We start from the raw sequence: 115,343 nt of genomic DNA on the forward strand, positions 1-115,343 counted from the left end.
GCTTCGGTGTTAGATGAGTTTTACTGGTTGGATCACGATGATCCAAATTCGTCTAACTGTCGGATTATCCACAATCGCGGTCAACGAGCAGCAGATGATGGAGAATTTACGTTGTCTGCTACAGCACAAAAAGAATTGACCCAATTATTTATGACTTCAGAAGATCAATTGATCGGGAAAAAAATCGAAGATGTTTTTGGCGAAGAATTCTTTGAATCTAATTTTTGGCTATACTGGTGTACGATGTTCGCCTTTGAAAAATGGCATTCGGCGATTGAAATGCGCCGCTATGTGTTGCGTTTTGTGCACCATATCGATGGCTTGCCTGATTTTACTGCGTTAAAATTTACCCGTTACAACCAATATGAGTCATTGGTCAAACCACTACTTGCTTATTTGGAAGAACAAGGAGTTGACTTCCAATATGAATGCACCGTCAGCAATATCGATGTTCGGATCGTGGGCGAGGAAAAAGTTGCTCAAAAACTTGTGCTAGAAAAAGCGGGAGCAATCGAAGAAATTCCTTTGTCAGAAGATGACTTGGTCTTTGTTACCAACGGATCGATCACTGAAAGTTCCACGCAAGGGGACCATTATACCCCAGCGCCTATCTCAAAAGCACCTGGTGGCAGCTGGCGTTTATGGAAAAACTTGGCGGCGCAATCGCCTGAGTTTGGTCATCCAGAAGTCTTTTATGAAAACTTACCTGAAGAAAGCTGGTTTGTTTCGGCAACTGTTACTTGGCAGAATTTTGATGTGGAACCTTATTTAGAAAAATTGACCCATCGCAAGTTACGAACAGGCAGAATCGTCACTGGCGGGATCATCACCATCAAAGATTCCAATTGGATGATGAGCTTTGCGACCCATCGCCAACCGCACTTTAAAGAACAAAAAGACCAACAAACGATCACATGGGTGTATGGATTGTTGTCAAATACGCCAGGAAACTACATCAAAAAACCAATTGAACAATGCTCTGGACAAGAAATCGTGCAAGAACTGCTTTACCATTTAGGCGTGCCGGAAGCAGAAATCCAACGCATTTCAAAAGAATCAAGTGTGGCAGTTCCAGTATACATGCCGTTTATCACTTCTTACTTCATGCTGCGTGAACCAGGTGATCGGCCATTAGTTATTCCAAATGGCTCCAAAAACTTAGCCTTTATCGGTAATTTCGCAGAGACTGAACGAGACACTGTATTTACAACAGAATATTCCGTTCGGACCGCCATGGAGGCTGTTTATCAGCTATTAGATGTGGAACGCGGGGTACCAGAAGTGTTTGCTTCCGCTTATGATCTACGTACTTTGGCCAAAGCTGTCTATTATCTGACCGATAAGAAAAAAATCACGGAAATGGAGCTGCCGTTTATCGAACGGAAACTCTTGGAGGGCTTCGTTAAGAAAACCGAACATACCTACATTGGCGATCTGTTGAAAGAAAACCATTTGATTTAAATAAAGCGCAACGACAACGAGGCGAAAGAAACTGCTCGTGGTCGTTGCGTCTTTTATTTACTTTTCCAACGCTGTTTGAACGATCCTTATTCCTCAGATAAAATCCGTACTTGGATCTCTGTCAAATAAGCTTGCTCGTTGCTAAGGGTCGTTTCGTGGATCGATCGTTCATAGAAGTAGTCATCGATTTGCCATTGGTGCGTCGCAATCAGCTGCTTGAGTTTTTGATAGAACTGCTTCAATCCTTCGTCATCCCCCTGATAAATGGCGGTTAAATAGTATCCTGCCGGTTTCACGAAGGAAGCACGTTGTGGTTCTTCTTGCCGCACGTAAACGTAGTCGATGTCTTGCGTATCGTCTTTGTTCGTCCGAATCATAAAACCATATTCGTTATTTGAGAAAAGATAAGGCTGTGCCATCAAAAGGTCGTAGGCTTGGGTGATCATCTCTGGGATGGAGCTACCGTTTAATCTAGGACTAAGGGAGAAATATTCCTCTGGCTGTTCCTTCAAGGTGAAGGGGGAAGTTTTTTCTGCAGCTAGGCGCAAATCCGCCGCTTTTCGTTCGATGATTTTTTTGATGTTGCTCAACTGCTGAATTTTTTCATCGATGGTTTGCCGCTTGGCTTCCAATAAGTTTCTCATGGTCTCGGCATCCCCCTGCAACGCTGTTTGGATCTCTTTTAAGGGCATCGATAATTCTTTCAGTGATAGGATCAATCCGAGATCCAATAGTTGATCAAGGGAATAATACCGATACCCGTGCTCGTCTTTGCTGTTTGGTTGAAATAGCCCAATCTCGTCATAATAGTGGAGTGTCCGAGGATTGATCCGCGCTAAGCGTGCCATTTCCGATACTTTTAATTTGGTTTTCATGGCGTTCCTCCTTGACTTTACAGTTACTGTAAACTTTATACTAAGGATAGTCAACTACTGGGAGGAAGATAGAATGAATAAACAAGTAACATATCGACCATTTAAACGAGAAGATCTGTCTGCGCTTGTGCAAGTAATTATTGATAGCTGGAACTACGACAAGCAATTTGACAAGATGACCGCCAAGCACTTTGCTCATGTCTTTTTGTGTTATGAACTTGCCCGTGCGACCTATTCACGTGTGGCTCTTTTAAATGGTGAAGCTGTCGGTATCTTATTAGCAGACAGTAAAAGAGGGAAGAAGCTTCATCCAATGCACTATTGGGGGAAAACGATTTGGCATGCTGGCTGCTTACTGCTTACGAAAGAAGGGAGAAACACGCTGTTGCATTATGCCAAAGAGGTGGCTGAGTTAAATCAAGCGATGTTGAAAGATTTACAAACTCCTTTTCAGACCGAAGTTGGTTTGTTTGCCGTTAGTCCCAAAACACAAGGATTGGGTGTAGGCAAGCAGCTCTTTACTTCCTTTTTAGCGATGGTCCAGCAGGAAAAAACGGCTCCGTTTTTCCTTTATACCGATACCACCTGTAATTACGGTTTTTATGAGCATATGGGCTTGAAGCGGGCAGCTGCTGTGAAACGCTGGATCAAAAAACCGATTAAGAAGGAAATCGAGTTTTATATCTATACTTCCTAAGAGTGCAGCGATGCACTCTTTTTTCATTGGCTAGTATGGTAAACTGGAAGCAAAGAAGGTCAAGGAAGCTGTTTTCGTTTTATGGAAACGGCGCTTATTTTGGTCGAAAGCGATGGCTCGATCCGCTTTCGTAAAAAGGATGGGGAATGGGAAAGGATGGTTTATTTGGAAAAAAAGCAGATAGGGTTTATTTTAAGTGATATTGATGGGACGATCTTGGATCATAAGCATCAAATCGATCTGGATTTGATTGAAGAAATCAAACGATTGAAGCAGCAAGCGATTCCTTTTGTTTTGGCTTCCGCTCGCTCCCCGAAAGGAATGCTACCGATAGCTCAAGAGTTAGGGATAGAAGACTGGCCCTTGGCTTGTTACAACGGTGCCCTGATTGGACGATACGATCAACAGGGCACACTGGTACCGATTTTCAGTCATGAGGTCAAAAAAGCAGAAGCAAAAACTTTGGTTGCGCGCATCAAAGCTGATTTTCCTGGTGTTTCCATCAATGTCTACTCTGGTGATCAGTGGTATTGCGAAAGAGTGGACCAATGGGCACGAGCAGAAGCGGCGATCACCAAAGAGACTCCTGTAGAAACTTCATTAGAACAACTGTTGGCACAAGAAGCTTTTGAGGTTCATAAGTTTCTTTTGATCGGCACAACAGCAGAAATCCAAGCGCTTCATGCTGCCTGCCAGAACGCTGGATTTTTAGAAAGCGCCTTTTACTTATCCAAAGAGAATTATTTGGAAGTCACTCATCAAGCTGTGGGAAAAGATAAGGCGCTAAATGAATTGGCGGCCTATTTTCAAGTGCCGCTGGCGCAAACCTTAGCGATCGGCGATAATTTTAACGACCTGCCAATGATTGCTTCAGCTGGTATTGGTGTTGCGATGGAGAATGCGCCCGAATTGGTCAAAGCAAAAGCTGATTTTGTGACGACTAGCAGTACAGACCATGGGGTTGCTGATGCGTTGCGGCGATTTGTCACAGAATAGATAAAAAAACTAGGTTTTTTGAACAAATTGATTGACTTTCATTTCTACTCTCCTTAAACTTTTAGCTATACCTAAAAAGGTAAGTGTTTGTTGGAAAGAAGGAGAAAAATGAATAAGAAGATCGAGAAGACATTGACCAAATTTGCCGAGTCGTTGAGGCTCTCAGTTGATACTTCCACCGGGGTGATTTATGGAACGTATCATAGTTATAAACTTTTTTTAGTTCAAGAGAATAACAATAGTTATTCGCTAGTGGCCCATTTTTCACTTAGCAAAGATGGCGAACTTCCCAACCAAGAAGAAGTCAAAGAAGTTTTAAGTGAGTCAAAAGAGATCATCGACTGTGTGATCCAAGGATATCAAGTTGCCTATACATTACGCGGAGCGATGACTGCAGGGAAAACCGTGGACAAGTTACGTACTGCGTTGGACCAGTTGACGAATTTTTTGAAGACCAAAGGTTTCCAAAATGCTTGTACCTTCTGCGGCGCGGTCACTGAGCCGGTTTCGCTGTATGCGATTGGCGGCGCTCCCGTCATTGCCTGTGAAGCTTGCTTTAAGAAACAACAAGAAGCAGTCCTTGCGCAAGAACGGGAAAAAGGGCAGAAAAAAGAAAATTGGTTAGCTGGAACCGTGGGTGCGTTTCTTGGCTCACTGATTGGTGCTGGCGCAATTATTTTATTAGGACAACTGGGGTATGTTGCTGCATTGTCTGGGATCGCGATGGCGATCTGTGCCATCAAAGGGTATGAATTACTAGGTGGAAAACTCAGCACAAAAGGTATTATTAGTAGTATTATCGTCATGATCATCATGGTCTATGTCGGGAATCGTATTGACTGGTCGATCAGTGTAGCGAATTATTACACGGACGTTGATGTCTTCTATGCTTTCCGTATTTTACCTGATTTGATTCGTGAAGGGTATTTGGAAGCGAGTCAATATTACGGGAACTTAGGTCTGGTCTATCTCTTTACGGCGATTGGGGCGGTGCCAACTATTATCGCTGCGGTACGAGAGGGTAAAGTGACGCGTCAAAGCTACAAAATGGAGTAATCCACTTTTCTATCCAAAGATAAAAAAACACAATGCGAGATCTCTTTCGCTTTGTGTTTTTGTTTTTGTGTCATAAATAATAACATGCAGTGTTAACATAAAAAATAAATAATAATAAAATGAGAAAAATAGCTTGCTTTTATAATTAATATTTATTAAAATCTTATTTACATTCAGATTTTTGTAATAATTCTGAAAATTTTGGATTTTCATAAGGGGTAGGTAAGATGAAGAAAAAATGGGGATATGGTGTCGTCGCTGTTTGTGGAATCGTATTAGCAGGTTGCTCAACAGGAGGGACATCAAGTACAGGTGAAAGTTCAAGTGGTAGTGGGACAGCAGCTGCCGAACAAATTTTTAATGTTGTGGTTCAACAAGAAATGCCTAGTGCCGATCTATCCTTAGCCACCGATACGATCAGTTTTAGTGCTTTAAATAATGTGTATGAAGGGTTGTACCGCTTAGATGCTGAGAGTAAGCCCGAACCAGCAGGTGCCGCCGAATTAGCGGAAGTCAGTGAAGATGGTCTGACCTATAAATTGAAATTACGGGAAGATGCCAAATGGTCAAATGGAGAACCAGTAACAGCAGCGGATTATGTCTTTGGCTGGCAACGCACCGTAAGTGCGGAAACAGGTTCTGAATATGCGTACTTATTTGCGCCCGTAACCAATGCCGAAGCGATAACTGCAGGTGAAAAAGATGCCTCAGAATTGGGGATCAAAGCAGTCAGTGACTATGAATTAGAAATAACGCTGACGACACCTACGCCATACTTCCAATACTTATTGGCATTTCCATCCTTCTTCCCACAAAGCCAAGCAGTCGTAGAAGACAACGGCGATCAATATGCTTCAACAAGCGACAATGCCGTTTACAATGGACCGTTTGTGTTAGCTGGCTTTGATGGTCCAGGAACCGATACAGAATGGTCATATGAAAAGAACGACCAATATTGGGATAAAGATACAGTGAAACTTGATACGATCAATGTCAGTGTCGTAAAAGAATCATCGACCTCCTTGAATCTATTCCAGGATGGGCAAGCGGACGACGTCATCTTAACAGGAGAATTGGCGCAGCAAATGGCCAATGATGAAGCATTTGTGTCAGAACCATTAGCCCGTACTTCCTATATCGAGTTGAATCAGCGAGAAGAAGATTCGCCATTCCGCAATGAGGATCTGCGTAAAGCAATCTCTTATGCCATCGATCGTGATGCATTAGTGACATCGATTTTAGGTGATGGCTCATTGGCTTCCACAGGATTGATACCAAAAGGAATGACCTTTAACCCAACTGATAATACTGATTTTGTCGATGAAGCGGAAAGTGTCATTGAATACGATCAAGAAAAAGCCAAAGAACATTGGGAAAAAGCCAAAGAGGCTTTGGGAATCGATTCTTTAAGTTTTGAAATTTTGGCCTCTGACACAGACTCAACCAAAAAAGCCATTGAATATATTCAAAGTGCGATTCAAGATACGCTTGATGGGGTGAAAGTTAGCCTAAGTCCCGTACCTTTCTCTGTTCGTCTTGATCGTTCAAACTCAGGTGATTTTGATGTCGTTATGGGTGGTTGGGGTGCTGACTATGCGGATGCCAGCAGTTTTACAGATCTATTTGTAACCGATAATTCATACAACCGCGGTCGTTGGACAAGTGAGGAGTACGATGCAGCAGTGAAATCGTCTGCCACGACAAACGCTGGCAATCCAGATGCCCGCTGGCAGGATTTGTTGGATGCAGAGAAAATCATTATGGATCAACAAGGGGTCATCCCTGTGTACCAAAACGTTGAAGCTCATTTACGTGCACCAAAAGTAAAAGGGGTCGTTTCTCACGGTGCCGGTGCGCAATACGATTACAAGTGGGCAGTTATTGAAGAATAAGCGCCTAAAGAAGAAGCTGGTTTTGCGTAAGCAAGCCAGTTTTTTTCTTGTGCTTTGTTCTTACTTACACAATGTTAGTAATGAGAGCGGATGCAATTGTTTATAAAAAAACAAAAAAAGTTGGCAAGGGATCAATGATCAACTTGCCAACCTCGTTTTTTATTCATCTATTTCACAGAAATCCAGTGAAAGATTATTCGCTAACTGTTACGTCGCCTGTTACAGAAGCGCCATCTTCGTCAAGTGTTGCTGAATCTTGGAATTCTTTTGAAGTGAATGTTACGTTACCTTCAACTTTTGCACCGTTCAATACAAAGCCGTTAGCATTCACTTCAACGTCACCTTTGATTACACCGTGAACGATGTTGAAGTTTTCTGAGTTAACGATCAATTTAGGAACAGTTACTGTGTATTCAGCTGTTACGTTGCGGTCTTCATCTTGTGAGTACAATGCAAATTTACGGTAGATATCAGCAGAGTCGTCACCTTTGTCGTGGAATTCGCCATCAACGGTTACATCGTTATCAAATGTCATGTCGCCAGTTACAGCAACGATCCAGTTACCATCTGCGCTCAATGCTTTTTCAATGACTGAAGTTTGATCACTGATAGAAGCAGTTGAAACAACGTCATCTGATGATTCAGTTGATGCAGCAGTTGAAGCTGCTGTTGATGATGATGAGCTTGCAGCTGTGTCGTTATCTGAACTACATGCAGCTAAAAGAGTGCCTCCCATAAGCAATGATGCAGCGATTAAAGTGATTTTAGTTTTTTTCATGTTTCCTTCTCCTTTGTATTCCCATAGTTTTCTTAAAAACAAAATGATTATACCATACCGAAGTGAAGTTTGTGAAACAAAAAACATAAATGAGGAGAAATTTAATAAATAGCAGCCTAGGATTAAAAAATCTTCAAAGAAACTAAGAATAAATGAGTGAGGCTTACGAATGAATGAGACATCTCATTCACAAAGAACCCTCCATTATGGAAGAAATGCACTTCTTCTATAATGGAGGGTCATTATTACATGCGCTTTCGATCCGTCAACTGCTTGAACTTCGATACGATCAAATCCATGATGAACTGATACATAAAGGCATGAGTTTGGAAATGGGTTTGATGAGGGAAGATGATTGCTTCTTGGACAAAAGGAAGTTCCGAGATCTGTGGGTTGGCGGTGATCACGATGACTTTGGCTTTGGTTCGATCGAAGAAATCTTTCCGTGGCGTTCCATTTCGAATTTGTTGCTTGGTCAAGTAGTCACCGGAATTGGTAAAAATAATAAAAAGCGATTCTTCATCGGCAGATTTGATGATTTCTTCCTGTACGAGATCGTCTTGGAAGGTCCGAATGAACTTGCCGTTGTAAGCTAGTTTGATCTGGAAATCAATAGCAGCCGATTCTGAGAATAAAATTCCAAAAGCAAAGACATTTTTATGTGAAACAATTGCTTGTGCGACCCGTTCGATGGCTGGCAGATCAAGATGATGCCGCAGATAATCGATGTCTTGTATCACTGCGTCAAAATAGGAGTCTACGCCTTCTTGCTCCAAAGCAGACAAAATATTCGAGCGATAATTTAGCGGATTGTTGAAGCGGTTCTCGATGAAAGCTGCGTTGTCTTTTAAATCACCATAGTCATCAAAGCCTAAGGTACGGGCGAATTTTGAAACGGTTGACTTTGACACATGGCAAAGAGCGGCGAATTCACCAATACTTAGAGTTTGAATCTGATCATAATGGTTGATCATGGTCAAACCGATATAGTAGTTGGTGGAATCAGTGGGTGCATTATTTAAAAGATTCAATAAACGAATGATTAAGAGGCCCATTTTCTTTCCTTTCTTGTAAGCAGTTTCCAAATTGCGAACTTTCGCAGGTGAGAGAAAAAAATCTGCTATAGTAACGCCATAAAGCGCTTTATAAATCAAACACGGGAGTGAGTCATTTGGCAAAAGATTATTCAAAACTTGCTAGTGAAATTATAGCACAGGTCGGTGGGGAACAAAATATCGTTAGCCTGTATCATTGCATCACTAGATTGCGTTTTAAGTTGAAAGATGTCGAGTTGGCACGAAAAAATAAGGATAAGATTCAGCAGCTTGATGGGGTATTGTCTGTCATTGAAGGAAATGGCCAGTTTCAAGTCGTGATCGGGAATCATGTGGCAGATGTTTTTCAAACGATCATGAGCAAGTATTCGATCCAAAACGCTTTGGAAAGTGATGGAGATGCCGAAGAATCAACAGAAAAACAAGGCAATGTATTTATCCGATTCTTCAATGTATTGTCTGCGATCTTTAATCCAATCATTGTTGCGCTTGCAGGGGCAGGGATGTTGAAAGCTTTACTAGTTGTTTTTACGACCTATCATTTGATGGACGCAGAAGGAAGCACCTATAAAATATTAGCTGCTGCTGGCAATAGTGTCTTTTATTTCTTGCCTTTATTTTTAGCGATCAGTGCAGCGAGGATTTTCAAAGTCAATATGTTTATTGCTTTAGCAATCGTTGGGGCGTTGCTGGAGCCGAATTTTACAGCAATGGTGACGGAAAACGGTGTGACGGTCGATTTCTTTGGCATCCCAGCTGTGTTGATGGGGTATTCGGGTACCGTGATTCCAGCGATCGTTTCGATCTATATCTACTCGCACTTGGAACGACTACTCAAACGGATCATTCCTAAGAGTATCGAGATTTTTGCTCTATCACTAGTAGCTCTTTTGATCATGGTGCCTTTGACCGTTTTGATCATTGGACCGGTCGGTGTAATGCTTGGGGACGGTTTAGGCAATGCCATGAACTTTATCAGCGACAAGAGCGGGCTGTTGGCTGGCTTGTTGATCGGTGGCGGTTGGACATTCTTAGTAATGATCGGGATCCATTGGGGAGTTGTACCGATTATGGTCAATAACCTAGCGGTATATGGCTATGATACGCTGCGCCCGATGATTGCAGCAGCAACATTTGCGAGTGCTGGGGTTGCTTTAGGTGTGTTTTTACGCTCTCGCAGAAAAGAAACCAAAGGCCTGGCGCTATCTTCTTTGCTTCCAGCATTACTTGGAGGAATTACAGAGCCAATCGTCTATGGACTTTCGGTAAAATTTAAAAAGCCGTTGATTGCTCAAACCATCGTTGGTGCCCTTGCTGGTGCGTTTATGGGCATGATGCAAACCAAGGCCATCGTCTATGTTTTCCCAGCATTGACGACATTGCCAGCTTTCTTTGGGGACACCTTTGTGTACTATTTGATCGGCATTGTCTTTGCGTTCTTCGGTACTGCTATTTTGACCTATGTATTAGGATTTGAAGAGACGCTAGAACCTGTTTTAGAAGAAGGTGCAGGGCTGCAAGTGATGACACCAGTTGCTGGTGAAGCGATCACGCTTGATGATGTCAAAGATGAAGTATTTTCTTCTCGAGCAATGGGGGATGGATTAGCCGTTTATCCATCAGCCGGCGATATTTATGCGCCACTTACTGGTACGGTTGTGACAGTGTTTCCAACTGGACATGCTTTTGGGATCCAATCAGCTGCTGGGACGGAAGTGTTGGTTCATATCGGCTTAGACACGGTTGATTTAGCAAAAGGCGTGTTTGAGATTTCGGTGAAACAAGGGGATCAAGTCGTGAAGGGGCAAAAAATTGGCACCTTTGATTTAGCAAAAATTATTGAAAAAGGATATGATCCGACAACCATGTTGGTTTTTACCAGTGTGATTAAAGAAGATGCATTGACAGTTGTGGATCAAGCGAAAAAAGACGTTACCGCATTGGTAGCAAATGATTTATTAAAAGGAGCGATTTCATGAGTGTATTTCCAAAAAATTTCCTATGGGGCGGCGCAATCGCCGCAAATCAAGCCGAAGGAGCTTATTTGGAAGGAGGAAAAGGATTAAGTGTAGCAGATATTTTACCAGTTGGTGAAAAACGTATTGAGCAAGTTTCACTGCAGCTTGAGGAGGACAACTTTTATCCGAGCCATGAAGCCATCGACTTTTATCATCGGTACCCAGAAGACATTGAACTGTTTGCGGAAATGGGCTTGAAGTGTCTGCGTACCTCAATTGCTTGGAGTCGCATTTTTCCGAATGGGGATGAAACGGAACCCAATGAAGCAGGTTTACAATTTTATGATGATTTATTTGATGCCTTGAATGAAAAAGGAATCCAACCAGTTGTTACGTTAGCTCACTTTGAGACACCACTGCATTTGGTAACGAAATATGGTGGTTGGCAAAATCGTGCACTGATCGATTTTTTTGATCGGTATACAAAAGTGGTTTTCACACGCTACAAAGGGAAAGTAAAATATTGGATGACTTTCAATGAAATCAACCATACCCATACGATCCCGTTACTCGCAGCAGGTATCGATGTGTTTTCTTTCGAGACTGAAGAAGAAAAATTACAGGCACTTTATCAAGCGAGTCATAATATGTTTGTTGCAAGTGCCAAAGCAGTTCTGAATGGGAAGGCAGTAGATGAAAACAATCAGATTGGCTGTATGCTGTCACTGAGTCCGATTTATCCTGCAACGTGCAACCCGCAAGATGTTTTTGAATCGTATCAACTGCGCCGTCGTTCCTTGTTCTATAGTGATGTGCAATTGCGAGGAGCGTATCCTGAATACTTCGACCGCATCGTTATGGATAATCATCTGTTGCTGGACATTACAGAAGAAGATCTAGCGATCATTAAAGCGGGAACCTGCGATTATTTAGGCTTTAGTTTTTACCGCAGCTCATTGCATGAAACGGGCATGAAAATTTTAGGCAATACTGGCGGATTATTGGGGAAAAAGAATCCTTACCTAAAAGAAACTGCTTGGGGATGGCCGATCGATCCGTTGGCATTACGCTATGTTTGCAGCGAATTGACTGATCGTTATCAAAAACCATTATTTATCGTTGAAAACGGAATTGGTTTAAAGGATGTTGTCAATGAAGATGGATCGATCGTCGATGAAGAACGGATGGCCTATTTGAAAGACCATATAGAAGCAATGGCGGAATCGATCAAAGATGGCGCAACGATTCTAGGCTATACATGGTGGGGACCGATCGATATCGTTTCTGCGGGGACAGGAGAGATGGAAAAACGATACGGCTTTATCTATGTCGATAAGCAAAATGATGGTAGCGGAGATCTTTCCCGCAAGAAAAAAGCTAGTTTTGCGTATTATCAGCAAGTGATCGCCACGAATGGGGAAGCGTTGGCGTACGAATCATTTTTGAAAGGCGGCAAGTAAAATGAAAAGTTATTTTCCAAAAGATTTCCTCTGGGGGGGAGCAACAGCTGCCAACCAAGTTGAAGGAGGTTCTGGAATCGATGGAAAAGGCTTGTCGGTTTCTGATGTCTATCTATTCGATTCCTCAATGCCGAAAGAACGATGGACTGACCAATGGCATATGATGACTCATCAGCAAGTTGCAGAAGCACAGGATCCAAACAGCACGAAATACTATCCGAAAAGACAGGGCATCGATTTTTATCATCACTTTAAAGAAGATATTCGTTTATTTGCTGAGATGGGCTTCAAAGCCTATCGGATGTCAATTGCCTGGACACGGATCTTTCCAAAGGGGGATGAGGTAGACCCAAACGAAGCTGGATTGGCATTTTACGACGCAGTCTTTGATGAGTGTTTGAAGTATGGGATCGAACCAGTAGTATCACTATCCCATTATGAAATGCCATTGTATTTAGTGACTGAGTATGGAGGATGGCCGAATCGGCAAGTGATCGACTTTTATGTCCGTTTTGCCAAGACGGTGATTGAGCGATACCAAAAGAAAGTCAAATACTGGGTGACTTTTAATGAAATCAACTGTGTCAAACACCATCCGTATGTTAGTGTTGGGATCATTGAAGAAGGCCATCCTAATATTGAACAAGAAAAGTACCAAGGGGCGCACCATCAATTTGTCGCCAGCGCAATCGTGACTGACTATTGCCATCGATTGATTCCCGATGCCAAGGTCGGCTGTATGATCAGCTATCAATTATTAACGCCGTACAGCTGTGATCCAGATGATGTTCAAAAAACAGTCGAAAGTCAACGAACCTCACTCTTTTTCAGTGATGTGCAGGCAAGAGGCTATTATCCAGCATATACCAACCGCATGTTTGAAGAAAAAGGAGTGGAATTGGTGATCGAACCAGGAGACTTAGAAGTCATCCGGGAAAACCCTGTGGATTTTGTTTCCTTTAGTTACTATATGTCCAGTGCAGTCAGCGCGCATCCAGAACGATTGGAAAGTGCTGTCGGGAATTTGATTACTGGTGGGATCAAAAACCCCTATTTGCCAAGCAGTAAATGGGGCTGGCAGATCGATCCCAAAGGGTTGCGAACCGCATTGAATCAACTCTATGACCGCTACCAAAAACCTTTGTTTATTGCCGAAAACGGTTTGGGAGCAGAGGATGTCGTAAACGAAGATGGCACGATCGATGATTTTTATCGAATCGACTATCTGCGTCAGCATATTGAACAAATCAATGAAGCATTGCATGATGGCGTCGAAGTCTTTGGCTATACGGCATGGGGCTGCATCGATATCATCAGTGCTTCGACCTCACAAATGTCGAAACGCTATGGTTTTATCTATGTCGACCAAGACGATGAAGGCAATGGCACAAAGAAACGCATCAAGAAAGCGTCATTTGATTGGTACAAAAAAGTAATTGCTTCAAACGGCGCAACTCTTTGATTTTTGATTCTTCCAGATAAAGCAATTGCTAGGCTTAATCATAAGGTTTCTTAACAATTTCGCTTTTTATCAAGAAAAAAGCCCAACTTTATTTGCTATTTTATTTTAACCGTGCTATGATGAATAGGTAAAGTTCTGATATGTTAATACTTGTTTATCTTTTCTATTGATACACACTTCAATTACACATCATTTTCTATTACAAACAAATAAACACAGTCGATGTGTAATATGGAGGTATACGTTTATGAATAACGGTACAGTAAAATGGTTTAATGCAGATAAAGGTTTTGGATTTATTACAGGTGAAGACGGCAATGATGTATTTGCTCACTTCTCAGCTATCCAAGGCGACGGCTTCAAAACTTTAGAAGAAGGTCAAGCAGTGACTTTCGACGTTGAAGAAGGCCAACGTGGCTTACAAGCAACAAACATCGTTAAAGGTTAATTGACGTTAACAAGCGAGAATCCATTGGGTTCTCGCTTTTTTTTGTTTTATTTTATATAAATATTGAAATGGATCGGGTTTTGATGACCTGCTACAAGAGAATAGTTGCAGGTTTTGAGTACCTGACATGGTAAATAGTACATCTTTGATTTCACTATTCAACTAGCCCTAAGCGTTGTGTTAATCTTACCCATGATTTCTCATTCGATGATAAGCGTATCAAAAGAGGAAAAGAGAAAGAGGGCACTATACCGTATTCAATAAATAAATGCCGTTCAAAGTAAATGAAAAAGTGATTGAATAGGTTTAGGAACATCGCTATCAATAAAAGCAATGATCGCTCGTGATTCAAATGGCATGTCTCATTTGAATGGAATAAAGAAACAGGTACAATGGAAAATGCCACGATTCAATATATGGTCCCCCGTACTTATACAAGAGTAATCGATGTGAAAGATCGATCATTCTTATTCGTTTCATCGATATTGTCTTGAATCAATTGTAAAAGTAGAATATATTGATACAAATTAGCTGCTTTTTTTATTGCGATTGGAACAAAGATGATTACATTTCGAGGGGGATTTATATGAAGCCAAAAGAAATACTTTGCCAATGGGTTGATGCGTTTAATCAGGCAGATGTAGAAAGTATTTCAGAATTATATGATGACAATGCAATCAATCATCAGGTTGCCAATGAGCCAGTTATTGGGAAAGAAGCGATAAAGCAGATGTTTGAGCAAGATTTTTCTAACGCAAAAATGGTTTGTATCGTGGAGAATATTTTCGAAGATGGACAATGGGCAATTTTAGAGTGGCGTGACCCTTTAGGTTTGAGAGGCTGCGGTTTTTTTCAAATAGTAAATGATAAAATTTTATTTCAAAGAGGCTACTGGGATAAATTATCTTTCTTAAAACAGCACGACTTGCCTATTGAATAAAAGGAATTCCTTTATACGAATGGTTAGCAGATATGCATGACAGGAAGGTTGATCGCTTCACGTAAAATTCTTAAAGGGCAACACTGTATGAAAACAAAGCTTTTTGTTTAAGTAATGTTTAAGAATAAGTACGTTTTCTTCCATTTGCACTCTATCTCATGGTATAGTTATTGATAAGCGACAAATATTTTTGTACCACACGTTACTTGTTTTGAAGAAATTTATTCAAACCTGGCGTAACTTCAGAGTTACAAGGATACAATAGAGGTTAGGGATTGTATCGTTTAAATGAGAAATAAATAATAGTAGTAATAGTATGCTGCACTTTCAAAGAATAAATATTGACTCGTCAGATAGCCTTCTCGTTTACCCAAACGAGAGGGCTATCGTTCATTAGAAAAGAAAAAGTGTCTTTTTCCTAAAAGAAAGGAAGAAGACACTTTTTGGCTTTATTCTGCTGTGAGGGGGATCGTCAGCTTGCGATCATCGGTTTGATCGTCCAGCATTGAATCGACATATTGCTTCAAAAAGTAAGAATAGGTCGCTAACCACTGATACTCCTCGGAATCTTTGATGGCAGCTATTTTCTCGGCTGAGTAAGTATCATTGCCAGTAAAAAGGGCAGTGTTCAGCTTCGTGACAAACGTGCAAAGTTGTGTGATCTGGGCATCTGACAGTTCAGACACGGCGGACAATTGGTCGCGAACCAGTTGGTCGGTATCATTTTCAAAAACACTCTTCTGGTAGTTTTGATAGTCCAGCAACTGTTCATCAGTTTGCTTCGTTTCAGCCGCCCAAGCATCGAGATCAATTTGACGAGCTTCATAGTCGATTTCCTTTTCGGAAAGAGAAAGGACGCCGTAGCCTAATTCTGCTGTTGAATAAGACCCAGTGACTGCTTCATAAAGCGAATCATTCCCTTCGTTAATGTCTTGAATGTGGATATGACCAGAGAAAACGGCTGGCACGTTGAAACGGTCCAACAAAGCGACAGTTTCGGAGGCATTGTCGAGAACATAACCGTCTTGTAACAACTCATTATGACTGAACAAGTTATGGTGTAAAAAGACCAGTGGTACTTGCTCTGCTTCTTTTGTCAGGGTTAATTGCTCCTCCAACCAAGTTAGAGTAGCTGGTTTCAACTCACCATTCGTTGTAGGATCATCCCAATTAACCTCAGAATCGTAGATACATGAATCGAGCAAAAAGAGGCGATACTTGTCATTTAACTGAATGCTGTAGCTAAGGGAAGACTTGTCGATACTGTTGGCTTTTTCGTAACCTTCAGCAAAAATCGTTTGAAAATCCTCAGGACTGATTTGATCGGCATAGTATTCCTTTTCACCTTGAAATGCTCGCGCCCAACCATTGTAAATCTCGTGGTTGCCAGGTAATGCGAAAACCATAATGTCAGCTTCTTGCAATGGTTCAAGCAATCTTGCCAACTCTTGAGCACTTGCTTTCTCGCCATTGAGCGTCATATCACCGGTCAAAATAATTCCCGTGGGTTTCTCTTTTAAGGCTTGAGCGGTGAAGGCCTCGATTGATTGTTCTTGATACGTCATCTCTTTGCCAGCAGCTCCTTGTGTGAAGGTCTGAAAGGCTTCGCCATTATCATGAAGCGTGGAGGAAAGAAAATGAATATCACTTAAGAGCCAAAACTCACTGTTGCTTGCCTGTTGCAATGGAGTATCGGCTTCATGCACCTTACGAAATTGAAAGAATAACAGGAAACAGGTGACTAAAAGTGTAAGAAGTGCCAATGGCCAAAACCATTTTTTGTGTGTACGAATCGCGATTCCCTCCTCGCTTGTTTTATTTATTATAGAAAGGAATAGGGATCTTGTCACATAAATGGTCTTTTTTTGAATGATTTCTTGTTTTCATAGTTTTCCTTTTAAGATAATTCCTAAAAAACTATAAATGCTATTAATTAGGTGTTTTTATGGGGTAAAAATAACTAAAATGGAAAGGACATCACTTTTTGAAAATGAAAAGAAAACGCGGTGATTTATTCAGAAACGTTGATTTAACGGTCTTTAATTGTCCTGTTATTTATCGGTGAGATAAAGGAAGTGTTAGATTGAAACATTTTTGTAACATTTCCTTTATCTGTGTGTCATATCATTATGGTAGAATTCATTTGTCGTTAAATCGAACATTAAACTTTCTTAGACAAAATTAAGTTTTTATAAAGGCAGTTCATCTGTCAAATCAACCAGCTAGTCGGAGGAAAAACGAGTGAAGAATAGTTTGTTATCAGCATTAATGGTGTGTTCACTAACATTAACCGCAGTTGCAGCACCTGCATTAGCATTTGCAGATTCCATTGATGATCAAATCGAGCAGCAAGACCAAAAAATCAATTCTCTTAAAGGTCAGCAAGCTGACGCCCAATCACAGATCGATTCTCTAGAAGCAGAAATTGAAACAGTGAGTGCAAAAGTTGCTTCATTAGAAGCAAAACAAGTTGAGTTAGGTCAAGAAGCTGAGAAATTGCAAGACAAAATCGCAACATTGAAATTGCGTATTGCCAAACGTGAAGAAGCAATCCAAAAGCAAGCCCGTGATGTACAAGTTAACGGTCAAAGCACCAATTTCATTGATGCTGTTTTAGAAGCAGACTCTTTAACGGATGTTATCGGTCGCGTCCAAGCGATGACAACGATCGTCAATGCGAACAATGATTTAGTTGAACAACAAAAACAAGACAAACAAGATGTTGAAGACAAAGTCAAAGAAAACGAAAGCAAGATCCAAGAAGTTGCTGCAAACCAAGCAGAACTTAGCCAACAAAAAGATGCCATTGCAGCAAAACAAGCTGATTTAAATGTCTTGAAAGCAAACTTAGCAGCTGAACAAGCAACTGCTGAAAAAGACAAAGATGCATTGAACAAGAAAAAACAAGAAGCAGAAGCTGAAAAAGCCCGTGTCTTGAAAGAACAACAAGAAGCTGCTGCTGCTCAAAAAGCAGAAGAAGAAAGACAAGCCGCTGCTTTGAAAGAAGCGCAAGAAGCTGCTGCTCAATCAACGGAAAGCACAACAGAGAATACAACTGCTTCTACTGAAACAGCAACAAGTAGTTCTTCAAGCAACACAAGCTCAAGCAGCAATACCAGCAGTTCTAACAGCTCAAGTTCATCGAACGCAGGCTCTTCAAACACTGGTTCAAGCAATTCAAGTTCAAATAACTCAGGTTCAAACTCTTCATCAAACAATAATTCTACCGGAAGTACTTCTACTGGCGGCGGAAAAGATCATTCAAGCTCAGGGAACATGTATGCTTGGGGTCAATGTACTTGGTACGTGAAAAACCGTGCTCCTTGGGTAGGTACTTACTGGGGGAATGGTGCACAATGGGGTGCGTCAGCTGCAGCTGATGGATACACTGTCAATGGTACACCAGCAGCCGGTGCCGTTGTAGTCTTTGCCGCTGGTCAATCAGTTGGTGGCGTTTGGACTGCTGATCCAACTTATGGTCACGTAGCCTATGTTGAATCATACAACCCATCAAACAATACGATCACGATCTCTCAAGGCGGAATGGGCTTTGACAGTCCTGGTGGACCAAACACTGCAACATTGAGCGCATCTGGATATACTTACATCCATCGCTAATCAAATCAAAAGCAAAGCATCAACGCAATCGCGTTGATGCTTTTTTATTTGATCGATAGCATTTTCAGTTCTTGATCAGTTAGGTGAGAGAATTACCCAGAGAGGCAAGACAGGGTTCTCTCAAATCTTATCAAGATTCTATAGAAGATAGGAGGTTTCTCGTTCTACTATCAAATAGTGAGAAACGGCGAAAAGGTTCCTTTTGAAGTTACCACCAGTTCTTCCATTGCCCGAGAAATCGCCGTATAGAGAATCCGTCGATCTTGATTGGTATGATAATTTTCTGCTGAAACATCATATAAAAGAACCTGCTTAAATTCCAATCCTTTGGCAAGATGAATCGGTAAAACCGTTCCATGAAATGACACGGCTTGTTTATCGAAGAACTGTTTAAGCTCCTCACTAGATCGACTATCTTTGGTGATGATCGTTACTGGCTGCTTAAGTTCCTTTACTATGTCTACTAACGAAACATCAGGCAGATTGGCATAAAACTGTGGCAACTTTCCTTCTGGTCGAACGGCAGAGATGTTTAAATTGGTTTCTTTTGGTAGCATTTGGGCAAATAACCGCGTGATTGCACCGCTAGACCGATAACTCGTAGTCAGCTGATACGTTTCGAGGGATTTCGCCTGTTGTTGAAACAACGTTTGGATTTCTGATACGGTGATGGCACTTGTAAAGATCGCCTGTTGCTGATCCCCCACGAGGGTAAAAGCGGTCATAGGAAAAAGACATAATAGAAACTGAATTTGTGCTGGCGTATAATCTTGGACTTCATCAATAAACAGATAGCGCAACGCAGGGACAGGTTGTTTTTCGGCAAGCAAATGACGAATCAGCAATAGACAAACGGTATAATCCAAACTAGCTGTTGTTTGTGTCAAAGTGATCTGTCCATGAGTAAAATAGTCGGCACTGTCTGCTAACAATCGTTTCGTATCAAACCAATTAAGGTCGTTGATTTGTTTGGAAATCGTTGCGTATTTTTTCTTCAGGAGGCGAAGGGCTGCTTTCTGAATTGTTTTTTCTGAATCATCCTTTAAAACTGTCCCTAATAGGGAGCGCTGTTCGTCTTCAGTCAAAGAACGAACTTGGTCGTGAACATTCGCTGCTAAGGCATTTTTTTGCAGTCGTTCCTCCCAAGCGTAAGCCAATTTCTTTTTGACTGCTTGGATGCGATCGCGCAAGGATGCCTGTTTCGGTGTCTCTTGGAAGAAAGTCTCGATCGTTTCTTCAGAAAAAAGGACGACATTTTTTCTTTTGATTGGTTTAAAATGAAGCACAAGTTCTTCAGGCAGCTGTTTGCTCAAGGATTGAAGAAAGCGGCTGAAGTCCGCACTGCGCAAAAGGTCGATTGCTTCACTGGGTGTTTGCTGAATGCGGTCAAAATACGCCTCTTCCGATTCTAAGTCAACGCTAGGAAATGTTTGGCAAAACTGCCGCATGGTCAGCGTCAATGGATTTTTTTCCCCGAGGGAAGGCAGCACTTGCGAGATATAATCAATAAACCGAGAATTCGGGGAGAGAATCAAGACATTCTCTGCGGTCATCTCTTCACGAAAATGGTACAGCAAAAAGGCGATCCGCTGCATGACAGCAGACGTTTTTCCGCTTCCAGCAACACCGTTGACCAGTAGGTTTTTATGCGCTAAGTCACGGATGATGACGTTTTGTTCGTGTTGGATCGAAGCAGTGATATCTTGCATTTTTTGGCTATTATTGGCTTCAAGGGCTGCCAGTAACACTTCATCTTGAATCGCCACTGAGGTATCAAAGGCTTGCTTCAAGTGATCTTTTTCGATAATAAATTGTCGGCGATGTTCAAGAGCGGCAGAAATCTTCTGATTGTTCACTTGATAAGAGACCGGGCCCAAGCGTTTGGCATAGAACAATTCGGCAATTGGGGAGCGCCAATCATAGATTAGCCCTTCCTTATTTTCATTAACAAAACCATTGATCCCAATGTAAAAATCTTCTATCGTTTCTTCATCTTCAAATTGTAGGGAGATTTTACCAAAGTAGGGACTATCCAGTAGACGGTCGATGGCAGCTAATTCACGTTCAGCAGATTGAAGAGCGGCGTTCATTTGGTCGATCTCACGATTCTTACTTTCGATGGCAGCAAAAGTATCTAAACGGTCAGCAAAATTATCAAAGTTTAAGCGAATCTCTTCGCCGATGCTTTGCATCGCAAGGCGATCTTTTTTTCTGTCTTCAGTCAAGAAACTGCTCAGCACTGTCTTTCGTGTCAGCAATTGCTGGTACGTGTCTGCGAGATGCTTCTTTTCAGCCTTTAGGTCGTTCATTCAGACTCACATCCATTCTCCAAAGTATCTCAATTATACGAGCATCCACCAAAAATACTAGTCTATTTTTTTGTCTCTGGATGCGGTATAATAATAGTGGGAAGAGGCAGCTGATTGTTCCAATGTCATGGGAGCAAGCAGAATGCGTCTATTTTTTTGTTTTTAAAATGAGAAAAAGGGTCATTGCTTGTGTTTTTGAAGGGGCTGTTTATACTGAATATAGAGAAAAATAGAAAGCGAAAAATCGTTGAGGGAGTGTCAGCATGTCCAAATTATTGTCACCAGTGAAGCTAGCGAATTTAGCATTGGCCAACCGTGTCGTTATGTCGCCGATGTGTATGTATGAAGTAAAAAAAGAAGACGGTGTTGCGGAGCCCTTTCATTTTGTTCACTATGGGGCACGAGCATTAAGCAAAGTCGGCTTGATCATTATTGAAGCGACTGCCGTTGAACCAGACGGACGAATCACAAACAATGATCTAGGGCTATGGAATGAAGAGCAGCAAACCGAGCTGACGAAATTGGTGGAACTGCTGCATGGGTTCGATGCGCAAGTAGGCATCCAACTAAGCCATGCAGGACGAAAAGCAGTTGATGCCAGCAATCCTTTGGCACCAAGTGCCGTTGCCTTTAACGAACGCTACCCGTTACCGTCAGAAATGACCCTGGCGGAGATCAAACGGGTGCAAGATAGTTTTGTTCAGGCTGCCCAACGAGCAGCCAATGCGGGTGTCACGATGATCGAACTTCATGGGGCTCATGGCTACTTGATGGACCAATTTCTTTCGCCTTTCGTCAATCAACGCACCGACCAGTATGGTGGTTCTTTAGAGAATCGCTATCGCTTTGTAAAAGAAACGGTACAAGCAGTTCGGGCAGTCTTTTCTGGGTCCTTGTGGATGCGCTTGTCACTGACAGACTATGAAGAACCAGGACGCCAAAATTCGTTGGAAGATTGGCAGCAAGTGGCCCAATGGCTGCAAGCAGATGGCGTTGATTGTCTTGATTGCTCAACCGGTGGTGTGGTGGATAAAAAACCTAATATTCCGATCTATGATGGCTACCAAGTGCCCTTTGCTGCAGCTATCAAGCAAGTGGTCGATATTCCCGTAGCAGCAGTCGGTTTATTGGATAATCCTGATCTTTGCGAGTATCTTTTGCAAACCAATCAAGTGGACTTGGTTTTACAAGGCCGCGCGTTGATCAGAAATGTCAACTGGTTGGCAGAGGCAGCGGCTAAACTTCACGATAAGTCCTTTCAAGCGTACAATGATTCCTATCAACGTGGGGTGAAGCGTTGATATATGTTTTATTACATGAGCGTTGATTCGAAAGAATGACTTGTAAGTGTAGAGATCGGGAATGGAAGAAAAGTAGAGATTTACTTACGGTTCTTCTTTTAAAAATTTTTTAGTATAGGTTAGGTATTAATCGAAATAAGAGAACAATGGACGATGATTTGTCGTTCTTTGTTCTTTTTTTGACTTTTATAGATCATTTTTATGAACGTATTCCACTTTTTTTCGTCTATTTGCATTAAATAGCTCATAGTATTGAACTGTTTAGTTCACGATGGTATAGTTTAGGCAAGTTTTCGAAAACGATTACAAAAAATGGAGGTGTTGAAATTGGATATCGGTCAACTGATTAATGAACGATTCATTTTATTTGACGAGCAAATTCGGACAAAAGAAGAATTGTTTACTCAAGCATCTGTTTTATTCGAGTCCTCAGGAGTTATCAGTAATATAAAGAAGTACAAAAACGATTTATTTCGTCGCGAGAAACAAACCTCTACTGGGATTGAAGATCATTTTGGTATTCCTCATGCAAAAAGTAAGGCAGTACTAAGGCCTGCAATCGCCTTCGTAAAGTCGAGTCCAATTACTGATTATCAAGCAATTGACGGAACGGCAGTCACCTATTCTTTTGTCATCGCAGTACCTGAAAAGAGTACTGACGATCATTTAATCATCTTAAGCAATCTCGCACGATTGTTGATGCACGAAGGATTTCGAAATGCAGTAAAGAAGGCAAAAGACGCCTCAGATATTATTAATAATATTCAATCAAATCAATCAGAAAAGAGGGAACCTGTATGAAAATTGTCGGTATTTCTGCTTGTCCGACTGGAATTGCGCATACGTATATGGCTGCTGAAAAACTGGAAAAAACGGCAAAATCATTGGGATATACAATCAAAATCGAGACACAAGGTGTAAAAGTCGAAAACATTTTGAGTACAGAAGAAATTCAACAGGCAGAGGTTGTCATTTTAGCGGTTGACAAAGAAGTACAGACCGACCGATTTGCTGGAAAAAAAGTTAAAAGAGTGTCAACCGCAAGAGCAATCAGAGAACCAGAAAAAGTAATTCAAGAGGCAATTGATGGGGTAGAAGTGACCACGATTGCCCAAGCCGAACATGCTTCAAACGAATCTGGAAAGAAAGCTGGCATTTATAATCATTTCATGAATGGCGTTAATTACATGTTGCCTTTGGTTATTGCCGGTGGAATTTTAATTGCGTTTAGTTTTGCTTTTGGGATCAATGCAGCTGATCCTAGCGATCCTTCATACAATCAAATTGCCGAAGTTTTAAGCACGATTGGTGGGAATACGGCTTTTGCATTGATGGTTCCTGCACTTGCAGCAGGAATTGCCACTTCCGTTGCAGGTAGACCGGGCTTTGCCGCTGGTTTGGTTGCGGGAACGATGGCGGCAAGTGGAGGATCTGGTTTTTTAGGTGGAATGGTTGGTGGTTTACTCGCTGGGTATGCTACGGATTATTTAGCGAATAAAGTAACAGTAGCAAAATCATTTGCGGCACTCTATCAGTTGATTATTGTTCCTTTGATCTCAGTTGCTGTGACTGGCTTTGCCATGTTTTATTTCATTGATAAACCAATCTCTTATGTATTGGATGCTTTGACGAATTGGCTTAATGGACTTGGTTCTACGAGTGGTGTGGTATTCGGCTTACTGATAGGCATTATGATGGCAGCTGATATGGGCGGTCCCATCAATAAATCGATTTCAACCTTTAGTATTGGTTTGATGTCGGCAGGAGTTAATGCACCAATTGCGGCTTGTATGGCTGCCGGGATGACACCTCCTCTAGGCATTGCCTTGGCTTCTATCTTGTTTAAGCAAAAATTTACTCAAGAAGAACGAACTTCTGCTCAGTCTTGCTGGGTTTTGGGATTATCTTATATTACTGAAGGTGCGATTCCATTTGCTGTCGCTGACCCATTACGAGTAATACCTAGTTTGATGGCAGGTTCAGCAACCGCTGCTGCAATATCAATGGGTGTCGGCGTAACTTCATTAGCTCCACATGGTGGTATCTGGATCTTACCGATTCCCAATGTATTGAACAATCCGTTGATGTATGTCGTGGCAATCGTTTCTGGAACGGTGGTTACAGCATTGATGTTAGGGTTTTTGAAAAAATCTAGAACTGAAATGGAACACCAACCAACCGATGAAGGAAAACTGATTTAGAAACTATTTATAGGTTAAATCGAAACGAATCAAAAGAAAAGAGGAATGTCACAATGTTAATGACAATGAAAGAATTACTTGCTGTAGCAAAAGAACATAAATTTGCTGTTCCAGCATTTAATATTTGCAATTTTGATATGTTAAAAGCAATCATGGAAGAAGTTGAGGCACAGGATGCACCAGTCATTTTAGAAATTCATCCTGATGAGATCGAATACTTAGGAGATTGTTTCATAGCGACAGTGCGGGAGTACGCATTAAAAAGTAAGGTACCAGTCGTTATTCATTTGGATCACGGGGGATCAATCTACGATGTCATGCGCGCGATCCGTAATGGCTATACCTCGGTGATGATCGATGCATCATTAGCCGATTACGAAGAAAATAAAAAAATCACGAAAGAAGTTGTTGAACTGGCACATACGGTTGGTGTCAGCGTTGAAGCAGAAATTGGTACGATTGGGAACAACGGCTCCGCAGAAGGGGGAGCTGCAGAAATTATTTACACAGATGTCGACCAAGCCGAAGACTTTGTACGCGCTACCGGCATTGACACCCTTGCCATTGCGATCGGAACGGCTCATGGGTTGTATCCAAAAAATATCACCCCTAAACTGAACATCGATTTGTTGAAAAAGTTGAACGATCGTATTGCTTTACCATTTGTATTGCATGGTGGGTCAGGAAACCCAGATCATGAAGTGCGAGAGTCTGTAAAATATGGCGTATGCAAAGTAAATCTTAGTTCTGATTTGAAATCCGTATTTTTTGATTCAGTCAGAAACGTATTGACGGAAAACCCTGCTATGTATGAACCAAATCAAGTATATGTACAACCAATAGAAGATGTGAAAGCTGTTGTACGCCATAAATTGACACTGCTGAATACGGTTGACAAAGCAAGTTTTTATCAGAGATAATAAAGGAAATGATTGATTGGCACAGGATTAAATTGTTGGGAATTTCTTTTTTTAAAGGAGTTTATGTATGGGGAAAGCAAAAGATGAGCGTAAGCAGAAAATCATGATGTATTTAAATGAAACGAAATTTGCTTCTCTGGGGGAATTAGTTGAATTCTTACATTATAGTGATGCTACGGTCAAACGCGATCTGATTGAACTGGAAAACGAAGAACAAATCAGACGTACCCGAGGTGGTGCTATGCTGATCGATTCAGAGAAGGTCGATGCGGCTTATCTGACAAAAGTGGGGAATTATGTCAATGATGAAGAAAAACGCAGAATTGCAGAACGTGCAGTGACGTATATTGAGGACGATATGACCATTTTCGTAGACAGTTCTAGCACAGCTTTGCACCTGATCCCTTACCTGAAAAAAATTCATGGGTTACGAGTGGTAACCAATAGTGTGCTAACTGCCGCACTACTATCGGAACATACTGCTGCTGAGGTGACCATCGTTGGCGGGACGGTAACGAACAAAAAGTTTACCGTTAATTCAGTTACAGCAGTCAACCAGCTCAGGACCTATCATTTTGATCTTGCGCTTCTCTCTTGTAGGGGATACGATGAAGAAAAAGGAGCCACTGAGAATACTGAAGGGGAAGCAGTATTTAAACAGGTATTGAAAGACTGCACCGAAAAAATTATTCTAATGGTTTTAGAATCAAAGCGGAATAAAGTATATTTTTACAAGAGCCTCTTACCCGAGGATATCGATATTGTCATCTAGAAAAAAAGCATCGAGTTTGTCAAAAACGGTCTTATTTAAAAGGCCGTTTTTATTTTCACTACTAGTATGCTTTACAAACTAGTGACAAATACGTATACTAGGTACAACACTAGTTTGTATAACAAACTAGATAAAGGGAACCAAAGGAGGGAAATCGTGAAAGAGACGCAATTGCTAAAAGGGGTTTTGGAAGGGTGTGTTTTGCAAGTGATTGCTCAAAAAGAGATTTATGGTTATGAACTGGTACAGGAACTGAAGCAAAGAGGCTTTGAAACGATCGTTGGCGGCACGATCTATCCTTTGCTGCAGAAGTTGGAAAAACAAGAACTTATTACCTCTGAGATGAAAAAATCACCTGAAGGACCTGATCGCAAGTATTTCTCGATCACCCCGAAAGGCATAGACTATTTGGCACAATTTAGAGAACAATGGACGAACCTAATGAAGAAAGTCGAAGGATTATTTAAGGAGTGAGGAAACATGGCAAATAAACAAGAGACGACCTATTGGCGAGAGCAAACCAATCTGATCGAGCAACAATTCAATGAGAAAAATCGCCAATTTTTTGATGATTTTCGAAGCTACCTCTTACTTTCCAGCCTTTTTTACGATGAGCATAAAGTCACAGAGCAGGTATACGCGATTGCAATGGATTTATTAGAAGCACAAACTCATGGAGAAGAGGCGCAACACTATTTTGGCAATGATCCGAAAGGGGTGGCAGATGAACTATTGGCAAACACGCCAAAGAGTAATCTCAAAGAGCGTCTCAAATTGGCGTATCTAGCGGTTGGCATCAGTTGGGGCATCAAGTTTATAGCTGATTTTACGAAACAAGGGCCACTGGTTCTCAACCTGCTGGATTATCTTTTGACAGGATTGGTAACTGTGTTAGCGGTCATCGGGATTTTTGCGATCATCAGCAAAACCATCTATCAAAAGAAGGGCACAAGCAAGGTGATTCGTTTCGGCTCCCTTTGGCTCGTTGTGAGTGGCTGGATTGGTCTTTCACTGTTGATCAATCTGCTGACCCCAAACTGGTGGCTCCTGACGATCGTATTTCCTTTTGATGTAGTATTGGTGGGCAGTTTGCTGGTAGCGGCAATCGTTTTTGTTGTATCACGCAAAGAAAAAGCTTTTTATCCGATCGTTTTTCTACTGGGGGTATTTGTGTTGCTTGGTTGCCTGCAAAAAACCATGGCATTTTATCACATTGGTGATCCATCCTGGATGACCGGCGGATGTTTGACACTGCTCGTTGTAGGGTTTCTAATTTTTCTCTGGTGGACCCGTCGAGTGATGAAAGAGCAATAAGCAAAGCCAGAAACAAGTGTCTTGCTTGTTTCTGGCTTTTTTACATGGACAAAAGCATTATCCTGAGGAATCTTTCTGCTTCATGCTACACTAAAAAAGAAACGGAGGGAAATCAAGATGTTGACAACAGATCGGTTCTTTCACGGCCACGACAAGCAGACCGCTTTTTTTGAAGGCTGGTACCATAAGCACCAAATCGGTGAAGAAGTCTATGCTTTTATTCCAGGTCTTTCGATTCAAGAAGACGGGACCAAAGAAGTGTTCATTCAAGTGATCAATCACGAAGGGGCGCATTACTTTTCCTTTCCAGAAACTGATTTTCAGGTTTCAGAAGAGGAGCGAAAAGTAACGATTGGTGACAATATCTTTAGTGAAGCAGGCATCCAAGTCTCTTTAAAAAATAACGAACTTCAAGTACAAGGGTCAGTAAAGTATAACGACCACAAACCGATTCAGCGGACACGTTATGCGCCGAGTATCATGGGGCCTTTTTCGTATCTGTCATTTATGGAGTGCTACCACGGTGTCTTGAGCATGAGTCATACCTTAGAAGGTACGCTGTACTGGAACGAAGAACCAATCGATTTTACGAACGGGATCGGTTATTTGGAAAAAGATTGGGGAACCTCCTTTCCAGCAGCTTATATTTGGGTTCAGTGCAACAGCTTTGATGCGCCAGATGTTCGGTTCTTTTTCTCCGCAGCCGACATTCCCTTTGCTGGTTTTGCTTTTTTGGGAACGATTTGTGTTCTGCAAGTCGGCAGCCAAGAATATCGTTTTGCTACTTATCATGGTGCAAAGATTCATGATGTCAAACGCACGGAAGACCGTTTAGTGATCCATCTCAAACAAAAACAGTGGCTGCTGACGATCGAAGTTTTGACGAAAGAAGGCCATTCGTTGTTAGCACCTTCTATTGGACAAATGAATCGGATCATTCGCGAAAGCGCCAGTACGGAAATCACCTTGACCCTTTTAGAAAATGGGCAAGAGATCTTAAGGCAGACAGGGAAGTCGGCTGGTTTTGAAGAAGTAGCGAATTTGCGAGGATTTCACTATTAAAAAATGCAGAAAAATTGGTTTCTTTTGATATACTAGTAGATAGTTACTGCGAAAATACGTATATTTGGAGGGAAATGAATGGAAAAAATAACGAATGAGACACTGTTTGAACTGAAAACGATTGCGCAGCCTGCAGTGGGGCAAAATCAGGTTTTTTACTTGGAAACGGCAGTCAACCAAGAGACCAATACGTATGATTCAGCGATTTATAGTATTGACGCAAAGACCAACGAACGGCGTGAGTGGGGCACAGAAGCGACAACCCACAACAACCTAAAGGTCTCGCCAGATGAGCAAAGGCTCAGTTTTGTGACGACCGATCCAAAAAAAGGTGAAAGTACGTTATGGACGATGCCAGTGTCAGGCGGCAAGCCCCAAGCACTTGTCACTGAGAAGGGTCTGGGGGACTATTTTTGGAAGCAAGACGCAACGGCTATCTATTACCAGCTGGCACAAGAAGAGACAGTCTCAGAGGATCAAGCTGACAAAGAAAAGACGGACAAGCAAAAGGAATTTCCACAAGTAAAAGTTACTACGAAAGTCAATTACTTGGCGGATGGCGTCGGCTTTTTAAAAGAAAAAAAACATGCCATCGTCAAAAAAACGATTGTGACACAAGAAACGGAACTGATTTTTGAGCATGATTCTCCCTTTGTTTTTTCTGGCATCGCGGATGATCAGAAGACGTTGTTCCTCACCTTTGACAAAGAGGAAGAAGATGAATGGGACTATGGCTCGAAGGTTTGTCTCCTTGATAGCCAGACGAAAAAGACAGAAAGTTTAGAAAACATCCTGCCAGAAGGAACGTATGCTTTTGCTGCAGCGCGCAATGATCAGCTATTACTATTAGGCAATGATCTTTCCTATGGTTTTGTGACCTTGGATGATTTGTTTTTGGTCGACTTAAAAACAAAAGCGGTCAAAAATCTTTCCCAAGATCTTGACATCGCTTTTGGCAATGCGATCATCAGTGATTTTCAACAAAAAAATCGCGGCGTAGCGATCACCTGGTTGACGGATGACACATTCCTTGTTCCCGTAACGGAGCATGGCAAGCTACAATTGTACCGCGCCTCGATCCAAGGAGAATGGACCAAACTGCTTGATGAAAAAATGGATATCCTTGATGCGGCGATCTATTCGGAAGCCAAACTTGCTGTTGCTTATGCGACGCCAACGATCCCTAGTCGTTTAGGCTTGATTGACTTAACAAGTGGCGAAGTAACCGATCTATACGATCCCAACCAAGCAGTTATGTCACAGTTAGCGATCAGTAAACCCGAAGCATTTTGGTACGAAGGAGCAGATGGTTGGCAAATTCAAGGCTGGTATTTACCCCCGACCGAAACACAAGAAAGTCATCCAGCAATTTTGTACATCCATGGCGGTCCGCAAGTCTGCTACGGCGAAACATTTTTCCACGAGATGCAAGTCCATGCCGCTAACGGCTATGGGGTCATCTTGTTGAACCCTCGTGGCGGGCAAGGGTACGGGCAGACGTTTGTCAAATCGATTTTAGGTGATTATGGCAATAAAGATTATCAAGACCTATTGTTGGGGGTTGATGCCGTGGTGGCAAACCATCCAGAAATTGATACGAACACGATCCATGTAGCTGGCGGCAGCTATGGTGGCTTTATGACCAACTGGATCGTTGGCCATACCGATCGTTTTTGTGCAGCAGTTACGCAACGCTCGATCTCAAATTGGATCAGCTTTTATGGGACGAGCGACATTGGACCTGCCTTTGTCAAATTCCAATTGTTGCGGGAACTTGATGCGATCGAAGGACTTTGGAAGATGTCGCCTTTGGCCTATGCCAGCCAAGTCAAGACACCTACACTAGTCCTCCATGGGGAAAATGATTTGCGGTGTCCGCAAGAACAAGGTCAGCAGTTTTACATGGCGTTGCAACGTCAAGGCGTCGATACGAAGCTGATGCTGTTTCCTCAATCCTCTCATGGCTTATCACGCAATGGCTTGCCAAACCTGCGGATAGAACGCTTGCAGGCGATCAGTGAATGGCTTGCATCACATGAGAACAAATCAGTAAATTAACCGAATGAAATCACCTGATAAAGGATCACGACTTGGGCTTCTTGAAAAGCCCGACCAATGATTCCTTAAAGATCAGGTGATTTTTTTGCGCGATCAAAAGTTGCAGGTTCCTGTTATCTTGCCGCCAATAACAGCGACGATTGAAACCAAATTCATATGACGTTTTCTTCACTTGTTAAATAACAAAAAGAAGAAATAGTTTTGCTTGCTTCCTGTGTTTTAGTGTGATATGATACAAAACGTAATCGTTACACTTTAACTTTTTTTGGTGTGACGCAAGAGAAAGGAGCTGGTTATTATGAGAAACAATATTATTTTGGCATGTGTGGAGACAGGGGAAAGACTTTATTTGACCAATAAGAACCAGCGCAATACGCCGGAACGTTTAGAATTAAAAAAATATTCACCAAAGTTGCGGCGCAGAGCGATTTTTCGTGAAATCAAGAAATAGGAAGGAAAATAACTGAATGGCAAAAAAATCAAAAATTGCAAAATACAAAAAACAAGTACAACTGATCGAACAATACCGAGCAGTACGTCAAGAACTAAAAGCGCAAGGAGATACCCAAGCATTGGCCAAACTACCGAAGGATTCGAATCCGACTCGTTTGAAAAAACGGGATATGATCGATGGTCGTCCGCGCGGCTACATGAATAAATTCGGCATGTCACGGATCAATTTCCGTAAGCATGCACATCTCGGAGAAATTCCCGGCGTTACAAAAGCAAGCTGGTAACAGAAAGGAGTCAATATGGAAAAAACGGACTTGTCTAGTGCGTATCGACGTTTAAAGAGCCCGAACATCAAAACAAGGAAACGCGCATTAAAAATCATTCATGAATTTAAACGAAACAAACGAAAGAATGCATTGCAGCTGCGTGCATAATGAAAAAGTGAAAGAAAGTTGGAAATGACATGGCAGTACCTGCAAGAAAAACATCAAAAGCAAAAAAGAATAAGCGTCGGACCCACTATGGTGTCAAAGCACCAGCGATTTCGTTTGATGGGACAACAGGAACCTTCAAGCGCAGCCACCATGTATCTTTAGCAGAATATAAAGAACAGCACCCAATTGAAAAGAACTAGCGCCGTCTTATGACGCCGTCCAGAAAGCAGGGGGAAAAATGGAGATCATCTATCCGTCATTGATTGAAGAAGCCTACCATCATAGTAAAAAATTTCATCCTGAGATCACCAAAGAGGCCATCTATCGCCATTTTTACGAAGCCGGCTTGATCAAAGAAAACGGCGATCCGACGGAAAAAGCCTTGTCAGAAGGGGTCGTTAAAGATTATACTGAGGACTGGGATCTTACCTTTGAAGCGTTTTTAGCGATCTATCCGGTTTTTCGGTCCTTTGATCCAAAGCATTTCAAAAAAATCAATCATTTTTGGGAAATGGATTTGGCTTTGCAAAAAAAAATTCTTGACCAATGGGAGCAAGAAACCTTCACAGAGGAAGAGATCATTGATTTAACTGCCTTTTTTGAAGAGCGATTACCTTCCGAAAATGAACAGTGAAAGGCGTACATGTGATGAAAAAGACGATCCAGCCATTTTTAAAACTATTAAAGCCCTATGATTATCTATTGTTTGTTCTATTAGTTGTTGGCTCTTTTTTACCGCTTTTTCTATTTGAAGCGCAAGCCCAAAGTGATACTGGGGATCGTTATGCGATCGTGCGAATCAATGGGGAAGAGGTTGACCGTTTCAACTTGGAAGAAATCGATGCGATGGAAAAAACGTATTATCCAGCAGAAGGTCAGTACAATATCGTCGAGATCAAAGATGGTGCGATCCGAGTGCGTGAAGACAATAGCCCCGACCAAATTGCTGTCAAAACCAGCTGGATCTATCGCAATGGGCAGACGAGCATTTGCCTGCCTCATAAGCTGGTGATCGAGATCAAGCAAGCCGGTGCTTCTGACTATTTGATTTATTAATCGAACTTCGTGGTAGTTGGAAACTACACTATTTTGTGTTGGTGGGAAATCGTTGGATTTTCTACTGACACTTTTTTATTGAAAATAGAAAATAAGTGCGTCTAACTGGAGGCAATCTGTTGAACAAATCCTTTAAACCTAGAAAAACAGTTCAGCATTACGAAGTATTGGTTGTGTCTAAATCGCTTGTCCAATAAAGAGGAACGAAAACCCTAAAAATCCTTTTTTATGAAGGGCTATAAGTTGAAGATTTTTTTTATTTGCGATAGGCTATTAGTAAAGCATTCGGGAGATGAAAACACATGAAATTTAAATTGAATCTAAAAGAAAAAGTAACGGAAGTTGCAGAGCATGTCTATGATGTGGTGAAAAAGGAAGATTATGCGATTCGTGTGGCTCCAAAAGGAATCAAAGTAACGAAACAGCGCAAGACGAAAGACACGATCAAATGGCGTTCAAAGAATCACTAATTGAGGAATAAAAAAGAAACTGCATATTCGCAGCTTCTTTTTTTTATTCCTCAATCTCAATCCCCAAGACAGTCAGGTGGCCGTTTGCCACCAGTTTGATGACAAGTTTTGCTAGATGGTCGGGTGTCATCGTTGTTTCTGCCGTTAGCCACCAATGCAAGGTACCAACAAATATCGAGGTCATATAGTCAATGATGAAGTCTAAGGGCACTTCAATGTCTCCTTCGGTGATTCTTAACGTTGAAAAGATCTCTTGGTAACGTTCAGTCAAAATCAGGCCCAACTTTTTACGGATGATCTCAATGGCAGAGGCATCCATGATCGTCAAATAAAAGGAACGATTGTTTTGAATGTGTAAAAAAAGTTCGGTCATGGCCGCTTCGATTTTGCGGATTTTGATGCGATTGCCTTGAACAAAATCTTCAAAATCAAGAATCGCGGTAAATGATTCGACAGCCAAGTCAAATATCTTTTCATACAAGTCTTGTTTGTCTTTGTAATGGGCATAAAAGGTTGCACGGTTGATCATGGCTTCATCGGCGATATTTTGGACAGTCACTTGCTCGAAGCCTTTTTCTTCCACTAAGCGGATAAAAGCTTCAATAATGTACTTATTGGTTCGTTTGACACGTAAATCCAATTTTTTCATATTGTGAATTTCCTTTCAAAATAAACAACAAAAAACGGGTAATTGTTGTTTATCCCACACCTTCCTTAGAATTGTTTGTTGAATTATCAATCAAAAGAATTACAATGAACATAAGTATTATAACAAACGGCTTGTTAGATAATCAACAAAGTGTTGTTTAGATGGAGGCAACAAATGAAAAAATATAAAGCGGGTATCGATGTCGGGTCGACAACAGTCAAGATGGTTCTGTTAGATGAAGGCAATCAAACGTGTTTTTCAAGGTATGAACGGCACTATGCAGATATCCAGAAGGCAGCGGAAAAAATCATTAGAGAAGCGCAAGAAGTGATCGAAGATCAGCCGCTGGCGCTGGCGATTACCGGATCGGGTGGGATGGGTCTGGCGGAAGTTTTGCGGATCCCATTTGTCCAAGAGGTCATCGCTTGTACCAAAACAGTTGAGACAATGATTCCCGAAACCGATGTGGCTATCGAGTTAGGCGGCGAAGATGCGAAGATCACCTTTTTTGAAGGGGCATTGGAGCAGCGAATGAACGGCAGTTGTGCCGGTGGAACGGGTGCGTTTATTGATCAGATGGCGGTTTTATTGAAAACGGATGCCAATGGGGTCAATGAACTAGCCAAAGATTATCAAACTCTTTATCCGATTGCCTCACGCTGCGGGGTCTTTGCCAAAACCGATGTGCAGCCGCTGATCAATGAAGGAGCGGCAAAAGCAGACATTGCGGCGAGTATCTTTCAAGCGGTGGTCAATCAAACGATTGCTGGCTTGGCTGCTGGTCGTAAAATCAAAGGCAAGGTAGCCTTTCTAGGTGGACCGTTGACGTTTATGTCGGAATTGCGTCAACGATTTATCGATACGTTGAACCTGCAAGAAGCAGATATCATTTTTCCCGAGAACCCAGAACTGTTTGTGGCGATGGGGGCTGCACTATATGCAGAAGAAGAGCAACAGCTTTCCGTGCTATTAGCCCGCTTAGCCAACGGAGAAGATGGCAAACTCGCGCCAACTGATACATTAGCCCCATTGTTTAAAGACGAGGAGGAATTGACTGCTTTTCGTGCTCGCCATGCTCAAGCGGTGGCCACAGAAAAAGCGTTGTCTGAGCATACAGGCGCTACATATCTAGGCATCGATGCAGGATCAACCACAACGAAAGTGGTTTTGATCAATGATGCAGGGGAATTATTGTTTTCTTTTTATGGCAATAATGAAGGCGAACCGTTAGCGACAACGATGGCGGTTTTACAAGAGCTTTATTGTCAGATGCCTTCTGATGTTTACATCGCAAAGTCAACGATCACAGGTTACGGCGAGCATTTGATCAAACATGCACTGAAAGTCGATATCGGTGAAGTGGAAACGATGGCCCATTACAAAGCTGCCGAACATTTCCAGCCGGGGGTTGATTTTATCCTCGATATTGGTGGGCAAGACATGAAGGCGATGACGGTCAAAGATGGCGCGTTATCTTCGATTCAATTGAATGAAGCCTGTTCCTCAGGATGCGGCTCCTTCATTGAGACCTTTGCCAAATCTATGAATCAGGATGTCAAAGAATTTGCGTTGGCAGCGACAAAAGCCCAAGCACCGGTTGACCTTGGTTCGCGTTGTACCGTCTTTATGAACTCAAAAGTGAAACAGGTCCAAAAAGAAGGGGCTTCTGTTGGCGACATTTCAGCCGGCTTGTCTTACTCGGTCATAAAAAATGCTATTTATAAAGTGATCAAGGTTCGGCGACCTGAAGACCTCGGCGAGAAAATCGTCTGCCAAGGAGGGACTTTCTATAACGAAGCGGTTCTGCGCGCGTTTGAATTGATCAGCGGCCGTGAAGTCGTTCGACCATCGATCGCCGGTTTGATGGGGGCATATGGAGCTGCTTTGATCGCTTTAGAAGAAGCAGCCCTTGACGATGTTAGTACGTTGTTGTCTCAGGCAGAAATGGCCGATTTCCAAGCAGAAAAAGAATTTACGAATTGCGGTCTATGCGAAAACAATTGCTTGTTGACGGTGACCCTCTTTTCTGACGGTCGAAAATTCATAACCGGGAATCGCTGTGAACGTGGTGCGCGAATCAAAATCAAGAAAGAAGACCGCAGAATCAATCTTGTAGATGAAAAATATCGCCGCTTGTTTAAGTACCGTTCCTTACGTAAAAAAGAGGCCGTCCATGGCGAAATCGGTCTACCAAGAGTATTGAATCTTTATGAAAATTATCCGCTTTGGCATACCTTTTTCACCAAGTTAGGGTTTCGAGTAAGCTTGTCGCCACGTTCCAACAAAGAACTATATGAGCAAGGGATCGAAACGATTCCTAGTGATACGGTTTGTTACCCAGCCAAACTAGCCCATGGACACATCCAAGCACTGATCGATCAAAACGTACCGTTGATATTTTATCCAGGGGTCATTTTTGAGCGATTAGAGAACACTGCCGCTGAGAATCATTTTAACTGTCCGATTGTGCAAAGCTATCCAGAAGTGATTCGTAACAACGTCGATGCGATTCGTGAAGGGGCGGTTGACTACCGCTGTCCGTTTTTGAATTTGGCGGATGAAGCCTCAATGGTCAAAACTTTAACGAGTACTTTTCAAGATTTTGGTTTTGTAGAAGAAGAAATTGCCCAAGCCCTACGCAGCGGTTTCGAGGAGCTGGACCAGTTCAAGGCAGATATTGCGCAACGGGGAGAAGAAACGCTACGTATGCTGATGACGACCAATCAAAAAGGGATCGTTTTATCTGGAAGACCGTATCATTTGGACCCTGAAATCAACCATGGGATTGCAGAAGTCATTACCCAAGAAGGCTTCCATGTATTGACTGAGGACAGTATTGCTCATTTAGCAAATGTCGGCGCTCTGCGGGTTGTGGATCAATGGGTCTATCATTCGCGATTGTATGCGGCAGCTCGAGTGGTCGCGAAAAACAAACAATTAGAACTGGTTCAATTAAACTCATTCGGTTGCGGGATCGACGCAGTCACTACTGATCAAGTCGAAGAGATTATGGCGCAGTATGGGAAGTTATATACGGTGTTGAAAATCGATGAGGGAGCGAACCTTGGGGCAATCCGGATTCGGTTGCGTTCCTTGAAAGCAGCAGTCAACGAACGGGACAAACAGCACTTTGTTCCTAAAAAGCAATACGAGGAACCGGCAAAGATTATTTTTACCAAAGAGATGCGCAAGCAGCACACGCTCTTATTGCCGATGTTGAGTCCCATCCATCAAAGCGGGTTAGTCGATTTGGCTTTGCAAGCTTCTGGGTATCAAGTGGTCTGTCTACCTAGTGAAGATCGTGAGGCGGTCAATGTCGGTTTACGCTTTGTCAATAATGATGCGTGTTATCCGGCGATCATTTCCATTGGACAGCTAGTGGAAGCATTGCAAAGCGGAAAATATGATGTTGAAAATACCAGTGTTTTGATGACCCAGACGGGCGGCGGGTGTCGTGCAACGAACTATATTCCTTTGTTACGTAAAGCACTGAACGATGCAGGATTCCCACAAGTGCCGGTGGTATCTATTTCGATGGGCAACACCGGGGTTGAATCAAATCCGGGCTTTCGCTTTACCTTACCGATGATGAAGCGTTTGGCGGTGGCATTTTTATACGGAGATCTCTTTGAACGGGTCGTTTATCGCACCCGTCCGTATGAGCAAGAAGCAGGGGCTGTCGATCGGCTCCATCAAGAATGGCTGGAAAAAATTGCCAAAAACGTTCGTAATGGCTCCTTCAGTCTGTTTAATCGCAATATGAAAAAAATCATTCAAGCCTTTGATCAAGTTCCCCTAACAGATATCAAGAAGCCGCGTGTCGGAGTCGTGGGAGAGATTTTAGTGAAATATTCACCGACAGCTAATAACGATGTCGTTCGCCTGTTAGAAGCAGAAGGAGCGGAAGCGGTCGTACCGGATATTGTCGGCTTTATGAATTATTCCCTTTACAATCAGATTTGGCGCTACGAGCATTTGGGGATGGCGAAGAAAAGTAAAATGATCGCTGATTTTGCGATCATGGCGATTGAAAGGCTCCAAAAACCGATGGATAAAGCACTGCGGGCGTCAACGCGTTTTGATGGTATCCATTCGATCCATCAGCTTGCGGAGCAAGCGAGCGAGATTGTTTCCATCGGCAATCATACGGGAGAAGGCTGGTTCTTGACCGGTGAGATGATTGATCTGTTGGAAAATGATGTCAACAATATCATTTGTCTGCAACCATTTGGCTGCCTGCCTAACCATGTAGTAGGAAAAGGTGTTATGAAAGAATTACGTCGTCAATACCCACAGGCGAACATTGCAGCGATTGATTACGATCCAGGTGTCTCGATCGTCAATCAATTGAATCGTATCCGCTTGCTGATGGCCACTGCTAATAAAGCGCTGGCTGAATAAATTCCCAAGTCAGCGACCGAACCAATTTAAAAGCAAAGAAACTGCTCTTGTTTGGACAATTTGTGATAACTTCTTTTTCTGCCTATAAAATCGGGAAAGAATTCGCACAAATTGAGAAAAACAGAGCAGTTTTTGCTTTTTTTATTAGCTATTTAGGTATATACCAGTTATAATAGGAGGGGAACGGAGGAATGTGTAGTGGTGGAAAAATTACCTGTTTATATCCAGATTCATGATCAAATTAAAGCCAATATTGAAAACAATACATACAAAATCGGGGATCGTCTGCCTTCAGAACGGGAGTTGTCGAAACAATTCGGCGTGAGTCGCATGACGTTGCGACAAGCGATCCAAACCTTAGCAGATGAGGGGATTCTTGAGCGTAAAATCGGTTCCGGCACTTATGTGGCTCGCCAAAAAGTACAGGAAAAAATGACGGGCACGACGAGTTTTACCGAAATTATGAATTCTCTTGGTCGTAAGCCTTCTAGCAAAGCGGTCGCTTATTTCTTAACTGCACCTAGCTCCAGTGAAATGGAAAAGCTGCAATTAGAAGGTCACGAAACGATTTTACGGATGGAGCGGATTCGGTATGCGGATGATGTGCCGATCTGTTTTGAAGTCGCGAGTATCCCTGAAAAGTTTATTCATGACTTTAGCAAGGAGGAGATCATCTCTTCCCTCTATAAAGTGTTGGAAGAAAAAGGACAGCGGAAAATTGGCGGCGCTTCGCAAACGATCTCAGCCATGGTCGCTTCCGAGCAAATTGCTGATTACTTACAGATCAAACGCGGCGATGCGATTTTACGTATGCGGCAAATCACTTCATTTGAAGATGGTCAACCATTTGAATACGTGCGTACCCAATATGTTGGTAATCGTTTTGAATTTTATATGGAAAAATAACCTGTCTCTTCCAATTGGCAACAAAAAGCCCAAAAAAGCCGAAAGGACCCTACGAGCGTATCTGCTGTTGCTTAGCGTCGCTGGGTGTATGACCGTTTCGGCTTTTCAAATATTTGGGCTTCCTGCATTGGTTGTAGCAAACTTGGCAGCGTCCTCCTTGAGGAAAAGAGCACACACTGGAAGGTCTTTAGTAAGCTGGCTTACTCTATTGACTGCTCGATCAAGCGTTCTACATATTCGGTAGTCCCTCTGGTCAATTGCACTTGACCTTGTAGCAAATCGATCAGAGCGGCTTCTTGGTCGGCAAGTACTGCTTCAGGAATCATTAAGGTGACAACGATTTTCTCCGTATAAGCAATATCTTTTATATAGATATTCTGAAGTTCTAAGTAGTTTTGGAGCTTGCCTAAAAGGGGATACTCGATGGTCAAGGCAAGTTCTTGATGCAAAATACCCTCGACGATGCCTACCTCTTTGATTCCAGCAGAGGCCGAACTTGAATAAGCGCGAATCAATCCACCAGCACCCAGTTTCGTTCCACCGAAGTAGCGAGTAACAACGGCGATCACATTGATCAGTTCGTTTTTCTTTAACACTTCTAAAATAGGTACCCCAGCGGTGCCGCTAGGTTCACCATCATCACTGCTGCGTTGGATCTCATGGTTTTCACCCAATACATAGGCGCTGCAATGATGATTTGCCTTCCAATGCTCTTTCTTGAGGGCTTGAATAAACGCTTTGGCTTCGTCTTCTGATTGAATTCTTTTTAATGAACAGAGGAAACGCGATTTTTTGATTTCTATTTCTGTTTCTCCGTCTTGTCGAATCGTTCGATAAGTCACGCGTACGATCGCCTCCTTTATGTTTCTAGTATAGGCAATCGGAAGGAAAGTTACAAATAGAAGAAAGAAACAGGTACGAACATAGACCCTAAAAAGAGGAGGCATTTGCTTTGGGTAGACGCAAAAAGTACGATACGATCACTCACTATTTAAAGAACAACGGCGGTTCGCAAATCACCTTAACGTTTACGCAGTTTGATGAATTTCTTTTCCCCGCATCCGGTTTGCCCAAAAGTGCCCGCACCAGTAGCGATTGGTGGGCGAATGATTACCGCCATCCAGAAAATGGGGCGTATGCGTGGCTGAATGCCGGCTACGAGGTAGTCCTCGTCAATTTAAAAAAAGAGTATGTCGTTTTTAATCGTTTAGTAAAATCAAACTGGTTGCTGGATAGAAAGCGTTGACAAATTTCAAACTTGTTCTATACTAGAGATAGGAAATGTTATCTTATTCTTAAAATTCAAGGAGTGTTCGATATGGCGAAAAAAACAATTATGTTAGTTTGTTCTGCAGGAATGAGTACAAGCTTATTAGTAACAAAAATGCAAAAAGCAGCTGAAGCAAAAGGATTAGAAGCAGATATTTTTGCAGTTTCCGCATCAGAAGCAGATCAACATTTAGAAAGCAAAGACGTAAATGTTTTATTATTAGGACCACAAGTTCGTTTCATGAAAGGCGATTTTGAGAAACGTCTAGCGCCAAAAGGAATTCCATTAGAAGTAATCAACATGGCAGATTACGGCATGATGAACGGCGAAAAAGTCTTAGATCAAGCCTTGACATTGATCGGCGAATAAGCAAGACCTGCTTTTGAAGCAAACAAGAAATCTGTAATCGGTTCAAGTACTTTTCAAAAAGTACTTGAACCGATTTTTTTGCGTACTTAAAACTGAGGTGTATGTTATGACTAATCAAAAAGGAAGACAATTTTTTGTTTTAGATGAAACAATGAGTGTAGGAAAACCCTTTGATTCTCGACCGGCAATGCTCGAGCAGGGGAAGAGAATCGTTTGTCAGCGTTGCGGATCTTCCCACCACAAGCCGTCGGTGCAATTACCGATAGGCAGCTATTACTGTCCAACTTGTATTCGCTATGGTCGGATCACATCAGGTGGCCAACTTGTAATTCAACAAACGGATCTTCCAGCCTTTGATCACAAGATCGTTTGGCCAGGAGTGTTGACTTCGTTTCAGCAAAAAATTTCTCAGCAACTAGTAGCAAATTGTCGACAAAAGAAATCATCTCTTGTTTGGTCAGTCACGGGTTCAGGGAAGACCGAGATGATCTTTGAAACGATCCGCCACGTACGGCAAGAAGGTGGTCGTGTGGCGATCGTCTCGCCACGGATCGATGTCTGTCGTGAACTGTTCCCCCGGATTCAACAAGCGTTCCCACAAGAGGAAAGCCTGCTCCTTTATGGGGAATCAGAAGAACCTTATCGTTATACAACGATCCTTATTGCCACCACTCATCAGCTACTGCATTTTTATCGCAGCTTTCAACTGATCGTGGTAGATGAGGTAGATGCATTTCCCTACGAAGGCGATGCGCAGCTGCGTTACGGATTATACAATGCCTTGGCAGAAAACGGGTGTCTGATCTATTTAAGTGCGACGCCTTCAGAACGGCTGCTACAAGAAATTCGTGGAAAATTCGCTGTGTTGAAAATGCCGCTGCGGTTTCATCAGCGTCCGCTGATCGTTCCCAAACCTATTCAATATAGCCGCTGGGCGCAGGCTTATCGCAAAAAACGTTGGCTGCGACCATTGCTACAGCACTTGCAGCGGTTGGTTAAAAAAAACTTTGTCTTGGTATTTTGTCCAAGTATTCAGCTGATGAAGGAAATGGAATGGGCTGTCCGCAGGCAAGAAGCATCATGGCTCATCACTAGTGTTTCTTCACAAGATGAAAAACGGATGGAAAAAGTCCAATCGGCACGCAGCCAAGTGTACAAGGTGTTGTTTACAACGATGATTTTAGAACGAGGCGTAACGTTTGAAAATGTCTCAGTGGTGGTACTGGGAGCCAATCATCCAGTCTTTACAAAATCGGCGTTAGTACAAATCGCTGGCCGTGTCGATCGCAAAGGTGCGTTTACAGAAGGAGAAGTCATTTTTTTCTACGACCAAATGACAGAAGCGATCCGTCAAGCAATTAAAGAAATCAATGAGATGAACCAATTAGCAAGGAGCTGGTTGACTGATGGAGTGTAGTTGGTGCCAAATATTTTTTCCAAGAGAGATAACGATCATTGAGCTGTTGGCTCCTTGGCGCATCCCCGAAAAAGAATTATGTCCACAATGCGCTCAGCGATTTACCGTGATCGATTGGCAAAGCTGCTGCCCAACATGTGGCAAAAAAGATACCATTTCCTGCCGTGACTGTCTCTTTTGGGCGAAAACCTGTCCCATGATCCATTTGCAGCATCGGGCACTGTTCGCTTACAATCAAGGGATGAAGGCGTGGATTCACGAATACAAATTAATGGGAAACTATCAGTTGCGGGAGACCTTTGCTGCGGCCATCAGACAAAAGATCAACAACTTTGAATACGATTGTTTGATACCCATCCCGCTATCGGCAGAACGTTACCAGCAGCGAGGGTTTAATCAAGTGACCGCTGTGCTGGACGCAGCCGGAGTCAAGTCGCAAGAATGGCTGGATAAAGTGGTTGATACCGCACCACAAGCTCAACGTTCTCGCAAGCAACGATTAGAGGAGACCCAACCTTTTGCGGTGAAGCCAGATGTAGCATGTGAAATCAAAGGGAAAAAATTATTGTTGATCGATGATGTTTACACTACCGGTAGAACGTTATATCACGCAGCTGAAGCATTGCAGACCTTTGCCCCCCAGTCGATTCGATCCTTTTCCTTTGCCCGTTGAATCGTTATTTTGAAAACGCTTAAAGAAAATTGTTCGATTTACTAGGCAAATGACCAAGAGTTCGATATAATAGAGTTAAGAAGAAGAAAAGAGTGGTCCTTTTCCTTCTTTACTGGTAGACGAAAGGGGTAATTTTTATGTTTAGATATAATGTGCGCGGCGAAAATATCGAGGTAACAGAAGCGATCCGTGATTACGTCGAGAAAAAAGTAGGTAAATTAGAACGTTATTTTAATGATGTGCCGGAAGCAACAGCACATGTTAATTTGAAAGTATATACTGAAAAAACAGCAAAAGTAGAAGTAACGATTCCTTTACCATTCTTAGTTCTGCGTGCGGAAGAAACCTCACCTGATCTATATGCTAGTATCGATTTGGTTGTTGACAAATTGGAACGCCAAATCCGCAAATTTAAAACAAAAATCAACCGCAAATCTCGTGAGACAGCGTTGGTTCCGCCAACAGATGGTGATTTGTTCACAACTGAAGCAAATGATGAAGAAAACAATGGTTCTGAATTAGACATCGTACGTACAAAACGTTTGTCTTTAAAACCAATGGACAGTGAAGAAGCTGTTTTACAAATGAACATGCTTGGACACAACTTCTTTATCTTTGAAGATGCGGAAACGAATGGAACGAGCATTGTGTATCGTCGAAAAGATGGCAAATACGGGTTGATCGAAACAGATTAACAAGTGTTGAGTCTTTTTCTCGACACCCCAAAAAGTCTTTTTTGACAGAGTAGCTGAGAAGCTGCTCTGTTTTTTTATATTGTCTATAGAGGGAGAAATTCTTTTTATATCTAAATCCTTTCAAGTTATCTTTTAAATTAATGTGTTATACTATAGATGAAATAATACAAGGAGAGTGAATCATGACTACGCTAGCAGATGTTGCTAAAAAAGCAAATGTTTCCGCAATGACCGTTTCTCGAGTGATCAATCATCCGGACAAAGTAACTGAAGAGTTAAAGGAATTAGTTCATCAAGCGATGCTTGAATTGGATTATCAGCCGAACATTGCTGCCAAATCATTAGTTTCCAAGCGTTCCCATATCATCAAAGTGTATATCTTAGAGGAGATGGATACGACAGAACCTTACTATATGAACTTATTGGTTGGGATCGCTCGTTCTATCGGTAAAGCACACTATTCTTTGCAGCTGGTTACGACTGACGGGGTGGATCGTGGCCCAGCAGATGGCAGTATCATTACGGGCTTTCGGCAGGCTGACATGGACTGGATAAGAAATTTAAGGAAGCCTGTGGTGTTATTTGGTGAAAATGAAGCTGGGTTCAGTTTTGTCGACAGTGACAACTACCAGGGAATCGTTTCTGCATGCAAACATGCTATCGAGGCCGGCTATCAACAATTGGTCTATATTGGTTTAGAGTTGGAAGAAGCGTTTACGAAAAGCCGAGAAAAAGGATACATAGATACAGTCACAAAAGCGGGACAAGCACCAAAAATCTATCGTTTTGACAACCGCTCTTCCGCCGCCCGCAAGTTTATCCAAACGCAGAATGAGCATTTAGTGAAAAACACTTGTTTTATCTGTGCTACGGATCGTTTAGCCTTAGGCATTAATCAAGGCTTACAGTCGATCGGAGTGGAGGTGCCAGCTGATTTTGGGATCATCGGCTATGATGGCGTATTCCTTGATCAGGTAAGTTCACCAAAATTGACAACGATGAAGCAAGCCATCGTGGAAATGGGGGAAGCTTGCGGCGAATTATTGATTCAAAAAATCGAACATAATGATACGAGCCAGCGACAACAGCGCTTTTTACCTCAACTGGTGGTTCGTGAATCCACAAGGTGAAAATTAAGCAAATGGTTGCGCAATTTCTTTTTGATTCCTCAATATCTTAATTTAAAGGCTTTTTCTATTTTTGTTATCGCTAACATTTAGAAAAGGTTTGCCATTTTAAGAAACCGGTTGCATAATGGAGTTACAAATTGCAGGAGGTAAAGAGGATGAAAGTGAATTGGAAAAAGGCAGCTTTAGGATTAGTTTCAGGAAGCGCATTGTTAGCGCTTGCGGCATGTGGTGGCAACAGCGGTAGTACCGATGGTAGCAATGCAGATGCAGGTTCAAGTAGCGATGAAAAAACGATCACAGTCTCTGTAGGCGCAGACTACATTGATTATATCAATGAAGTGAAATCTGACTTTGAATCTGAAAATGATGTGACCATCAACGTTGTAGAAATGGACATGTTCGATCAAATGGATGCGCTTCAATTAGACGGACCAGCTGGCAAAGGACCCGACGTTACGATGTCTCCTTATGACCGCGTGGGTCAAGTAGGATCACAAGGGCATTTGGCAGAAATGACTTTGCCAGATGATGGCCGATACAGCGATACAGACAAGCAACAAGTGACGATCGATGATAAAATCTATGGCGCACCAGCAATGATTGAAGCGGTTGTCATGTTTTATAACAAAGATTTGATAGATGAAGCGCCAGCAACATTTTCTGATTTAGAAGAACTAGCAAAAGATGATCGTTTTGCAGAAGGCGATGACAATGTTGGCTTCTTAGCTCGCTGGACAGACTTTTATTATACGTATGGTCTATTAGCTGGTTATGGTGGTTATGTCTTTGGGGATGAAGGAACAGATCCATCTGATTTAGGGATCAACAATGAAGGTTCTGTTGAAGCGATCTCCTATGCAACAGATTGGTTCCAAAATGTTTGGCCACAAGGAATGCTGGACGTATCAGCCAACGAAAACTTGATGTTGGATTACTTCAACCAAGGCAAAACAGCAGCTATCATCTACGGACCATGGGGCGTGAACGGCTTTGAAGAAGCAGGGATCAACTATGGCGTAGCGAAAATCCCAACATTGAGCAATGGCAATGATTATGAAACATTTGGCGGAGGAAAAGCGTGGGTTGTTTCCAACTACTCACAAAACAAAGACGTTTCTCAACAATTTGTCGAGTATTTGACCAACGAAGCCAATCAAGAGAAATTGTATGAAATGCGTCATGATATTCCAGCAAACATTATGGCTCAAGAAACAGTCGCTGCTTCTGATGATCCAGTAGCAAAAGCAGTAATCGAGCAATACAGTGTTTCACAACCAATGCCAAATATCCCTGAAATGTCTGAGGTTTGGGTAGGGGCTGAAAACATGCTATTTGATGCAGGTTCGGGCAATATGACTCCTCAAGAAGCAGCGGATAATGCTGCCAAAACAATCGAAGAAGCGATTGAGCAGAAATATTAATAAATAGCCGATTACGGTCTGTCATTCATGTCGACGATTCTATAGAGGATGTTTGTCAAAAGGATTCCTTGCAACGTAGCACGCAAGAAATTGCTTGATGAGATTGATTTCTATGAATCGTCGGCCGCTTGGCAGACTTTCGATTTTAAGGAGGATACATATGAGGACGAATTCAAAAGCCATGCAGACAGCGCTTCTTTCAATCATCCCTGGGGTGGGACAATTCAAAAATGGTCAGAAATTTAAAGCGGGACTCTTTTTTGCGGTCTTTCTAATTTTTCTTGGCGAAATGCTTTTGTTCGGTGGACAAGCATTATATAATTTTGTCACACTGGGATCCGTACCGATGGAACACAATTCTTTGTTCTTGTTGATCGAAGGAACGCTACAGGTCATCGTTACCGTTATTTTCATTATCTTTTGGGTTTTAAATATCAAAGATGCCTATCAAGTTCGTCAAAGTATTGAAAAAGGGTTCCCAGTGGCAGTTACGAGAAAAGAGTTTTTCAATAAATTGTACGAGGATGGTTTCGCTTATCTATTGACGATCCCAGCCTATCTGGTGATGATCGTAGCAATTATTTTTCCGGTAATGGTGACACTCTTCATGGCGTTTACCAACTATGATTTTCGACATATTCCGCCAGCAAACTTAATCGACTGGATCGGTTTTTCGAATTTCACGAATATCTTCACCTTAAGTTCTTACCGCGACACTTTTGTAAAAGTGTTTAGTTGGACGGTGATTTGGACCGTTTTAGCAACTACTTTGCAAATTACCTTAGGAATACTGACAGCAGTTGTTGCCAATCAAAAATTTGTGAAGTTCCGTCGGGTCTTCGGGGTGATTTTCTTACTTCCTTGGGCGGTGCCAGCGTTCATCACGATCATGAGTTTTTCGAACATGTTTAATGATACCGCTGGAGCAATCAATACACAGGTGATCCCGCTATTGAACAACTTGCCTTTTGTTGATATTGGCAATATTGCTTGGAAAACCGACCCGTTTTGGACAAAGACGGCGATTATTTTGATTCAAGGGTGGTTAGGTTTTCCATATATTTATGTCATGGTCTCAGGGATTTTACAATCCATTTCTGAAGATTTATACGAAGCAGCCAAAATGGATGGGGCAAATGCGATTCAGCGTTTTCGCAATATTACGTTGCCGGCGATCTTTTTGGTGGCAGCACCAACCTTCGTTACGCAATACACAGGGAACTTTAATAACTTCTCCATGATCTATCTCTTTAACGAAGGTGGTCCAGGAAGTTTAGGCGGAAATGCCGGTTCGACAGATATTTTGATTTCATGGATCTACAAATTGACGACGGGTGGCTCGCCACAATATTCGATCGCATCTGCATTGACCTTGATCATTTCCTTTGTGGTGATCTCCATTTCATTACTGGTGTTTAAAAAGACGAATGCATTTAATATGGAGGACTGAGGATGAAAAAGAAAAAGTTTTCTTTCAGCAAATTATTTACCTACTTGTTTATGATCGCTTTATCGATCATTATCATCTATCCCTTGTTGATTACCGCAACCTCAGCCTTTAAGGCAGGGAATATGATCGCTTTTCGCTTGGATTTTGATGCGGATTGGACATTGAACAACTTTCGACGATTGTTCAATGAAACCCCCTATTTGACATGGTATAAAAACACTTTGATCGTGGCTGTTTCCACGATGGTGATCCAAGTAATGATCGTAACGCTGGCAGGGTATACTTACAGTCGTTATCGCTTTGCCGGTCGTAAGAGCAGTTTGATGGTGTTCTTGATCGTTCAGATGGTGCCAACGATGTCGGCGTTGACCGCTTTTTATGTCATGGGCTTATTAGCAAACGGTCTAGATAGTTTCTGGTTTTTGACACTGATCTATATCGGTGGTGGGATTCCCATGAACACTTGGCTGATGAAAGGGTACTTTGATACGGTACCGATTGACTTGGATGAATCAGCAAAACTTGATGGTGCAGGGCATTTTCGCATCTTTTGGCAAATCGTTTTGCCCCTCGTAAAACCAATGGTCGCCGTGCAAGCATTATGGGCCTTTATGGGACCATTCGGCGAATTCTTGCTAGCGCGGTTCTTGCTTCGCTCACAAGAGCGTTTGACTGTCGCAGTCGGTCTGCAGACTTTTATCAACGATGCCCGTAACCAACGGGTAGCACTTTTTGCGGCTGGGGCGATTTTGATCGCCGTACCGATCGCTGCACTGTTTTTCTTCTTACAAAAATACTTTGTTTCAGGTTTGACCTCGGGCGGAACAAAAGGATAGGAATGATAGGATGTCTGAACAACGATTTCCCTTAACATACTTTGGGGCCATATTTTCTCCAACGAAAGTCTATGCATGGCGTAAAAAATTAAATCGCTGGCAGCAAGTGTTTGTCTATATTTTCTTGATGTCCTTGCTGATGGTCCCGCTGACCTTGATGATCAGCAAGCAAACGGATCAAGCCTTTGCGGCATTTTTCCCCCATGCAAAAACACTCATGACTGCTGAAACAGCAGCCAAATACAGTGAACTGCAGCTGGAAGATGGCAACCTTTTAACGGATGAGTCACAAGTCTTTTCGCAAACAGAAACGGGTATTATAGGCGTTGGGCTTTCAGAAGCGGACCTTGAGGAAGCCAAATATGCCATCAATTTCCGAGAAACAGACTGGACCATCAAAGAAGAAATCGATGGACAAACCTATCACTATGAAATGCGTTACACGGCGGAAATGATGCCTGATCAAGTGCATGATGCGACTTCGTTTCAGAAAGTGATCGAAGACGGCTTCTATCGCAACAACGAGACGGCGATTTTCTTCAGTCAGACGATCACAGTGGCATTTTTATTGGTGGCAATGAATAGTATTCTCGTCATAGGCGCAGCGTTTTTCCTCTGGTTGACGAAAAAATCACGACTATCGACAATCGGCAGCTTCAAAGAAAGCACGAACGTGATTTTAAATGCATTGGGGGTAGGCTCTCTGGTGGCAATGTTGGCAGGATTTATTGGCGCTGATATCATCTTGATGATCGGGATTCAGTCATTAGGCATGCTGCTGATGCTTTTCTTAGCTTTCTTAAAAACCCGTTTTAAAACGGCCTAATTTGCAAACATTCGCAACAAGACATTTGGACGTGCGCTGGACTTTTGGCGCCGATCAATGGCTTGTTGCGTATTTTTTCCCTTCGTTTCTTTAAAATCTGTGAAAAAAGGTTAAGAATCCGTTTATCACGCAAGATTGATGCGATAGTTCTATCGAAAAATATTTCATTTATGGTGAACTAGTGCTAAAATAGTTAGGAGAGTTTCCAGCTAGGATAATGTAGAAGTAAAAGGAGAATTATTAAGGTATGGCCAATTTTTTTAGAAAATTAATCGAAAACGACAAAAAAGAATTAAAACGTCTTGACCATATTGCGAATCAAGTTGAATCACATGCGGATGAAATGGCCGCTTTATCTGATGAACAATTACGCGGGAAAACCGATGAATTTCGTCGTCGTTTCCAAGAGGGAGAGACTTTGGATAAATTATTGCCTGAAGCCTTTGCAGTAGTTCGTGAAGCTGCAAAACGCGTTTTGGGTCTGTATCCTTACCACGTCCAATTAATGGGTGGGATCGTCTTGCATGATGGGAATATCCCAGAGATGCGTACCGGTGAAGGGAAAACCTTGACGGCGACATTACCTGTTTATTTGAATGCTTTGAGCGGTCAAGGTGTCCACGTCGTAACTGTCAATGAATACTTGGCAACTCGTGACTCGACTGAGATGGGGGAGCTGTACAACTTTTTAGGGTTGACGGTCGGCTTGAACATCAACTCAAAATCAGCAGAAGAAAAACGTGCGGCATATGCTTGTGACATCACTTATAGTACAAACAATGAATTAGGGTTTGACTATTTGCGGGACAACATGGTGGTTTACCGTCATCAAATGGTGCAGCGTCCATTAAACTATGCCATCGTCGATGAGGTCGATTCGATCTTGATCGATGAAGCGAGAACACCGTTGATCATTTCAGGACAAGCAGAAAAATCAACTGCGCTATACAATCGTGTCGACAATTTTGTCAAACGCTTGACGGAAGAAGAAGACTACAAAATCGATATCCAATCAAAAACGATCGGTTTGACAGAACGTGGGATCGAAAAAGCGGAAGAGACCTTCGGCTTAGAAAACTTGTATGATATTGAAAACACGGCATTGACCCATCACTTGGATCAAGCACTACGAGCGAATTACATTATGATTCGCGATATCGATTATGTCGTGCAAGATGGGAAAGTAATGATCGTTGACCAATTTACAGGTCGGATCATGGATGGTCGCCGCTATTCTGATGGGCTCCATCAAGCGATCGAAGCAAAAGAAAGTGTCGAGATCGAAGATGAAACCAAAACGATGGCGACGATCACATTCCAGAACTACTTCCGGATGTACAAAAAACTGTCTGGGATGACCGGTACAGCGAAAACAGAAGAAGAAGAGTTTCGAGAAATCTATAACATGCAAGTCATTCAGATTCCTACGAACAAACCGATCTTACGGGATGATCGTGCGGACTTGCTTTATCCAACGCTTACCAGCAAATTCCAAGCAGTCGTTCAAGACATCAAAGAGCGTCACCGCAAAGGACAACCCGTGCTTGTAGGGACCGTCGCTGTTGAGACGTCTGAATTATTGTCATCAATGCTTGATCGTGAGAAAGTTCCTCATGAAGTATTGAATGCCAAGAATCACTTTAAAGAAGCAGAAATCATTTTGAATGCTGGACAAAAAGGCGCTGTAACGATCGCGACCAATATGGCTGGTCGGGGAACGGACATCAAGTTAGGTCTTGGTGTTGCAGAACTAGGCGGCTTGGCAGTTATCGGTACTGAGCGTCATGAATCACGACGGATCGATAATCAGTTGCGGGGACGTGCGGGACGTCAAGGAGATCCAGGGATGTCGCAATTTTACTTATCGCTAGAAGATGATTTAATGAAGCGTTTTGGTTCGGAACGAATCAAAGTGTTCTTGGATCGGATGAAAATCGATGAAGGCGATGCCGTGATCCAAAGTAAGATGCTTTCAAAACAAGTAGAATCTGCCCAAAGACGAGTGGAAGGGAATAACTACGATACCCGGAAAAACGTCTTGCAATACGATGACGTAATGCGAGAACAGCGGGAAGTTATTTACGGACAACGTCAAGAAGTGATCATGGAAGAAACGGATCTTTCACCACAATTAATGAATATGGTGAAACGCTCCATCAGCCGGGTCGTTGACAGTCATACGCAATTAGAAGAAAGCAATTGGAATTATGAAGGAATCGTTGATTTTGCGGCCAATGCACTTGTTCATGAAGATACCATCAGCATCGAAGACATCAAGGGCAAATCAGCTCAAGAGATCAAAGATTATCTAAACCAACGGGCAGAAGAAGTCTTTGAACAAAAGAAAACACAACTTAATAGTCCAGAACAATTACTGGAATTTGAAAAAGTAGTGATTTTACGAGTCGTTGATACGAAGTGGACCGACCACATCGATGCTATGGATCAGTTGCGTCAATCGGTTGGGTTACGGGCTTATGGACAAAACAATCCATTAGTTGAGTACCAAACAGAAGGATTCAATATGTTTGAAAACATGGTTGGAGCCATCGAGTATGAAGTAACGCGTCTGTTTATGAAGGCAGAGATTCGTCAAAACGTTCAACGGGAACAAGTAGCCCAAGGAGAAGCGCAAGGGGTAGAAGAAGCACCGGCTGCCCAAGCGCCAAGTTTCAAAAACGTGGGTCGCAATGATCCTTGTCCATGCGGAAGCGGGAAAAAATTCAAGAATTGCCACGGGAAAAATATGTAACAAGTTTTGAAAAAGGTGAGAGTAGGCTGGCAGACGTTTTTGTCCAGTCTACTTTCGTTTGTAAGAAAAAAAGAAAGAAGGAATTTTAATGGAAATCGCAGATATTCGGAATCAATTGACCCAGATGAATGAAAAAATAATCAGTTTTAGGGGGTCTCTTTGACTTAGATCAGTTAGAAGAGGACATTGCGGAAGCGGAGCACCAAATGGCAGATCCCACCTTTTGGGATGACTCGGAAAAAGCCCAACAAGTCATTAACGCCAACAATGCCAACAAAGAGACCTACGATCAATTCAATCAGCTAGCAGAAGAATTGGAAGAGCTCGAAGTGATGCTAGAAATGATTCAAGAAGAAGCTGATCCGGAAATGGAAGCAGAACTTGAAGCACGAATCGGTAAGTTAAATGAGAAAATGGCTTCTTATGAATTGTCGATGTTGTTAGATGAACCCTATGATCGGAACAATGCGATCATCGAGCTTCATCCGGGCGCAGGCGGTACGGAGTCGCAAGACTGGGGCAGCATGCTGTTACGGATGTATACTCGTTTTTGCGAACAGCATGGATATCAGGTGGAAACCTTGGACTATCAAGCCGGTGATGAAGCGGGGATCAAAAGTGTCACATTACTTGTGAAAGGGCACAACGCCTATGGTTATTTGAAGTCGGAAAAAGGCGTGCATCGCTTGGTCCGTATTTCACCTTTTGATTCTGCTAAGAGACGACATACGTCATTTTGTTCGGTGGATGTGATGCCAGAATTAGATGGGGCGATCGATGTGGAGATCAACTCAGATGATTTGAAGATCGATACGTACCGCGCAAGCGGCGCCGGTGGACAGCACATCAACAAAACCGAATCTGCTGTGCGGATCACCCATATCCCGACAGGTACGGTAGTTGCTAGCCAAGCCCAGCGCTCACAATTGAAAAACCGCGAGCAAGCGATGGGGATGTTGAAAGCCAAGCTGTATCAATTAGAAGTGGAAAAGAAAGAACAAGAAGCAGCAGCTTTGCGAGGCGAACAGTTAGAAATTGGATGGGGCTCGCAAATCCGTTCCTATGTCTTCCATCCCTATTCGATGGTCAAAGATCACCGGACAAATTTCGAAACTGGGAATGTGCAGGCAGTCATGGATGGCGATTTGGATGGCTTTATCGATGCGTATTTGAAGCTAAAACTGAATCAAAAATAACCTGGTGTGACTTAAACAGATTGAAACATAATTGTAATCTGTTGCAAGCAAGGTGAAATATATTCATGCTATAATAAGCCAGAATGAAAATTTGAGATGGAGAGATAGCTGTATGATAGAAATGAAAGATATAATGAAAAAGTACTCTAATGGTACGACTGCTATCCGCAACCTTTCGATTTCGATTGATCAAGGGGAGTTTGTCTATGTCGTTGGACCATCCGGTGCCGGAAAATCAACCTTTATCAAATTGATGTATCGAGAAGAAAGAGCAACAAAAGGCGTTTTGAATGTCGCAGGATATGATTTGGTCGGCATGAAAAACCGTGAGATCCCTTTGATGCGCCGAGAAATCGGCGTGGTCTTCCAAGACTACAAACTTTTACCGCGGAAAACGGTCTTTGAAAATGTTGCTTATGCAATGCAAGTTATCGGACGCAAACCCCGTGATATCAAAAAACGGGTGATGGAAGTTCTGGATTTAGTCGGACTGAAACATAAAGTACGGGTATTTCCGAGTGAGCTTTCCGGTGGGGAACAACAACGTGTGTCAATCGCTCGTGCCATCGTAAATACGCCGAAAGTATTGATTGCGGATGAACCAACGGGGAATCTAGATCCTGAAAACTCATGGGAAATCATGAAATTGCTTGATCGGATCAATGCCCAAGGAACAACGGTCGTTATGGCGACCCATAATAGTACGATCGTAAATACGATTCGTCATCGCGTGATCGCGATTGAGAATGGCCGCATTATTCGCGACCAAGCGGAAGGAGAATATGGTTACGATGATTAGAACATTTTTCCGTCATCTCCTGGAGAGTATCAAAAGTTTAAAGCGTAACGGCTGGATGACCATCGCGTCGTTGAGTGCGGTAACGATCACACTGACATTAGTCGGTATTTTTCTAGGTGTAATCTTAAATGCAACAAAACTAGCCGAAGACATTCGTGAGAATGTGGATGTTTCGGTTTTCGTTGATATTGGTACGGAACAAGAAGATATGGATGCTTTAGAACAATCCTTAAACGATCTACCTAACGTTTCGGAAGTGAAATTTTCTAGTCGAGACGAAGAATTGCAGAAGATCCAAGATGCCATGGGAGATTCATGGAACTTGTTCGAAGGCGACAGCAATCCGCTCTATAACGTGTTTGTCGTCAGTGCAACAGATCCAGAGTATACGACAGAGATCGCTGAACAAGCGGGCGAATTGCCAAATGTTTTCAAAGCCGATTACGGCGGAGATTCTTCTGACCGAATTTTTGAATTGTCTGCGGCTGTGCGGACTTGGGGCTTAGCGGCGGCAGTCTTACTGATTTTTGTAGCAATGTTTTTGATCTCCAATACGATTCGGATCACGATTTTGTCTCGTCAAAGAGAAATTCAAATCATGCGTCTGGTAGGGGCGAAAAACGGCTACATTCGTTGGCCATTCTTTCTTGAAGGCGGCTGGATCGGACTCTTAGGATCAATCGTCCCAATTGCGTTGATGTACTTCGGGTATCATCAAGTTTATGCAATGGTCAATCCATCCTTGCTACGTTCAAATTACAGTCTAATTGCACCAAATCTGTTCTTGATTCAAGTATGTGGTGTGATGGCGTTGATTGGAATCGTGATCGGTTCACTTGGTTCCGTCTTATCGATGCGCCGATTCTTAAAATTCTAAACCGATGTTTTCTTAAGTCGATCGTCAGATCGGCTTTTTTTGTTTCCTCACAGTGTTTCTTTACTTTAGGTACCATTTTTTGATATGCTTTAGTAGCGGGAAATCGGGGAAGAGGTGAAAAAATGGTTGTAATGGACAATCTAGTAACCATTTTATTTATAGTAAATATTTTGTTATCGATTATTATCATTTTTAGAGAAAGGCGGCAGACTGCTCAAACATGGGCCTGGCTTTTGGTCTTAATGTTTATTCCTATTGTTGGTTTTGTTCTTTACTTTTTCTTCGGAAGAGGGATCTCCAAGGAAAAGATCTTTGATATGCGCTCGCAAGCAAAGATTGGTCTAAATGTTGAACTAGAAGAGCAAAAACAAGCACTTTCGCGTCATTTGTTTCCGCATCCGCCGACTGCTCAAGTAGAAGTCCAGCAGTTAGTCTATCTGTTGACGGTCTTTGGTCAATCTCTCTATACGACAGCCAATAGCATGACGCTTTATACCGATGGACGGCAGAAATTTGATGCTTTGATTGCTGATATCGAACAGGCAAAAAATCACATTCATATGGAATATTATATTTATCGCAGCGATGCATTAGGAAATGAGGTCAAAGAAGCATTGGTACGAGCGGCAAAGCGAGGTGTGAAAGTAAGAGTCTTATTAGATGCTTGGGGCAGTACCCAAGTATCCTTGAAGTTTTTTGATGAGTTGCGTCTACATGGCGGGCAAATTGCCTTTTTCTTTCCTTTGTTCGTTCCTTATGTCAATCCGCGAATCAATTATCGGAATCATCGCAAAATCGTGGTGATTGATGGTGAGATTGGTTATACAGGTGGATTTAATGTGGGAGACGAGTATCTAGGACAAGTGGAAAAATTCGGTTATTGGCGAGATAATCACTTGCGAATTGCCGGCTCAGCAGTCTATTCGCTGCAAAATCGGTTTCTAATGGACTGGAACTCACAACATGCCTTGGAGATCAAATATGATCCGGCATTGTTTCCTGAGATCAAACAAACAGGGACAGTCGCTGCCCAAGTCATCACTAGTGGTCCTGATACGGAACATGAAGAAATCAAAATGACTTATTTGAAAATGATCAATTTAGCTAAAAAAGAGATCCTAATCCAAACGCCGTACTATATTCCGGATGAAGCCATTCATAATGCCTTAAAGTTAGCCCTGCTCTCTGGGGTGAAAGTTCATATACAAATTCCGAACAAACCTGATCATCCTTTAGTTTATTGGGCGACCTATTCATTTGCGGCTGAATTGCTCCGCTTTGGCGCAATCATCGAGACTTATGAAAAAGGGTTTATGCATGCAAAAACGATGATCATTGACAGTGGACTTGTATCGATTGGTTCGGCAAATATTGATGTCCGATCTTTTCGCCTAGATTTTGAAGTTAATACAATCATCTATGATGCGCAGCTAGCGACCAAAACGAAAGAAGCGTTTCTAGCAGATTCGATCGATTCGAAGCCTCTAACGATCGAAGCATATCAACAAAGAAAGTTGACGATCAAAATCAAAGAAGGTTTGGCACGTCTTGTGTCACCGTTACTATAAAAAAAAGTGCCCTTTTCCAAAAGATGGAAGCCATCATTTTGGAAAAGGGCACTTTTTAATAGGATTAACCCATAATACTTGTGTATGCTGCTAAGAAAATCGAGCCGACAGTGAGAATAAGCATGGTCCAGATCACGACTTGTGTGATTTTTGCAAAGGTACTTTTTGGTTTTTTCTCGTTCATTCTAATCCACCTTTTAGAGTTATTCTAGTGACAGTTTACCCTCAATTTCTCAAGAACTCAAGTTGATCCAAGGAGAAATTAAGAAAATTTCAATTTCACCATAAAAAAATTCGTTAGAATGGCAAGATAGGCTTGTTGAAGCTACGCCCTTCTGCTTTAATAGGTAAAGAAATACATTCTTTAAAACTTTCAAAAGTTAGTTGCTGAAATAAGAGCCTCCTTAAAAAATTTCATGGCTGTCTTATTCCGGCTTAGATTTTTAAAAGAACTGAAACATGGATGTAAAGAAAATAAAGTATAGTGACACTAGTTGTTAGAAAGGATTTTGCTGTATGTCTGGATTTAATCCAATCGTTTTGTTTTGGTATATTTTTCCTGTGCTCGTTTATTTTGCTTGTCGTTTTATCGTTTCTGCACTTTCGTTGAATGATCGTTTCCATGTGAAGGCACCGGATTTAGCGGTACCATTTTTAATGGTGGGGATTCACCAATTATCAAAATATACTTTTGATCAAGCAATCACATTGTACTATTTGATCTCCATTTTTCTATTAGGCATTCTACTGGCCGTCTTTCAGGCGTACTACTATGAAGAAATCCAATATAATCGCTATTTTAAAATGTATTGGCGCAGTATTTTCCTCTTTACGATCATCTTTCATATCGTTTTGATCATTTTAAATATTGTAAGTTACTTATAGTAGTTTGACCATTGATAAACGTCCATTTTTTCTCTTAGAGTTTTTTTAAAAACTCTAAGAAGTCTTTTTCTCCCTTTTTGTTCATTTGGTAAAGAAAAGTCAAACAACTTCCCTTTCAAATTTCATATAATTTGTGGTAGAAAGTGGGGGATTGTGGTAGACTGTGAATATCAGGTGGAGATCGGGGGTTATTTATCGATGTTTATGGGAGAATTTCAACATTCGATAGATGCAAAAGGCCGACTAATCGTCCCTTCAAAACTACGAGAAAAACTCGGAGAAAAATTTGTGGTGACACGTGGATTAGATGGCTGTTTATTTGGCTACCCCTTATCTGAATGGGAAAAACTTGAAGAAAAACTAAACGAAATGCCTTTAGCGAAAAAGGATGCTCGGACATTTGTCCGCTTCTTTTATTCTGCTGCAACAGAGTGCGAGATCGATAAACAAGGTCGGATCAATATCCCTGTTACATTGAGAAATCATGCAGACCTTACTAAAAGCTGCGTGATCATCGGGGTTTCAAACCGGATTGAGATTTGGGATGAAACGCGTTGGCAAGCATTCTCTGAAGAAGCAGAAGAAAACTTTGATGAAATTGCTGAAACAATGATCGACTTTGGCTTATAGGCTTGATAGGAAGAGGAAAAAACACATGGCAGATTTTCAACACTACACCGTTATGCTACAGGAGACCGTTGATGGGTTAAAGATTCGTCCAGAAGGCGTCTATGTCGATTGTACATTAGGTGGAGCCGGTCATAGTGAATATCTATTGTCACAACTATCTGAAGAGGGACATCTCTTTGCCTTTGATCAAGACCAAACCGCCATCGACCATGCTAAAGAACGTTTAGCGCCATATGTTGCTAAAGGGATGGTCACGTTTATTAAAAGTAATTTTCGCTATTTAAAGGAAGCATTGCATCAACACGGTGTGAGCCGAGTCGATGGGATTTTGTACGATTTAGGTGTTTCCTCACCCCAATTAGATGAAGCCGAACGTGGCTTTAGCTACCACCAAGATGCACCGCTAGATATGCGGATGGATCAAACTGCAGCATTGACTGCCTATGAAGTGGTCAATCAATTCGACTACCATCAATTAGTCAAAATCTTCTTCCGCTATGGAGAAGAAAAATTCTCAAAACAAATCGCTCGTGAAATCGAGCGGGTGAGACAAGATCATCCCATCGAAACAACGGGGGAATTGGTCGATATCATCAAAGCAGCCATTCCAGCTCCAGCAAGAAGAAAGGGCGGTCACCCAGCAAAACGGATTTTCCAAGCCATTCGAATTGCAGTCAATGATGAGCTAGGTGTAATTGAAGAATCTCTTGAACAAGCAATTCATCTTTTATCAGTTAACGGACGTATCAGTGTGATCACGTTCCACTCTTTAGAAGATCGAATCGTGAAATCGATGTTCAAGGAATACAGTACACCGAAGGACATGCCGCCAGGTCTGCCGATGATACCAGAAGAATTTCAACCAACACTAAAACTTATAACAAGAAAACCACTGCTTCCTACTGAGGAAGAAGTAGCTGAAAATAATCGTTCTCGTAGTGCGAAACTACGAATCGCGGAAAAAATCAAGGAAAGCGAAGGGTAACAACTATGGCAGAACTAAAAGTTCATGACTATGAATTCAGAGAACCACTTGAATCACAACCTTTGGATCACTCTGAACCGACAACTGAAAAACTGCCTACTGATCCCCAGCGTCCTGAGGTCATCCGTGTACCAGCATCTCCGGCTCGTCGGTTAAAAAGTATTTCTACTCTAGAAAAACTGATTGCTGCCTTTGTGATCATCGCTGTATTGACGTTGGCGATCTTGACCATCAATATTCGGACCAATATCAGCCAAGTCGAACATGATATTTCTCTTATCCAATCGGATATCAGTGAAAAAACGACACAAGCAGAACAGTTGGAACAAGAGAAAAATGAGCTTTCTAAAACCGAACGGATCCAAAAGATTGCTGAGGATAATGGATTGTCGATCGATGATGGCAATTTAAGGAAAGTGGACTAAATGAAGTTAACAGATAAATTCAAGCAATACTTAAAAAAGAACAATCAAACTACAACGAACAATCGCAAAAAAGTAGGTATTATTCTGTTTGCTACGAGTATTGGATTGTTCTTTTTGTTTGTCACGCGTTTGAGCTATATCGTCATTGTCGGAGATGTTGCGGGGACTTCATTAGCAGAAAAAACCAAAAATCTCTATGAGGGCAGTGAAGTCATCAAGGCGAAACGAGGAACGATCTATGACCGCAATGGAATCCCGATTGCTGAGGACGTGACCTCATACTCTATTTACGCTGTTTTAAATCAAAATTACAAAGATGGTAACAAGAATCTCTTTGCAGAAAAAGCAAACTTCAATAAGTTGGCCAAAATCTTGTCAGATGTCTTGTCCATTGATCAAGAGACAGCAGTCAATACGTTAGAGGATGGACTTGAGCAACAATTGTGGCGAGTGTCTTTTGGGAGTAAGGGAAATAATATTACATTAGAACAAAAAAATGCGATTGAAGATGCGATGGAACAAGAAGATATTGCTGGCTTCCATTTTGATAGCCATCCAGCTCGCCTTTATCCGAATGGGGTCTTTTCTTCTCACTTTATCGGCTATGCGGTTGCCAATGACGACGATACTGGTCTAGTCGGTAAAACCGGGTTAGAAGCTGCCTACAATGATGTGTTATCGGGAACTGATGGCGAGATTGTTTATCAAAAAGATAACAATCAAAACCCGCTACCAGGAACAGTTGCCGAAACCGTCGCAGCGGTGGATGGAAAAGACGTCTATACAACCATCGATAGTCGGATCCAAAGCTATTTGGAAACGCTGATGGACAGTGTCTTTAAAGAAAACAAACCAGAAAACTTAACAGCCAATTTAATGGATGCCAAAACCGGCGAAATCATAGCGATGGCACAACGACCAACCTACAATCCAGAAAATTTGGATTCAATCAATGATTGGCAAAATCTATTGGTTGAAGACAACTATGAGCCAGGATCCACCATGAAAATCTTAACGACGGCAGCTGCCATCGATCAAGGTATCTTCAATGAGAACGAAACTTTTACCCCAAGCCCTGATGGATTGAAACTTTATGATGCCACCATCAATGACTGGGACTTTGGTCAAAAAGGAACCTTGACGATGCGCCAAGCTCTTTCGTGGTCCAGTAATATTGGAATGGTGACCTTGGAACAGCGAATGGCTGACCGCTGGCAACAATACTTAAAAGAATTTGGCTTTGGTCGTAGCACCTATTCAGGATTGCCTAACGAAAATACGGGAATCACCCCAGAAGATAATCCTGTCAGCCAGGCGATGACTTCTTTTGGTCAAGCGATTGGTGTGACGAATTTCCAAATGATGCAGGCTTTTACATCAGTCGCCAATAATGGAACGATGCTGAAACCACAATTTATTAGTAAAATCGTTGATGGCAATACTGGAGAAGAAACGGTCACGCAACCTGAAGAGGTGGGACACCCCATCACAGAAGAAGCGGCAGCGAAGGTTCGCGAATATATGCGTGATGTTGTCGAAAGTGAAAATTACGGAAGTGCCTATGGCGTTTATGAATTACCTGGCTACAACATTTCTGCGAAAACCGGGACGGCCCAAGTAGCTGATCCAACAACCGGCAAGTATTTGTCTGGAGGCACCAATTATCTGTATTCTGTCGTTTTGATGTTTCCTTCAGAAGAACCAGAATATATTTTGTATTTGACCATTAAACTACCAGAGAAGCATGAAAGTACCGTGTTAGGTGAGATTGCCAATCCATTGATGAAACGGGTCATGGATCTGAAAAACTCTGCATTAGAAGAAAGCACAACATCTGGTAGCGAAACGACTGTGGGGGATTATCGCAATCTCGATACAGAATCTGCTGCAACCGACGTTCAAAAAGCTGGGTTGATTCCAATAGTCATCGGGGATGGTGAAAAAGTCATTGCCCAATCGGTTGACAGTGGAACTTCGATCATGCCAGGAGAACGAGTACTGCTCGTTACCGATAGCGATAAGTACTATATGCCGGATACAACTTCCTGGTCAAAAGCAGATTTGATTAAATTTGGCAGTCTACTAAATGTAGATGTTAGTTTTGAAGGAGACGGCTATTGTACCAAACAAAGCGTTGAGCCTTACACCGAATTATCGGGGCAATCGATCAAGTTTACACTAAGTGAAAACGAATAAATAGGAGAGAACAATATGGAATGGACAGAGATGATATTACCTTTGGCAAGTGGCTTTGCGATCGTAACAGCCACAATGCCTTTGTTTATCGGCTATTTTCAAATGAAGAAATACGGACAGGAAATACGTGGTGACGGTCCCAAATGGCACAATGTAAAGGCCGGAACACCAACGATGGGTGGGTTTGTATTTTTGATTTCTGCAATGATCACTGCCATCTGGGTAGGAGCATGGCAAAATCAATTGACTGCTTCATTGTTCATTCTTTTGTTCATTACCTTGGTTTATGGTGCATTAGGATTTCTTGATGACTTCATCAAGATTTTCCGCAAAAGAAATATGGGCTTAAACTCGCTGCAAAAACTGATTGGACAGATTTTAGGCGGACTCGTCTTTTACTTTGTTTTCCGATCTGAAGGCAATGCGGATGTACTGAATTTCTTTGGGATCGATGTATCGCTATCGATTTTTTATGGCTTATTCGTCATTTTTTGGCTTGTGGGTTTTTCAAATGCAGTCAACTTGACGGATGGGATCGATGGACTAGTCGCAGGACTGGGCACGATTTCTTTTTCAACATACGCACTGATTGCTTGGCGACAAGATCAAATCGATGTTTTGATCGTTTGTCTTGCGATCATTGGCGGATTGATCGGCTTCTTTCCCTACAATCGCAAACCGGCAAAAATTTTCATGGGGGATGTCGGCTCACTGGCTTTAGGCGGTCTGTTGGCAGCTATCTCAATTCTTTTACACCAAGAATGGACCCTCTTGCTTGTCGGATTGGTCTATGTTTGTGAAACAGCAAGCGTGATGCTGCAAGTTGCCTCATTCAAATTAACGGGCAAACGAATCTTCAAGATGTCACCCATTCATCATCATTTTGAAATGAGTGGATGGTCTGAGTGGAAGATCGACACTGTATTTTGGTGTATCGCGTTAGGTTGCTCGTTGCTCACAATAGCCCTTGTATGGTAGGAGATGAAGAAAATGAAAAAAATTACAACATATCAAAATAAAAAAGTTCTTGTGCTAGGATTAGCGCGTAGTGGATTCAGTGCGACCAAATTGTTACATGATTTGGGCGCACTTGTGACCGTTAATGACGGAAAGCCATTTGCTGAAAATCCAGAAGCACAAGATCTTTTGGCTTTAGGGGTCAAAGTGATCACTGGCAGCCACCCAATTGAATTATTGGATGAAGGGTTCTCCCTAGTTGTTAAAAATCCAGGGATCCCTTATTCACAACCTCTTGTCCAAAAAGCTTTAGAGAAAAAAATTCCTGTGATTACGGAAGTGGAACTGGCGTATCAAATCTCTGAAGCGCCGATTATCGGTATTACTGGTACGAATGGAAAAACCACTACAACGACCATGATCGCCAATGTCTTGAATGCTGGAATGGAAAAAGGACAGGCATTGCTTTCTGGAAATATCGGGTTTCCTGCAAGTTCCGTTGCTCAAACAGCTAAGCCTGAAGATCGGTTGGTGATGGAGCTTTCAAGTTTCCAATTGATGGGAATCGATACCTTGCGGCCGAAAATCGCTGTCATCACGAATATTTATGAAGCCCATATCGATTACCATGGTAGTCGCCCGGAATATGTTTTAGCAAAATGGCGCTTGCAACAACGAATGACCGCTGACGATTATTTAGTGATCAACTGGAACCAACCAGAACTAGAAGCACTGTCGGCCAAATCAAAGGCGAAAATCATTCCTTTTTCCACCAAGGAAAAAGTAGCAGGAGCATATATGCTTGATGGGATGCTCTACTATAAAGAAGAAGCAATTATGGCAGCGGAGGAACTCGGTGTACCTGGGGCACATAATATTGAAAATGCCTTAGCGGCGATCGCTGTTGGGAAACTTTGCGATATGTCGAACGAAGCAATCAAACAAGCGTTACAGACCTTCACTGGGGTGCCTCATCGGACCCAGTATGTCACCACTATCAATCAGGTGAAATTTTTCAATGATTCAAAAGCAACCAACATCTTAGCAACAGAAATGGCCTTAGGTGGTTTTGACAATGAAAAATTGGTCTTACTGGCAGGCGGATTGGATCGTGGCAACAGCTTTGATGAGTTGGTTCCAGCACTAAAAGGGCTCAAAGCTATCGTTGTGTTTGGAGAAACAAAAGAAAAATTAGCCGCTGCTGCTCAAGCCGCTGGTGTAAAAACGATTGAAATGACAGAGAATGTTGAAACAGCCGTCCCATTAGCCTTTTCTTTAAGTGCTGCTGGAGATACGATTCTATTGTCACCGGCGAATGCAAGTTGGGATCAATACCCTGATTTTGAAGTTCGAGGCGACAAATTTATGGCGGCAGTAGCAGAACTTAAATAGAAATGAGTGAAGGATATGAAAATACTTGTGACTGGCGGCGGTACTGGCGGACACATCTATCCAGCGTTGTCTTTTGTGGATTACGTGAAGGAGATTGACCCGACAGCCGAATTTTTATACATTGGTGCAACAAGGGGCTTAGAGAATAAAATCGTCCCTCCAACAGGTATTCCTTTTAAAACACTAGAGATTCAAGGATTTAAGCGTAAGCTATCTTTGGATAACGTAAAAACGATCCAGCTTTTTATGAAAAGCTACTACGCAGCAAAGAAAATCATCAAAGAGTTCCAACCGGATGTAGTGATTGGCACCGGCGGCTATGTTTCCGGCGCCGTGGTCTTTGCTGCCTCGAAGTTGAAAATACCTACCATTATTCATGAACAAAATAGTGTACCTGGAATCACCAATAAATTTCTAACCAAATATGTGGATAAAATCGCCATTGCTTTTCACGATGCTTCTCAATACTTTCCAGCGAAGAAAACGGTGTTGGTGGGCAATCCTCGTGGTCAAGAAGTACGGAATAGTCAAAAGTCGACAATTTTGTCTTCTTACGATTTAAATCCGGCGAAAAAAACAGTCTTGGTTTTTGGTGGGAGTCAAGGAGCCCTGAAAATCAATCAAGCGATCATTGATGCGCTGCCGCTGTTTGCTCAAAAAGAGTATCAGTTACTTTATGCATCTGGCGAAAGGTATTACAAAGAGATCGAAGAAAAAATTGGGATGTCAAAAGATGCCTTTCCTAATATCAGTATTCGTCCCTATATCGATCAAATGGCAGAAGTGATGGCAAATAGCGATTTGTTGATTGGTCGAGCGGGTGCCACATCGATCGCCGAATTTACGGCATTAGGGATTCCAGCGATTCTGATTCCAAGTCCTTATGTGACCAATGACCACCAAACGAAGAACGCCCAAAGTTTAGCTAATGCAGGAGCAGTCAAAATGATTGCCGATCATGAATTAAACAGCCAAAACCTCGTGGAAGCAGTAGATAGTATCATGCAAGATGAAGCCCTTCGTAGTAAGATGGCCAAAGCCTCAAAAGAACAAGGGATCAGCGATGCCTCGGAACGATTATTTCGACTTGTGCAAGAGGTAATCAAATAGTACAATGTGTGGGATAGAAAGGAGCGATTATCATTAGTAAAGACAAAACACCTCATGATGATCAAACCCCCTCGTCAACGGAAGAGTTGACCCCTTGGCAAAAAGAAAATCTAAAATATTTGCAAGAAAAAGGCAATCAGCCAGCTTGGTCGTCATCCGCGTCTGATGAAACAGAAGACATGTCCCAAGCACATGAAGATGAGTTGACAGAAGAAACACTTTTTGAAGCAGAACAAGCGATAGAAGAAACAGACGATGAGAAAGAAGGGCTGCCTGAGCCAGAAAAAAAAGCTCGCTCTTTCGCTGATCGGTTGCCTAATCTAAAGGCGTACCGTAATCAAGTATTGATTCGCCGCTTAGCGCTGATTATCGGTCTACTGATGATTCCTTTGTTGATTGTTTTGTATTTTGTTTCGCCGCTTAGTCGTTTGGCTAATGTGGTGGTCAAAGGCAATCAAGAAGTATCCGCAGAAGCGATTCTCGAAAATTCTGACCTAGCCGTCAATGAAGAGATGTGGCCGCAATTTTTTGAACGGAATCAGAGTGTGGCCGCAATCAAAAAAGAATTGCCGCGCATAAAAAATGCTTCCATTTCTCTATCTGGTATTAATCGTTTCGATATCACTGTTACTGAATTTCAAGAAGTGGCTTTATTAGCCAAAGATGGCGGCTATGCACCAGTTTTGGAAAATGGCGCTGTTTTGGAAGACATCAGTGAGCAGCCAGAGGAAGGATTGCCGGTTTTAGAAAATTTTTCGGCTGAAGACAAAATCAAAGCGACACTCAGTGCCTATCAAGAATTAAGTTCAGAAATTCGCGATGGCATTTCTCAAATCAAATACACCCCCCGTGACAGCAATGATGAGCTGCTGACTCTCTTTATGAATGATGGCAATCAAGTGATCGTCAACATCTCAAATATGGTGAGTCAAATGCAGTATTATCCGCAAATTGCCAAAGATTTGACCGAGGACAGTATTGTGGATATGGAAGTTGGGATCTTTACGTATCCTATTTCAAATACACAAGAAGACGATGCAGACGAAAATCAAACAGCTGATAGTGATTCTTAGGAAAAATTCAAGAGTTTTTTTCATTAACTTGTTTCTAAAAAGCGCCATTATATGGTAGAATTGGTAACAGTGAACAAATTATTCGAATGAACTCTAAAAACGGACTGTGATGGTTCGCTATATATCCAATTTAAGTAGGAGGGAACCCCATCCATGGCAAAAACGGGAATGTATGTTGGCCTTGATATCGGTACGACATCTGTAAAAGTTGTAGTAGCCGAATACGTTGACAGCCAAATGAATATCATTGGTGTAGGAAATGCAAAATCAGAAGGAATCAACCGTGGGATTATTGTAGATATCGATAAAACGGTACAAGCCATTCAAAGAGCAGTAAGACAAGCAGAAGAAAAAGCAGGAATTCAAATTCGCAGTGTAAGTGTTGGTGTACCAGCCAATCTTCTTGAAGTGGAAAATTGTCAAGGGATGATCGCGGTCAATAGTGAATCAAAAGAGATCACCGACGAGGACGTCCGCAATGTTGCTTCCGCAGCACTTGTACGTTCAACCCCTCCTGAAAGACAGATCATTGCTATTTTACCGCAAGAATTTACTGTGGATGGGTTTGAAGGGATCAAAGATCCTCGTGGCATGATCGGTGTTCGCTTAGAAATGTTTGGTGTGGTTTATACAGGACCAAAAACCATCATTCACAACATTCGTAAGTGTGTGGAAAAATCCGGACTGATCGTCAATGAAGTGGTCATTACGCCATTAGCATTGACAGAATCGATTTTATCTGATGGTGAAAAAGATTTTGGCACGATCGTTATCGATATCGGTGGCGGCCAAACAACGACAGCTGCGATGCACGACAAACAATTGAAATTTACTCATGTGAACCAAGAGGGCGGCGAATTTGTCACCAAAGACATTTCAACGGTTTTAAATACCTCTTTCAACAATGCAGAAGCATTGAAGATCAATTATGGGGATGCGTATCCTGAACGAACTTCAGCTAGCGAAGAGTTTCCGGTCGATGTGATTGGAAAATCAGAACCTGTGAAGATTGATGAACGCTATTTGTCAGAAATCATTGAAGCCCGTATGGAACAAATTTTCACTAAATCAAAAGAAGTCTTAGACGAAATTGATGGACTTGATTTACCAGGTGGCGTGATTTTAACTGGTGGCGCTGCAAGCCTGCCAGGTGTCGTAGATCTTGCTCAAGAAGTATTCGAAACAAACGTTAAGCTTTACGTTCCTAATCATATGGGACTTAGAAATCCTGTATTCACCAATGTAATCAGTATCGTTGACTATTCAGCAAACTTAAGCGAAGTCTATCAGCTTGCCAAAAGTGCGATCACCGGTGAAAAAACAGTCGCGCAACAGCCCGTTGCTATTCAACAACAAGAAGTACATTACGAACAATATGAAGCTCCAGAAGAAACTTATGAAGAAGTAGAAGAAGAGAAAAAAGGTGAGTCGATCACAAACCGAGTAAAAGATTTCTTCTCAAATATCTTTGAATAATCTAAAACGATTCTCAGGAGGAAGATAAACTATGGAATTTTCAATTGATAATAACATCAATGACGGCGCTGTGATCAAAGTCATCGGAGTCGGCGGCGGTGGCGGCAACGCAGTCAACCGTATGATCGAAGAAAATGTCAAAGGCGTAGAATTTATTGCGGCCAACACTGACGTTCAAGCATTAAAAAATTCAAAAGCAGAAACAGTGATTCAATTAGGCCCTAAATATACCCGTGGTCTTGGTGCTGGTTCTCAACCAGAAGTTGGTCAAAAAGCAGCAGAAGAAAGTGAAGATTCTATTCGTGAATCATTAGAAGGCGCGGACATGATTTTCATTACCGCTGGTATGGGTGGCGGAACCGGGACCGGTGCTGCACCGATCGTTGCGAAAATCGCCAAAGAAATCGGCGCATTGACAGTCGGTGTCGTTACTCGCCCATTTACTTTTGAAGGACCAAAACGCGGCCGTTTTGCGGCTGAAGGAATTGCTAAATTAAAAGAGAATGTCGATACACTATTGATCATCTCGAACAATCGCTTGTTAGAAGTTGTTGACAAGAAAACACCAATGCTTGAAGCATTCCGTGAAGCAGACAATGTCTTGCGTCAAGGGGTTCAAGGCATCTCAGACTTGATCACTGCTCCAGGCTACGTTAACTTGGACTTCGCTGATGTGAAAACAGTGATGGAAAATCAAGGCACCGCTTTGATGGGAATCGGTGTTGCTAGCGGCGAAGAACGTGTAATCGAAGCAACGAAAAAAGCAATCTCTTCACCATTACTAGAAACTTCGATCGATGGTGCCGAACAAGTACTATTGAACATCACCGGCGGATTGGATATGACTTTATTTGAAGCACAAGATGCTTCTGATATCGTCGCTCATGCAGCAACAGGTGATGTAAATATTATCTTAGGTACCTCAATCAGCGAAGACCTAGGCGATGAAATCCGTGTGACTGTCATTGCAACTGGTATTGACCCTTCAAAAAAAGAACGGGGTTCTCGCTCTAGCAGACAAAGCCAAAGCCAAATTCATTCTATCCCACAAAAACCAACATTAGATATGGACCAAGCACGTCCTGCGCAAGCAGAGGAAAGCAATGGTTTCGGTGATTGGGATATCCGTAAAGAACAAAATGTACGACCTAAAGTAGAAGAAAACACATTTGAAAATGTAGAAAAGAAAGAATTCGACACCTTCAGCCGTGATGAAGTACGCTCGAATGATGACGACGAATTAAGCACACCACCATTTTTCCGTCGTAAACGCTAGGGGGCAGAGCACATGATTTCTGAGAACTTGCACAAGATCCAGCAAGAGATACAGGACTCCTGTGCTCTTGTTTCTAGAAACGCCAGTGAGGTCTGTTTGACAGCTGTAACAAAATCCGTAGATACAGAAACGACAAGAGAACTTCTAGAAAATGGTGTGCGGAATTGTGCTGAAAATCGAGTAGAAAAACTACTTGAAAAAAAAGCAGCATTAACGGATTTTCCGGATGTCCGTTGGCATTTTATTGGCAATTTGCAGCGTAGAAAGGTAAAATCAATTATAAACGAGATTGATTTTTTCCATGCGTTAGATTCAATCAAACTGGCACAAGAAATTCAAAAACGAGCAGAGCATCCGATCAACTGCTTTGTGGAAGTAAATGTTTCGCAGGAAGCAACGAAACAAGGGATTTTCGTAGAAGAGGTGATGGCTTTTATTGAAGCACTCGCTTCGTTCGATAAAATTCGTGTTGTTGGATTGATGACGATGGCCCCGCTCACTGCTTCCAAAGACGAGCAGCATCAGATTTTTAAAGAATTAAAAAGGATTCAACAACAAATCGCTGACCTGCATCTTACACATGCCCCTTGCTTAGAAACGAGTATGGGAATGAGTAATGACTTTCCCATTGCGATCCAAGAAGGCGCAACATTTATTCGTGTAGGAACAGCATTATTTCAATAAAAAAGGAGGTTGACCGATGTCGCTCAAAGAGAAACTGACCAATTTTTTTGGATTGACTGACGAAGAAGATTATTACGAAGAAACATATGCCACTGAAGAACCGGCACGAACAGCATCTAAACCGGCTGTGAACCAAGGAGGAGCTTTTACTGCCTCCAGAACATCCGCGAATACGTATGCATCTGGCCAAGCGGCAACCCGTACAACAAGTCAACCACAAAATCAAGCTTATCAATACAGACAGCAACCTCAAACTGCTGCTTATCAACAATCCTCAGCTGCGGCTGAACGAGTAAGATCGGTACCTAAGACGGAAGAAAAAGTCGTTCCGATGGCGCAACAAAGAACCAATACGAGAGTCAAAGATACAAAAGCAAAAGAAACTTCCTCGCAAGTAGCAGGAAAAATAACGATCGTAGAACCACGTGTTTACTCTGAAGCAATGGGGATTGCGAAGCAAGTCATCAATGGTGATGCTGTACTTGTTAATTTTCATTTAATTGAAGAGTACCAAGCTCGTCGAATAGTTGATTTTTTAACAGGAACAGTGTACGCTGAAGATGGTGATATCAAGCGCGTTGGCGATGAAATTTTTCTTTGCACGCCTAAGGGTATGGAAATTGAAGGCACTGCCCAAACATTAGCAGATACCAATTTTTTTGATATCTAAAGTGAGGAGGAACGCCAATTTTATTCTTGAGATTCGTTAAATTACTGAGTGATGCTGTTTATCTGTATACCATTTTATTAGTGATCTATGCACTTTTGTCTTGGTTTCCAGGAGGGTATCAATCCGCTTTTGGCCGTTTCTTGGCAAAAGTGTGTGAACCGTATTTGAGTTTATTTGATCGATTGAAATTAAGTTTTGCTGGTATCGATTTTACGATTGCATTTGCAATTATTGTCTTACAGCTAGCATCACAAGCATTGATATTGATCCTACAATCAATTTTATTTTAACGTAAGGGGTGGTTATCGGTGAACGCAAATGTCTATCAACATTTTCGAAACGATGAACGCCCTTTTATTGATTCCGCTCAAGGATGGATCGAACAAGTGCAAATGCAGTATGCGCCATACTTGACTGATTTCTTAGATCCAAGACAAGCGTATATCTTAGAAAGCTTGATTCGTCAATCAACGGATTTAAGCTTCCGTTTTTTTGGCGGATACGAAGCTGCTGAAAGACGACGCTGTTTAATTTATCCTGATTACTATGAGCCCACCACCGATGAGTTTGACATGACTTTATTTACGATTCAATACCCGAAAAAATTTACGGTTTTGAGTCATGGAAAAGTTTTGGGCACGTTAATGGGGACTGGAGTCAAGAGGGAATACTTTGGAGACATTCTTTCCGATGGTGAAATATGGCAAGTATTCGTTGCTACTGAAGTCAGTCATTTTATTCAACTACAAGTGGATAAAATCGGCAACGTATCGGTACGTTTGGAAGAAACGAAATATACCGATTTGATCGTGCCTAAAGATGGCTGGACCGAGGAAAGAGAAACGGTTAGTTCATTGCGTCTTGATACAGTGATCTCCGCCGTGTACAACATCTCTCGTCAGCGTTCGAAACAGTTGATCGAATCAGGAAAAGTAAAAGTAAACTGGACAGAAGCATTACGACCAGATTTTGTTCTGGATTTACTGGATATCGTTTCAGTAAGAGGATTTGGTCGGATTCAAATACAGGGGTTAGAAGGAACCACGAAAAAAGAAAAAGTTAGATTGTTATTAGGTGTATTACGTAAATAAATCAAAGAGGTGTATAGAATATGGCATTAACTCCATTAGACATTCAAAATAAAAACTTTTCAGTAAAAATGAGAGGCTACAATCAAGACGAAGTCGATGACTTCTTGGATATGATTGTTCGTGATTATGAAGAAGCTGTTCAACGCAATCGTGAGTTAGAGAAATCATTGAAACATGCAGAAGAAAAACTCGAATACTTCAATGAATTGAAAGACGCCTTGAACCAATCCATTATCGTGGCTCAAGATACGGCAGATAAAGTAAAAACAAGCGCAAGCAAAGAATCAGAAGTAATCGTTACTTCTGCCCAAAACCGTGCGGATGAGATGGTTGCTACTGCAGAAAAACATGCCCATGCCTTGATGACCTCAGCAGAAGAAAAAGCCAAAGAGATTTTGACAGATGCAACAAATAATGCACGTCAATTGGCGACAGAAACAAATGACTTGAAGAAGAAAACCAGAGTCTTCCATAACAACTTATTAGTTATGTTGCAAACGCAATTAGAACAAGTGAAGAGCCCTGAATGGGAAGAAATTTTGGCGCCATTTTCAAGCTATGTACAAGATTCCCACCAAGTGATCAGAGAAGTTTTGTCAAAAGAACTTGACAGTGAAAATGGTTCTGGAGTAAACTCAGAAGCAGTGGAAACATTTGATGTGGACATTGTTGAATCAGATGAAAAAATCGTTGATGTAAGTGAAAGCCCTGAAGTGAAAACGTTAGATGATGCGAGAAACTTATTAGACGAGTTGAACAAAACAGATAACAACTAAGACACAGAACAGAAAAATTTCTTATATTTTTCAAGCGAGTTTGGGAGAGTGGAAGCCAAATAAAACCCTGTAAGAAATCAGATCATCTGTGAGTTGCGTTCTTGAAAGAGCTGACTTTTCAAAGACTCGAGTAGAGAACGACGCCTGATCCCGTTACCGATCATCAAAGAATTGTCAAATGACAATTAAATTTGGGTGGTACCACGAACACGTTCGTCCCTTGCCAGGGACGGACGTGTTTTTTGCTGTGAATCACTGCGACTGGTCCGCAATGCGGAACAGAGCAGATGATGAACAGTACTAGGCGACCATAGGGAGCGTAGTAACCGTACTAGGAATCACAATGACTGGTCCGCAATGCGGAACAGAGCAGATGATGAACAGTACTAGGCGACAGTAAGGAGCGTAGTAACCCCACTAGGAATCACTATGATTGGCTTGCGAAGCAAGACAGAATAGATGATGAACAGTACTAGGCGACCATAGGGAGCGTAGTAACCGTACTAGAAATCACAATGACTGGTCCGCAATGCGGAACAGAGCAGACGCTAGCCAGCTGTTAACAATCAGTGAATCCTGAATGCTTTGAATTTATGGCAACCAATCCATTTGACAGGTTCAATAGAAGCAATCGGTTGATCGAGTCGATGGAATTTGAAACTATACCAAAACGTTGAGAGACGAAAAGGAGCGAAACAAGAATGAAAATGAAAGAAACACTGCATCTTGGAAAAACCGCTTTTCCAATGCGAGGCAACTTGCCAAACCGTGAAGTGGATTGGCAAAAAGAATGGGAAGAAAATCAATTGTATCAACGTCGTCAAGAATTAAATGAAGGCAAGCCAACCTTTGTCTTACACGATGGCCCTCCCTACGCAAATGGAAATATCCATATCGGACATTCATTAAACAAAATCAGTAAAGACATCATCGTACGTTCCAAATCGATGTCAGGTTTCCGTTCCCCTTATGTACCTGGTTGGGATACTCATGGTTTACCGATCGAACAAGTACTGACCAATAAAGGGATCAAGCGCAAAGAAATGAGCTTGGCAGAATATCGCAAAAAATGTGAAGAATATGCTTTGACACAAGTGGATACACAAAGAGCTGATTTCAAACGTTTAGGCGTTTCTGGTGACTGGGATCATCCATATATCACATTGACACCAGATTATGAAGCAGCAGAAATCCGCGTGTTCGGAAAAATGGCAGAAAAAGGCTACATCTACAAAGGATTGAAACCAATTTACTGGTCACCATCTAGTGAATCATCATTAGCAGAAGCTGAGATCGAATACAAAGATGTGAAATCACCATCAATCTATGTGGCTTTTCCAGTCGCAGATGGCAAAGATTTGCTTGATTCAGATACAGCTTTTGTTATCTGGACGACGACACCATGGACCTTACCAGCGAACCTAGGAATCTCTGTGAATCCAACCTTTGCCTATGTTCAAATCTTGGCCGATGGCCGCAAATTCGTCGTGGCAAAAGATTTATTAGAAACCGTGACGAATGAGATCGGTTGGGAATCTGTCGAAGTATTACAAGAATTGGCTGGCGATCAATTGGAAAAAATGACGGCACAACATCCTTTTTATGATCGTACATCTCTAGTAATGTTAGGTGACCATGTGACATTGGATGCCGGTACTGGTTTGGTCCACACTGCACCAGGACACGGGGAAGATGACTACATCGTCAGCAAAAAATATGGTCTAGATGTCTTATCACCAGTCGATAGCCGTGGGGTCTTCACAGAAGAAGCACCAGGATTTGAAGGGGTCTTTTATGACAAAGCCAATCCAATGATCACTGAGCTTTTAGAAGAAAAAGGAGCCCTATTAAAACTAAACTTCTTTACTCACAGCTATCCACATGATTGGCGGACGAAAAAACCAGTCATCTATCGGGCAACGCCACAATGGTTTGCGTCTATTGATAAGTTCCGTCAAAATATTTTGGATGAGATCGAAAAAGTAGATTGGATCATTCCATGGGGCAAAACCCGTTTGTACAATATGATTCGCGACCGCGGCGACTGGGTGATCTCTCGTCAACGTGCGTGGGGCGTTCCGTTGCCAATCTTCTATGCAGAAAACGGCGAAGCCATCATTACGCCTGAAACGATTGAGCATGTGGCAAACTTATTTGCTGAACATGGTTCAACGATTTGGTTTGAAAAAGAAGCAGAAGAATTACTGCCAGCTGGCTTCACGCATCCAGGCTCACCAAACGGAAAATTCTCGAAAGAGACTGACATCATGGATGTTTGGTTTGATTCAGGTTCTTCTCACGAAGCGGTGTTACGTCAACGTCCAGAATTGACATTCCCAGCTGACATGTACTTGGAAGGTTCTGACCAATATCGTGGGTGGTTCAACTCAAGTATCACGACTAGTGTTGCGATCAACGAAGTCGCACCATATAAAGCCGTCTTGTCTCAAGGCTTCACCTTAGATGGCGAAGGTCGCAAGATGAGTAAATCTCTTGGTAATACCATTGCACCAGAAAAAGTGATCAATCAAATGGGTGCGGATATTTTGCGCCTTTGGGTCAGCAGTGTTGACTACGAAGCGGATGTCCGAGTGTCTATGGATATCTTGAATCAAGTGTCAGAAGTCTATCGGAAAATTCGCAATACCATGCGTTTCTTATTGGCTAATACGAATGATTTTGATCCAGCAAAAGACAGCGTACCATTTGAAAACTTGCGTTCTGTTGATAAATACATGATGGTTCGTTTGAATCAAACGATCAAAACGATTCGGGAAGATGGCTATGAAAAATATAACTTCTTGCATATTTACCGGACAGTCATCAACTTCTTGACAGTCGATATGTCATCCTTCTATTTGGATTTTGCAAAAGATGTCGTTTATATCGAAGCTGAAAATGATTTCCAACGTCGCGCCATGCAAACCGTCTTCTATCAAACAGCGGTTGCGTTGACGAAATTACTGACGCCGATCATTCCCCATACGGCAGAGGAAATCTGGTCACATTTGAAAGAAGAAGAGGAATATGTTCAATTAGCGGAGTTCCCTGGCTATGATACATTTGCTAACCAAGAAGAGCTGCTTGATTTATGGCGTGCTTTCCTTGATTTTCGTGACAATGTCTTAAAAGCATTGGAAGAAGCGCGTAATGCAAAACTGATTGGGAAATCGTTTGAAGCAAAAGTGACTGTCTATCCAACCGAACCGGTTGCGGCATTACTAAAAGCTATCGATTCAGATATTGCACAACTGCTGATCATTTCACCAGACTTCTTAACGATCAAAGAAGCAGGGGAAGCAGCACCAGAAGCGGCCTATCAATTCGAAGACGTGGCGATCTTAGTGGAAAAAGCCGAAGGTGAAGTGTGTGAACGTTGCCGCCAAGTCCGTGTAGATGTTGGTGTAGAAGAGCAACTGCCAACACTTTGCGGCCATTGTGCAGCCATCGTCAAAGAAAACTATCCCGAAGCAGTTGCAGAAGGCTTTGAAAAATAAAAGAATGAAAAAAGATGACCCCATTGCGGGTCATCTTTTTTTGAAATCAGTCAAGCTTGTTCCTTGAAAATGGGACATAAACAGCTGTTTGTGACATCCAAATGAGAAAATCTAACTTAATTGATAACGATTCTCATTTGTTTGCAATAATTTTCCGACAGTTTATTGTATAATAAAAAAACCTTATTAGACGAAGATTCCTGCCTGTGATTTACTAGTCACTATTTGTTCAATGGATTTAAGTAACCCTTGAAGGAAGAAATCAACGAGCACGGATCAAGTAAAAAAAACTTGCCAGATAGAAAAACAGATTGTAAACTGTTAAAAATCGGAATATTCAGAATATTGAAAGAAAGTGTGATTCCATGAGTGATTTAGAGATGATGAGGAAAACGAACCAAATGATGTACGATGCCGCTTTTGAAAAAGATGCTTGTGGGATGGGCTTTATTGCACAAAAAGATGGTCGCTATTCTCGAGAACTTGTGCAAAATGCCTTAACGATGTTAGAACGGATGAACCATCGAGGGGGAACTGGGGCAGAACCTGACACAGGAGACGGAGCTGGGATTTTGATGGCGATGCCTGATCCATTTTTTCAACAGCGAGCAAAAGAGGCCGAAATCCCATTGCCTGAAAAAGGCGCCTATGCTGTTGGGATGTTTTTTTTACCGAAAGAAAAGCTCCGAGCAGCACAGGTCCAAGAAGAAGTAACTAAAGACATTCAACAAATGGGTTTTACGGTTTTATGGCAACGAGATGTGCCTTATGATTATTATCAATGTGGGCCAGGGGCTCAAAAAGTCATGCCCTCATTTGTGCAAGTCTTTATTGAAAAACCTGTCGATGTAGCTGCAGGCCGTCCCTTTGAAGATCAGCTTTATCGGTTACGGCGAAAACTGGAAAAAACGTATCATACCGATGAGCTGTCTATCTGCAGCTTATCTAGTAAGACAGTTGTTTATAAAGGGATGCTGCATGCCTATCAAGTTGGCTTGTTTTTCAAAGATCTTCAAAGCCCAGAAATGACTTCCAGTATTGCTTTGACCCATTCTCGTTTTTCAACGAATACCTTTCCAAGCTGGAGTCGGGCGCAACCTTTTCGTTTCTTAGCCCATAATGGCGAAATCAACACATTACGCGGGGCGGAAAATTGGATGCATGGACATCAGATCGAAGTCTACGATGACGAAAACTCCGATTCGGCGAAGTTGGAAAATTGTATGGAGTATTTGTATCGTCAAGGTCGAGACATTCCCCAAGCACTGTTGATGATGGTGCCAGAAGCATGGTCCAAAGAAGCTGGCTTGACGCCAGAACTGACGGCTTTTAATGAATACAATGCAAGCTTTATGGCCCCTTGGGATGGACCAGCAGCTTTATGCTTTACCGATGGGGATCTGGTAGGAGCTGCACTCGATCGAAATGGGTTGCGGCCATCTCGCTACTCGATCACGAAAGCTGGTTTTGTTATCGTGGCCTCTGAGTCAGGGGTTGTCGATTTGCCAGCGTCAGAAGTGATTGAAAAAGGGGTGCTTGGACCAGCAAATATGTTTTTGGTGGATACCAAAAAAGGGGTGATCTTACGCAATCAAGAAATCAAAGCGCATTATGCGAACGCCCATCCTTACCAAGAGTGGTTAGCGGATCACTTATTAACACCAGAGCTGCTTCCTGACGCAGAAAGACAGGAGGAAACGGCAGATGATGCGATCCAGACCCTTTGGAAACGAAATGGCTACACGGATGAGATCATTCGCACGTTGATTTTACCAATGGCTCAAACGGGAGAAGAACCAGTGATCTCCATGGGGTTTGATTCTCCGTTAGCCATTTTAAGCGAACGTCCCCAATCTTTGTTTACGTACTTTAAACAACAATTTGCTCAAGTGACCAATCCGCCAATCGATGCGATTCGTGAAAAATTGGTAATTGGTACCGAACTGTTTTTAGGTCGAGATGGTGATGTTTCAAAGGACATTCGAATCAATTGCAATAAGCTGAAGATTGCTAGTCCTGTGTTAAAAACGAGTGAATATGAAAAAATCAAACAGTTAGATCAAAAGGGACAAAAAGCGGTTTTACAGTCGATTCTCTATGATTATGTACCAGAAAATGGAGCAGCATTGCAGCAAGCGTTAGAAGCGCTTTTTAAAGAAACGGAACAAAAAATCGATTCTGGGGCAACGATCGTCATTTTAAGTGATCGGGAAGTCATTCAGCCGCAAGAAGGAAAATTGGCAATTCCGATCCTTTTGGCAGTATCGGGCCTGCACAATTACTTGGTGCGAAAAGGCAAACGTTCCTTGGCATCGATCGTTGTAGATACTGCGGAAGTCTGTGAGGTCCATCATTATGCCATGTTAGTCGGCTACGGAGCAAGTGGGGTCCACCCTTATGGGGCTTACCAGACATTGGCGCATTTTGAGCTTTCAGAAAAGATTGAAAGTTACCGCAAAGCTTGTGAGAAAGGTATTGTCAAAATTATGTCACGGATGGGGATTTCAACGATTGCCGGTTACCATGGGGCGCAATTGTTTGAAGCTGTTGGTATCTCTGAGAAAGTTATCTCCGAATACTTTACCGGCACGGTTACTCGTATCGGTGGACTTTCATTAGCGCAAATCGAGCAAGAATACTTAACGCGTTATGAAGCGGCGTATGGCGAGAAACGCGTGGATTATCTTGATTCGGGTGGTAGTTTCCAATACAAAGCTGACGGGGAACATCATCTGTTCAATCCAAAAACGATTTATGGATTTCAAAAAGCTGTTCGTACCGGCAGCTATGCGCTTTATAAAGAATATGCGGCGGAGATGAACCAAGACGCGTTAGAGAATCCAACGACCCTCCGTTCTATGTGGACTTTTGCGAACACAAGACGCAGTATTCCATTAGCTGAGGTGGAGCCAGTTGAAACGATCGTCAAACGATTTAAAGTCGGTGCGATGTCTTACGGCTCTCTAAGTGAAGAGGCGCATCGCTGTATTGCTGAAGGAATGAATGCGATCGGGGCAAAATCCAACAGTGGAGAAGGTGGAGAAAACCGAAATCGTTTCAAACCAGTGAATGGCATTAATTATAATAGTCGCATCAAACAAGTAGCTTCTGGCCGTTTTGGTGTCAACGCCGAATATTTAATGAGTGCGGACGAACTCCAGATCAAAATGGCGCAAGGGGCGAAACCTGGTGAAGGGGGGCAATTGCCAGGCAACAAAGTCTTCCCGTGGGTCGCTGAGATTCGTGGCTCAACACCTGGGGTCCGATTGATTTCGCCGCCACCACATCACGACATTTATTCGATTGAAGACTTAGCTCAGCTGATCTATGACTTAAAGGCAATCAATCCCTATGCACGGATCAATGTCAAATTGGTTTCTAGTACGGGCGTGGGTACGATCGCTACCGGTGTCGTCAAAGCCGGCGCAGACGTAGTCGTGATCTCAGGCTATGACGGTGGGACCGGTGCTTCTCCGAGAAATTCGATTCGTGATGCTGGCTTGCCTTGGGAAATGGGGCTTGCAGAAGCCCATCAAACGTTAGCTATGAATCATTTGCGGCAGCGAATGACCTTAGAGACAGATGGAAAATTAATGACGGGTCGAGACATCGCCATTGCTGCTCTTTTAGGAGCAGAAGAATATAGCTTTGCCTCTTTAGCGCTAGTTGCGATTGGTTGTGTCATGATGCGGGTTTGCAGTATCAATACATGTCCTGTCGGCATTGCTACGCAAAATCCAGCGTTGCGCAAATTTTTCGCAGGGAAACCTGAGCACATCATCAATACGATGTACTTTTTAGCAGAAGATTTACGGGAAACAATGGCCGAGCTAGGGTTTCGCACGATTGATGAGATGGTAGGACACGCGGAAGTGTTGACACCACGCTTCGTTGCCAAGGGCAAAGCAAAGTCGTTAGACTTTTCTAGAATGATTGGGACGACGATCCCAATCGAACGGAAAGTGACGGACCCATTCCTTGAGAAACGACAGTGGCCAGAATTAGACGCTTTTGCCCAAGCAGCTATCGACAATAATCAAGAAATCGTTATGAATCATACGATCAATAATGTTCAACGTTCAGTCGGCGCTCGTTTAGGGGGCTGGATCGCAGAACGCTTTGGCAATTACGAAGTAACACCAGGTTTGTTGCAGTTTACGTACCGCGGCATTGCTGGACAAAGTTTTGGGGCGTTTGCCACCCAAGGCATCCAGTTGAAACTGATTGGCGAGGCCAACGATTATGTAGCCAAAGGACTGAGTGGTGCCCGTTTGATCATTGTGCCGCCTGAAGATGCCGCTTATGACGCAGAGCATTCACCGATTGTCGGTAACGTTGCTTGTTTTGGGGCGAATCGGGGTGAAGGCTATTTCCGCGGCATTGCTGGCGAACGCTTTTGCGTCCGTAATAGTGGAGCCAAAGTCGTTGTAGAAGGTGTTGGGGACCATGGCTGTGAGTACATGACTGGCGGCGTTGTGGTGATTTTGGGAAAAACCGGCCGCAACTTCGGTGCCGGAATGTCCGGTGGCGTGGCATACGTCTATGACCCTGATCAAACTTTTGCAGAAAAATGCAATCGGGAAATGGTTGATTTGTACCGGATTGGCGAAAGTGGCGATGACCATCAGCTGAAGGAGATGATCCAGCAGCATTTTGCCTATACAGATTCATTGAAGGCGGCTGAGATCCTAGAAGATTGGGAAAATCAGCAGCAACATTTCATCAAAGTCTATCCGACAGAGTACCATCAGATGATCCAAGCAACGGAGACTTTGGCTGAGCAAGGATTTATCGGGGAGGAACTTGTGACGAAAGCTTTCGAAGCCGTCGTCGGCCCACAATTGACTATTCCAGGAAAGGAGCGCGACTAATATGGCAGATCCATTTGGTTTTTTAAAGTACCCAAGAGTTGAAAATCCTACCCGACCGGTTTCAGAACGTATCCAAGACTGGCAAGAATTACAGACGCCGTTGCCTGAAAATGAGCGTCAAGAGCAAGCGGCGCGCTGTATGAATTGTGGCATTCCTTTTTGTCATACAGGTTCTTTTTACGGCGGGCAACGGGCGGTTTCAGGTTGTCCCAATGACAACCTGATTCCTGAATGGAATGATCTGGTTTATCAAGGGCGTTTCCAAGCCGCCTTTGAGCGTTTAGCCAAAACCAATCCACTACCAGAAATGACAGGGCGTGTCTGTCCTGCTCCATGTGAAAAAGGCTGTACCGAGGCACTGAATGGCTCAGGTGTCACGATCCATGACAATGAACGTTTTATTATCGATACTGCTTTTGAAAACGATTGGGTCAAAGCTTCCGGGTTGCCTCAAGAAGCGACTGGTTTCAAGGTGGCGATCGTTGGTAGTGGACCGGCTGGTTTATCCGCTGCTTGGCGCTTGAATCAACTAGGACATCAAGTGACGGTCTATGAACGCAGCGATCGCTTTGGCGGTTTGCTAATGTATGGTATTCCAAATATGAAATTAGACAAAGATGTCGTGCAGCGACGTATTGATCTAATGGCAGAGCTAGGGGTGACCTTTGTCGCTAATACGGAGATCGGTCGTGACTTGTCAGCAGAGGAATTGGCTGCTCAGTATGATCGGGTCATTTTGGCGACAGGTGCCAGCGTTCCTCGTGACTTGAAAATTCCTGGTCGTGAATTGACTGGGGTCCAATTCGCAGTCGATTATTTGACGGAAGCAACTAAAGATGTATTAAAGCATGGCAAAGCGGCAACCAGTAAAAAACTTGCTGGCAAGCACGTCGTCGTGATTGGCGGCGGCGACACTGGAAATGATTGTATTGGCTCAGCGATTCGGCAAGGAGCCGCTTCTGTGCGCCAATTGGAGATTACGCCCCAACTGCCATTGACACGTACCGACAGCAACCCTTGGCCTGAATACCCAATGACAGCCCGCACAGGCTATGGGCAAGAAGAAGCGGCTGAAGTGCTGCAAACACAAGTGACGTATCATGGGGTGTCCACAACGGCCTTTATCGGCGCCGAACGTGGCCAGTTGATTGCTATTGAAACGGTCTCGGTGGATCAACAGTTTCAGCCGATCCCTGGTACAGAGCAAGTGATCAAGGCGGATTTAGTCTTGTTGGCAATGGGCTTTATTGGCGCAGAGACCCAACTCTTTGATGCCTTTGGTGTACGAGAAGTTTATGATGATTATACAACAAATAATGAACGGGTCTTAGTGGCAGGCGATGCTAAAAGAGGACCAAGCTTAGTGATCTGGGGGATTCGTGAAGGACGCCTAGCGGCAGAAAAAGTCGACCAAGCGTTACGATCATTGGTGTATCAATAAGCAAACAATAAAAAATAACCTGAGCAGCTCGTCCTCCTTCTAAATCAGAAGGGGAGCAGTGAAATGCTCAGGTTGTTTGCATGTTAGGAAGTTGGCTCAGATGGATGGGGCTTTGATCGCTGTTCATTTTTTTCCATTGCTGCCTTTGGTAGGCGAATCGAAAAGACGATGGTTTCGTCACGGCTTTCCGCCCAGATTTTTCCACCTAATGCTTCAACGATTTCTTTGGCGATCGGCAGCCCCAGACCGGTTCCACCAGTCGCAGTCGCTCGTGAAGCGTCCATCCGATAAAAAGGCTCAAAAATCAAGCCAATCTTTTCAGCAGGGATCGTTTTCCCATGATTGGTCAATCGAATCAAGATATCATCAGAGGCACTGATGGCTAAATGCAAGGGGGAATCGGTATAACTATAGTTGATGGCATTGCGGATCAAGTTATCAAAAACGCGTTCCATTTTCTCCGTATCAACGGTCGCAAAGACTTTTTTCTGTAGCTGCAGTTGCCAATGAAGGTTCTTTTCTTCTAACAGCGGTAAAAATTCGAACGTCAACTGTTCCAGCATTAAGCTAAGATCCGTGGTTTCGGTCTGTAAGGCGATCGTTGTAAGATTAAAACGGGTGATTTCGAAAAACTCGCTGATCAATAATTCTAGCCGCTGGGCTTTTTGCAAGGCGATCTTGGTATAGCGTGCCCGTAGTTCGGTAGAAAGCTGTGGTTCCTCTTCTAACAGCGTCAAGTAGCCGATCACACTGGTCAAAGGTGTACGTAAATCATGTGCGAGATAGACGATCAAATCATTTTTCCGCTGCTCTGCTTCTTTGGCTGCTCGTTGATCTTGGAGATTTTTTTCCCGTAACTGGTTCATTTCTTCTTGCACATCGTTCAGATTGCTGGAGAGAATGATTCGCTTCGTGGGTTCGGCAATCAATTGATTCGTGGCTTGGATCGTTTCATTCAAATAGCTGATGGCTTTACTCATATAATAAATCGTTGTACTTGCCCAGATCAGCAAGGCACCGATGGCTAAGCAAAGAAGCCAATAGTCAGCAAAAAGACGTAAAATTTGATAAATGGGTTCATATCCATACCAAACCCTCAATCCTGCTACAAAACGAACAGTTAAAGGGATCAGAATTAAGAGGAGCATTAAAACACCTGTGGTGATAAAGTATTGAGTCAAAAGTTTCCGAATCAATGGACTTCTATTTTTCAATGATATAGCCGACCCCCCATACAGTTTTGATTAATTTCGGTTTGCGTGGTTGTTCGTTTAGCTTTTCCCGCAGACGGGCAATATGTGCCATCACTGTGTTATTGTTGTCTAAATATTTTTCTTTCCAGACTGCTTCAAAAAGGGTTTCTGAGGCAACGACCGATCCTTGGTGTTCAAATAAGTAAAGCAAGATTTTAAATTCGATGGGGGTCAAAAAAACCTCTTTGCCATAAAGAAAACATTGGTGGCTGTTGATTTTCAACAGTAAGCCTTCCTTTTCGTATTCTTCAATCTTCTGCGGAACAGCTGACTGATTGTATCGTTGGTATCGCCGTAGCTGCGTTTTGACCCGAGCAACAACTTCTAATGGATTGAAAGGTTTGGTCACATAATCATCTGCACCTAGGCTTAGACCGGTAATTTTATCCAGATCTTCTCCTTTGGCAGTGAGCATCAGTACTGGAAAAAAGTGGGTTTTGCGAATGTTCTGTAACAGCTGAAAGCCGTCGATATCCGGCAGCATCACATCTAAAACTGCCACATCGACTGTTTCTTTTTCGAGATAAGCCAAAGCACTCGTTCCATCATAAAAAGGTTCCACTTGGAAGCCTTCATTTCTTAGAAACGTCGTGACTAACTCGGCGATTTCTTTTTCATCATCAACAACGATTATTTTTTCTGCCATCCTTGATTCACTCCAACTATCTACGATCATTTTTTCATTTACATTACCATTTGCTCTACCCACATCATACCGTAATCCGTAAGCGAATGCATTCGTTTTCTACTTTGAACTAGAGGTGATGCGGGAACCTAGGCGGCTGATCAATTCATTGGTAATGGTTTGTGCTTGATCAGCTGTAGTCGTCCAATCGCTGATTACTTCGAACGAACTTTCGACCGCCAGTTCCGGATAGTCCGTTAAATCGATCAAGAGCATGTCCATACAAACCAACCCAATCTGCGGGAGTAAAACCCCTTGATAAGACAATTGGAATCCTTGATTTGATAGGGTACGGGGGACTCCGTCACCGTAGCCGATACTAACGATCCCGATCGTGGTAGGTCGATCAAAAACAGTGGCTAGTCCATAGCCGATCGCTTCTCCGGATGCGACTGTTTTTTTGTCTACCAGTAAAGCCTTGAGAGTCAAAATCGGTTGTACATTTATCTTCTGTTTTGTTGGTTCATTCGGGACACTCAGGGAACCAGTTAAAAGAATACCCGGGCGTACATAATCATACTGTTTCTCTGGATAATTCAATATTCCGTAACTGCTTTGCAGATGCGTCAGTCCATAGGCAATATTTCTAGCGGATAAGCCAGCCAATAGATCATCAAAACAAGTGATTTGGGCTTGTGTCCGTAAGATACTTGCCGTATCTAGCTGATCTGAAGAGCCTAGATGGGAAAAAATGCCTGTGATCTTGAGGGATGGCAAGGCGTAAAGTCCAGTAACTGTCTCAAGATCAGGTGCAACGCCTAAGCGGTGCATACCAGTATCTACCGCTAAATGGCATTCGATCGGAATGCTTGTTTGGGCTAAAGCATGCCCATGGGCCTCACTAACGATGGTTTGAATCAAGGAATAATGTTTCAGCTCTTTGGCACGTTGGGCAGAAGTGTACCCTAAAATCAGTAAGCGACTTTTGATGCCAGCTCGCCGTAATTCAATGGCTTCTTCAAGGGTAGCAACGGCAAAGAAATCAACGCCGGCTCTTTCTAAGGTGCCTGCGACCGTCTTCGCATCACAACCATAGGCATCCGCTTTAACGACCGCCATCACTTTTGTTGTGGATGGAATCACTCGTTTGATTTCCTGCAAGTTGTGCAGCAAGGCGGGGGCTGAAAATTCTTTGGTTGCCCGCTGCAAGTGGAGCGGCGTTTTTTTCGGAAACGAGAACAGCTTTTGCAAAGCAAAGAGACCATAAATCAATCCGATGGTCAATCCTAAGACCACGAAGTAATTGATCAGATTGTTTTGCAGCAAGGGCAGTTTCTGACTAAGAAAATGGGTCACTGCAATGGTATAAGGATGGAGCAAATAGAGCCAAAGGGACAGTCGACCCGCTTGTTTCCAGATTATGGGTGCTTGCCATTGCTGGATGATCGGAAATAAAAACAACAGGACGAAGGGCAAAAAAACATACATGCTGTCATGTTTCGGCGTGGTAAAGTGATGCAAAAGGTAACTTTCCAAAAGCAAGCAAATCAGACTAATCATTAGATAACTATAGCGATGGGGAGAAGCAGGTTTTTGGGCAAATCTTCTGGCTAGTACCCCTAAGAGCAAAAACAAGGGAGCAAAGAAAATGCCGTTGCGAGTTCCAGCCAATAGTTGGAAAATCAGTGAATAGAATGACGCGAGGGGTGTTTGGGCAGCCAGGCCAGACCAACTGTCCCCACCTAAACCAACCACATACAAACCGACAGCAATGAAAAACACCTGCTTGAAAGAAAGACGTGTCAAGAGTCCCATCACTAATAGACTGCCGGTAATGATCGCTGGAAAATACCATAGATGATAAAGGATGCCGTTGACTAGCAAAGTTTGAATAAAAGTGCCTAGTGGCATGTTCAACCTTAGCATGCCGCTGTACCAAGCAAGCGGCAAAAAAAGCAGTGTGGCTATGAGATAGACTTGCAGCTGCTTTTTGATAAATGACCAGACACGCTGTCTGGTAGGATAGCTGTTTTGGGTGGCTAAGTCACTGAACACATAATACCCACTGATCATAAAAAAGAAAGGGACGGCGATTCTGAAAAGAGTCAATGTGATCAGGATATCACCATCGGGCCACAATCGATGAAGGGGCAGACAGTGGATCGCCACCACCATCATCGCTAAAATCACCCGAAACTGCTCGATTCCCTGATTCTTCTTCATGCGAACTGCCTCGTGGTCTGTTCAAGATAATGATGGTATTCTTCCAAGGTCCACTGTTGATTGGCCATGATTTGACTATGAGGCAAACCGACATAACGAAAATGCCATGGTTCGTAACCAATCCCTGTAATCTCCTGTTTGTCTGCGGGATAGCGTAAAATAAATCCGTAGTTCATCATTTCCTGGGTAAATAAATCAGCGGCTGCGCTGTCACGAAAACGTGGACAGATCAAATCATTCTGGCTGCCCTTTAAACCAACATCGATCGCTAAGCCTAACTGATGCTCGCTACAGCCGGGCAACGCCACAAATTGTTTCGTATAGGCTAATCCATTTTCTTTTAAGGAATATTCCCATAAATGCCGTTGCTGCTTTTCGGTTCGATAGCCGTCTAATAAGCAGATCTCGTTTTCAAGTTTTAAGGCTTTGACGAGGCGTTCCCATTGTTTGGCTGCTTCAGGCTGCAAGTAAACTTCTTCTTCACTAAAAGCAGCAAGGACTAGGTGGGGCGGCTCTTGGTTTTTTTCTAATGGAAACTCTTTGCTAACTAACTGTAGATAGGGATTCATTTGCCTTCCTCCTTTGCTAAGACAAGCAGTTTTTGTAGTAGTTCTTGATAGGATAAGCCGATTGCTGCCATCATGGCAGGATAACGGGAGTGACTCGTAAAGCCCGGCATAGTATTGATTTCATTCAAGTATAGTTCTCCTTGATCCGTGACAAAAAAGTCGATGCGAGCAAGTCCTTTAAGACCAAGACTGTGATAGAGCAGCTGAGCTTGTTCTTTGACTTTGGTTTCAATCGTTTCAGGCAATGGCGCAGGAACGGTGATTTTGGCGCTGATCAACTGGTACTTTTCTTCAAAATCGAAAAAACCGTTTACTAATGAAATAGCGTCACAAGCACCGACAGTCAAAGAGTCGTTGCCTAAGATACCGCAACCAATCTCAACGCCAGCGATATTTTTTTGTAAGAGCACTGCGGAACAATAAGCGAAGGCTTCCTTCAAGGCAGGAGCGATTTCTTCAACACAAGTTACTTTTGTGATCCCTTTTGAGGAGCCCGCTTCATTAGGCTTAAAGAAAACTGGAAAGCCATGGGTCTGGATAAAGGCTTCGATTTGTCTTTGCTGGTTGGCTTGATTTGTCAAGAGAATCGTAGGAGCGCTTTGTACGCCAATCGCTGCTGCTGCTTGATGCAATAACCATTTGTTCATACATAAGGCAGAGGCTGCCACCCCACAGCCTACATAAGGCAGCTTCATCAATTCAAACAATCCTTGGATACTGCCATCTTCCCCGTATTTACCATGCATAATGGGAAATAAAACATCAGGTACCAACGTTTGCTGCGCTTCACTTAGCCAAAAGCCGTTTCCTTCGAATAGCGGCTGGATTTTCTGTGTATGTTTCGTATCCAACAACCACGTGTCTTGTCGGATGTTTTCCAGTTCCCCTGTATACAAGTACCAATCCATAGCATCTGGGGCGATCCCGATCAAAGAGAGGTCGTAATCATAGGGAGATGATTGGAGTGCTTCGATTGCGCTAGTTGCTGAGGCTAAAGAAACGGTGTATTCCGGTGAATTGCCTCCAAAAATAATGGCGATTTTTTTCATGTTTTTCTTCCTTCCACTTTTCGATTCTTGCTACATTCAGTCTATCAAGGAAAGAAAAAAGAAATTTACGGGCTTACTGGTATCTTTCTTTTCTTTTTGTGATGAAATTCTGACGAATTTATGACAAAAGGAAGGCGGCAGCTGCCGCTCTTTTTACACCAGAAAGAAACTAGCCTTTGAAGTAAAAAAAGCTGCCATATGATGGAGTGGAGAAAATAGTGAAAAAAGAGCACTCTGAAGGAAAGGGGGAGGCAATAGCAGGAACGTTGACACAAAAAAAGCACGCCGAAGCATGCTTTTTCTTTTTGATGAGGGCTTTTCGATTATTATACGATTCGCTTATTGTGCGTAATGCGCACGAGGACCACCAATATATTTAGGCCGTGATCCCAGAGCTGTGACATGGGCAGCGCCGAGGGTCTTAATAGAGGGACGGATCGGGATTTGTACATGTTTGACATGCATGCCGATCGCTGTGTCACCAATATCGATGCCAGCTTTTGCCACTATGTGCTCCACTTCAATAGGCTCATCGAACAGCTGGAAAGCCGCAACTGAGCAAGCACCGCCTGCATGCAGCTGGGGCACTACAGCGACTTCTTCTAAGTGATAGAGCTGAGCCGTTTTACGCTCAACGGCTAAAGCCCGATTGAGGTGTTCACAGCCTTGAACGGCTAAATGAATATTTTTAGGACGCAAGATCGCTCGCAGTGTTTCGACGATGATCATGCCTACTTCTTGACTGGAATTTTTGCCAATCAAGCCGCCAACGACTTCACTTGTTGAACAGCCAAGGACAAAAAGATCGTTTTCACCAACGTTCGCTGTCGTAATGACTTCTTCAACGATCGTAGTTAAATCCGTTTTTAATTGATTGATATCTGTCATAAGAATCACCTTTCATTTAAAGAAAACTTTTTCGTGCGGCGCAAGGCATGCGTCAGGGGTAAAGCAACGATGCTGCCAAAGACCGTTTGGATCAAATTACTTGGAATTGAGGCGATCCCAGCGCCTAACCCGAATAGCAAAACTGTTGCTGCTGCGTAGCCGGCGATCATGATCAAGCTGCCGACAATGACGGCTGCTAGTGGCCGGTGGCTCATTCTGCCTACGATCCAGCCTTGTACACCATGAATCACGATGGAAAAGAAGGCCCATTCAGGGTAACCTGATAGAAAATCAATGATGCCGCCGCTCATTCCACCGACGAAGGCCCCGGCGCTAGGACCAAACAAAAGGGCCGAGATATAGATCCCTGCTTCACATAAGGTCACAAAACCCTTCGTTTGCGGAACAGGAATGATAAAGGTCAAAGAAAGTGCACACGTGAGTGCCGTCAGCATAGCGATCGTGGTTAAATTTCTTACTTTCATACGTATTCATCCTTTCTGAAGTAGGCAAGTTGATTGACGTTTCCGGAGGTACCTAAAGGTAGCCCCTCTTCGATTCCTGCCCAAACAAATGCTTTTGCAGTTTGAACAGCTGTTTCCAATGAAGTACCTTTGGCAAGTAAAGCGGCAATCGCCGATGAAAGGGTACAACCAGCACCGTTGGTTGTGGGGCGGGTACTTTTTTCTGCTTCAAAAACAGTATATTGTCCAGAGTGGTATAAAAGGTCGTAGGCTGTTTCCCCAGTTAGTCGACTGCCACCTTTGATCAGAACATTTGGGGCACCCAATGCATGGATTTTTTTCGCCGCGGTTTTCATTTCCGCCAACGTCGTAATGGTTTGACCAGAGAGGTGCTGAGCTTCGAGCAGATTAGGTGTCACTAATGCTGTGGAAGGAAACAAGGAGATCAATCCTGCTTGATACGATTGATTAAAGGCGGTATCTCCTTCTTTAAAAGCAAGCACGGGATCGAGCACGATTGGTCCGGTAAATGCTTGTAAAAAATCCCGCAGCAATTCAATGATGGCCGTTTGATGAAGCAGCCCGATTTTGATTGCATCTAGGGATACGGTCGAACGCAGCGAATCCAATTGTGCTCGGATCACAGGCTCAGGAAGATCATGGAACAAAAGATTATCGTTAATGGCGACAACACAGGTCAATAAGGCATGACCAAACACCCCGAATTCCTCAAATGTTTTCAAATCCGCCGTCATGCCGCCGCCTGCCAAACTGTCGAGACCGGCGATCGATAAGACTTGTTTCATCTTTGCTGCTCCTTTCATTTCTCATTTCTTTCTATTATAAACAGACGGAAAAAAAGAAAAACGGCCAATTGGATGTTTTTTCCTCATCCAATTGACCATTTGCTTATTTTTCATTTAGTAAATCCCGTTCTCGATACCATTCATCGGGACGCCAGATCCATTCAAACCCATCGGCAGCTAAGAGATCATAGGCAGCTTGGGGTCCCATCGTTCCTGCGGCATAGTTTGGAAAATCAGGTGTTTCTTGGTCCCAAGCGTGACGGATCACATCAACGATGCGCCAAGATTGGGCAACTTCATCCCAATGGGTAAAGTTAGTGCCATCCCCGTTCAAAGCATCTAAAATCAATTTTTCGTAGGCTTCAGGGGTGTTTTCGACGATTTCAGTACTATTTCGGTAATCGAGCTTCACTGGCAATGTCTCAAACCCTTGGCCAATCTCTTTTCCGTTCAAGGAAAGAGAGAAGCCTTCCGTCGGTTGAATGTAAATCGTCAGCACATTCGGTGCCAAACTCTCGATTTGCTTTTGTTCATTCAGGTCTTGCTTAAAGACATTGACTGGGACTTGTTTAAAGACAATGTTGATGCGAGTGCCTTTTTCCGTCAAGCGTTTCCCGGTGCGTACATAAAATGGTACGCCGGACCAGCGGAAGTTATCGATCAAGAATTTCCCAGCAACGAAGGTTTCCGTTGCCGATTTTTCATCGACATTGGCTTCTTCACGGTAGCCAACAAATTTCTTGTCTTCTAATTGTCCTTTATCGTATTGACCACGAACGAAGTGTTGTTTCACTTCTTCTTCGGAGTAGATACGGATCGCATTTAAGGCTTTGATTTTTTCTGTCCGTAACTCTTTTTCAGAAAAAGCCACTGGCGGCTCCATGGCTAATAAGGAAAGGATCTGTAGAATATGGTTTTGGACCATATCTTTTAAGGCGCCGCTCTTATCATAATAACCACCGCGTTCTTCAACACCTAAGTTTTCTGCGATATTGATCTGAACATTGTCAATGTACCGATTGTTCCACATCGACTCAAAAATGTTATTGGCAAAACGAATCGCAGAAATGTTTTGGATCATTTCTTTTCCTAAATAATGATCGATCCGGTATATTTCTTGTTCTGTAAAGACTTGATTGATCTCTTCATTCAAGTCTTTTGCTGAGTCATAGTCGCTTCCAAATGGTTTTTCGATGATCACCCGATGGTAGCCGTCAGTATCTAGCATCCCTTGGGATTTCAAGTGAGAAACGATCGTCCCAAAGAAGTTAGGAGACATCGCTAAGTAAAAAATTTGATTGCCTTCTAAATGGTATTTTTGATCTAAGGTTTCCGCTAAATCTTTCAATGAATCATAATGACTCGTATCTGTTACATCATGTGATTGGTAATAGAAATGAGAAGCGAATGTCTCTGCTTGCTCTTGTGAGTCGCTCAATTCTTTGATCGTACCTATTACTACTTCACGATAGTGTTCATCCGACCAAGGACGGCGAGCAGTACCAATGACTGCAAAATCTTCTTTCAAATCGCCTTTTTTGTACAACCGAAACAAAGAAGGGTATAGTTTGCGTTGGGCAAGGTCGCCCGTACCGCCAAAAATCGTAAAAAGGACCTTTTTTTCCATCATCTTCACTCCTTACAGTTTATCGACAAAAATCGTGCTGGCGGCTTTGTAGCTGACAGCAATTTCTTTTGTATCATTTTTGATCGTAATCGGACCCTCGTATGCTGCCGCATCGACGATCTCGTATTCTTCATGAATATTCAATTGGATCGAAACGAGGTAATCCAGCAGTTCTCGTTCGTCAAGGACACGGGCGATACGAATTTTTGTTCCTACCGGATAGGAACTCATGGTGTTTTTTTCGCCTTCGTGAATGAGTTCTCCTTGTTCAGGGATCATTCCGCCATGTGGGCAATACCGAGGATGATCAAGGTAGGCTTCTAAGCGGCTCGCCAGTGTTTCCGAGGTGACGTGTTCTAAAACTTCTGCGTCATCATGAACTTCATTCCATGAGTAATGCAGGTGCTCCACAAGAAAGACTTCCCATAAACGATGCTTGCGGATCAGAGTACTTGCAGAAGCTAAACCAGTTTCAGTCAACTGTACCCCTTGATAAGGTGAATGTTCCACTAAGCCTTCTTTTAATAATTTTGAAATCATTTCACTTACTGAAGCTGCTGAGACGTCCAGACCTGACACGATTTGTTTGTTATTGATTTTCTTTTGGTCACCACCAAGCTCTAAGATGAGCTTTAAATAATCTTCACGATTTGGTGTCATCGGATCCATCCTCTCTTATCAAAGACTATCAAAGTAGATTTTATCAAAAAAGCCGGCTGATTACTACGAAAAAAGCCGCCGGTTTCCAATATTCTATGTAAAAGAAGGCCGAGGGGAGCAACTCCACCTCAGCCTTTTTTTTATTAAGCCCAGTCACCATTGCGGAAGACAGGAACCGTGGTGCCATCTTCTTTGATGCCATCGATGGACATTTGGTCAGAGCCAACCATGAAATCTACGTGGGTTTGGCTGCGATTCAAACCAGCCGCTGCCAGTTCTTCTTCACTCATCTCAGTGCCGCCTTGCAAGCTGAAGGCATAAGCGGAGCCTAAAGCCAAGTGGTTTGAGGCATTTTCATCGAACAACGTATTGAAGAAGATGATGCCGGATTGTGAGATAGGGGAAGGATCAGGAACTAATGCGACTTCACCTAAAGATTTTGCTCCTTCATCGATTGCTAGCAGTTTGCCTAACACTTCTTCGCCTTGTTCTGCAGAAAAGTCCACGACTTTGCCGTCTTTGAAGGTGAACTTCATCCCAGAGATGATGGTGCCTGCGTAGCTCAATGGTTTTGTACTTGAAATATAGCCATCGATGCGACGATTATCTGGGGCAGTAAAGACTTCTTCTGTTGGCATGTTCGCCATGAATTTTTCATTGCGGGTATTGTAACTGCCAGCACCTTCCCACAAGTGATTTTTAGGCAAACCGATGATCAAATCGGTACCCGGTGCTCTATAGTGTAATGCGCTGAATTGTTCTTTGTTCAATTCTTCAGCTTTAACTTGCAAGGTTTCATCGTGTTTTTTCCAAGCTGCGACAGGATCTTCTTCATAGATACGTGTCGTTTTGAAAATTTGATCCCAAAGCTTGTCTTGTGCTTCTTCAGGGGAAGCGTCAGGGAATACTTTTTGGGCCCAATCTTGACCAGCCGCCGCAACCACAGTCCAGCTGACTTTGTTGGCTTGTGTTGCTTGACGTAATTTCATCATCGCTTTACCAGAAGCAGCTTGGAAAGTTGCCACTCGGTCTGAGTCGACGCCCGCTAACGCATCGGGATTGGCAGAAACGACACTGATGCGGCTCGCACCTTTTTCAACCCAATCTTCTGTTTGATCAATTTTGTGCTGAGGAATCGTAGACAAACGATCTTCGGCCGCATGAGTAAGAAATTCTTTTTGGATCTCATCGTCGGTCCATTGGACGATTACTTCGTCTGCACCTAATTCATACGCTTTTTTCGTTAATAGACGAGCTAAAGGTGCTTGGTCCACGGCGATTTGGATGACGATCGTATGCCCTTTTTGGACATTTACGCCAACTTCAGTGATCAGTTGGGCATATTTTTCAAGGTTCTGATTAAAGTTTGGTAAAACCATTAAAATTCCTCCATTTATTCTAAATTTATAACTGTCTTCATGATAGCACTAAGTATTTTTGAAAACAAACGAAAAAGTGAGCAAAAAAACAGTGGTCTTCAAATTGAAAAACTGGAAACACTAAGGGCAATAATTTTAAAAGTTTTTTTGCAAACTTAAAAAAACATGATACAATAAGTAAAAGGTATTTCTGAAAGCGATGTATAGCAGAATTAAGGAGATTAAAAAATTATGGCAAGAAAGAAAACTATTACTAGAGACCAGATTTTAAAAGCTGCCTATGAAGTTGTCGCAACCGAAGGATTTACACGTTTTACCGCACGCAATATCGCAGCGAAGATGAAATGTTCAACGCAACCGATCTACTTAGAATTTAAAAATATGGATGACTTAAAAAATGCATTGATCAATCAGATTTACGACTACTTAGCGACAGAAGTCTTTCCAGTTGAAAGACGGGGAGATGTCATCGTCGACTTAACGTTAAATTATATTGGCTTTGCAAATAAAGAAAAACGATTATACCGAGCGCTATACTTAGAAGAGCATGGTGGTGGGGATTCCATGCAACAGTTTTCATTTGACCTTTTTGTGAAATCAGTGAAAAAAGAACCAAAATATCAAGATCTATCTGATGTAAAATTACAATCTTTGCACACCGGTGTCTGGATCGTCGCTACTGGCTTAGCGGCATTGATGTCTTCGGGAATCATCCATCCGACAGAAGATCAGATTGCTAAGCTGATGACGGAAACCACCGATAATATTTTAGCAAGAGAAACACCCATCGATATCAGTTATCATTAAGCAAACAATAAACCTCCGGCAGAATCAAGTGATTTTGTCAGAGGTTTTCTTGTTTTATTCAGCGAATGCTTCTGCTAGTTTATTGGCAAAGGCTTCTAAGTTTTGAATATCGTCTTCTTCTGCAGCCAAGTCAACTTTGACGCTGTCTGCTCCTTTTGTCGCACCAGTTTTGCTAAAGGCGGCTTCAAAGTCGTCAACGGATTTACAAAAGTCATCATAAAAAGTATCGCCGGAGCCACAGACTCCAAAGATTTTGCCGCTTAAATCAAGTTCTTGCAAATCTTCATAAAAATCGACGATCTCATCCGGTAGTTCTCCGTCTCCATATGTATACGTTGCGACGATACAGATATCAGCATCTTCAAAGTCATCTGCATCCACTTGGGTACACTCATTCATTTCTACTTCCATGTCAAGGTTTTCAAGGGCTTCAGAAACGATATCCGCAATTTCTTCCGTATTCCCCGTCATGCTTGCATAGACGATTTTTGCTAAAGCCATGGGCTTTTTCCTCCAATCTCATTCCTATTCTCAAGGAAAACTCTCTTACAGATTATAGCAAATGCACGAAAGTTTGAAAACAAAACTTGAAAAACTCTTTACAATGTCTGTGAATTTTGTAAAATAAGGGATTTCTATGGTAAAATAAGAGGAATTTAATTAAGGGAGACGAGAACATGATTACATTAAAATCTGCCAGAGAAATTGACCGCATGGCCGAATCCGGCGCGCTGTTAGCAGATGTCCACAAACAATTACGCAGTTTCATCAAACCAGGTATCACCAGTTGGGATATCGAAGTGTTTGTCAGAGATTATATTGAAAGCCACGGCGGCATCGCTGCCCAAATTGGTTTTGAAGATTATAAATATGCCACTTGCTGCAGTATCAATGATGAGATTTGTCACGGATTTCCTCGAAAAAAACCATTGAAAGACGGCGATCTGATCAAAGTCGACATGTGTATTGATTTAAAAGGTGCCATTTCTGATTCTTGCTGGAGTTATGTCGTAGGGAACTCGACGCCTGAGATTGATCGATTAATGGAAGTAACCAAAAAAGCGTTGTATCTAGGAATCGAACAAGCGCAAGTGGGCAACCGAATCGGTGACATCGGTCATGCCATTCAAACGTATGCGGAAAAAGAAGGGTACGGGGTTGTGCGTGATTTCGTAGGACACGGCATTGGCCCAACGATCCATGAAAGTCCGATGATCCCTCACTACGGAGAAGCCGGCAAAGGGTTACGTTTAAAAGAAGGAATGGTTATTACCATCGAACCTATGATCAATACAGGGACGTGGAAAATGAAAATGGATCCTAATGGCTGGACCGCCTATACATTAGATGGCGGCTTAAGCTGCCAATATGAACATAGTTTGGCGATCACCAAAGATGGTCCGAGAATTTTAACTTCTCAAGGAGAAGAAGGAACCTACTAAATTTTGGTGGTAGGAGACTTCTGATTGTTACGTATGACAAAGAAAAAAAGGCAGATGATTCGCTGGCGGAGGAAGAAACATGAAAATCGTTGATAAAGTAAAAAGCAATCAAAAGCTGATGCGTTTCATTGAAACAACGCAAAATAGAATAACCGATTCAGAAATGGGGACTACATCAGTCGTTGTGGCCTACTATTTATTGCTTTCACTTTTCCCGTTAATGATTGCGCTGGGGAATCTTTTGCCTTATTTATCAATTGATCCGAACACGGTTTTATCTTATGTACAGGAATTGATCCCGAATCAAATCTATGATTTTATCGGACCAGCGATCGAAAACCTCCTCACCACAAGCTCTGGTGGATTGTTGTCGATCTCCGCTTTAGCGGCGTTGTGGTCGGCGAGTCAAAGTATCAATGCCTTGCAAATTGCGATGAACAAAGCCTTCGGTGTGGACCAGCGTTCCAATTTTATCGTGGTGCGCGCAGTTTCATTTGTGATCATCCTGCTCTTTATGATTGCGATCGTTGGTGTTACGATGGTATTTGGGCTTGGAAAAATCATTCTTGATTTTTTGCAGCCGATTTTTAAGTTTCAAGACAATCTGATCGATACGTTCCAAACAGTCAAATGGCCAGTCACGATCGTTGCTTTGCTGTTCATCATGATGCTGATCTATTGGTTAGTGCCGAATGCAAAGGTCAAGTTGCGTTCGACTTTGCCGGGGGCGATCTTTGCAACGATTGGCTGGATGTTGCTGTCACAAGTGTTTGGCTTATACGCCCGTTACTTTGCTGCGAAAATCATTGGCTATCAAATTATTGGAAGTTTTATTGTTTTAATGATCTGGTTGAATCTTGCTGCGACGATTATTATCTTGGGTGGAATCATCAACGCAGTGGTAGAAGAGTATGTATCAGGACAAGAGATCAAAGAACGAACAGATCCTGTTCAGCGGATTTCTTCGAAAATCGAGGATACATTTACCAATAAAGAGAAATAACGGAAAGCGAGAATAAACGATGGATTTTGCATTCAAATTTGTAATGCGCTTATTTATAACAATGATCGTGTCTTTAATCCTAACACCGATCATTAAATTGATTTCTTTTAAGATCGGCGCAGTCGATCGACCAGGAGATCGCCGAATCAACACCAAAACAATGCCGACCGCAGGGGGATTAAGCATCTTTCTCTCCTTCTCTTTTGCATTGCTTTGGGAATTTCGCGCAATGATTCCTTTTGACTACGTCTGGCCGATGCTTTTAGGGGCAGCCATCGTCGTAGTTACTGGATTATTGGATGATATCTTCGAGTTGACCCCTATGCAAAAAACGCTAGGCTTGACGTTAGCGGCTTTGGAGATCTATTTTGTTGCCGGCATCAAAATCAGTACGGTTTCGATCCCTTATCTTGGGGTTTTTGATTTGGGGTGGCTTGGACTGCCTATGACGATCCTGTGGATTTTGGCGATCACGAATGCAGTCAACTTGATTGATGGTTTGGATGGTCTAGCGAGTGGGGTCTCTATTATCAGTCTGACGACCATTGGGATCATCAGTTACTTCTTTTTACCGAATTCAGTTGAAGTACCGATGGTGATCTTTACGCTGATCGCTGCGATCGTTGGCTTTTTTCCTTATAATTTTTATCCAGCCACGATTTTTTTAGGGGACACTGGGGCACTTTTTCTAGGTTTCATGATCTCCGTCCTATCGTTGCAAGGCTTAAAAAATGCGACCTTCATTACAGTGGTTACCCCGATGCTGATATTAGGAGTACCGATCACGGATACCGTCTATGCCATGATTCGCAGAAAATTTAATAAACAAAAAATCTCATCGGCGGATAAAATGCACTTGCATCATCGCTTACTTTCCTTAGGGTTTACCCACCGTGGCACGGTCTTGACGATCTATGCCTTGGCGATGGTTTTTTCATTTATTGCGTTATTGATGAATTATGCCAGCAACACCGCAATCATTTTACTGATCATCAGTACAGGATTCGGTATTGAATTGTTTATCGAATTGATTGGTTTGGTAGGAGAAAATCGTCAACCATTGATGTGTGCACTGAAATTCCTGGGAAACCGTCGATTTAGGCAAAAAGTCCTCATGGCGCGGGCAGAAAAAAGACAAGACAAGCAAGAAGAGGGAAGCGAGGATTTGGATTTGGCTTCCAGTGCTTCTCAAATCAAAGAAAAGCGACGAAAGAGAAAACATTACCAAGCAAAACACAAAAAATAAACGGTACAATTGCGGCATAAGAGCCCAACAGGTGAAGCGAATGTGATTGATCATTGAAGAAAAGACAGGAGCAGCCAGTGCTTCTCCTAGTACTTTCTCTCACGATCAGCTGACCATGATTCAATCAACCCGTGGGCCCTTCTTGCCGCTTTTTATTTGTGTAAAACGGCCCGGCATAAAATAAATTCCTACTGAATCCTTCCGTCTTGAATTGACGTATCTAGCCCATAACGGCTATACTTAAAAAGAGTAGCAGACTAATTAAAGAAAGAAGGATATGAACGAATGCCAAATGTGAAACAACTGACGTCAGAAAAAATGGGAACAATTTATGAGCTTTCCAATGATAGCGGTACCATCGTAAGGCTAAGTCCTGAAGGCGCACGCTTATTGGATTGGGTCGTTCCAGTAGAAGAAGGTCGCGACATCGTGGTCGGTTATGACACGATCGAAGGACATCGCCAAGCACGTTATTATGGCGCAACGATCGGCCCTGTGGCAGGAAGGATCGCCGGTACTCGCTTTGAGATCGATGGACAAGAATACCAAACGGAAGACAATGATGGTGGCAATACGCTTCATGGCGGTTCCAAGGGACTTGACACCGATATCTGGATCGCTGAAACCTTTGAGGAAGCAGACAATGTCGGCGTGATTTTTACTACCACACGACAAGATGGTGATGGCGGGTTTCCTGGGAATGTTCGTTATCAAGTCACTTATACGTTGACGAATGACAATGAACTATTGCTTGCTTATGATGCCAGCACAGACAAAGCGACTTTATTTAACCCAACGAACCACGGTTATTTCAATTTGACAGGTGATACGCAACAGCCGATCGATGACCACTTGGTTCAAATCAATGCCGAACATGTGGCTGAAACGAATGACGATGTGACGACCACCGGTGAAAAAACGCCTGTCGCAGGCACAAAGTTTGATTTTAGACAAGAACGCCCGATGGGAACGACGATGTTGGATGATCCGTTCTTATTGGATCATGAGCAAGAGTGGGATCTAAAAGTAACCAGTCCCGATCAAAAAGTGCAGCTGACTGTAACCACCGACCGTCCTGCTGTTGTTATTTATACGACGGGTGAGGGAGAAGCTGGTGCACCAATGAAGACTGGTCCTTTTGTCAATCATGGCGGGATGGCGATCGAAACACAAGGTGTTCCTGGCTCTGAAAAATTTCCCCACTTTGGTGAGATCGTACTGCGTCCAGAAGAACCCTTCCACTCTGTGACGACGTACCAGGTCCACTTTTAAGCATAGGAACCAAATCATTTTTTATTAAATAGAAAAAAGCATTGTCAAAACGCAGAAAGTTTGGCGATGCTTTTTTTTGACAAAATACGATTACAGATGTAAACTAAAAAATGTGAATCACTTATGAAAGGAAGTGGACAAATGCAATCTGTGGTCGAACCAATCAAAATCAGCGATTCTGAATGGGAAGTCATGCGTGTGATCTGGACATTAGGACAATCCGACGCGAAAGAGATCACCGCTTTATTGAGCGAAAATAAAAATTGGAAAGCAGCGACAGTCAAGACGCTTTTAGGACGACTCGTCAAAAAAGACGTATTGAAAACAGAAAGCCAAGGAAAAAAATTTGTTTATTCGCCGCTTGTTTCCGAAGAAGCAACCGTTCGCAGCGCAGCTGAGAATCTTTTTTCTCATATTTGTGCCATAAAAGTTGGGCAGACATTAGCAGAAATGATCCAAGAAGCAGCATTGACGGCAGAAGATTTGGCGATGCTCCAAGCAGCAGTCGACCAAAAAGTGCCAGTAGCAGCGATTTCGTGTAATTGTATTCCTGGTCAGTGCCAATGCAAAACCCATGCAACAAAATAAGTAGCCAACGAACTGTTAAAAGAAATGAGGAATAGTAATGAAAAAAAATATGCAAATCAGCGGAATGAATTGCGCCCATTGTGCGGCAAAAGTTGAAAAAGCGCTTAGTGAAGTACCGGGTGTGAAAAAAGCTAAAGTGGACTTGAAAAAAGCTCGCGGAACAGTCAAGTTTGACGAGTCGCAAGTGACAGAAACAGCCTTAGTCAATGCGGTCTCCGAAGCGGGTTATCAAGGGGTATTTGAGTAAGCGATGGAATTGCTAAAGTGAAAAGGAAAAAATCAAAACAAATGAAAAGTGTCCAGCCCCTTGAAGCTTTTGTATGAAGGAGCAAGACTGTGCGCACATGCAATGAAATAGGAAGGGGAATACTAGGATGAATCAGAAAAAAACGTCACCTGCAGACAATCGTCAGACGTCAAGCCATCATAGGCATGAACCTAGGAATGAGCAGGATAATGGTACACAGGGACAAGAGCAACCTGCGCAATCACAGGTGGCAGAAGTCCCTGAGCCTAGCCATGAGATGAATGGGATGGATCATCAAGGGGCAACATCAAAACAGCAGGAGCATGAAAGTTCCGATAGAAACCATAGTCATATGGATCATGAAGTTTCCAGAATAAATCATAGTCATAAGGACCATGAGATGTCTGGCATGAACCATAGTCACACGGACCATGAGATGTCTGGCATGAACCATAGTCACACGGACCATGAGATGTCTGGCATGAACCATAGTCACACGGACCATGAGATGTCTGGCATGAACCACAGTCACATGAATCATGAGATGTCTGGTATGGATCATAGTCATATGGATCATGGAATGGGTGGCATGGATCATAGTATGCATATGGGAAATTTCAAGCAAAAGTTTTGGCTATCCTTGATTTTGGCGATTCCAATCGTCATTTTATCACCAATGATGGGCATCGAATTGCCCTTTCAGTTCACGTTTCCTGGCTCAGATTGGGTCGTATTGCTTTTAGGAACGATCCTGTTTTTCTATGGCGGGCAGCCGTTTTTAAGTGGTGCGAAAATGGAATTGAAACAAAAAAGCCCAGCCATGATGACGTTGATTGCTATGGGGATCACGGTTTCTTATTTTTATAGTCTTTACGCGTTTATCGCCAATCATTTTCTTGCTGTTCCTCATGTAATGGATTTCTTCTGGGAACTAGCGACTCTGATCGTGATCATGTTGTTAGGGCATTGGATCGAGATGAATGCCGTTTCTAATGCTGGCAATGCATTACAGAAATTAGCAGAACTATTGCCAAAAGAAGTGATTCGGAAAAATGCGGATGGATCAGAAGAACAGATTCCATTAGAAGAAGTGACCAACAAAACACAGTTGATCGTTCGCTCAGGAGATAAGATTCCTACAGACGGAACGATCCTTGAAGGAGAAACAACGATCGATGAGTCGGCAGTTACTGGTGAATCCAGACGGGTACCTAAAACCATCGGCAGTACTGTCATTGGAGGATCGGTCAACGGCAATGGTACCATCACGATGGAAGTCACAGGGACTGGGGAAGACAGCTATTTGGCAAAAGTCATGGAAATGGTGCGAAAAGCCCAAGCTGATAAATCCCGCTTAGAAGCACTTTCGGACAAAGTGGCAAAATGGTTGTTTTATATTGCGTTAGTTGCTGGTGTCTTGGCATTTGCTGTATGGCTGTTTGTTGCTGACCTACCGACTGCTCTTGATCGAATGGTCACGGTATTCGTCATTGCCTGTCCCCATGCGTTAGGCCTAGCGATTCCCCTCGTCGTGGCTCGTTCAACATCGATCGCTGCCAAAAATGGCTTGCTCTTAAAAAATCGCAACGCACTGGAGAATGCGCATCATGTTGATTATCTGATCCTCGATAAGACCGGTACGTTAACAGAAGGAACGTTTACCGTAACTGGCATCGAGGCGACTGGCAGCCTTTCTGCATCAGAAGTACTCGCTTACCTAGCAGGTCTTGAGAAAACCGCCAATCATCCGATCGCAGAAGGCATTTTAGCCCAAGCAGAAAAGGAAAACATCACGGCCAAAAAGGCGACTGATGTTCAAACAAGGACGGGTATTGGTCTGGAAGGCGTGATCGATGGACAGAAGTGGTTGATCGTCAATCAAAAAGGATTGGAGCAATTAACCATTCAATATCAAGGGAACTCCTTGAAAAATTATCAAGAACAGGGCAATACCATCAGCTATTTGGTTCATGACGGCAAAGTGGAAGGAATCGTCGCCTTAGGGGATAAGGTGAAACCAGAAGCGAGTCAATTTATTCAAAAAGTGAAAGACTTAGGCATCACGCCAGTTATGGCTACAGGGGACAACCAAGCAGCGGCGCAAGCCGTAGCCGATTACCTAGGAATCGAAGCCTTCCATGCGGCAATGTTACCAGACGATAAAGAACGTCTAGTCAGTGACTATGTCAAAGAGGGCAAGCGCGTCGTAATGGTAGGCGATGGGATTAATGACGCCCCAAGTCTTGCAAGAGCGACGATCGGGATTGCGATCGGAGCGGGTACCGATGTAGCGATCGATTCAGCCGATGTCGTTTTGACGAATAGCGAACCTCAAGACATCTTGCACTTCTTGACTTTGGCGAAAAAAACAAGACGCAAGATGATTCAAAATCTCTGGTGGGGCGCAGGATACAATATTTTTGCCATTCCTTTGGCAGCTGGCGTCCTCGCACCGATCGGAATCATTTTGAACCCAGCAGTCGGAGCTGTCTTGATGTCTATGAGCACGATCATCGTTGCCATCAATGCAATGACCTTATCAATTGAAAAAAGCGGCGATTAGCCGCTTTTTTGTTTCTTTTCCTAGGAGCAGTGAAATACCTCTATAATCTGCTTCTGGATTTATGCTATAATGTGTTCGTTGAGACAAGGAGGACGTTGATTATGGAACTGAAGAAGTTGGATGTTCCCACTACTTCAATTACTGAAGTAAAAAAATCTCCGATGGATGTATTTAATCAAGCGCGAGAAGCAGGAACAGCAGTATATGTATTCAATCGTGAAAAAGTGGCGGGGGTCATGTTGACACAAGAGCAGTATGAAACGTTATTGCAGGAATTAGATTATTTGCGTCAGCGACCGCTGATGGAAGAAGAACCCGAACAGCCCCCAGTGGCAGGGCTAGAGGAATTCTTACAAATCATGCGACAAGCACTGATCACCGGTGCCAGCATCTCGGCAAAAAATTTAGATGAGCGGATGGTGGCGTTAGGCTTCATCACTCGTAAAACAGGTTTTGGCGGTGTCGTCGATATGGTGAACGAATTGAAAGAAACAGGCAAGATTGTTTATCAGTTGCGCAAAAAACAAGACGGCAAATCGGTGACTGCTGAAGTCATTGGGGAACAAGACAATCAAACGCAATTATTTGATAAATTGATCATCAAAAAAATCTTTCTAAAAGAAAAATAAACGCTGGAACTTGTCCCAGCGTTTCAGACAGTAGACAAAGTACGGGTGTTTTCGTACTTTGTCTTTTTTTTGTAAAAAACTGGAGCTGTTAACTTTTTAACACTGTGAAAGATACTGTCCATCCAACCAACAAAAGTTCCAGCCAGTTACAGTCTAGGTTTTAAGTCAGCCAGTAAGTTTTCCCGTCTTTCGTCCGTTGCATAAATCCGTATTCGATCAAATAACGTCGGACAGTGACGTAATCGGTGATCGCTTGTTTTAATACATCGTTGACGGCAGCTTCTGAATAATTTTTCTTCGGATCAAATTTTTGTGCCAGTACACTCAAGACAACGATCTTGCGCTTTTCTTTGCTGGGAAACTGTTTGATAAACCCCGTTTCATCAAAATAAGTAGCAATGATCTTTTCTCTTTCACTAGCTGTAATGGCATAGCGATCATCAAGCATCGTTGCCCCTTTGTGAGGCGGCAGCAACGGGCTATCTTGCAACAAGGACATGATACTTAGAAAAACAGTCGCTTGTCGCTGCTTTTCTTTTAGCTTAAAGCGATGATTCCTGACAGTCGAAGAAGAGATACCTAAGCGCTGGGCAATCACAGTATCGCTAATATCTTGAGCAAACAATTGTAAAATCTCCTGTTGGCTCTCTGATAAGCCTGTTTGTTCTTTGGGTAAAGCCAACAATGCGGATAAAACGGTTCCGTGATGCTCAGTGATATGCTGCATCATTCGTTTTTTTGCTGTAAAAAAGGCGCCATCAACGGGATAGATTTCTTCTTTGTCGAAGGTCTCCTGACAAAAGACGCAACAATAATCCGTTGGTGTTGCGACATATCCTTGCTGATAATCAGAAAGGGTAAACTCTTGATAAGGTTTCATTTCGGATTCTCCTTTTGTTGTTTAGATATATACTAACATAATTTGTATTTGTTTGTAAATAAGTAAACGGATTTATCGTTGTTAGATTAATTTCATCCGTTGCTTAAAATTGTCGCCTTTTTGTGTTAGGATTAACAACAATAGCGAATGAATTTGCTTAATTCAAAGGAGTGATACTATGGCAGACGTAAGCCAACGCTTCAATCATGAAGTGTACAATATAGCTGTTTCATTGATTCGTAAATTTGATGAACGGGTTTCTTCAATTCCTGATATTTTAAAGTTAACGTTAGGCGAGCCGGATTTCAACACACCGGAGCACGTGAAAAAATCGGGTGTCCAAGCAATCGAACAAAATTTCAGCCACTATTCTGGAATGGCAGGCTTAGCAGATGTTCGGCAAGCAGCCAGTCTCTTTTTGAAAAATAAATATCAGCTTGATTACGACTTTCAATCAGAAGTATTAGTGACGATCGGTGCAACGGAAGCAATCTCAGCTTCGTTATTAGCTACGTTAGAACCTGGTGATAAAGTGATTTTACCAGCACCAATTTATCCAGGCTATGAACCAGTCATCCATTTAGCTCATGCCAAACCGATTTATCTTGATACGACGGATAATGACTTTGTTTTAGCGCCAGAAGTTTTGGAAGCAGCCTTAAAAGAACATGGGGAGCAAGTCAAGGCAGTCATTTTAAATTATCCTAGCAATCCAACAGGGGTCGTTTATACCCGAGAACAAGTCAAAGCATTGGCAGAAGTTTTAGAAAAATACCCCGTTTTTGTTATTAGCGATGAAATTTATAGTGAGTTGACTTATGATGAAACCCACGTATCCATTGCTGAATACTTGCGGGATCAAACGATCGTGATCAACGGCTTGTCGAAATCTCACGCGATGACTGGGTGGCGCGTCGGCTTCATTTTTGCACCAGAAGCGTTGACTGCTCAGATCATTAAGGTCCACCAATACTTAGTGACTGCGGCATCAACGATTTCTCAAAAAGCCGCAGTGCGGGCATTGATCGAAGGCGTCAATGATGCAGAAGTCATGAAAGCCGATTACCGTGAACGCCGAGATTACTTGTTTGAAAAAATGACTGCCCTTGGTTTTGAAATGGCGAAGCCATCTGGTGCATTCTACATTTTTGCCAAAATACCAGCTGGTTTCAACCAAGATTCCATGGCTTTTTGTGTCGACTTAGCCGAAAAGAATCAATTAGCAATCATCCCGGGTATCGCCTTTGGTCCCGAAGCAGAAGGCTATGTTCGTTTAAGCTATGCGGCAAGTATGGAAAACTTGGTGGAAGCGATGGATCGCTTGACACGCTATATGCAAAGCAATTGATTCTACAAACGTTTCTTTCGTTTTTAGATAAAGTAAGCCCCCTCTGATGGATGCAGCGGGGGCTTTTTTAGGCAATCGACGAACTTTACAAAAGATTTACATCGCTTTATCGATTCTTTACATGAAATCCATCAAGGGTTTACACCGCCTTGCTAAACTAAGCATATAACGAAAGGAGATTTACTAAATGAAAAAATTGGGACTTTTATTTTTTGCAACTGGTTTATTATTAGCTGGCTGTGGGAGCGGTGGCGCAAGCACTGAGAGCAGTCAAGCATCAGGCGGATCTTCATCAGGTGCCGCATCAAATGAAAATGTAGAAATTTTAGCGGTAGGCTCAACTGCATTGCAACCCTTGGTTGAAGCAGCAGGTGAAAGCTTCTCAGCAGACAATCCCAATTATACAATTACGGTTCAAGGTGGCGGTAGCGGAACTGGCTTAAGTCAAGTAGAAGCAGGCGCTGTGACGATCGGTAATTCCGATGTTTTTGCGGATGAAAAAGATGGTGTGGATGCCAGCAAATTAGTTGACCATAAAGTAGCTGTAGTTGGTATGGCTCCAGTAGTGAATAAAGACGCAGGCGTTACGGATCTTAGCCAACAAGATTTAATCGATATCTTTACAGGCAAAGTGAAGAATTGGTCTGAACTAGGTGGAGCAGATCAAGAAATCTCTGTAATCAACCGCGCATCAGGCAGCGGTACGAGAGCGACCTTTGAAAAATGGGGCTTAGATGGTGCAGAGACGATCCAAACACAAGAACAAGATTCTTCTGGAACAGTTCGTAAAATCGTTGCTGAAACACCAGGAGCAATCAGCTACCTTGCTTTATCCTATGTGGACGATTCGATCCAAGCGCTATCTCTTGATGGAGTAGAAGCAACTCCTGAAAACATTGCAGATAACAAATGGCCAATCTGGTCTTATGAGCATATGTACACGAACGGCGAGCCAGATGCTAACGTCAAAGCCTTTCTTGATTACATCATGACAGACGATGTCCAACAAGGAATCGTTATCGAATTAGGATATTTGCCAATCACTGATATGAAAGTAGAACGCAGTGTAGACGGCGAAGTAACGAATGTTGAATAAACAGTTTTCATAAGGTACAAAAAAAGAAGGGAAGAACTCCTTCTTTTTTTGTACCTTTTTTTTATTTTTTATGTAAAATAGATAGTGAATATAGATGAATATTCAGTGAAAGGGGAAAAAAATGAAAAGATTTCCAAAAAAAATGTTAATAGCAGCATTGTATGCGGGAACGGCCTTTGTCATTTTTGGCATGCGTGTTGGTTTTGCAGACACGGAATCAACAAGTGAGTCAAAAGAGGCTGCTATTGTTTACTCTGAGACGAATGATGTGACAAGCAGTGACAGCCAAACAATTCGCTCGAATACAGGTGAAACCAGCGAAGACTCAATTGATTCAACGAGTGAGACAACATCATCAAGTAACCGCAGTGAAACGGGCAGTACGACTGTTGATAGCAGTACAGCCGAAAGTGAAGAAAAAAGCCCAGACAATGCTTCGGATTCTGTCTATGATATCAGCTCAGGATTAGACCCAACGTATCGAAGCCGTTCAGATTTGAAAGTCAGCTTAAGCCGTTCGGCACGGTCTGTTTCTAGTGTTCCTTATATTTCAGCAGGAGATCCCTCAACCCCAAAGCAAGACTTTATTGATATTTCCTCCCACAACGGAGAGATCACTGTGGAGCAGTTCAAGTTGATTAAAAGTTATGGCGTTTCTGCAGTGGTGGTGAAATTGACAGAGGCAACTTCTTATCGAAATCCCTTAGCTGCAAGTCAAATCGCAAATGCTAAAGCTGCAGGCCTGATTGTACATGCTTATCACTACAGTTGGTTCACCACTGAGGCACAGGCAAAAGCGGAAGCAGATTATTTTGTAAGCTATGCCAAACAGCTAAACCTGCCGACCTCTGCTTTGATGGTCAATGACATTGAAGAGCCAAACATTAAGAAAAAAGCAGACCATACACAATTGTCAAAAGTTTTTGAAAATAGATTAAAAGAGTTGGGTTATTCAAATACGCATCATTATATAGGTGTGTCGTGGGTCACGGATAACGCGATCGACCCTGTTGCTTTAGGAAAAAACAAAGTTTGGATCGCACAATATCCATACGAACCGCAAAATCAGAAGTATACGGATTATAGTGCATGGCAGTGGACATATAACGTTACATTCCCAGGGATCAATGGCACCTTTGATATGAATTCAGATTATAACAAGTATTTTATCAGTCAAGGACAAGGTGGTGCGATCAATGATGGCCGTTATGCCACCGTTGTAAAAGACAATTATACGATTTGGCAAAATTTCTCTTGGACAAAAAAAGCAGACTCTAAAGCTTATCTGGGTCAGACCCTGCAAATAAAAGTGCGTTATGAGCATATTAACGGTAGCACCTATTATTCGTTATACGACAACCAAGGGAATTGGGTTGGGTACATTAACTCTGGTGGCGTCAAAGTTGCTGATGGTCCTCAAGGGAATTGGCAATCAAAACAAACCTATGTCAAATTTAAAGAGCCAGGAATAATATATCGAGATTTTACGTTTACTAAGACTGCACCGATAACTTCAGATATGGTGAAAAATACCTATAAAGTAACCGGTACTTACCATCACTTTGATGGCACGTATTATGATTCAGTTTATGATTTTTCTGGAAAATGGATTGGGTACATCGCTTCAACGAAATTAGCAGTTCAAACGAATCAAGGCCCCGCATTGGCCGATGGACGCTATGTAACGATCACCAGTGGAAATTACTCGATATGGCAAAATTTTTCGTGGAAAGTAAAGGCATCCAGCAAGGATTACTTGAACAAAACAGTTCTAGCGAAATATCGCTATGAACACTTAAATGGCAGTATTTATTATTCACTATATGATCAATCTGGTACATGGTTAGGCTATATGAACGCTAATGGTACCAAAACAGCGAATAATGCAGGTGGAACAGCTATTTCAAGTGGTAAATATGTCACTGTTACAAGTAAAAATTATTCGATTTGGCAAAACTTTTCTTGGAAAGAAAAAAATAAAAGCAGTAATTTTTACGGTCAAACACTCCAAGTAAAAGTATACTATAACCATTTCAATGGAAGTACCTATTCATCATTGTACGATAACAAAGGAACTTGGCTTGGCTATATCAATGCCAATGGAACAAAGGAAGCAAGTAATGCTGCCGGAATAAACCAAAGTTACCATAAAAAAATAACGTTTACTCAGAATTTTCCACTCTGGCAAAATTTCTCTTGGAAGCAAAAAAGTACGGTGACTAATGCCATGAAAGGACAAACTTTCGAAGCGCGCTATGTGTATCGCCACTTTAATGGTAGTAATTACCTGTCAATTTATGATAATAAAGGAACTTGGTTAGGTTACGTTAATGAATCCGCAACAAAAGTTGTTAAGTAAGCATGATTCCAAAAAAACAGCCGAGAAAATGCCACTAGGCGTTTTCTCGGCTGTTTTTTATCCATAATATTCATCTTTCTTCATGAAGCGGCAAAGTCACTGTAAAGGTAGAACCAATTTTAGGGAAACTGTCCACCTTGATGCTGCCGCCTAATAATTTGGTATAGTCTTTGACGATAGCCAGTCCGAGTCCAGTGCCGCCAGAATTGCGGGCGCGGGCTTTGTCTACCCGATAAAACCGTTCAAAAATCCGTTCTTGATCTTCTTCATCGATACCGATGCCTTGATCCTGCACTTGGAATAGCAGCTGGTCGTCTTGCTCTGAAAAGGATAATTTGATGGTTCCACCAGGTTTTGAATAGGTGACCGCATTTTCAACTAGATTTTTTACGATGGGCTGCAGCAGCTCTTTTTTGGTAGACAAAATGTAGTGTTCTGGTCCTTCAAATTGAAAGGTCAATTGCTTCTTAGTAGCAGCGGGACCATAAGTTTGAAGGACTTGTTGCAGCAGTTCGGAAAAGTCGATTGGCTGATTGATATACTGGAAAGAATCGCTGTCTTGAGACAATTGGATGATATCTTGTATTAGATTTTTCAAGCGATAGGCATCTTTTTGAATGATCTCTAAGAAGGTTTGTAATGTCTCAGGGTCTTCTTTGGCACCGTCCAGCAATGTTTCAGTAAACCCGATCAAGGAAGTTACCGGCGTTTTTAATTCATGGGAAACATTGCCGACAAAATCTTTTTGCATCTTTTCTAATTGTCTGATGCGCGTCAAGTCATAGGAAATACCAATCAACTGGTTGTCTTGGAAACTCCGCAAGGTAACATCCAGGACTTTTGAACGTTCTCCGCTAAGGGTGGTCTCCGCATGGAAAATAGGGGTCTCGTCATTAAATTGGTAGATCAACTGGATCAATTGTGTGTCATGAATCACTTCAGTAAAAGGTTGCGGCAAGGTGGGCACAGTTTCCATCCCCAACTGATCTTGCATCGTCGGATTCAACAGCAGCAGTTGATTTTCTTCATTGATGATAAAGACACCGATCATCAATTCACTGAGCAATCCGTAAAGTTGGTGTTCAGATGCTGCATAGGCACGATAGGTCTGGCTCATTTGTTCGCTCAGCTGATTGATCAGTTGATACAACTCATCATGTTCAGGTGTTTCTTGCATAATGATTGCTTGTTGATCGGGCGAGCTGATCATTTTCTTTACGACGGGCAGAATCGTTTGGATCGGACGATTCCGCTGACGCAAGGTATGGAAAATCAGTAGGCTGATCAAGAAACAAAAGACAAGATAGACAATCAAGATCGACTGCTTGATTCCTTGGTTTTTTGCAAAAAAAGCAGCAGTCGGTTCGGCGATTCGTAAGATTTGCGTCAGATTTCCTTCCTCTTTGACAGGGACTGCCACGTAGAGCAATTCTTCATGTAAGGTATCACTTTCCCTCAGAGACTGACCGACGGCGCTTCCACGCAAAACGGCTTGGACTTCTGGACGATCGAAGCGGTTTTCATGCAGTGTATGATCATAGGTATCGAAAATAATCTGACCTTGATCATCTAACAAAGTGATGCGACTATTGCTATCTTCCACATAGGTATCCGCAAATTGTTCGAGCGCTGCGGTTTGGTTATCTGAGAGATTCAAAAAAACGGTAGCTTTTTCTTGAAGGAAATCCACTTGTTGAGCAATGACTTGTTGACGGTAAAAACTGCTAAGAATTTGCCAGCTTAGAAAAAAAATCAGCAATAGGCCAATCGACCATAAACCATAGCCATAGCGTTTTTTCATTAGACTGGCTCCTGAAATTTATACCCGAATCCCCGAACCGTTACTAAGTATTCCGGCCGTTTTGGATCAGCTTCCAATTTTTCTCTTAAATGACTGATGTGAACATCCACGATGCGACTTTGTCCATCAAAGTCGAAGTTCCAAATGCGATTGAGCAAGGTATCGCGATCGATCACGCGGCCTTTTCGTTTCATAAAGTAAACTAGCAGCTCGAATTCTTTTGGCGTTAGGAAGATTTTCTCACCATCCACACTGACTTGGAAATTCGTCAGGTCTGCTTGGATCCCACCGACTTGCAGAATCTCTGCAGGTTGATCTTCTTCTCGTGTTTGTTGACGGGGTTCTAAACGACGGAAGATGGCTTTCATTCGAGCCAATACTTCTCGAGGGCTGAAAGGCTTCGTCAAATAGTCATCGGCGCCGATTTCTAAGCCTAAGATCCGATCGATTGGATCATCTTTTGCGGTCAAAACGAGAATCGGGGTCTCGATTTTTTCTTGGCGCAATTTCTTCGTGATCTCGATACCGTCCATATTTGGCAGCATGACATCTAAGATGATAAAGTCAAAAGGCTTAGACAAAGCTAATTCGTAAGCTTTTTTTCCATCTGCGGCTGAGACGACTTGGTAGCCTTCTTTTTCTAAATTAAAGGTTAAAAGTGTGACGATGGAAGGTTCATCATCGACAACGAGAATTTTTTTCATGATACACTCCTTTCGTTTCTTTTTTTCAAGAAACGATTAAATTTCAACGAACAAGTCCTATTTTAGCATGAATAGACAATTGGTACTATTGCAACCACTAAATAAATGCTATAATAAAGGACGATTTCATAGGAAAGCTGAGGGTGCGAAATGATCGGAATCAGTGCGTGTCTAGGCGGTGCACTTTGCCGCTATGATGGAAAACACCAAGCAGTGCCACAATTGATCGAACTGGTAAGAGCAGGTCAAGCCATGATGGTCTGTCCAGAAGTTCTTGGCGGTTTGCCGATCCCACGGGAACCGGCCGAAATCGTCGGTGGTGATGGGGTGGATGTTTGGGCACAACGGGCGAAGGTCGTCACCATCTCAGGAGAAGACGTGACCGAAGAGTTTACTACCGGCGCGAAAATTGCTTATCAAAAATTACAAGAGCAAGGCATCACCCAACTGATCCTAAAGGAGAAAAGTCCCTCTTGTGGCAGTCAGACGATTTATGATGGCAATTTTTCTGGAATCAAAAAAACAGGGGTCGGTGTCGCTTGTGCGTATTTTCGACAACAAGGCATGACTGTTTTGTCCGATGTCGAATGGCTTGCAAAACAGGAGGAAGCAAATGGAAATTGAAAAGACCAATCGCATGAATGCGTTGTTTGAGTTTTATTCCACGTTATTGACGGAAAAACAGATGAATTACATGGAATTGTATTACGCAGATGATTTTTCTCTAGGAGAAATCGCTGAAGAGTATCAAGTAAGCCGTCAAGCAGTCTATGACAACATCAAACGCACCGAACGTATTTTAGAAGACTATGAAAAAAAACTACATATGTTTTCGGACTATATCATGCGGGAAGACTTGCTGGATCAGCTAAGCGAGTATACGAAAACTCACTATCCAAAAGACGAAACCTTACAGGGGTTTATTCAACAGCTCCAAGAAATTGAAGAATAAAGGAATGAAAAAAAATGGCATTTGAAAGTTTAACTGAACGCCTCCAGCAGGCAATGAGCAAACTGCGCAGAAAAGGAAAAGTATCTGAAGCAGATGTAAAAGAAATGATGCGTGAGATTCGTCTAGCTTTATTAGAAGCCGACGTCAATCTCCAGGTTGTAAAAGAGTTTACCAAAAATGTTCGTGAACGAGCAGTTGGGGTAGAAGTATTAGAAAGCTTATCTCCAGCGCAACAGATCGTTAAAATCGTTGATGAAGAATTAACTAAAACATTAGGATCAGAAACAGTTGGGATCGAAAAATCACCGAAGATTCCAACGATCATCATGATGGCTGGTCTGCAAGGGGCAGGGAAAACCACCTTTGCTGGAAAATTAGCCAACCATTTGATTAAAACCGAAAACGCTCGCCCATTAATGATCGCTGGTGACGTGTATCGTCCAGCCGCGATCGACCAGTTGAAAGTATTAGGGCAGCAATTGGATGTACCTGTTTTTGATATGGGAACAGATGTCAGTCCAGTTGAAATCGTGCGTCAAGGACTGGCTTTGGCTCGGGAAAAGAAAAATGACTATGTTTTGATCGATACGGCAGGTCGTTTGCATATCGATGAAAACTTGATGGAAGAGCTAAAACAAATCAAGGACCTGGCACAGCCAAATGAAATTTTACTGGTAGTTGATGCGATGACCGGACAAGATGCTGTCAACGTGGCAGAAAGCTTCAATCAACAACTGGGGATCACAGGGGTGGTCATCACCAAACTAGATGGCGATACTCGTGGCGGGGCGGCATTGTCGATTCGTCAAGTTACGGGTGCTCCAATCAAGTTCACTGGTACCGGTGAAAAATTGACCGACCTTGAAGTATTCCATCCAGATCGGATGGCGAGTCGGATTCTCGGTATGGGTGATATGCTGACTTTGATCGAAAAAGCACAGCAAGATTACGACGAGAAAAAAGCAGAAGAACTTGCAAAAAAAATGAAGGAAAACTCCTTCGACTTCAATGACTTTGTCGAACAGATCGATCAAGTTATGGGCATGGGTCCAATTGAAGATCTTTTCAAAATGATTCCGGGAATGAGCCAAATGCCTGGTATCGAAAACATCAAAGTTGATCCGAAACAAATTGCTCGACAAAAAGCCATGGTTTATTCCATGACACCAGCAGAACGTGAAAATCCTGATTTGTTAAATCCAAGCCGTCGTCGCCGGATTGCCGCCGGTTCTGGCAACAGTGTCGTTGAAGTCAACCGTATGATCAAACAATTCAAAGAATCTCGCAAAATGATGCAGCAAATGAGTAAAGGGAATATGAACATTCCTGGCATGGATCAAATGTTTGGCGGTGGGGTCAAAGGGAAACTTGGAAAAATGGCTATGAACCGCATGGTCAAAAAACAAAAGAAGAAAAAGAAAAAACGCAAATAACAATTCTGATGCTAAAAGGGATTGCGTAAAAGACCTTATTAGCGAAGGATTCCAAAAGACATGACCGAAAAAAGGCGCTCAGAGAAACCTCCTTGCTAGAATCAGCAAGAATAGCTTCTCGAATCAAAGCCTTCGACGGTCCTGTTTTTTTATGCAAGCAATGTTTTTTATGGCCTCCTAAAAGGGGAAGCACTTTTTATCGTGTGAGTATGATATCTATGAAAGGCCAAAAATTTTCCACGATTCAAAAGAAACTAGCACCTGTAAAAATAGTAGAAGCAGAACATTCGTGCTTTCTGTCAAATGATGCTACTATTAACTTATAGCAAGTATGAAAGGAGTTTTTTACGATGACAAACAAAGATCGCATTGAAGGAAAAGTAACCGAAACAAAAGGGAAGCTTACAGGAGATGACTCCGAAGAATTAAAAGGGAAAACCCAAAATAAATATGGGAAAGCCAAAGATAAGGTTGAAGATTTTGCGGATGATGTTTCTCGCAAAGTAAATGACTTCTTTGACAAAAAAGACGACGACAAACCTAAACATTAAATATAAAAGCGTCCCTACAACAAGAAATTGTTGCCGGGACGCTTTTTTAAATATTGCTGACCTGTTTGTTTTTTCGTTTGTACCACCAATTCATCAGTGCTTTAGGATAGACAAGCAACAAACTGATGAATAAGCAAGCAACCAGCAACAAACCAAGCCGGAGGGCGATATTCCAAAGACTGACATCATATCCTTCGTAGAGATCACGGTAAAAAATTTCTAACGGGTAATAAGATATCATGGATAGATAGAACCAGGTTCCCAAAGAAAGCAGCCAATATACCGGGGCGCGCAATTTAGGGATCGTTAAATAATCACCATCATTTTCTAAAGAAATTTTCGAGAACACTTTTTCGGCAGCAAGAATCAGCAAGCCGCTCAAGCCGAGGTAAAGGAGCAGCAGCCACCAAGGGTAGACATATCCTTGCGGCCAATCGATCCACGTTTGAAAAGGAAGCAGAAAATCCCCATGACCAAGAAACACAAAACTAAAAAACTCGCGGGTACATTGGAAAAAGCTATACCCCATTGATCCTAGAGAAATAGTGAAGAACACCGATAGCACGCCAGTAAACAGATTCCCCAGCAAAACGCCCAACAGGAGGCCTGTAGCAAATACGAGCAGATTCGTTGCCAAGGTACTAAGGGCAGAAAGCAGCACGTCTTGAAGCGGCACAGCGAGATAGCGAGCTGGGATCATCGCGTATTCGATCAGGATATGACCTAACAGACCCAACACTAAACAAGCCGTCAAGGGTAAGCCGATAAAAAGCAGTTTCTTGCGAAAGACCTGCTTTCTGCTAAAGGGTAAAGCAAATAAAAAGCGATTGAAATTGGTGCGGCCATCGACAAAAAAGGACAAAAAGCCTATAAGAAACAGAAAGACAATCACAAATTGATTCATGGTAGTCATATAAGGGTGATTGTAATAAATCTCATCAGAGTACTCTTTGTTGATCGTCAATGCCGCATCGCGGTACTCTGCCGCCGAATCAAAGTAAACCGGGGTTTCACCGTTGTAGCTTTTGACATAGTACTCTCGATTTTCGTTGAAATCTTTGATAAATTCTTCAGATGCCAAATAGCGTTCTTGCTGATGCCAGGCTTTTTGTGATTGCCAGCCAGCACTAAGATACATGAAGAGCACGACAAAACAAAAGCCG

General features: G+C 42.6%; 102 protein-coding genes, 2 pseudogenes and 1 other annotated feature (2 of these 105 running past the window's edge). Of the genes and pseudogenes, 80 read left to right on the forward strand and 24 right to left on the reverse strand.

What is annotated here, in order from left to right; all coding sequences use genetic code 11:
• Positions 1–1,461: the 3' portion of an oleate hydratase gene (locus ENLAB_RS13050; protein ID WP_008377255.1), read on the forward strand. The gene continues 312 nt to the left of window position 1, outside the view; 1,461 of the gene's 1,773 nt are visible here — the last part of the coding sequence; its start codon lies beyond the left edge, outside the window; it ends in the stop codon at positions 1,459–1,461.
• Between the two features lie 86 nt (positions 1,462–1,547).
• On the opposite strand, the gene ENLAB_RS13055 is transcribed toward ENLAB_RS13050, so the two are convergent.
• Positions 1,548–2,336, reverse strand: a complete 789-nt coding sequence (locus ENLAB_RS13055; protein ID WP_195266010.1) for a MerR family transcriptional regulator — start codon at positions 2,334–2,336, stop codon at positions 1,548–1,550.
• Between the two features lie 73 nt (positions 2,337–2,409).
• On the opposite strand from ENLAB_RS13055, the gene ENLAB_RS13060 reads away from it, so the two are divergent.
• The 4 genes from ENLAB_RS13060 to ENLAB_RS13075 all read left to right on the forward strand — a co-directional run bounded on the left by ENLAB_RS13060 (position 2,410) and on the right by ENLAB_RS13075 (position 6,977).
• Complete coding sequence (locus ENLAB_RS13060) at positions 2,410–3,033, forward strand: N-acetyltransferase (protein ID WP_086293145.1); 624 nt, start codon at positions 2,410–2,412, stop codon at positions 3,031–3,033.
• A 156-nt stretch (positions 3,034–3,189) separates the two neighbouring features.
• Positions 3,190–4,029: a Cof-type HAD-IIB family hydrolase gene (locus tag ENLAB_RS13065; RefSeq protein ID WP_216682895.1), complete on the forward strand. Its 840-nt coding sequence runs from the start codon at positions 3,190–3,192 to the stop codon at positions 4,027–4,029.
• Positions 4,030–4,137: 108 nt separating this feature from the next.
• Entirely contained in the window at positions 4,138–5,085 is a 948-nt protein-coding gene (locus ENLAB_RS13070; RefSeq protein ID WP_195266008.1) for a hypothetical protein, read from the forward strand.
• Between the two features lie 227 nt (positions 5,086–5,312).
• Positions 5,313–6,977 (forward strand): peptide ABC transporter substrate-binding protein, encoded by a 1,665-nt coding sequence (locus tag ENLAB_RS13075; protein WP_195266006.1) that lies wholly within the window; start codon positions 5,313–5,315, stop codon positions 6,975–6,977.
• Between the two features lie 193 nt (positions 6,978–7,170).
• On the opposite strand, the gene ENLAB_RS13080 is transcribed toward ENLAB_RS13075, so the two are convergent.
• Both ENLAB_RS13080 and ENLAB_RS13085 read right to left on the reverse strand, forming a co-directional pair.
• Positions 7,171–7,755 carry a polymer-forming cytoskeletal protein gene (locus ENLAB_RS13080; protein ID WP_010747631.1) on the reverse strand — a complete coding sequence of 195 codons (585 nt, stop codon included), beginning with the start codon at positions 7,753–7,755 and terminating at the stop codon, positions 7,171–7,173.
• A gap of 245 nt (positions 7,756–8,000) precedes the next feature.
• A complete protein-coding gene (locus ENLAB_RS13085) occupies positions 8,001–8,810 on the reverse strand; it encodes a MurR/RpiR family transcriptional regulator (protein ID WP_086293137.1) in 810 nt (269 codons plus the stop codon).
• A gap of 107 nt (positions 8,811–8,917) precedes the next feature.
• Here ENLAB_RS13085 and ENLAB_RS13090 point away from each other — a divergent pair, with 107 nt between their 5' ends.
• The 5 genes from ENLAB_RS13090 to ENLAB_RS13110 all read left to right on the forward strand — a co-directional run bounded on the left by ENLAB_RS13090 (position 8,918) and on the right by ENLAB_RS13110 (position 15,078).
• A complete protein-coding gene (locus ENLAB_RS13090) occupies positions 8,918–10,789 on the forward strand; it encodes a beta-glucoside-specific PTS transporter subunit IIABC (protein WP_195266004.1) in 1,872 nt (623 codons plus the stop codon).
• A complete protein-coding gene (locus ENLAB_RS13095; RefSeq protein WP_216682808.1) occupies positions 10,786–12,228 on the forward strand; it encodes a glycoside hydrolase family 1 protein in 1,443 nt (480 codons plus the stop codon). Before ENLAB_RS13090 ends, ENLAB_RS13095 begins: the two co-directional genes overlap by 4 nt.
• Before the next feature lies 1 nt (position 12,229).
• Positions 12,230–13,690: a glycoside hydrolase family 1 protein gene (locus ENLAB_RS13100; RefSeq protein ID WP_244351503.1), complete on the forward strand. Its 1,461-nt coding sequence runs from the start codon at positions 12,230–12,232 to the stop codon at positions 13,688–13,690.
• 247 nt (positions 13,691–13,937) lie between these two features.
• On the forward strand, positions 13,938–14,138 hold the full coding sequence (locus ENLAB_RS13105; RefSeq protein ID WP_005225331.1) for a cold-shock protein: 201 nt from the start codon (positions 13,938–13,940) through the stop codon (positions 14,136–14,138).
• 586 nt (positions 14,139–14,724) lie between these two features.
• On the forward strand, positions 14,725–15,078 hold the full coding sequence (locus ENLAB_RS13110; RefSeq protein WP_081118384.1) for a nuclear transport factor 2 family protein: 354 nt from the start codon (positions 14,725–14,727) through the stop codon (positions 15,076–15,078).
• Positions 15,079–15,527: 449 nt separating this feature from the next.
• On the opposite strand, the gene ENLAB_RS13115 is transcribed toward ENLAB_RS13110, so the two are convergent.
• On the reverse strand, positions 15,528–16,928 hold the full coding sequence (locus ENLAB_RS13115; RefSeq protein ID WP_244351504.1) for a metallophosphoesterase: 1,401 nt from the start codon (positions 16,926–16,928) through the stop codon (positions 15,528–15,530).
• Between the two features lie 391 nt (positions 16,929–17,319).
• On the opposite strand from ENLAB_RS13115, the gene ENLAB_RS13120 reads away from it, so the two are divergent.
• Positions 17,320–18,696 (forward strand): CHAP domain-containing protein, encoded by a 1,377-nt coding sequence (locus tag ENLAB_RS13120; protein WP_244351505.1) that lies wholly within the window; start codon positions 17,320–17,322, stop codon positions 18,694–18,696.
• A gap of 170 nt (positions 18,697–18,866) precedes the next feature.
• On the opposite strand, the gene ENLAB_RS13125 is transcribed toward ENLAB_RS13120, so the two are convergent.
• Positions 18,867–21,005: a HelD family protein gene (locus ENLAB_RS13125; RefSeq protein ID WP_244351506.1), complete on the reverse strand. Its 2,139-nt coding sequence runs from the start codon at positions 21,003–21,005 to the stop codon at positions 18,867–18,869.
• 263 nt (positions 21,006–21,268) lie between these two features.
• Between ENLAB_RS13125 and ENLAB_RS13130 the strand changes: the two genes are divergently transcribed.
• The 16 genes from ENLAB_RS13130 to ENLAB_RS13205 all read left to right on the forward strand — a co-directional run bounded on the left by ENLAB_RS13130 (position 21,269) and on the right by ENLAB_RS13205 (position 33,046).
• Positions 21,269–22,306, forward strand: a complete 1,038-nt coding sequence (locus tag ENLAB_RS13130; RefSeq protein ID WP_244351508.1) for an NADH:flavin oxidoreductase/NADH oxidase — start codon at positions 21,269–21,271, stop codon at positions 22,304–22,306.
• A gap of 318 nt (positions 22,307–22,624) precedes the next feature.
• On the forward strand, positions 22,625–23,107 hold the full coding sequence (locus tag ENLAB_RS13135) for a PTS sugar transporter subunit IIA (protein ID WP_241508745.1): 483 nt from the start codon (positions 22,625–22,627) through the stop codon (positions 23,105–23,107).
• Positions 23,104–24,507: a PTS fructose transporter subunit IIC gene (locus tag ENLAB_RS13140; protein WP_195265998.1), complete on the forward strand. Its 1,404-nt coding sequence runs from the start codon at positions 23,104–23,106 to the stop codon at positions 24,505–24,507. The genes ENLAB_RS13135 and ENLAB_RS13140 overlap by 4 nt, the downstream gene beginning before the upstream one ends.
• Before the next feature lie 53 nt (positions 24,508–24,560).
• The gene (locus tag ENLAB_RS13145; RefSeq protein ID WP_195265997.1) at positions 24,561–25,427 is read left to right on the forward strand and encodes a ketose-bisphosphate aldolase; all 867 of its coding nucleotides are present in this window, start codon (positions 24,561–24,563) and stop codon (positions 25,425–25,427) included.
• A gap of 67 nt (positions 25,428–25,494) precedes the next feature.
• Positions 25,495–26,199, forward strand: coding sequence for a DeoR/GlpR family DNA-binding transcription regulator (locus ENLAB_RS13150; protein ID WP_016610590.1), 705 nt, complete (start codon positions 25,495–25,497; stop codon positions 26,197–26,199).
• A gap of 156 nt (positions 26,200–26,355) precedes the next feature.
• A complete protein-coding gene (locus tag ENLAB_RS13155) occupies positions 26,356–26,673 on the forward strand; it encodes a PadR family transcriptional regulator (protein ID WP_008377296.1) in 318 nt (105 codons plus the stop codon).
• Between the two features lie 6 nt (positions 26,674–26,679).
• The gene (locus ENLAB_RS13160; RefSeq protein WP_081118392.1) at positions 26,680–27,513 is read left to right on the forward strand and encodes a DUF1129 domain-containing protein; all 834 of its coding nucleotides are present in this window, start codon (positions 26,680–26,682) and stop codon (positions 27,511–27,513) included.
• A 117-nt stretch (positions 27,514–27,630) separates the two neighbouring features.
• A complete protein-coding gene (locus ENLAB_RS13165; RefSeq protein ID WP_195265996.1) occupies positions 27,631–28,575 on the forward strand; it encodes a tocopherol cyclase family protein in 945 nt (314 codons plus the stop codon).
• 78 nt (positions 28,576–28,653) lie between these two features.
• Complete coding sequence (locus ENLAB_RS13170) at positions 28,654–30,633, forward strand: S9 family peptidase (protein WP_200125944.1); 1,980 nt, start codon at positions 28,654–28,656, stop codon at positions 30,631–30,633.
• Between the two features lie 298 nt (positions 30,634–30,931).
• Positions 30,932–31,084 (forward strand): 50S ribosomal protein L33, encoded by a 153-nt coding sequence (gene rpmG, locus ENLAB_RS13175; protein WP_005225339.1) that lies wholly within the window; start codon positions 30,932–30,934, stop codon positions 31,082–31,084.
• Positions 31,085–31,100: 16 nt separating this feature from the next.
• Positions 31,101–31,370 carry a 30S ribosomal protein S14 gene (gene rpsN, locus ENLAB_RS13180; protein ID WP_077453549.1) on the forward strand — a complete coding sequence of 90 codons (270 nt, stop codon included), beginning with the start codon at positions 31,101–31,103 and terminating at the stop codon, positions 31,368–31,370.
• A 15-nt stretch (positions 31,371–31,385) separates the two neighbouring features.
• Complete coding sequence (locus tag ENLAB_RS13185; protein ID WP_005237325.1) at positions 31,386–31,520, forward strand: putative metal homeostasis protein; 135 nt, start codon at positions 31,386–31,388, stop codon at positions 31,518–31,520.
• 29 nt (positions 31,521–31,549) lie between these two features.
• Positions 31,550–31,720 (forward strand): 50S ribosomal protein L32, encoded by a 171-nt coding sequence (gene rpmF, locus ENLAB_RS13190; protein WP_077453548.1) that lies wholly within the window; start codon positions 31,550–31,552, stop codon positions 31,718–31,720.
• Positions 31,721–31,758: 38 nt separating this feature from the next.
• Positions 31,759–32,154, forward strand: coding sequence for a hypothetical protein (locus ENLAB_RS13195; protein WP_244351510.1), 396 nt, complete (start codon positions 31,759–31,761; stop codon positions 32,152–32,154).
• Positions 32,155–32,168: 14 nt separating this feature from the next.
• Positions 32,169–32,576 (forward strand): NusG domain II-containing protein, encoded by a 408-nt coding sequence (locus ENLAB_RS13200; protein ID WP_005237322.1) that lies wholly within the window; start codon positions 32,169–32,171, stop codon positions 32,574–32,576.
• Positions 32,577–32,878: 302 nt separating this feature from the next.
• On the forward strand, positions 32,879–33,046 hold the full coding sequence (locus ENLAB_RS13205) for a hypothetical protein (RefSeq protein ID WP_005237320.1): 168 nt from the start codon (positions 32,879–32,881) through the stop codon (positions 33,044–33,046).
• 43 nt (positions 33,047–33,089) lie between these two features.
• Here ENLAB_RS13205 and ENLAB_RS13210 read toward each other — a convergent pair whose 3' ends face one another.
• Positions 33,090–33,695, reverse strand: coding sequence for a TetR/AcrR family transcriptional regulator (locus ENLAB_RS13210; protein WP_005237309.1), 606 nt, complete (start codon positions 33,693–33,695; stop codon positions 33,090–33,092).
• Positions 33,696–33,869: 174 nt separating this feature from the next.
• Between ENLAB_RS13210 and ENLAB_RS13215 the strand changes: the two genes are divergently transcribed.
• Both ENLAB_RS13215 and ENLAB_RS13220 read left to right on the forward strand, forming a co-directional pair.
• Entirely contained in the window at positions 33,870–38,096 is a 4,227-nt protein-coding gene (locus ENLAB_RS13215) for a 2-hydroxyacyl-CoA dehydratase (protein ID WP_195265993.1), read from the forward strand.
• Positions 38,097–38,294: 198 nt separating this feature from the next.
• Positions 38,295–39,002 (forward strand): GntR family transcriptional regulator, encoded by a 708-nt coding sequence (locus ENLAB_RS13220; RefSeq protein WP_005228765.1) that lies wholly within the window; start codon positions 38,295–38,297, stop codon positions 39,000–39,002.
• Between the two features lie 200 nt (positions 39,003–39,202).
• Here ENLAB_RS13220 and ENLAB_RS13225 read toward each other — a convergent pair whose 3' ends face one another.
• A complete protein-coding gene (locus ENLAB_RS13225) occupies positions 39,203–39,844 on the reverse strand; it encodes a YigZ family protein (RefSeq protein ID WP_081118399.1) in 642 nt (213 codons plus the stop codon).
• A gap of 110 nt (positions 39,845–39,954) precedes the next feature.
• On the opposite strand from ENLAB_RS13225, the gene ENLAB_RS13230 reads away from it, so the two are divergent.
• The 16 genes and pseudogenes from ENLAB_RS13230 to cls all read left to right on the forward strand — a co-directional run bounded on the left by ENLAB_RS13230 (position 39,955) and on the right by cls (position 56,281).
• Positions 39,955–40,248, forward strand: a complete 294-nt coding sequence (locus ENLAB_RS13230; protein WP_005237305.1) for a DUF7662 domain-containing protein — start codon at positions 39,955–39,957, stop codon at positions 40,246–40,248.
• Positions 40,249–40,320: 72 nt separating this feature from the next.
• Positions 40,321–40,641 carry a PTS sugar transporter subunit IIB gene (locus ENLAB_RS13235; RefSeq protein ID WP_005228768.1) on the forward strand — a complete coding sequence of 107 codons (321 nt, stop codon included), beginning with the start codon at positions 40,321–40,323 and terminating at the stop codon, positions 40,639–40,641.
• A 106-nt stretch (positions 40,642–40,747) separates the two neighbouring features.
• A complete protein-coding gene (locus tag ENLAB_RS13240; RefSeq protein ID WP_244351512.1) occupies positions 40,748–42,058 on the forward strand; it encodes a DEAD/DEAH box helicase in 1,311 nt (436 codons plus the stop codon).
• Complete coding sequence (locus ENLAB_RS13245) at positions 42,048–42,731, forward strand: ComF family protein (RefSeq protein WP_244351515.1); 684 nt, start codon at positions 42,048–42,050, stop codon at positions 42,729–42,731. Before ENLAB_RS13240 ends, ENLAB_RS13245 begins: the two co-directional genes overlap by 11 nt.
• A 137-nt stretch (positions 42,732–42,868) precedes the next feature.
• A complete protein-coding gene (gene hpf / locus ENLAB_RS13250) occupies positions 42,869–43,426 on the forward strand; it encodes a ribosome hibernation-promoting factor, HPF/YfiA family (protein WP_005237301.1) in 558 nt (185 codons plus the stop codon).
• Between the two features lie 182 nt (positions 43,427–43,608).
• On the forward strand, positions 43,609–44,556 hold the full coding sequence (locus ENLAB_RS13255) for a LacI family DNA-binding transcriptional regulator (protein ID WP_140965685.1): 948 nt from the start codon (positions 43,609–43,611) through the stop codon (positions 44,554–44,556).
• 155 nt (positions 44,557–44,711) lie between these two features.
• Complete coding sequence (locus ENLAB_RS13260) at positions 44,712–45,977, forward strand: extracellular solute-binding protein (RefSeq protein ID WP_244351518.1); 1,266 nt, start codon at positions 44,712–44,714, stop codon at positions 45,975–45,977.
• 160 nt (positions 45,978–46,137) lie between these two features.
• Entirely contained in the window at positions 46,138–47,427 is a 1,290-nt protein-coding gene (locus ENLAB_RS13265) for a carbohydrate ABC transporter permease (RefSeq protein ID WP_077453540.1), read from the forward strand.
• 2 nt (positions 47,428–47,429) lie between these two features.
• A complete protein-coding gene (locus ENLAB_RS13270; protein ID WP_077453539.1) occupies positions 47,430–48,263 on the forward strand; it encodes a sugar ABC transporter permease in 834 nt (277 codons plus the stop codon).
• 10 nt (positions 48,264–48,273) lie between these two features.
• On the forward strand, positions 48,274–49,089 hold the full coding sequence (locus ENLAB_RS13275; protein ID WP_244351520.1) for a DUF1189 family protein: 816 nt from the start codon (positions 48,274–48,276) through the stop codon (positions 49,087–49,089).
• Positions 49,090–49,336: 247 nt separating this feature from the next.
• Positions 49,337–51,721, forward strand: a pseudogene (gene secA / locus ENLAB_RS13280) (preprotein translocase subunit SecA); the annotation flags it as partial.
• A 45-nt stretch (positions 51,722–51,766) separates the two neighbouring features.
• Positions 51,767–51,841: pseudogene (locus tag ENLAB_RS16955) on the forward strand (SEC-C metal-binding domain-containing protein); the annotation flags it as partial.
• Between the two features lie 88 nt (positions 51,842–51,929).
• Positions 51,930–53,037 (forward strand): peptide chain release factor 2 gene (gene prfB / locus ENLAB_RS13285; protein ID WP_102136372.1). Its coding sequence is split into 2 segments (ribosomal slippage): positions 51,930–52,001 and positions 52,003–53,037, totalling 1,107 coding nucleotides; the frame shifts between segments, so codons are not numbered across the junction.
• Between the two features lie 112 nt (positions 53,038–53,149).
• Positions 53,150–53,836: a cell division ATP-binding protein FtsE gene (ftsE, locus tag ENLAB_RS13290; protein WP_005237293.1), complete on the forward strand. Its 687-nt coding sequence runs from the start codon at positions 53,150–53,152 to the stop codon at positions 53,834–53,836.
• Positions 53,829–54,713 carry a permease-like cell division protein FtsX gene (ftsX, locus tag ENLAB_RS13295; protein ID WP_077453536.1) on the forward strand — a complete coding sequence of 295 codons (885 nt, stop codon included), beginning with the start codon at positions 53,829–53,831 and terminating at the stop codon, positions 54,711–54,713. Before ftsE ends, ftsX begins: the two co-directional genes overlap by 8 nt.
• Before the next feature lie 122 nt (positions 54,714–54,835).
• Positions 54,836–56,281: a cardiolipin synthase gene (gene cls / locus ENLAB_RS13300; RefSeq protein ID WP_096742357.1), complete on the forward strand. Its 1,446-nt coding sequence runs from the start codon at positions 54,836–54,838 to the stop codon at positions 56,279–56,281.
• Positions 56,282–56,345: 64 nt separating this feature from the next.
• Here cls and ENLAB_RS13305 read toward each other — a convergent pair whose 3' ends face one another.
• Positions 56,346–56,465 carry a DUF4044 domain-containing protein gene (locus ENLAB_RS13305; protein WP_005237290.1) on the reverse strand — a complete coding sequence of 40 codons (120 nt, stop codon included), beginning with the start codon at positions 56,463–56,465 and terminating at the stop codon, positions 56,346–56,348.
• 332 nt (positions 56,466–56,797) lie between these two features.
• On the opposite strand from ENLAB_RS13305, the gene ENLAB_RS13310 reads away from it, so the two are divergent.
• From ENLAB_RS13310 to ENLAB_RS13400, 19 genes are all read left to right on the forward strand, one after another.
• Complete coding sequence (locus ENLAB_RS13310; RefSeq protein WP_244351523.1) at positions 56,798–57,166, forward strand: DUF3397 domain-containing protein; 369 nt, start codon at positions 56,798–56,800, stop codon at positions 57,164–57,166.
• A 198-nt stretch (positions 57,167–57,364) separates the two neighbouring features.
• Positions 57,365–57,796 carry a division/cell wall cluster transcriptional repressor MraZ gene (gene mraZ / locus ENLAB_RS13315; protein ID WP_005228792.1) on the forward strand — a complete coding sequence of 144 codons (432 nt, stop codon included), beginning with the start codon at positions 57,365–57,367 and terminating at the stop codon, positions 57,794–57,796.
• Between the two features lie 25 nt (positions 57,797–57,821).
• Entirely contained in the window at positions 57,822–58,781 is a 960-nt protein-coding gene (rsmH, locus tag ENLAB_RS13320) for a 16S rRNA (cytosine(1402)-N(4))-methyltransferase RsmH (protein WP_244351525.1), read from the forward strand.
• Between the two features lie 5 nt (positions 58,782–58,786).
• Complete coding sequence (gene ftsL, locus ENLAB_RS13325) at positions 58,787–59,206, forward strand: cell division protein FtsL (RefSeq protein ID WP_077453532.1); 420 nt, start codon at positions 58,787–58,789, stop codon at positions 59,204–59,206.
• Positions 59,207–61,402 carry a penicillin-binding transpeptidase domain-containing protein gene (locus tag ENLAB_RS13330; RefSeq protein WP_081118407.1) on the forward strand — a complete coding sequence of 732 codons (2,196 nt, stop codon included), beginning with the start codon at positions 59,207–59,209 and terminating at the stop codon, positions 61,400–61,402.
• A 15-nt stretch (positions 61,403–61,417) separates the two neighbouring features.
• A complete protein-coding gene (gene mraY / locus ENLAB_RS13335) occupies positions 61,418–62,380 on the forward strand; it encodes a phospho-N-acetylmuramoyl-pentapeptide-transferase (RefSeq protein WP_005237283.1) in 963 nt (320 codons plus the stop codon).
• Positions 62,381–62,392: 12 nt separating this feature from the next.
• Positions 62,393–63,751 (forward strand): UDP-N-acetylmuramoyl-L-alanine--D-glutamate ligase, encoded by a 1,359-nt coding sequence (gene murD / locus ENLAB_RS13340; RefSeq protein ID WP_244351534.1) that lies wholly within the window; start codon positions 62,393–62,395, stop codon positions 63,749–63,751.
• Positions 63,752–63,766: 15 nt separating this feature from the next.
• A complete protein-coding gene (gene murG, locus ENLAB_RS13345) occupies positions 63,767–64,861 on the forward strand; it encodes an undecaprenyldiphospho-muramoylpentapeptide beta-N-acetylglucosaminyltransferase (RefSeq protein WP_077453529.1) in 1,095 nt (364 codons plus the stop codon).
• Between the two features lie 86 nt (positions 64,862–64,947).
• Positions 64,948–65,934 carry a cell division protein FtsQ/DivIB gene (locus tag ENLAB_RS13350; protein ID WP_140965681.1) on the forward strand — a complete coding sequence of 329 codons (987 nt, stop codon included), beginning with the start codon at positions 64,948–64,950 and terminating at the stop codon, positions 65,932–65,934.
• A 153-nt stretch (positions 65,935–66,087) separates the two neighbouring features.
• Positions 66,088–67,410, forward strand: a complete 1,323-nt coding sequence (gene ftsA, locus ENLAB_RS13355) for a cell division protein FtsA (RefSeq protein WP_081118410.1) — start codon at positions 66,088–66,090, stop codon at positions 67,408–67,410.
• 31 nt (positions 67,411–67,441) lie between these two features.
• Positions 67,442–68,686: a cell division protein FtsZ gene (gene ftsZ / locus ENLAB_RS13360; protein WP_244351553.1), complete on the forward strand. Its 1,245-nt coding sequence runs from the start codon at positions 67,442–67,444 to the stop codon at positions 68,684–68,686.
• Between the two features lie 12 nt (positions 68,687–68,698).
• On the forward strand, positions 68,699–69,370 hold the full coding sequence (locus ENLAB_RS13365) for a YggS family pyridoxal phosphate-dependent enzyme (protein ID WP_077453525.1): 672 nt from the start codon (positions 68,699–68,701) through the stop codon (positions 69,368–69,370).
• 16 nt (positions 69,371–69,386) lie between these two features.
• Positions 69,387–70,040 carry a cell division protein SepF gene (locus tag ENLAB_RS13370; RefSeq protein ID WP_077453524.1) on the forward strand — a complete coding sequence of 218 codons (654 nt, stop codon included), beginning with the start codon at positions 69,387–69,389 and terminating at the stop codon, positions 70,038–70,040.
• A gap of 26 nt (positions 70,041–70,066) precedes the next feature.
• Positions 70,067–70,330 carry a YggT family protein gene (locus tag ENLAB_RS13375; RefSeq protein ID WP_005228822.1) on the forward strand — a complete coding sequence of 88 codons (264 nt, stop codon included), beginning with the start codon at positions 70,067–70,069 and terminating at the stop codon, positions 70,328–70,330.
• A gap of 18 nt (positions 70,331–70,348) precedes the next feature.
• Positions 70,349–71,131, forward strand: a complete 783-nt coding sequence (locus tag ENLAB_RS13380; RefSeq protein WP_016613826.1) for a YlmH family RNA-binding protein — start codon at positions 70,349–70,351, stop codon at positions 71,129–71,131.
• Positions 71,132–71,151: 20 nt separating this feature from the next.
• On the forward strand, positions 71,152–71,907 hold the full coding sequence (locus tag ENLAB_RS13385; RefSeq protein ID WP_077453523.1) for a DivIVA domain-containing protein: 756 nt from the start codon (positions 71,152–71,154) through the stop codon (positions 71,905–71,907).
• Positions 71,903–72,131: a binding site (T-box leader), on the forward strand. It overlaps the preceding gene by 5 nt.
• Before the next feature lie 477 nt (positions 72,132–72,608).
• Positions 72,609–75,404, forward strand: a complete 2,796-nt coding sequence (gene ileS / locus ENLAB_RS13390) for an isoleucine--tRNA ligase (protein ID WP_081118411.1) — start codon at positions 72,609–72,611, stop codon at positions 75,402–75,404.
• A gap of 365 nt (positions 75,405–75,769) precedes the next feature.
• Complete coding sequence (gltB, locus tag ENLAB_RS13395) at positions 75,770–80,275, forward strand: glutamate synthase large subunit (RefSeq protein WP_195265987.1); 4,506 nt, start codon at positions 75,770–75,772, stop codon at positions 80,273–80,275.
• A 1-nt stretch (position 80,276) separates the two neighbouring features.
• Positions 80,277–81,716, forward strand: a complete 1,440-nt coding sequence (locus tag ENLAB_RS13400; protein WP_081118413.1) for a glutamate synthase subunit beta — start codon at positions 80,277–80,279, stop codon at positions 81,714–81,716.
• Positions 81,717–81,799: 83 nt separating this feature from the next.
• Here ENLAB_RS13400 and vanS read toward each other — a convergent pair whose 3' ends face one another.
• The 11 genes from vanS to ENLAB_RS13455 form a co-directional block, all read right to left on the reverse strand.
• Entirely contained in the window at positions 81,800–82,930 is a 1,131-nt protein-coding gene (gene vanS, locus ENLAB_RS13405; RefSeq protein WP_305879419.1) for a vancomycin resistance histidine kinase VanS, read from the reverse strand.
• On the reverse strand, positions 82,920–83,615 hold the full coding sequence (vanR-C, locus tag ENLAB_RS13410) for a vancomycin resistance response regulator transcription factor VanR-C (RefSeq protein ID WP_063856725.1): 696 nt from the start codon (positions 83,613–83,615) through the stop codon (positions 82,920–82,922). Before vanR-C ends, vanS begins: the two co-directional genes overlap by 11 nt.
• Before the next feature lie 99 nt (positions 83,616–83,714).
• A complete protein-coding gene (gene vanT, locus ENLAB_RS13415) occupies positions 83,715–85,817 on the reverse strand; it encodes a membrane-bound serine racemase VanT (RefSeq protein ID WP_244351556.1) in 2,103 nt (700 codons plus the stop codon).
• The gene (gene vanXY, locus ENLAB_RS13420; protein WP_244351558.1) at positions 85,814–86,386 is read right to left on the reverse strand and encodes a D,D-carboxypeptidase/D,D-dipeptidase VanXY; all 573 of its coding nucleotides are present in this window, start codon (positions 86,384–86,386) and stop codon (positions 85,814–85,816) included. Before vanXY ends, vanT begins: the two co-directional genes overlap by 4 nt.
• On the reverse strand, positions 86,383–87,435 hold the full coding sequence (gene vanC / locus ENLAB_RS13425) for a D-alanine--D-serine ligase VanC (protein WP_244351560.1): 1,053 nt from the start codon (positions 87,433–87,435) through the stop codon (positions 86,383–86,385). The genes vanXY and vanC overlap by 4 nt, the downstream gene beginning before the upstream one ends.
• A gap of 339 nt (positions 87,436–87,774) precedes the next feature.
• Positions 87,775–88,323 carry a TIGR01440 family protein gene (locus tag ENLAB_RS13430; protein ID WP_077453516.1) on the reverse strand — a complete coding sequence of 183 codons (549 nt, stop codon included), beginning with the start codon at positions 88,321–88,323 and terminating at the stop codon, positions 87,775–87,777.
• A gap of 5 nt (positions 88,324–88,328) precedes the next feature.
• Positions 88,329–88,808, reverse strand: a complete 480-nt coding sequence (locus tag ENLAB_RS13435; protein WP_015510153.1) for an ECF transporter S component — start codon at positions 88,806–88,808, stop codon at positions 88,329–88,331.
• Positions 88,805–89,593, reverse strand: a complete 789-nt coding sequence (gene thiD, locus ENLAB_RS13440; RefSeq protein WP_244351562.1) for a bifunctional hydroxymethylpyrimidine kinase/phosphomethylpyrimidine kinase — start codon at positions 89,591–89,593, stop codon at positions 88,805–88,807. Before thiD ends, ENLAB_RS13435 begins: the two co-directional genes overlap by 4 nt.
• A gap of 103 nt (positions 89,594–89,696) precedes the next feature.
• The gene (gene zwf / locus ENLAB_RS13445; RefSeq protein ID WP_140965674.1) at positions 89,697–91,223 is read right to left on the reverse strand and encodes a glucose-6-phosphate dehydrogenase; all 1,527 of its coding nucleotides are present in this window, start codon (positions 91,221–91,223) and stop codon (positions 89,697–89,699) included.
• Positions 91,224–91,232: 9 nt separating this feature from the next.
• Entirely contained in the window at positions 91,233–91,880 is a 648-nt protein-coding gene (gene efaR, locus ENLAB_RS13450) for a transcriptional regulator EfaR (protein ID WP_140965673.1), read from the reverse strand.
• A 143-nt stretch (positions 91,881–92,023) separates the two neighbouring features.
• On the reverse strand, positions 92,024–93,259 hold the full coding sequence (locus ENLAB_RS13455; RefSeq protein WP_244351564.1) for an aminopeptidase: 1,236 nt from the start codon (positions 93,257–93,259) through the stop codon (positions 92,024–92,026).
• A 231-nt stretch (positions 93,260–93,490) separates the two neighbouring features.
• Here ENLAB_RS13455 and ENLAB_RS13460 point away from each other — a divergent pair, with 231 nt between their 5' ends.
• Positions 93,491–94,066, forward strand: a complete 576-nt coding sequence (locus tag ENLAB_RS13460; RefSeq protein ID WP_005228861.1) for a TetR/AcrR family transcriptional regulator — start codon at positions 93,491–93,493, stop codon at positions 94,064–94,066.
• 54 nt (positions 94,067–94,120) lie between these two features.
• On the opposite strand, the gene ENLAB_RS13465 is transcribed toward ENLAB_RS13460, so the two are convergent.
• Positions 94,121–94,567, reverse strand: a complete 447-nt coding sequence (locus ENLAB_RS13465; RefSeq protein ID WP_086293074.1) for a flavodoxin — start codon at positions 94,565–94,567, stop codon at positions 94,121–94,123.
• A 176-nt stretch (positions 94,568–94,743) separates the two neighbouring features.
• On the opposite strand from ENLAB_RS13465, the gene map reads away from it, so the two are divergent.
• From map to ENLAB_RS13505, 8 genes are all read left to right on the forward strand, one after another.
• Positions 94,744–95,508, forward strand: coding sequence for a type I methionyl aminopeptidase (map, locus tag ENLAB_RS13470; protein ID WP_008377375.1), 765 nt, complete (start codon positions 94,744–94,746; stop codon positions 95,506–95,508).
• Between the two features lie 79 nt (positions 95,509–95,587).
• A complete protein-coding gene (locus ENLAB_RS13475) occupies positions 95,588–96,511 on the forward strand; it encodes a YihY/virulence factor BrkB family protein (protein ID WP_005237256.1) in 924 nt (307 codons plus the stop codon).
• Between the two features lie 19 nt (positions 96,512–96,530).
• On the forward strand, positions 96,531–97,757 hold the full coding sequence (locus tag ENLAB_RS13480; RefSeq protein WP_086299204.1) for a glycosyltransferase family 4 protein: 1,227 nt from the start codon (positions 96,531–96,533) through the stop codon (positions 97,755–97,757).
• A gap of 285 nt (positions 97,758–98,042) precedes the next feature.
• The gene (locus tag ENLAB_RS13485; protein WP_244351566.1) at positions 98,043–99,029 is read left to right on the forward strand and encodes an aldose epimerase family protein; all 987 of its coding nucleotides are present in this window, start codon (positions 98,043–98,045) and stop codon (positions 99,027–99,029) included.
• 141 nt (positions 99,030–99,170) lie between these two features.
• The gene (locus tag ENLAB_RS13490; protein ID WP_244351570.1) at positions 99,171–99,617 is read left to right on the forward strand and encodes a CopY/TcrY family copper transport repressor; all 447 of its coding nucleotides are present in this window, start codon (positions 99,171–99,173) and stop codon (positions 99,615–99,617) included.
• 37 nt (positions 99,618–99,654) lie between these two features.
• Positions 99,655–99,864, forward strand: coding sequence for a copper chaperone CopZ (gene copZ / locus ENLAB_RS13495; protein WP_060792541.1), 210 nt, complete (start codon positions 99,655–99,657; stop codon positions 99,862–99,864).
• A gap of 127 nt (positions 99,865–99,991) precedes the next feature.
• Positions 99,992–102,427 (forward strand): heavy metal translocating P-type ATPase, encoded by a 2,436-nt coding sequence (locus ENLAB_RS13500; protein ID WP_279612827.1) that lies wholly within the window; start codon positions 99,992–99,994, stop codon positions 102,425–102,427.
• Between the two features lie 101 nt (positions 102,428–102,528).
• Positions 102,529–103,056, forward strand: coding sequence for a type II toxin-antitoxin system Phd/YefM family antitoxin (locus ENLAB_RS13505; protein WP_005237249.1), 528 nt, complete (start codon positions 102,529–102,531; stop codon positions 103,054–103,056).
• Positions 103,057–103,216: 160 nt separating this feature from the next.
• On the opposite strand, the gene ENLAB_RS13510 is transcribed toward ENLAB_RS13505, so the two are convergent.
• Entirely contained in the window at positions 103,217–103,936 is a 720-nt protein-coding gene (locus ENLAB_RS13510) for a DUF2087 domain-containing protein (RefSeq protein WP_244351572.1), read from the reverse strand.
• A 178-nt stretch (positions 103,937–104,114) separates the two neighbouring features.
• Here ENLAB_RS13510 and ENLAB_RS13515 point away from each other — a divergent pair, with 178 nt between their 5' ends.
• The 3 genes from ENLAB_RS13515 to ENLAB_RS13525 all read left to right on the forward strand — a co-directional run bounded on the left by ENLAB_RS13515 (position 104,115) and on the right by ENLAB_RS13525 (position 108,739).
• Positions 104,115–105,284: a pyridoxal phosphate-dependent aminotransferase gene (locus ENLAB_RS13515; protein WP_244351573.1), complete on the forward strand. Its 1,170-nt coding sequence runs from the start codon at positions 104,115–104,117 to the stop codon at positions 105,282–105,284.
• Between the two features lie 187 nt (positions 105,285–105,471).
• Entirely contained in the window at positions 105,472–106,380 is a 909-nt protein-coding gene (locus tag ENLAB_RS13520; protein ID WP_194195546.1) for a phosphate ABC transporter substrate-binding protein PstS family protein, read from the forward strand.
• A 121-nt stretch (positions 106,381–106,501) separates the two neighbouring features.
• On the forward strand, positions 106,502–108,739 hold the full coding sequence (locus tag ENLAB_RS13525) for a GH25 family lysozyme (protein WP_244351575.1): 2,238 nt from the start codon (positions 106,502–106,504) through the stop codon (positions 108,737–108,739).
• A gap of 70 nt (positions 108,740–108,809) precedes the next feature.
• Here the strand turns inward: ENLAB_RS13525 and pnpS are convergent, their stop codons facing one another.
• Together pnpS and ENLAB_RS13535 are read right to left on the reverse strand one after the other, a co-directional pair.
• Entirely contained in the window at positions 108,810–110,540 is a 1,731-nt protein-coding gene (gene pnpS, locus ENLAB_RS13530; RefSeq protein ID WP_244351577.1) for a two-component system histidine kinase PnpS, read from the reverse strand.
• Positions 110,540–111,244 carry a response regulator transcription factor gene (locus ENLAB_RS13535; protein ID WP_081118430.1) on the reverse strand — a complete coding sequence of 235 codons (705 nt, stop codon included), beginning with the start codon at positions 111,242–111,244 and terminating at the stop codon, positions 110,540–110,542. The genes pnpS and ENLAB_RS13535 overlap by 1 nt, the downstream gene beginning before the upstream one ends.
• Positions 111,245–111,394: 150 nt before the next feature.
• Here ENLAB_RS13535 and ENLAB_RS13540 point away from each other — a divergent pair, with 150 nt between their 5' ends.
• The 4 genes from ENLAB_RS13540 (at position 111,395) to ENLAB_RS13555 (ending at position 114,180) form a co-directional block, all read left to right on the forward strand.
• Positions 111,395–111,868: a 2-thiouracil desulfurase family protein gene (locus ENLAB_RS13540; RefSeq protein ID WP_077453503.1), complete on the forward strand. Its 474-nt coding sequence runs from the start codon at positions 111,395–111,397 to the stop codon at positions 111,866–111,868.
• Positions 111,858–112,196, forward strand: coding sequence for a putative DNA-binding protein (locus ENLAB_RS13545; protein ID WP_005228897.1), 339 nt, complete (start codon positions 111,858–111,860; stop codon positions 112,194–112,196). The genes ENLAB_RS13540 and ENLAB_RS13545 overlap by 11 nt, the downstream gene beginning before the upstream one ends.
• Before the next feature lie 14 nt (positions 112,197–112,210).
• Entirely contained in the window at positions 112,211–113,629 is a 1,419-nt protein-coding gene (gene ffh, locus ENLAB_RS13550) for a signal recognition particle protein (protein WP_244351580.1), read from the forward strand.
• Positions 113,630–113,979: 350 nt separating this feature from the next.
• Positions 113,980–114,180, forward strand: coding sequence for a CsbD family protein (locus ENLAB_RS13555; RefSeq protein ID WP_008377398.1), 201 nt, complete (start codon positions 113,980–113,982; stop codon positions 114,178–114,180).
• Between the two features lie 46 nt (positions 114,181–114,226).
• On the opposite strand, the gene ENLAB_RS13560 is transcribed toward ENLAB_RS13555, so the two are convergent.
• Positions 114,227–115,343, reverse strand: the 3' portion of a protein-coding gene (locus ENLAB_RS13560) for an ABC transporter permease (protein ID WP_244351582.1). It continues 44 nt past the right edge of the window; 1,117 of the gene's 1,161 nt are visible here — the last part of the coding sequence; its start codon lies beyond the right edge, outside the window — the gene reads right to left on this strand; it ends in the stop codon at positions 114,227–114,229.

The organism is Enterococcus innesii (assembly GCF_022846515.1).
In the GTDB taxonomy this organism is placed as follows: Bacteria; Bacillota; Bacilli; order Lactobacillales; family Enterococcaceae; genus Enterococcus_D; species Enterococcus_D innesii.

What these genes read in the sequence shown, in the direction of transcription:
- ENLAB_RS13055 (WP_195266010.1), bottom strand. Translation starts at nt 2,336, where the DNA reads ATGAAAACCAAATTAAAAGTATCGGAAATGGCACGCTTAGCGCGGATC.
- ENLAB_RS13060 (WP_086293145.1), top strand. Translation starts at nt 2,410, where the DNA reads ATGAATAAACAAGTAACATATCGACCATTTAAACGAGAAGATCTGTCT.
- ENLAB_RS13065 (WP_216682895.1), top strand. Translation starts at nt 3,190, where the DNA reads ATGGTTTATTTGGAAAAAAAGCAGATAGGGTTTATTTTAAGTGATATT.
- ENLAB_RS13070 (WP_195266008.1), top strand. Translation starts at nt 4,138, where the DNA reads ATGAATAAGAAGATCGAGAAGACATTGACCAAATTTGCCGAGTCGTTG.
- ENLAB_RS13075 (WP_195266006.1), top strand. Translation starts at nt 5,313, where the DNA reads ATGAAGAAAAAATGGGGATATGGTGTCGTCGCTGTTTGTGGAATCGTA.
- ENLAB_RS13080 (WP_010747631.1), bottom strand. Translation starts at nt 7,755, where the DNA reads ATGAAAAAAACTAAAATCACTTTAATCGCTGCATCATTGCTTATGGGA.
- ENLAB_RS13085 (WP_086293137.1), bottom strand. Translation starts at nt 8,810, where the DNA reads ATGGGCCTCTTAATCATTCGTTTATTGAATCTTTTAAATAATGCACCC.
- ENLAB_RS13095 (WP_216682808.1), top strand. Translation starts at nt 10,786, where the DNA reads ATGAGTGTATTTCCAAAAAATTTCCTATGGGGCGGCGCAATCGCCGCA.
- ENLAB_RS13100 (WP_244351503.1), top strand. Translation starts at nt 12,230, where the DNA reads ATGAAAAGTTATTTTCCAAAAGATTTCCTCTGGGGGGGAGCAACAGCT.
- ENLAB_RS13105 (WP_005225331.1), top strand. Translation starts at nt 13,938, where the DNA reads ATGAATAACGGTACAGTAAAATGGTTTAATGCAGATAAAGGTTTTGGA.
- ENLAB_RS13110 (WP_081118384.1), top strand. Translation starts at nt 14,725, where the DNA reads ATGAAGCCAAAAGAAATACTTTGCCAATGGGTTGATGCGTTTAATCAG.
- ENLAB_RS13125 (WP_244351506.1), bottom strand. Translation starts at nt 21,005, where the DNA reads ATGAACGACCTAAAGGCTGAAAAGAAGCATCTCGCAGACACGTACCAG.
- ENLAB_RS13130 (WP_244351508.1), top strand. Translation starts at nt 21,269, where the DNA reads ATGTCCAAATTATTGTCACCAGTGAAGCTAGCGAATTTAGCATTGGCC.
- ENLAB_RS13140 (WP_195265998.1), top strand. Translation starts at nt 23,104, where the DNA reads ATGAAAATTGTCGGTATTTCTGCTTGTCCGACTGGAATTGCGCATACG.
- ENLAB_RS13145 (WP_195265997.1), top strand. Translation starts at nt 24,561, where the DNA reads ATGTTAATGACAATGAAAGAATTACTTGCTGTAGCAAAAGAACATAAA.
- ENLAB_RS13150 (WP_016610590.1), top strand. Translation starts at nt 25,495, where the DNA reads ATGGGGAAAGCAAAAGATGAGCGTAAGCAGAAAATCATGATGTATTTA.
- ENLAB_RS13160 (WP_081118392.1), top strand. Translation starts at nt 26,680, where the DNA reads ATGGCAAATAAACAAGAGACGACCTATTGGCGAGAGCAAACCAATCTG.
- ENLAB_RS13165 (WP_195265996.1), top strand. Translation starts at nt 27,631, where the DNA reads ATGTTGACAACAGATCGGTTCTTTCACGGCCACGACAAGCAGACCGCT.
- ENLAB_RS13170 (WP_200125944.1), top strand. Translation starts at nt 28,654, where the DNA reads ATGGAAAAAATAACGAATGAGACACTGTTTGAACTGAAAACGATTGCG.
- rpmG (WP_005225339.1), top strand. Translation starts at nt 30,932, where the DNA reads ATGAGAAACAATATTATTTTGGCATGTGTGGAGACAGGGGAAAGACTT.
- rpsN (WP_077453549.1), top strand. Translation starts at nt 31,101, where the DNA reads ATGGCAAAAAAATCAAAAATTGCAAAATACAAAAAACAAGTACAACTG.
- ENLAB_RS13185 (WP_005237325.1), top strand. Translation starts at nt 31,386, where the DNA reads ATGGAAAAAACGGACTTGTCTAGTGCGTATCGACGTTTAAAGAGCCCG.
- rpmF (WP_077453548.1), top strand. Translation starts at nt 31,550, where the DNA reads ATGGCAGTACCTGCAAGAAAAACATCAAAAGCAAAAAAGAATAAGCGT.
- ENLAB_RS13195 (WP_244351510.1), top strand. Translation starts at nt 31,759, where the DNA reads ATGGAGATCATCTATCCGTCATTGATTGAAGAAGCCTACCATCATAGT.
- ENLAB_RS13200 (WP_005237322.1), top strand. Translation starts at nt 32,169, where the DNA reads ATGAAAAAGACGATCCAGCCATTTTTAAAACTATTAAAGCCCTATGAT.
- ENLAB_RS13205 (WP_005237320.1), top strand. Translation starts at nt 32,879, where the DNA reads ATGAAATTTAAATTGAATCTAAAAGAAAAAGTAACGGAAGTTGCAGAG.
- ENLAB_RS13210 (WP_005237309.1), bottom strand. Translation starts at nt 33,695, where the DNA reads ATGAAAAAATTGGATTTACGTGTCAAACGAACCAATAAGTACATTATT.
- ENLAB_RS13215 (WP_195265993.1), top strand. Translation starts at nt 33,870, where the DNA reads ATGAAAAAATATAAAGCGGGTATCGATGTCGGGTCGACAACAGTCAAG.
- ENLAB_RS13235 (WP_005228768.1), top strand. Translation starts at nt 40,321, where the DNA reads ATGGCGAAAAAAACAATTATGTTAGTTTGTTCTGCAGGAATGAGTACA.
- ENLAB_RS13240 (WP_244351512.1), top strand. Translation starts at nt 40,748, where the DNA reads ATGACTAATCAAAAAGGAAGACAATTTTTTGTTTTAGATGAAACAATG.
- ENLAB_RS13245 (WP_244351515.1), top strand. Translation starts at nt 42,048, where the DNA reads ATGGAGTGTAGTTGGTGCCAAATATTTTTTCCAAGAGAGATAACGATC.
- hpf (WP_005237301.1), top strand. Translation starts at nt 42,869, where the DNA reads ATGTTTAGATATAATGTGCGCGGCGAAAATATCGAGGTAACAGAAGCG.
- ENLAB_RS13255 (WP_140965685.1), top strand. Translation starts at nt 43,609, where the DNA reads ATGACTACGCTAGCAGATGTTGCTAAAAAAGCAAATGTTTCCGCAATG.
- ENLAB_RS13260 (WP_244351518.1), top strand. Translation starts at nt 44,712, where the DNA reads ATGAAAGTGAATTGGAAAAAGGCAGCTTTAGGATTAGTTTCAGGAAGC.
- ENLAB_RS13265 (WP_077453540.1), top strand. Translation starts at nt 46,138, where the DNA reads ATGAGGACGAATTCAAAAGCCATGCAGACAGCGCTTCTTTCAATCATC.
- ENLAB_RS13270 (WP_077453539.1), top strand. Translation starts at nt 47,430, where the DNA reads ATGAAAAAGAAAAAGTTTTCTTTCAGCAAATTATTTACCTACTTGTTT.
- ENLAB_RS13275 (WP_244351520.1), top strand. Translation starts at nt 48,274, where the DNA reads ATGTCTGAACAACGATTTCCCTTAACATACTTTGGGGCCATATTTTCT.
- ftsE (WP_005237293.1), top strand. Translation starts at nt 53,150, where the DNA reads ATGATAGAAATGAAAGATATAATGAAAAAGTACTCTAATGGTACGACT.
- ftsX (WP_077453536.1), top strand. Translation starts at nt 53,829, where the DNA reads ATGATTAGAACATTTTTCCGTCATCTCCTGGAGAGTATCAAAAGTTTA.
- cls (WP_096742357.1), top strand. Translation starts at nt 54,836, where the DNA reads ATGGTTGTAATGGACAATCTAGTAACCATTTTATTTATAGTAAATATT.
- ENLAB_RS13305 (WP_005237290.1), bottom strand. Translation starts at nt 56,465, where the DNA reads ATGAACGAGAAAAAACCAAAAAGTACCTTTGCAAAAATCACACAAGTC.
- ENLAB_RS13310 (WP_244351523.1), top strand. Translation starts at nt 56,798, where the DNA reads ATGTCTGGATTTAATCCAATCGTTTTGTTTTGGTATATTTTTCCTGTG.
- mraZ (WP_005228792.1), top strand. Translation starts at nt 57,365, where the DNA reads ATGTTTATGGGAGAATTTCAACATTCGATAGATGCAAAAGGCCGACTA.
- rsmH (WP_244351525.1), top strand. Translation starts at nt 57,822, where the DNA reads ATGGCAGATTTTCAACACTACACCGTTATGCTACAGGAGACCGTTGAT.
- ftsL (WP_077453532.1), top strand. Translation starts at nt 58,787, where the DNA reads ATGGCAGAACTAAAAGTTCATGACTATGAATTCAGAGAACCACTTGAA.
- ENLAB_RS13330 (WP_081118407.1), top strand. Translation starts at nt 59,207, where the DNA reads ATGAAGTTAACAGATAAATTCAAGCAATACTTAAAAAAGAACAATCAA.
- mraY (WP_005237283.1), top strand. Translation starts at nt 61,418, where the DNA reads ATGGAATGGACAGAGATGATATTACCTTTGGCAAGTGGCTTTGCGATC.
- murD (WP_244351534.1), top strand. Translation starts at nt 62,393, where the DNA reads ATGAAAAAAATTACAACATATCAAAATAAAAAAGTTCTTGTGCTAGGA.
- murG (WP_077453529.1), top strand. Translation starts at nt 63,767, where the DNA reads ATGAAAATACTTGTGACTGGCGGCGGTACTGGCGGACACATCTATCCA.
- ftsA (WP_081118410.1), top strand. Translation starts at nt 66,088, where the DNA reads ATGGCAAAAACGGGAATGTATGTTGGCCTTGATATCGGTACGACATCT.
- ftsZ (WP_244351553.1), top strand. Translation starts at nt 67,442, where the DNA reads ATGGAATTTTCAATTGATAATAACATCAATGACGGCGCTGTGATCAAA.
- ENLAB_RS13365 (WP_077453525.1), top strand. Translation starts at nt 68,699, where the DNA reads ATGATTTCTGAGAACTTGCACAAGATCCAGCAAGAGATACAGGACTCC.
- ENLAB_RS13370 (WP_077453524.1), top strand. Translation starts at nt 69,387, where the DNA reads ATGTCGCTCAAAGAGAAACTGACCAATTTTTTTGGATTGACTGACGAA.
- ENLAB_RS13385 (WP_077453523.1), top strand. Translation starts at nt 71,152, where the DNA reads ATGGCATTAACTCCATTAGACATTCAAAATAAAAACTTTTCAGTAAAA.
- ileS (WP_081118411.1), top strand. Translation starts at nt 72,609, where the DNA reads ATGAAAATGAAAGAAACACTGCATCTTGGAAAAACCGCTTTTCCAATG.
- gltB (WP_195265987.1), top strand. Translation starts at nt 75,770, where the DNA reads ATGAGTGATTTAGAGATGATGAGGAAAACGAACCAAATGATGTACGAT.
- ENLAB_RS13400 (WP_081118413.1), top strand. Translation starts at nt 80,277, where the DNA reads ATGGCAGATCCATTTGGTTTTTTAAAGTACCCAAGAGTTGAAAATCCT.
- vanR-C (WP_063856725.1), bottom strand. Translation starts at nt 83,615, where the DNA reads ATGGCAGAAAAAATAATCGTTGTTGATGATGAAAAAGAAATCGCCGAG.
- vanT (WP_244351556.1), bottom strand. Translation starts at nt 85,817, where the DNA reads ATGAAGAAGAATCAGGGAATCGAGCAGTTTCGGGTGATTTTAGCGATG.
- vanXY (WP_244351558.1), bottom strand. Translation starts at nt 86,386, where the DNA reads ATGAATCCCTATCTACAGTTAGTTAGCAAAGAGTTTCCATTAGAAAAA.
- vanC (WP_244351560.1), bottom strand. Translation starts at nt 87,435, where the DNA reads ATGAAAAAAATCGCCATTATTTTTGGAGGCAATTCACCGGAATACACC.
- ENLAB_RS13430 (WP_077453516.1), bottom strand. Translation starts at nt 88,323, where the DNA reads ATGACAGATATCAATCAATTAAAAACGGATTTAACTACGATCGTTGAA.
- ENLAB_RS13435 (WP_015510153.1), bottom strand. Translation starts at nt 88,808, where the DNA reads ATGAAAGTAAGAAATTTAACCACGATCGCTATGCTGACGGCACTCACG.
- thiD (WP_244351562.1), bottom strand. Translation starts at nt 89,593, where the DNA reads ATGAAACAAGTCTTATCGATCGCCGGTCTCGACAGTTTGGCAGGCGGC.
- zwf (WP_140965674.1), bottom strand. Translation starts at nt 91,223, where the DNA reads ATGATGGAAAAAAAGGTCCTTTTTACGATTTTTGGCGGTACGGGCGAC.
- efaR (WP_140965673.1), bottom strand. Translation starts at nt 91,880, where the DNA reads ATGACACCAAATCGTGAAGATTATTTAAAGCTCATCTTAGAGCTTGGT.
- ENLAB_RS13455 (WP_244351564.1), bottom strand. Translation starts at nt 93,259, where the DNA reads ATGGTTTTACCAAACTTTAATCAGAACCTTGAAAAATATGCCCAACTG.
- ENLAB_RS13460 (WP_005228861.1), top strand. Translation starts at nt 93,491, where the DNA reads ATGGCAAGAAAGAAAACTATTACTAGAGACCAGATTTTAAAAGCTGCC.
- ENLAB_RS13465 (WP_086293074.1), bottom strand. Translation starts at nt 94,567, where the DNA reads ATGGCTTTAGCAAAAATCGTCTATGCAAGCATGACGGGGAATACGGAA.
- map (WP_008377375.1), top strand. Translation starts at nt 94,744, where the DNA reads ATGATTACATTAAAATCTGCCAGAGAAATTGACCGCATGGCCGAATCC.
- ENLAB_RS13475 (WP_005237256.1), top strand. Translation starts at nt 95,588, where the DNA reads ATGAAAATCGTTGATAAAGTAAAAAGCAATCAAAAGCTGATGCGTTTC.
- ENLAB_RS13480 (WP_086299204.1), top strand. Translation starts at nt 96,531, where the DNA reads ATGGATTTTGCATTCAAATTTGTAATGCGCTTATTTATAACAATGATC.
- ENLAB_RS13485 (WP_244351566.1), top strand. Translation starts at nt 98,043, where the DNA reads ATGCCAAATGTGAAACAACTGACGTCAGAAAAAATGGGAACAATTTAT.
- ENLAB_RS13490 (WP_244351570.1), top strand. Translation starts at nt 99,171, where the DNA reads ATGCAATCTGTGGTCGAACCAATCAAAATCAGCGATTCTGAATGGGAA.
- copZ (WP_060792541.1), top strand. Translation starts at nt 99,655, where the DNA reads ATGAAAAAAAATATGCAAATCAGCGGAATGAATTGCGCCCATTGTGCG.
- ENLAB_RS13500 (WP_279612827.1), top strand. Translation starts at nt 99,992, where the DNA reads ATGAATCAGAAAAAAACGTCACCTGCAGACAATCGTCAGACGTCAAGC.
- ENLAB_RS13505 (WP_005237249.1), top strand. Translation starts at nt 102,529, where the DNA reads ATGGAACTGAAGAAGTTGGATGTTCCCACTACTTCAATTACTGAAGTA.
- ENLAB_RS13510 (WP_244351572.1), bottom strand. Translation starts at nt 103,936, where the DNA reads ATGAAACCTTATCAAGAGTTTACCCTTTCTGATTATCAGCAAGGATAT.
- ENLAB_RS13515 (WP_244351573.1), top strand. Translation starts at nt 104,115, where the DNA reads ATGGCAGACGTAAGCCAACGCTTCAATCATGAAGTGTACAATATAGCT.
- ENLAB_RS13520 (WP_194195546.1), top strand. Translation starts at nt 105,472, where the DNA reads ATGAAAAAATTGGGACTTTTATTTTTTGCAACTGGTTTATTATTAGCT.
- ENLAB_RS13525 (WP_244351575.1), top strand. Translation starts at nt 106,502, where the DNA reads ATGAAAAGATTTCCAAAAAAAATGTTAATAGCAGCATTGTATGCGGGA.
- pnpS (WP_244351577.1), bottom strand. Translation starts at nt 110,540, where the DNA reads ATGAAAAAACGCTATGGCTATGGTTTATGGTCGATTGGCCTATTGCTG.
- ENLAB_RS13535 (WP_081118430.1), bottom strand. Translation starts at nt 111,244, where the DNA reads ATGAAAAAAATTCTCGTTGTCGATGATGAACCTTCCATCGTCACACTT.
- ENLAB_RS13540 (WP_077453503.1), top strand. Translation starts at nt 111,395, where the DNA reads ATGATCGGAATCAGTGCGTGTCTAGGCGGTGCACTTTGCCGCTATGAT.
- ENLAB_RS13545 (WP_005228897.1), top strand. Translation starts at nt 111,858, where the DNA reads ATGGAAATTGAAAAGACCAATCGCATGAATGCGTTGTTTGAGTTTTAT.
- ffh (WP_244351580.1), top strand. Translation starts at nt 112,211, where the DNA reads ATGGCATTTGAAAGTTTAACTGAACGCCTCCAGCAGGCAATGAGCAAA.
- ENLAB_RS13555 (WP_008377398.1), top strand. Translation starts at nt 113,980, where the DNA reads ATGACAAACAAAGATCGCATTGAAGGAAAAGTAACCGAAACAAAAGGG.